The organism is Dinoroseobacter sp. S76 (assembly GCF_049801095.1).
Taxonomy (GTDB): Bacteria; Pseudomonadota; Alphaproteobacteria; order Rhodobacterales; family Rhodobacteraceae; genus Dinoroseobacter.
In genome coordinates this window covers 616,759-728,107 of the sequence record NZ_JBNAGH010000002.1, presented here as the reverse complement: position 1 = coordinate 728,107, position 111,349 = coordinate 616,759, and the positions used below count along the sequence as shown (strand labels likewise).

General features: G+C 62.0%; 110 protein-coding genes, 3 tRNA genes and 1 riboswitch (2 of these 114 running past the window's edge). Of the genes, 64 read left to right on the top strand and 49 right to left on the bottom strand.

The features are described from left to right. Positions 1-788 carry the 3' portion of an amino acid ABC transporter permease gene (locus ACP153_RS09315; RefSeq protein ID WP_424970698.1) on the top strand. It extends 304 nt beyond the left edge of the window, so only the last 788 of its 1,092 coding nucleotides appear in the window; its start codon lies off the left edge, out of view; the stop codon is at positions 786-788. A gap of 59 nt (positions 789-847) precedes the next feature. Here the strand turns inward: ACP153_RS09315 and ACP153_RS09310 are convergent, their stop codons facing one another. Genes ACP153_RS09310 through metC form a run of 3 tightly spaced genes read right to left on the bottom strand, consistent with a single transcriptional unit; the run spans position 848 to position 3,576 of the window. Then, positions 848-1,729, bottom strand: a complete 882-nt coding sequence (locus ACP153_RS09310) for an MBL fold metallo-hydrolase (protein ID WP_424970697.1) — start codon at positions 1,727-1,729, stop codon at positions 848-850. Between the two features lie 22 nt (positions 1,730-1,751). After that, a complete protein-coding gene (locus ACP153_RS09305) occupies positions 1,752-2,366 on the bottom strand; it encodes a VOC family protein (protein WP_424970696.1) in 615 nt (204 codons plus the stop codon). Positions 2,367-2,397: 31 nt separating this feature from the next. Continuing rightward, positions 2,398-3,576 (bottom strand): cystathionine beta-lyase, encoded by a 1,179-nt coding sequence (metC, locus tag ACP153_RS09300; RefSeq protein ID WP_424970695.1) that lies wholly within the window; start codon positions 3,574-3,576, stop codon positions 2,398-2,400. A 98-nt stretch (positions 3,577-3,674) separates the two neighbouring features. On the opposite strand from metC, the gene ACP153_RS09295 reads away from it, so the two are divergent. Beyond that, positions 3,675-5,990 (top strand): molybdopterin-dependent oxidoreductase, encoded by a 2,316-nt coding sequence (locus tag ACP153_RS09295; RefSeq protein WP_424970694.1) that lies wholly within the window; start codon positions 3,675-3,677, stop codon positions 5,988-5,990. Positions 5,991-6,028: 38 nt separating this feature from the next. Next, on the top strand, positions 6,029-6,796 hold the full coding sequence (locus ACP153_RS09290) for an IclR family transcriptional regulator (RefSeq protein ID WP_424970693.1): 768 nt from the start codon (positions 6,029-6,031) through the stop codon (positions 6,794-6,796). Positions 6,797-6,801: 5 nt separating this feature from the next. On the opposite strand, the gene ACP153_RS09285 is transcribed toward ACP153_RS09290, so the two are convergent. Then, entirely contained in the window at positions 6,802-7,206 is a 405-nt protein-coding gene (locus ACP153_RS09285; RefSeq protein ID WP_424970692.1) for a rhodanese-like domain-containing protein, read from the bottom strand. Between the two features lie 119 nt (positions 7,207-7,325). Between ACP153_RS09285 and ACP153_RS09280 the strand changes: the two genes are divergently transcribed. The 13 genes from ACP153_RS09280 to ACP153_RS09220 all read left to right on the top strand — a co-directional run bounded on the left by ACP153_RS09280 (position 7,326) and on the right by ACP153_RS09220 (position 22,236). Further along, positions 7,326-8,600, top strand: coding sequence for an NAD(P)/FAD-dependent oxidoreductase (locus ACP153_RS09280; protein WP_424970691.1), 1,275 nt, complete (start codon positions 7,326-7,328; stop codon positions 8,598-8,600). A gap of 3 nt (positions 8,601-8,603) precedes the next feature. Beyond that, positions 8,604-10,676, top strand: coding sequence for a hydantoinase/oxoprolinase family protein (locus ACP153_RS09275; RefSeq protein WP_424970690.1), 2,073 nt, complete (start codon positions 8,604-8,606; stop codon positions 10,674-10,676). Further along, entirely contained in the window at positions 10,673-12,331 is a 1,659-nt protein-coding gene (locus tag ACP153_RS09270) for a hydantoinase B/oxoprolinase family protein (RefSeq protein WP_424970689.1), read from the top strand. Before ACP153_RS09275 ends, ACP153_RS09270 begins: the two co-directional genes overlap by 4 nt. Further along, positions 12,332-13,084, top strand: a complete 753-nt coding sequence (locus tag ACP153_RS09265; protein ID WP_424970688.1) for an SDR family NAD(P)-dependent oxidoreductase — start codon at positions 12,332-12,334, stop codon at positions 13,082-13,084. Beyond that, the gene (locus tag ACP153_RS09260) at positions 13,081-14,982 is read left to right on the top strand and encodes a propionyl-CoA synthetase (protein ID WP_424970687.1); all 1,902 of its coding nucleotides are present in this window, start codon (positions 13,081-13,083) and stop codon (positions 14,980-14,982) included. The genes ACP153_RS09265 and ACP153_RS09260 overlap by 4 nt, the downstream gene beginning before the upstream one ends. Beyond that, positions 14,979-15,323: a RidA family protein gene (locus tag ACP153_RS09255; RefSeq protein ID WP_424970686.1), complete on the top strand. Its 345-nt coding sequence runs from the start codon at positions 14,979-14,981 to the stop codon at positions 15,321-15,323. The genes ACP153_RS09260 and ACP153_RS09255 overlap by 4 nt, the downstream gene beginning before the upstream one ends. 18 nt (positions 15,324-15,341) lie before the next feature. Beyond that, positions 15,342-16,085: an amino acid ABC transporter ATP-binding protein gene (locus ACP153_RS09250; protein WP_424970685.1), complete on the top strand. Its 744-nt coding sequence runs from the start codon at positions 15,342-15,344 to the stop codon at positions 16,083-16,085. Between the two features lie 113 nt (positions 16,086-16,198). Continuing rightward, positions 16,199-16,768 carry a PEP-CTERM sorting domain-containing protein gene (locus tag ACP153_RS09245; RefSeq protein WP_424970684.1) on the top strand — a complete coding sequence of 190 codons (570 nt, stop codon included), beginning with the start codon at positions 16,199-16,201 and terminating at the stop codon, positions 16,766-16,768. 190 nt (positions 16,769-16,958) lie between these two features. Continuing rightward, positions 16,959-17,540 (top strand): hypothetical protein, encoded by a 582-nt coding sequence (locus tag ACP153_RS09240; protein WP_424970683.1) that lies wholly within the window; start codon positions 16,959-16,961, stop codon positions 17,538-17,540. Positions 17,541-17,745: 205 nt separating this feature from the next. Continuing rightward, positions 17,746-17,943 carry a hypothetical protein gene (locus ACP153_RS09235; RefSeq protein WP_424970682.1) on the top strand — a complete coding sequence of 66 codons (198 nt, stop codon included), beginning with the start codon at positions 17,746-17,748 and terminating at the stop codon, positions 17,941-17,943. A 70-nt stretch (positions 17,944-18,013) separates the two neighbouring features. After that, the gene (locus ACP153_RS09230; RefSeq protein ID WP_424970681.1) at positions 18,014-18,679 is read left to right on the top strand and encodes a hypothetical protein; all 666 of its coding nucleotides are present in this window, start codon (positions 18,014-18,016) and stop codon (positions 18,677-18,679) included. A gap of 84 nt (positions 18,680-18,763) precedes the next feature. Then, positions 18,764-21,535 carry a PAS-domain containing protein gene (locus ACP153_RS09225; RefSeq protein ID WP_424970680.1) on the top strand — a complete coding sequence of 924 codons (2,772 nt, stop codon included), beginning with the start codon at positions 18,764-18,766 and terminating at the stop codon, positions 21,533-21,535. Beyond that, the gene (locus tag ACP153_RS09220; protein ID WP_424970679.1) at positions 21,535-22,236 is read left to right on the top strand and encodes a response regulator; all 702 of its coding nucleotides are present in this window, start codon (positions 21,535-21,537) and stop codon (positions 22,234-22,236) included. Before ACP153_RS09225 ends, ACP153_RS09220 begins: the two co-directional genes overlap by 1 nt. Here the strand turns inward: ACP153_RS09220 and ACP153_RS09215 are convergent. Both ACP153_RS09215 and ACP153_RS09210 read right to left on the bottom strand, forming a co-directional pair. After that, complete coding sequence (locus tag ACP153_RS09215) at positions 22,233-22,973, bottom strand: response regulator transcription factor (RefSeq protein ID WP_424970678.1); 741 nt, start codon at positions 22,971-22,973, stop codon at positions 22,233-22,235. The genes ACP153_RS09220 and ACP153_RS09215 overlap by 4 nt on opposite strands. After that, positions 22,970-25,348 (bottom strand): ATP-binding protein, encoded by a 2,379-nt coding sequence (locus tag ACP153_RS09210; RefSeq protein WP_424970677.1) that lies wholly within the window; start codon positions 25,346-25,348, stop codon positions 22,970-22,972. The genes ACP153_RS09215 and ACP153_RS09210 overlap by 4 nt, the downstream gene beginning before the upstream one ends. 221 nt (positions 25,349-25,569) lie before the next feature. Between ACP153_RS09210 and ACP153_RS09205 the strand changes: the two genes are divergently transcribed. Genes ACP153_RS09205 through ACP153_RS09180 form a run of 6 tightly spaced genes read left to right on the top strand, consistent with a single transcriptional unit; the run spans position 25,570 to position 33,805 of the window. Continuing rightward, a complete protein-coding gene (locus ACP153_RS09205; RefSeq protein ID WP_424970676.1) occupies positions 25,570-28,302 on the top strand; it encodes a molybdopterin-dependent oxidoreductase in 2,733 nt (910 codons plus the stop codon). 26 nt (positions 28,303-28,328) lie between these two features. Then, entirely contained in the window at positions 28,329-29,309 is a 981-nt protein-coding gene (gene clrB, locus ACP153_RS09200; protein ID WP_424970675.1) for a chlorate reductase subunit beta, read from the top strand. 5 nt (positions 29,310-29,314) lie between these two features. Continuing rightward, a complete protein-coding gene (locus ACP153_RS09195; RefSeq protein ID WP_424970674.1) occupies positions 29,315-30,079 on the top strand; it encodes a molecular chaperone TorD family protein in 765 nt (254 codons plus the stop codon). Between the two features lie 10 nt (positions 30,080-30,089). After that, entirely contained in the window at positions 30,090-30,866 is a 777-nt protein-coding gene (locus ACP153_RS09190) for an ethylbenzene dehydrogenase-related protein (protein WP_424970673.1), read from the top strand. 3 nt (positions 30,867-30,869) lie between these two features. Next, positions 30,870-31,964: a P-loop NTPase gene (locus ACP153_RS09185; protein WP_424970672.1), complete on the top strand. Its 1,095-nt coding sequence runs from the start codon at positions 30,870-30,872 to the stop codon at positions 31,962-31,964. Next, the gene (locus ACP153_RS09180) at positions 31,961-33,805 is read left to right on the top strand and encodes a WD40/YVTN/BNR-like repeat-containing protein (protein ID WP_424970671.1); all 1,845 of its coding nucleotides are present in this window, start codon (positions 31,961-31,963) and stop codon (positions 33,803-33,805) included. Before ACP153_RS09185 ends, ACP153_RS09180 begins: the two co-directional genes overlap by 4 nt. Before the next feature lie 12 nt (positions 33,806-33,817). Here the strand turns inward: ACP153_RS09180 and ACP153_RS09175 are convergent, their stop codons facing one another. The 5 genes from ACP153_RS09175 to ACP153_RS09155 form a co-directional block, all read right to left on the bottom strand. Next, positions 33,818-34,531, bottom strand: coding sequence for a response regulator (locus tag ACP153_RS09175; protein WP_424970670.1), 714 nt, complete (start codon positions 34,529-34,531; stop codon positions 33,818-33,820). 92 nt (positions 34,532-34,623) lie between these two features. Continuing rightward, positions 34,624-34,779, bottom strand: a complete 156-nt coding sequence (locus ACP153_RS09170; RefSeq protein WP_424970669.1) for a hypothetical protein — start codon at positions 34,777-34,779, stop codon at positions 34,624-34,626. Between the two features lie 105 nt (positions 34,780-34,884). Next, positions 34,885-36,354, bottom strand: a complete 1,470-nt coding sequence (locus ACP153_RS09165) for an ATP-binding protein (protein ID WP_424970775.1) — start codon at positions 36,352-36,354, stop codon at positions 34,885-34,887. Between the two features lie 76 nt (positions 36,355-36,430). Beyond that, complete coding sequence (locus ACP153_RS09160) at positions 36,431-36,859, bottom strand: globin domain-containing protein (protein ID WP_424970668.1); 429 nt, start codon at positions 36,857-36,859, stop codon at positions 36,431-36,433. Positions 36,860-36,983: 124 nt separating this feature from the next. Further along, on the bottom strand, positions 36,984-37,832 hold the full coding sequence (locus ACP153_RS09155) for a MurR/RpiR family transcriptional regulator (protein ID WP_424970667.1): 849 nt from the start codon (positions 37,830-37,832) through the stop codon (positions 36,984-36,986). A gap of 95 nt (positions 37,833-37,927) precedes the next feature. Here ACP153_RS09155 and ACP153_RS09150 point away from each other — a divergent pair, with 95 nt between their 5' ends. The 5 genes from ACP153_RS09150 (at position 37,928) to ACP153_RS09130 (ending at position 42,526) form a co-directional block, all read left to right on the top strand. Further along, positions 37,928-38,665: a 5-formyltetrahydrofolate cyclo-ligase gene (locus ACP153_RS09150; RefSeq protein WP_424970666.1), complete on the top strand. Its 738-nt coding sequence runs from the start codon at positions 37,928-37,930 to the stop codon at positions 38,663-38,665. A gap of 46 nt (positions 38,666-38,711) precedes the next feature. Then, positions 38,712-39,683, top strand: a complete 972-nt coding sequence (locus ACP153_RS09145) for an ABC transporter substrate-binding protein (protein WP_424970665.1) — start codon at positions 38,712-38,714, stop codon at positions 39,681-39,683. After that, complete coding sequence (locus ACP153_RS09140; RefSeq protein WP_424970664.1) at positions 39,683-40,450, top strand: ABC transporter ATP-binding protein; 768 nt, start codon at positions 39,683-39,685, stop codon at positions 40,448-40,450. The genes ACP153_RS09145 and ACP153_RS09140 overlap by 1 nt, the downstream gene beginning before the upstream one ends. After that, a complete protein-coding gene (locus tag ACP153_RS09135) occupies positions 40,443-42,014 on the top strand; it encodes an ABC transporter permease (RefSeq protein WP_424970663.1) in 1,572 nt (523 codons plus the stop codon). The genes ACP153_RS09140 and ACP153_RS09135 overlap by 8 nt, the downstream gene beginning before the upstream one ends. Before the next feature lie 65 nt (positions 42,015-42,079). Beyond that, complete coding sequence (locus tag ACP153_RS09130) at positions 42,080-42,526, top strand: MarR family winged helix-turn-helix transcriptional regulator (protein WP_424970662.1); 447 nt, start codon at positions 42,080-42,082, stop codon at positions 42,524-42,526. On the opposite strand, the gene ACP153_RS09125 is transcribed toward ACP153_RS09130, so the two are convergent. Continuing rightward, complete coding sequence (locus ACP153_RS09125; RefSeq protein WP_424970661.1) at positions 42,523-43,425, bottom strand: LysR family transcriptional regulator; 903 nt, start codon at positions 43,423-43,425, stop codon at positions 42,523-42,525. The two genes, ACP153_RS09130 and ACP153_RS09125, sit on opposite strands and share 4 nt — an antisense overlap. Positions 43,426-43,521: 96 nt before the next feature. Between ACP153_RS09125 and ACP153_RS09120 the strand changes: the two genes are divergently transcribed. The 3 genes from ACP153_RS09120 (at position 43,522) to ACP153_RS09110 (ending at position 46,291) form a co-directional block, all read left to right on the top strand. Continuing rightward, a complete protein-coding gene (locus ACP153_RS09120; RefSeq protein WP_424970660.1) occupies positions 43,522-44,694 on the top strand; it encodes an NAD(P)/FAD-dependent oxidoreductase in 1,173 nt (390 codons plus the stop codon). Positions 44,695-44,797: 103 nt separating this feature from the next. Beyond that, positions 44,798-45,460, top strand: coding sequence for a DUF2306 domain-containing protein (locus tag ACP153_RS09115; RefSeq protein ID WP_424970659.1), 663 nt, complete (start codon positions 44,798-44,800; stop codon positions 45,458-45,460). A gap of 141 nt (positions 45,461-45,601) precedes the next feature. Further along, complete coding sequence (locus ACP153_RS09110) at positions 45,602-46,291, top strand: methyltransferase domain-containing protein (RefSeq protein ID WP_424970658.1); 690 nt, start codon at positions 45,602-45,604, stop codon at positions 46,289-46,291. Here ACP153_RS09110 and ACP153_RS09105 read toward each other — a convergent pair. Continuing rightward, complete coding sequence (locus tag ACP153_RS09105; protein ID WP_424970657.1) at positions 46,267-46,977, bottom strand: helix-turn-helix transcriptional regulator; 711 nt, start codon at positions 46,975-46,977, stop codon at positions 46,267-46,269. The genes ACP153_RS09110 and ACP153_RS09105 overlap by 25 nt on opposite strands. A 49-nt stretch (positions 46,978-47,026) precedes the next feature. Here ACP153_RS09105 and ACP153_RS09100 point away from each other — a divergent pair, with 49 nt between their 5' ends. After that, complete coding sequence (locus ACP153_RS09100) at positions 47,027-47,476, top strand: GFA family protein (RefSeq protein ID WP_424970656.1); 450 nt, start codon at positions 47,027-47,029, stop codon at positions 47,474-47,476. On the opposite strand, the gene ACP153_RS09095 is transcribed toward ACP153_RS09100, so the two are convergent. Further along, positions 47,466-47,729 (bottom strand): DUF6552 family protein, encoded by a 264-nt coding sequence (locus tag ACP153_RS09095; protein WP_424970655.1) that lies wholly within the window; start codon positions 47,727-47,729, stop codon positions 47,466-47,468. The two genes, ACP153_RS09100 and ACP153_RS09095, sit on opposite strands and share 11 nt — an antisense overlap. After that, the gene (locus ACP153_RS09090; protein ID WP_424970654.1) at positions 47,719-48,423 is read right to left on the bottom strand and encodes an SDR family oxidoreductase; all 705 of its coding nucleotides are present in this window, start codon (positions 48,421-48,423) and stop codon (positions 47,719-47,721) included. The genes ACP153_RS09095 and ACP153_RS09090 overlap by 11 nt, the downstream gene beginning before the upstream one ends. 97 nt (positions 48,424-48,520) lie before the next feature. Here ACP153_RS09090 and ACP153_RS09085 point away from each other — a divergent pair, with 97 nt between their 5' ends. Both ACP153_RS09085 and ACP153_RS09080 read left to right on the top strand, forming a co-directional pair. Next, complete coding sequence (locus ACP153_RS09085) at positions 48,521-49,390, top strand: LysR substrate-binding domain-containing protein (protein ID WP_424970653.1); 870 nt, start codon at positions 48,521-48,523, stop codon at positions 49,388-49,390. 283 nt (positions 49,391-49,673) lie between these two features. Further along, positions 49,674-51,377 (top strand): calcium-binding protein, encoded by a 1,704-nt coding sequence (locus tag ACP153_RS09080; protein WP_424970652.1) that lies wholly within the window; start codon positions 49,674-49,676, stop codon positions 51,375-51,377. Positions 51,378-51,515: 138 nt separating this feature from the next. On the opposite strand, the gene ugpC is transcribed toward ACP153_RS09080, so the two are convergent. The 4 genes from ugpC to ugpB form a co-directional block, all read right to left on the bottom strand. Continuing rightward, positions 51,516-52,571: a sn-glycerol-3-phosphate ABC transporter ATP-binding protein UgpC gene (gene ugpC, locus ACP153_RS09075; RefSeq protein WP_424970651.1), complete on the bottom strand. Its 1,056-nt coding sequence runs from the start codon at positions 52,569-52,571 to the stop codon at positions 51,516-51,518. A gap of 1 nt (position 52,572) precedes the next feature. After that, positions 52,573-53,409 (bottom strand): sn-glycerol-3-phosphate ABC transporter permease UgpE, encoded by an 837-nt coding sequence (ugpE, locus tag ACP153_RS09070; RefSeq protein WP_424970774.1) that lies wholly within the window; start codon positions 53,407-53,409, stop codon positions 52,573-52,575. A 17-nt stretch (positions 53,410-53,426) separates the two neighbouring features. Next, positions 53,427-54,308 carry a sn-glycerol-3-phosphate ABC transporter permease UgpA gene (ugpA, locus tag ACP153_RS09065; protein WP_424970650.1) on the bottom strand — a complete coding sequence of 294 codons (882 nt, stop codon included), beginning with the start codon at positions 54,306-54,308 and terminating at the stop codon, positions 53,427-53,429. Between the two features lie 67 nt (positions 54,309-54,375). Next, positions 54,376-55,686 carry a sn-glycerol-3-phosphate ABC transporter substrate-binding protein UgpB gene (ugpB, locus tag ACP153_RS09060; RefSeq protein ID WP_424970649.1) on the bottom strand — a complete coding sequence of 437 codons (1,311 nt, stop codon included), beginning with the start codon at positions 55,684-55,686 and terminating at the stop codon, positions 54,376-54,378. Positions 55,687-55,860: 174 nt separating this feature from the next. Between ugpB and ACP153_RS09055 the strand changes: the two genes are divergently transcribed. Beyond that, complete coding sequence (locus tag ACP153_RS09055; protein WP_424970773.1) at positions 55,861-56,772, top strand: LysR substrate-binding domain-containing protein; 912 nt, start codon at positions 55,861-55,863, stop codon at positions 56,770-56,772. Between the two features lie 112 nt (positions 56,773-56,884). Here ACP153_RS09055 and ACP153_RS09050 read toward each other — a convergent pair. Continuing rightward, a tRNA-Cys gene (locus ACP153_RS09050) sits at positions 56,885-56,958 on the bottom strand. A gap of 112 nt (positions 56,959-57,070) precedes the next feature. Between ACP153_RS09050 and ACP153_RS09045 the strand changes: the two genes are divergently transcribed. The 6 genes from ACP153_RS09045 to ACP153_RS09020 all read left to right on the top strand — a co-directional run bounded on the left by ACP153_RS09045 (position 57,071) and on the right by ACP153_RS09020 (position 62,207). After that, a complete protein-coding gene (locus ACP153_RS09045) occupies positions 57,071-58,198 on the top strand; it encodes a tyrosine-type recombinase/integrase (RefSeq protein WP_424970648.1) in 1,128 nt (375 codons plus the stop codon). 105 nt (positions 58,199-58,303) lie between these two features. After that, positions 58,304-58,516: a helix-turn-helix transcriptional regulator gene (locus ACP153_RS09040; RefSeq protein WP_299882259.1), complete on the top strand. Its 213-nt coding sequence runs from the start codon at positions 58,304-58,306 to the stop codon at positions 58,514-58,516. A gap of 81 nt (positions 58,517-58,597) precedes the next feature. Beyond that, a complete protein-coding gene (locus ACP153_RS09035; protein ID WP_424970647.1) occupies positions 58,598-59,695 on the top strand; it encodes a DUF262 domain-containing protein in 1,098 nt (365 codons plus the stop codon). An 83-nt stretch (positions 59,696-59,778) separates the two neighbouring features. Beyond that, positions 59,779-60,192 carry a hypothetical protein gene (locus ACP153_RS09030; protein WP_424970646.1) on the top strand — a complete coding sequence of 138 codons (414 nt, stop codon included), beginning with the start codon at positions 59,779-59,781 and terminating at the stop codon, positions 60,190-60,192. 105 nt (positions 60,193-60,297) lie between these two features. Continuing rightward, positions 60,298-61,254, top strand: coding sequence for a DNA cytosine methyltransferase (locus ACP153_RS09025; protein WP_424970645.1), 957 nt, complete (start codon positions 60,298-60,300; stop codon positions 61,252-61,254). A gap of 71 nt (positions 61,255-61,325) precedes the next feature. Then, positions 61,326-62,207: a NaeI family type II restriction endonuclease gene (locus tag ACP153_RS09020; RefSeq protein ID WP_424970644.1), complete on the top strand. Its 882-nt coding sequence runs from the start codon at positions 61,326-61,328 to the stop codon at positions 62,205-62,207. On the opposite strand, the gene ACP153_RS09015 is transcribed toward ACP153_RS09020, so the two are convergent. The 9 genes from ACP153_RS09015 to ACP153_RS08975 all read right to left on the bottom strand — a co-directional run bounded on the left by ACP153_RS09015 (position 62,204) and on the right by ACP153_RS08975 (position 68,051). Beyond that, positions 62,204-62,950 (bottom strand): replication-relaxation family protein, encoded by a 747-nt coding sequence (locus ACP153_RS09015; protein ID WP_424970643.1) that lies wholly within the window; start codon positions 62,948-62,950, stop codon positions 62,204-62,206. The two genes, ACP153_RS09020 and ACP153_RS09015, sit on opposite strands and share 4 nt — an antisense overlap. Positions 62,951-63,033: 83 nt before the next feature. After that, positions 63,034-64,290, bottom strand: a complete 1,257-nt coding sequence (locus tag ACP153_RS09010) for a hypothetical protein (RefSeq protein WP_424970642.1) — start codon at positions 64,288-64,290, stop codon at positions 63,034-63,036. Continuing rightward, complete coding sequence (locus tag ACP153_RS09005; protein WP_424970641.1) at positions 64,232-65,110, bottom strand: hypothetical protein; 879 nt, start codon at positions 65,108-65,110, stop codon at positions 64,232-64,234. Before ACP153_RS09005 ends, ACP153_RS09010 begins: the two co-directional genes overlap by 59 nt. Continuing rightward, on the bottom strand, positions 65,110-65,469 hold the full coding sequence (locus ACP153_RS09000) for a hypothetical protein (RefSeq protein ID WP_424970640.1): 360 nt from the start codon (positions 65,467-65,469) through the stop codon (positions 65,110-65,112). Before ACP153_RS09000 ends, ACP153_RS09005 begins: the two co-directional genes overlap by 1 nt. A gap of 197 nt (positions 65,470-65,666) precedes the next feature. Then, the gene (locus ACP153_RS08995; protein ID WP_424970639.1) at positions 65,667-66,347 is read right to left on the bottom strand and encodes a hypothetical protein; all 681 of its coding nucleotides are present in this window, start codon (positions 66,345-66,347) and stop codon (positions 65,667-65,669) included. A gap of 110 nt (positions 66,348-66,457) precedes the next feature. Next, the gene (locus ACP153_RS08990; protein WP_424970772.1) at positions 66,458-66,733 is read right to left on the bottom strand and encodes a thermonuclease family protein; all 276 of its coding nucleotides are present in this window, start codon (positions 66,731-66,733) and stop codon (positions 66,458-66,460) included. A gap of 12 nt (positions 66,734-66,745) precedes the next feature. Further along, positions 66,746-67,108 (bottom strand): thermonuclease family protein, encoded by a 363-nt coding sequence (locus ACP153_RS08985; protein ID WP_424970638.1) that lies wholly within the window; start codon positions 67,106-67,108, stop codon positions 66,746-66,748. Positions 67,109-67,231: 123 nt separating this feature from the next. Next, positions 67,232-67,717, bottom strand: a complete 486-nt coding sequence (locus tag ACP153_RS08980; RefSeq protein WP_424970637.1) for a hypothetical protein — start codon at positions 67,715-67,717, stop codon at positions 67,232-67,234. Further along, on the bottom strand, positions 67,704-68,051 hold the full coding sequence (locus tag ACP153_RS08975; protein WP_424970636.1) for a helix-turn-helix transcriptional regulator: 348 nt from the start codon (positions 68,049-68,051) through the stop codon (positions 67,704-67,706). Before ACP153_RS08975 ends, ACP153_RS08980 begins: the two co-directional genes overlap by 14 nt. Positions 68,052-68,705: 654 nt before the next feature. Here ACP153_RS08975 and ACP153_RS08970 point away from each other — a divergent pair. Continuing rightward, complete coding sequence (locus ACP153_RS08970) at positions 68,706-69,548, top strand: hypothetical protein (protein ID WP_424970635.1); 843 nt, start codon at positions 68,706-68,708, stop codon at positions 69,546-69,548. Beyond that, the gene (locus ACP153_RS08965) at positions 69,526-70,962 is read left to right on the top strand and encodes a hypothetical protein (protein WP_424970634.1); all 1,437 of its coding nucleotides are present in this window, start codon (positions 69,526-69,528) and stop codon (positions 70,960-70,962) included. The genes ACP153_RS08970 and ACP153_RS08965 overlap by 23 nt, the downstream gene beginning before the upstream one ends. 50 nt (positions 70,963-71,012) lie before the next feature. Here ACP153_RS08965 and ACP153_RS08960 read toward each other — a convergent pair whose 3' ends face one another. After that, positions 71,013-71,594, bottom strand: a complete 582-nt coding sequence (locus ACP153_RS08960; protein WP_424970633.1) for a DUF3768 domain-containing protein — start codon at positions 71,592-71,594, stop codon at positions 71,013-71,015. A 185-nt stretch (positions 71,595-71,779) separates the two neighbouring features. Between ACP153_RS08960 and ACP153_RS08955 the strand changes: the two genes are divergently transcribed. Together ACP153_RS08955 and ACP153_RS08950 are read left to right on the top strand one after the other, a co-directional pair. Then, entirely contained in the window at positions 71,780-72,943 is a 1,164-nt protein-coding gene (locus ACP153_RS08955; RefSeq protein WP_424970632.1) for a type IV secretory system conjugative DNA transfer family protein, read from the top strand. A 187-nt stretch (positions 72,944-73,130) separates the two neighbouring features. Beyond that, positions 73,131-74,633, top strand: a complete 1,503-nt coding sequence (locus ACP153_RS08950) for a recombinase family protein (RefSeq protein WP_424970631.1) — start codon at positions 73,131-73,133, stop codon at positions 74,631-74,633. 190 nt (positions 74,634-74,823) lie between these two features. On the opposite strand, the gene ACP153_RS08945 is transcribed toward ACP153_RS08950, so the two are convergent. The 6 genes from ACP153_RS08945 to ACP153_RS08920 form a co-directional block, all read right to left on the bottom strand. Next, positions 74,824-75,435 (bottom strand): hypothetical protein, encoded by a 612-nt coding sequence (locus ACP153_RS08945; RefSeq protein ID WP_424970630.1) that lies wholly within the window; start codon positions 75,433-75,435, stop codon positions 74,824-74,826. A 37-nt stretch (positions 75,436-75,472) separates the two neighbouring features. Next, positions 75,473-76,171 (bottom strand): hypothetical protein, encoded by a 699-nt coding sequence (locus tag ACP153_RS08940; RefSeq protein ID WP_424970629.1) that lies wholly within the window; start codon positions 76,169-76,171, stop codon positions 75,473-75,475. Between the two features lie 3 nt (positions 76,172-76,174). Further along, positions 76,175-77,851, bottom strand: a complete 1,677-nt coding sequence (locus tag ACP153_RS08935; protein WP_424970628.1) for a B12-binding domain-containing radical SAM protein — start codon at positions 77,849-77,851, stop codon at positions 76,175-76,177. 174 nt (positions 77,852-78,025) lie between these two features. Then, positions 78,026-78,826: a GNAT family N-acetyltransferase gene (locus ACP153_RS08930; protein WP_424970627.1), complete on the bottom strand. Its 801-nt coding sequence runs from the start codon at positions 78,824-78,826 to the stop codon at positions 78,026-78,028. Further along, entirely contained in the window at positions 78,816-80,102 is a 1,287-nt protein-coding gene (locus ACP153_RS08925; RefSeq protein WP_424970626.1) for an amidohydrolase family protein, read from the bottom strand. The genes ACP153_RS08930 and ACP153_RS08925 overlap by 11 nt, the downstream gene beginning before the upstream one ends. A 325-nt stretch (positions 80,103-80,427) precedes the next feature. After that, positions 80,428-80,501 (bottom strand) — tRNA-Cys (locus ACP153_RS08920). 184 nt (positions 80,502-80,685) lie between these two features. On the opposite strand from ACP153_RS08920, the gene ACP153_RS08915 reads away from it, so the two are divergent. The 3 genes from ACP153_RS08915 to ACP153_RS08905 all read left to right on the top strand — a co-directional run bounded on the left by ACP153_RS08915 (position 80,686) and on the right by ACP153_RS08905 (position 83,787). Further along, positions 80,686-81,339 carry a protein-L-isoaspartate O-methyltransferase family protein gene (locus tag ACP153_RS08915; protein ID WP_424970625.1) on the top strand — a complete coding sequence of 218 codons (654 nt, stop codon included), beginning with the start codon at positions 80,686-80,688 and terminating at the stop codon, positions 81,337-81,339. A 63-nt stretch (positions 81,340-81,402) separates the two neighbouring features. Next, positions 81,403-82,773 (top strand): TolC family outer membrane protein, encoded by a 1,371-nt coding sequence (locus tag ACP153_RS08910; RefSeq protein WP_424970624.1) that lies wholly within the window; start codon positions 81,403-81,405, stop codon positions 82,771-82,773. Positions 82,774-82,932: 159 nt separating this feature from the next. Then, positions 82,933-83,787, top strand: a complete 855-nt coding sequence (locus ACP153_RS08905) for a hypothetical protein (protein WP_424970623.1) — start codon at positions 82,933-82,935, stop codon at positions 83,785-83,787. Here ACP153_RS08905 and ACP153_RS08900 read toward each other — a convergent pair. After that, the gene (locus ACP153_RS08900; protein WP_424970622.1) at positions 83,784-85,244 is read right to left on the bottom strand and encodes a cobyric acid synthase; all 1,461 of its coding nucleotides are present in this window, start codon (positions 85,242-85,244) and stop codon (positions 83,784-83,786) included. The two genes, ACP153_RS08905 and ACP153_RS08900, sit on opposite strands and share 4 nt — an antisense overlap. 61 nt (positions 85,245-85,305) lie before the next feature. Between ACP153_RS08900 and ACP153_RS08895 the strand changes: the two genes are divergently transcribed. Continuing rightward, positions 85,306-85,875, top strand: coding sequence for a cobalamin biosynthesis protein CobQ (locus tag ACP153_RS08895; RefSeq protein WP_424970621.1), 570 nt, complete (start codon positions 85,306-85,308; stop codon positions 85,873-85,875). Between the two features lie 123 nt (positions 85,876-85,998). On the opposite strand, the gene ACP153_RS08890 is transcribed toward ACP153_RS08895, so the two are convergent. Next, the gene (locus tag ACP153_RS08890; protein ID WP_424967742.1) at positions 85,999-86,322 is read right to left on the bottom strand and encodes a DUF6280 family protein; all 324 of its coding nucleotides are present in this window, start codon (positions 86,320-86,322) and stop codon (positions 85,999-86,001) included. Positions 86,323-86,534: 212 nt separating this feature from the next. On the opposite strand from ACP153_RS08890, the gene efp reads away from it, so the two are divergent. Both efp and ACP153_RS08880 read left to right on the top strand, forming a co-directional pair. Further along, the gene (gene efp / locus ACP153_RS08885; protein WP_424970620.1) at positions 86,535-87,098 is read left to right on the top strand and encodes an elongation factor P; all 564 of its coding nucleotides are present in this window, start codon (positions 86,535-86,537) and stop codon (positions 87,096-87,098) included. Between the two features lie 301 nt (positions 87,099-87,399). Beyond that, positions 87,400-87,846: a DUF4399 domain-containing protein gene (locus tag ACP153_RS08880; protein ID WP_424970619.1), complete on the top strand. Its 447-nt coding sequence runs from the start codon at positions 87,400-87,402 to the stop codon at positions 87,844-87,846. Between the two features lie 24 nt (positions 87,847-87,870). Here ACP153_RS08880 and ACP153_RS08875 read toward each other — a convergent pair whose 3' ends face one another. Further along, positions 87,871-88,641, bottom strand: a complete 771-nt coding sequence (locus ACP153_RS08875; RefSeq protein ID WP_424970618.1) for a YgfZ/GcvT domain-containing protein — start codon at positions 88,639-88,641, stop codon at positions 87,871-87,873. A gap of 91 nt (positions 88,642-88,732) precedes the next feature. Between ACP153_RS08875 and ACP153_RS08870 the strand changes: the two genes are divergently transcribed. Beyond that, positions 88,733-89,428, top strand: coding sequence for a glycosyltransferase (locus tag ACP153_RS08870; protein WP_424970617.1), 696 nt, complete (start codon positions 88,733-88,735; stop codon positions 89,426-89,428). A gap of 51 nt (positions 89,429-89,479) precedes the next feature. Then, complete coding sequence (locus tag ACP153_RS08865) at positions 89,480-90,688, top strand: pyridoxal-phosphate-dependent aminotransferase family protein (protein WP_424970616.1); 1,209 nt, start codon at positions 89,480-89,482, stop codon at positions 90,686-90,688. Between the two features lie 6 nt (positions 90,689-90,694). Here the strand turns inward: ACP153_RS08865 and ACP153_RS08860 are convergent, their stop codons facing one another. From ACP153_RS08860 to ACP153_RS08850, 3 genes are all read right to left on the bottom strand, one after another. Further along, positions 90,695-90,913: a hypothetical protein gene (locus ACP153_RS08860; protein ID WP_424970615.1), complete on the bottom strand. Its 219-nt coding sequence runs from the start codon at positions 90,911-90,913 to the stop codon at positions 90,695-90,697. A gap of 88 nt (positions 90,914-91,001) precedes the next feature. Next, a complete protein-coding gene (locus ACP153_RS08855; RefSeq protein WP_424970614.1) occupies positions 91,002-92,120 on the bottom strand; it encodes a pyridoxal phosphate-dependent aminotransferase in 1,119 nt (372 codons plus the stop codon). 208 nt (positions 92,121-92,328) lie between these two features. Further along, positions 92,329-95,517 carry a valine--tRNA ligase gene (locus tag ACP153_RS08850; protein WP_424970771.1) on the bottom strand — a complete coding sequence of 1,063 codons (3,189 nt, stop codon included), beginning with the start codon at positions 95,515-95,517 and terminating at the stop codon, positions 92,329-92,331. Between the two features lie 120 nt (positions 95,518-95,637). Here ACP153_RS08850 and ACP153_RS08845 point away from each other — a divergent pair, with 120 nt between their 5' ends. The 7 genes from ACP153_RS08845 (at position 95,638) to ACP153_RS08815 (ending at position 103,600) form a co-directional block, all read left to right on the top strand. Next, the gene (locus tag ACP153_RS08845) at positions 95,638-97,947 is read left to right on the top strand and encodes a xanthine dehydrogenase family protein molybdopterin-binding subunit (RefSeq protein WP_424970613.1); all 2,310 of its coding nucleotides are present in this window, start codon (positions 95,638-95,640) and stop codon (positions 97,945-97,947) included. 210 nt (positions 97,948-98,157) lie between these two features. Beyond that, a complete protein-coding gene (locus ACP153_RS08840) occupies positions 98,158-99,252 on the top strand; it encodes a DUF2235 domain-containing protein (protein WP_424970612.1) in 1,095 nt (364 codons plus the stop codon). 62 nt (positions 99,253-99,314) lie between these two features. Continuing rightward, a riboswitch (cobalamin riboswitch) is annotated at positions 99,315-99,532 on the top strand. A gap of 104 nt (positions 99,533-99,636) precedes the next feature. Then, positions 99,637-100,047, top strand: coding sequence for a DUF1636 family protein (locus ACP153_RS08835; RefSeq protein ID WP_424970611.1), 411 nt, complete (start codon positions 99,637-99,639; stop codon positions 100,045-100,047). After that, entirely contained in the window at positions 100,044-100,826 is a 783-nt protein-coding gene (locus ACP153_RS08830; RefSeq protein ID WP_424970610.1) for an ABC transporter ATP-binding protein, read from the top strand. Before ACP153_RS08835 ends, ACP153_RS08830 begins: the two co-directional genes overlap by 4 nt. A gap of 12 nt (positions 100,827-100,838) precedes the next feature. Then, a complete protein-coding gene (locus ACP153_RS08825; RefSeq protein WP_424970609.1) occupies positions 100,839-101,774 on the top strand; it encodes an ABC transporter substrate-binding protein in 936 nt (311 codons plus the stop codon). Positions 101,775-101,779: 5 nt separating this feature from the next. Next, positions 101,780-102,826, top strand: coding sequence for a FecCD family ABC transporter permease (locus ACP153_RS08820; RefSeq protein WP_424970608.1), 1,047 nt, complete (start codon positions 101,780-101,782; stop codon positions 102,824-102,826). 57 nt (positions 102,827-102,883) lie between these two features. Next, positions 102,884-103,600, top strand: coding sequence for a substrate-binding domain-containing protein (locus ACP153_RS08815; RefSeq protein ID WP_424970607.1), 717 nt, complete (start codon positions 102,884-102,886; stop codon positions 103,598-103,600). Here the strand turns inward: ACP153_RS08815 and ACP153_RS08810 are convergent. Together ACP153_RS08810 and metF are read right to left on the bottom strand one after the other, a co-directional pair. Next, positions 103,587-104,054, bottom strand: a complete 468-nt coding sequence (locus ACP153_RS08810) for a PaaI family thioesterase (protein WP_424970606.1) — start codon at positions 104,052-104,054, stop codon at positions 103,587-103,589. The genes ACP153_RS08815 and ACP153_RS08810 overlap by 14 nt on opposite strands. Before the next feature lie 66 nt (positions 104,055-104,120). Continuing rightward, the gene (gene metF / locus ACP153_RS08805) at positions 104,121-104,987 is read right to left on the bottom strand and encodes a methylenetetrahydrofolate reductase [NAD(P)H] (RefSeq protein ID WP_424970605.1); all 867 of its coding nucleotides are present in this window, start codon (positions 104,985-104,987) and stop codon (positions 104,121-104,123) included. A 97-nt stretch (positions 104,988-105,084) separates the two neighbouring features. On the opposite strand from metF, the gene ACP153_RS08800 reads away from it, so the two are divergent. Then, the gene (locus ACP153_RS08800) at positions 105,085-106,029 is read left to right on the top strand and encodes a LysR substrate-binding domain-containing protein (protein ID WP_424970770.1); all 945 of its coding nucleotides are present in this window, start codon (positions 105,085-105,087) and stop codon (positions 106,027-106,029) included. Positions 106,030-106,041: 12 nt separating this feature from the next. Here ACP153_RS08800 and ACP153_RS08795 read toward each other — a convergent pair whose 3' ends face one another. After that, positions 106,042-107,040: a serine hydrolase domain-containing protein gene (locus ACP153_RS08795; protein WP_424970769.1), complete on the bottom strand. Its 999-nt coding sequence runs from the start codon at positions 107,038-107,040 to the stop codon at positions 106,042-106,044. Between the two features lie 114 nt (positions 107,041-107,154). Between ACP153_RS08795 and ACP153_RS08790 the strand changes: the two genes are divergently transcribed. Further along, entirely contained in the window at positions 107,155-107,949 is a 795-nt protein-coding gene (locus ACP153_RS08790; RefSeq protein ID WP_424970604.1) for an inositol monophosphatase family protein, read from the top strand. A 36-nt stretch (positions 107,950-107,985) separates the two neighbouring features. Here ACP153_RS08790 and ACP153_RS08785 read toward each other — a convergent pair whose 3' ends face one another. Together ACP153_RS08785 and ACP153_RS08780 are read right to left on the bottom strand one after the other, a co-directional pair. Next, the gene (locus ACP153_RS08785) at positions 107,986-108,372 is read right to left on the bottom strand and encodes a GFA family protein (protein ID WP_424970603.1); all 387 of its coding nucleotides are present in this window, start codon (positions 108,370-108,372) and stop codon (positions 107,986-107,988) included. Beyond that, positions 108,369-109,115 carry a rhomboid family intramembrane serine protease gene (locus tag ACP153_RS08780; RefSeq protein ID WP_424970602.1) on the bottom strand — a complete coding sequence of 249 codons (747 nt, stop codon included), beginning with the start codon at positions 109,113-109,115 and terminating at the stop codon, positions 108,369-108,371. The genes ACP153_RS08785 and ACP153_RS08780 overlap by 4 nt, the downstream gene beginning before the upstream one ends. A 96-nt stretch (positions 109,116-109,211) precedes the next feature. Here ACP153_RS08780 and ACP153_RS08775 point away from each other — a divergent pair, with 96 nt between their 5' ends. Beyond that, the gene (locus ACP153_RS08775) at positions 109,212-109,787 is read left to right on the top strand and encodes a tetratricopeptide repeat protein (RefSeq protein ID WP_424970601.1); all 576 of its coding nucleotides are present in this window, start codon (positions 109,212-109,214) and stop codon (positions 109,785-109,787) included. 52 nt (positions 109,788-109,839) lie between these two features. Then, positions 109,840-109,925, top strand: a tRNA-Leu gene (locus ACP153_RS08770). Positions 109,926-110,123: 198 nt separating this feature from the next. On the opposite strand, the gene ACP153_RS08765 is transcribed toward ACP153_RS08770, so the two are convergent. Beyond that, positions 110,124-110,753: a J domain-containing protein gene (locus ACP153_RS08765; protein ID WP_424970600.1), complete on the bottom strand. Its 630-nt coding sequence runs from the start codon at positions 110,751-110,753 to the stop codon at positions 110,124-110,126. A gap of 72 nt (positions 110,754-110,825) precedes the next feature. Between ACP153_RS08765 and ACP153_RS08760 the strand changes: the two genes are divergently transcribed. Continuing rightward, complete coding sequence (locus tag ACP153_RS08760) at positions 110,826-111,083, top strand: BolA family protein (RefSeq protein WP_424970599.1); 258 nt, start codon at positions 110,826-110,828, stop codon at positions 111,081-111,083. Between the two features lie 6 nt (positions 111,084-111,089). On the opposite strand, the gene ACP153_RS08755 is transcribed toward ACP153_RS08760, so the two are convergent. Beyond that, positions 111,090-111,349, bottom strand: partial view of a DUF4177 domain-containing protein gene (locus tag ACP153_RS08755; RefSeq protein ID WP_424970598.1) — the end only. Its footprint extends 355 nt past the window's final position; 260 of the gene's 615 nt are visible here — the last part of the coding sequence; its start codon lies beyond the right edge, outside the window; the stop codon is at positions 111,090-111,092.

The window sequence follows — 111,349 nt, the reverse complement described above, 5'->3', positions numbered from 1 at the left end:
CCTGCCTGACGATCATCCTGACGGTCGTGGCCTCCTGTTTCCCTTGGGCCTGGAGCGGCAAGCGCCTTGTCGGGCTCTGGATCGCGGGGTTTGCCACCTATTACCTCCTGATGGAGGGGAGCCTGCTGGGTCTGCAGCAGGTCACCACCGATGGCTGGGGCGGGCTGTCTTTGACCCTGTTCCTCTTTGCGTCAGTGGTCATTCTCGGCATGCCCATGGGGCTGGGCCTTGCGCTCATGCGCAGGTCGGAGATGCCGGTGGTCAAATACTTCGCCATGGTGCTGATCGACTTCATCCGGTCCCTGCCGCTCCTGACGACGCTCTTTACCGCCGCGGTGGTGGTGCCGATCCTGCTGCCCTCGTGGCTGGAGGGGGACAAGATCTGGCGGGTGATCGTGGCGTTCGCGCTCTTTTTCGCCTGCTATCAGGCCGAGGTGTTCCGCGGCGGGTTTCAGGCGATCCCCAAGGGGCAGTTCGAGGCGGGCAAGGCCCTTGGGCTGAGCTATTGGCAAATCCTGTCACGGATCGTGCTGCCGCAGGTTTTCCGCCATGCGCTGCCCTCGACGATCAACATGGTGGTGGTGACCTTCAAGGAGACCGCGATCGTGATCATCATCGGTTTCTTTGACATCCTCGCCTCGGCCAAGGCGGCCTTCGGTACCGGGGATTGGGCGCCGTATTACCTGGAGGTCTGGGTCTTTGTCGGCGCGATCTACTGGGTCTTCCTCTTCTCCCTCGGCCAGTATGGGGAGTACCTCAAGAAGCGGATGAAAGTGCAGGAACGCTGAACGAAGAAACGCCCCGGGCGAGAGCCACAGGGCGGTGCGGTTTTCGCGAGATCCCTAGATCAGAGCTTGTTCAGGGGCATCTTGAGAACCATGTTGCCGTCCTCATCCTCGGGCACATCGCCCGCCCGCATATTCACTTGCAGCGACGGCAGGATCAGGCTCGGCACCTTCAGCTCAGCATCCCGCGCCGTGCGGAACGCGACGAACTCCTCCCGGGTCTTGCCGCCGCCCACATGGATGTTCTCGGCCTTCTGCGCCGCCACGGTCGTCTCCCATGAAATTGCGCGCCCACCGGGCCCGTAATCATGGCAAATAAAGAGCCGCGTCGCATCCGGCAGGCTCAGCACCCGCTGGATCGAGTCGTAAAGTTGCCCCGCATCCCCGCCGGGGAAATCCGCGCGGGCCGAGCCGCCATCGGGCATGAAGAGCGTGTCCCCGACAAAGCAGGCATCGCCGATCACATGGACCATGCAGGCGGGCGTGTGACCCGGCGTGTGGAGCGCATGGCCCACCATGCCGCCGACCGTGTAGCTGTCGCCATCGGAGAAGAGCTTGTCGAATTGCGAGCCGTCGCGCTGGAACTCGGTGCCTTCGTTGAAGATCTTGCCGAAGACGTCCTGCACCTCCTGCACATGCTCGCCAATGCCGATCTTGCCGCCGAGCTGTTCCTGGATATAGGGCGCACCGGAGAGGTGATCCGCATGGACATGGGTCTCGATGATCCAGTCGAGGCGCAGCCCGTGCTCGCGGATGAACGCGATCATCTGGTCGGCGCTGTCATAGGTCAGGCGCCCGGCGGCGGGGTCAAACTCCATCACCGGGTCGATGATCGCGCAGGCGGGACCGCCCGGCTCGCGCACCACATAGGAGATGGTGTTGGATTGCGGGTCGAAGAAAGGCGTGACCTCCGGCCGCGTGCTCAGATCGATCTCAAGTTCCATCTGCACTCCTCCCGTTCTGATGTCAGTCTATAGTGACGTGGCCCTTCGGTGTGTCAAATTCAAACGCGAGGGCGGCAGGGCCTTCGGTGATCTCGGCCAGATGCGCGATCCGCAGCGTTTCGAACAGCGCGCCAAGCCGCGCAGGGTCGGGATGGGTGATGGCGACCTTGGTCAGGCGCACGCCCAGATCCTGCTGCCCGGTGGAGGGGTGGGGGCCCGGTGACCATTCGATAAACGCCGGCAGCAGGCCTCCCTCGGGCAAGTGCCCGTCCTTGGGCACGGTCAGCCGCCAGCTGCGATCCCCGCGCTGAAAATGGACCACCTCGCCCAGATCCACCGGGCTTGCGGCGATCACGCCATCCAGATCATCGGTATTCACCACCCAGCAGAGCGCCCGGGGCCGTTCCGCCAGCCGCGCAGTCGTTGCCGGATCATCCAGCGTGAACCAGCGCACGCGGCCCGGATCGGGCGCCTCGGGATCGATGGCGATCAGCTCGAAGAAACTCTCATTCCCGGCCTGCATCACGCAGTTATGGGTGCTCATCGCGTCATGCTTGGAGCCTGCGGGCACGGTCACGCCGAGGGCTTCCTCCATCGCCGCGACCCCTTGGGTCAGATCCGCGGCTCCGATGGCCATGTGGTCAATCTTGTTCTGCATCACAGAGCTTTCATTGGGTGTTCAGATGGGGGAGGGCGGCGGCCAGATCGCGTTGCAGCGTGTCCAGATCGTCAAAGCCGATATTGAAGCGGACCAGTGCGCCGGGCTCGTCCCAGGATGTCGCCGTGCGCTCCGGCGTAACCGGGAGGACGAGGCTCTCGAACCCGCCCCAGGACACGCCGATCCCGAAATGGTGGAGCGCATCCACGAACCGCTCTAGCTGCGCGGGCGCGCAAGGGTGGAAGACCACGGAAAAGAGCCCTGCCGCGCCGGAGAAATCCCGCGCCCAATGGGCGTGACCGGGGCAGTCGGGCCGGGCGGGGTGCAGCACGCGCTTGACCTGCGGCTGGGCAGCGAACCAGTCGGCCATGGCGCGCCCGGCCTTGTCCACATGGGCCATCCGCATCTGCAAGGTGCGCAGGCCGCGCAGGGCGAGCATCACCTCCTGCCCACCGGTCTTGTCCCCGATCTGCATCACGGTCTTGCGCAGGGCCGGGCCATGGGCGGCGGTTGAGGCGATGACACCCAGCATGGCATCAGAATGCCCGCAGAGATACTTGCTCCCGGAATAGGCGAGCACATCGACCCCGAGGGCCAGCGCCTGACAGAAGACCGGCGTGCCCCAGGTCGTATCCAGGATCGTCGGCACGCGCGCCGCCCGCGCGGCCCCGGCGATGGCCGGGATGTCCGGCATCTCGAACGTGCCGGAGCCGGGGGCCTCGAACATCACGGCGCAGGTCTCGGGCGTGATCAGATCGGCGATCCCGGCCCCGATCATCGGGTCGAAGTACTCGACCGCTACGCCCATCCGCGTCAGCATCCCATCGCAGAAGGTCCGGGTATTGCCATAGACGTTGTCCGCCACCAACAGATGCGCCCCCGGCCGGGCAAAACTCATCAGAGCGCAGCTGATCGCCGCCACCCCCGAAGAGGTCAGTGTGACAGACGCAGCGCCCTCCAACCGGGCGAGCATGTTCTCCAGCTTGTAGACCGCCGCATTGCCGTAGCGCCCGTAATACATCGTGCCGCTCTCATAGCGATTCGCACGTGCGGTCTCGAAGCTGGCCAGCCGGTCGAAGACCATTGTCGAGCCCAGCTCCACCGGCATGTTCACATGTCGCCCATCAACTGTGTCGGGACGGCCATCCTGTACCAGAATATCGTGCAAGGCGGGGGGAGGGGTGGTCACGGCAATTGATCCCTTTTCATGACAGGCGGAGGATGACACTAGGGATGTATGGTGTCAATATGTGGCATACGTGTATCGTATAGCGAAACAGTAGGGCGATGAGCACAAGCAATCGAAGGGTCACGGCGAGCCATTGGGGACCCGGTCTCGCAGTCACAGAGGGCGCGCGTCTCGTGCGCGTGGATCCGCATCCGGATGATCCGGCACCCTCTCCGATCAACGACAACATCGCCAGCAGCCTGAATGGGCGCGCCCGGGTTCTGCGTCCGGCTGTGCGGGCAGGCTGGCTCGATGCGGTTGCGGCGGGCCGCGACGGGGATGCGGGCAGTGGCCTGCGCGGGCGCGACGCCTTTGTCGAGCTCAGCTGGGACGAAATGCTCGATCTTCTGGCCGCCGAGATTACGCGGATGCGGACCACCCACGGCAATGAGGCAATCTTTGCCGGGACCTATGGCTGGTCCAGCGCCGGGCGGGTCCACCATGCCCAGAGCCAGCTCAAGCGGTTCCTGAACACCCAGGGCGGGTTCGTCCGGTCCAAGGGCAACTACAGCTATAACGCGGCGCTGGTGCTTATGCCCCATATCGTCGGCTCCTACCGCGATCACGTGGTGCAGGCCACGCGTTGGCCGGTGATTGCGAAACACACGAAACGCGTGGTGATGTTCGGCGGCATGGCCATGCGCAACACTCAGGTCAGCGATGGCGGCGTGGCCCGGCACCGGATGGCCGAGAACCTGCGCGCCTGCACCGAGGCCGGGGTGACATTCGTGAATTTCAGCCCCCTGCGCGATGATGTGGCCGAGAGCCTGGGCGCCGAGTGGCTGCCACCGAAGCCCGGCACGGATACGGCGGTGATGATGGGGCTCGCCCATACGCTGCTGGTCGAAGGCCTCCATGATGCAGCGTTTCTGGCGCGCTACACGACCGGGTTCGACCGGGTCGAGGCCTATCTGACTGGGCAATCGGATGGCGTGGTCAAGGATGCGGATTGGGCCGCTGGTGTCTCCGGCGTGCCTGCGGACCGGATCCGCAGCCTCGCGCGCGAGATGGCGTCAGGGAGGGCGATGATCTCCTGCGCCGCGGGTCTGCAGAGGGCGGATTACGGCGAGCAACCCCTCTGGATGACCGTGACGCTTGCGGCCATGCTGGGCCAGATCGGGCTGCCCGGTGGCGGCTACACGATCGGCTACGGCGTGAACGCCAATATCGGCAATGTGGGCCGCCCCTTCCGCTGGGGCGCGCTGGAGCAGGGGCGAAACCCGGTTGATCGGTTCATCCCCGTGGCGATGATCGCGGATATGCTGCTCAATCCGGGCGAAAGCTACCGCTATGACGGGACAGAAGGGGTCTTTCCCGATATCCGCATGGTCTGGTGGGCGGGCGGCAACCCGTTCCACCATCATCAGGATCTCAACCGGCTGCACCGCGCCTTCCAACGCCCGGAAACGGTGATCGTGAACGAGATCAACTGGACGGCCACGGCGCGTCACGCGGATATCGTCCTGCCCGTCGCCGCCCCGCAGGAGCGCGAGGATTTCGCAGGCGGCCAGTCTGACAACGCGCTCATGCCCATGCCGGCTCTCGCGCTCCCGCCGGGGGAGGCGCGGGTCGAGTTCGAGATCTATGCCGAGCTTGCCGCGCGTCTCGGGGATCCCGGCGCCTTCACCCAAGGCCATGACACGGCTGGCCTCGTGCGCCAGATCTGGGCCGAGACCCAGGCCGCGGCGGAGGCGTGGGGCACCAGCCTCCCGGATTGGGAGGCGTTCATTCAAGGCGATGTCGTCGCCTTGCCCGATCCCACGCCGGAGCGGGTGTTTCTGCAGGAGTTCCGCGCCGATCCTGATGCCAACCCATTGCCGACGCCCTCCGGCAGGATCGAGCTCTTTTCCGAGCGGATCGCCGGGTTCGACCTGCCTGATTGCCCGGGCCATGCCAGCTATATCCCGCCGCGCGATACGGTAACGGGGACGGGGCCGCTCTATCTGCTCTCCGGGCAACCGGCGACGCGGCTCCATTCGCAGCTCGATAACGGGGCCTATAGCGTCGGGCGCAAGATCGCCGGGCGGGAGCCGGTGCTCATCCATCCGGAGGACGCGGCCCCGCGGGGCATCGCCGATGGCGATATCGTGGAGCTGTCGAACCCGCGCGGGCGATGCCTTGCCGGAGCGCGGGTCACCGAGGCGATCCGGCCCGGTTGCGTGTTTCTCTGGACCGGGGCGTGGTACGATCCGGATTACGGCGCGCCGCAGAACCGGGACCGCCACGGCAATCCGAATGTGCTGACCCATGATCAGAGGACCTCGCAGCTCTCCCAGGGACCTGCCGCGCATTCCGCCATGGTCGAGCTTGCCCGGTTCCACGGGGATCCGCCCCCGGTAGAGGCCCATGATCCGCCCCCCTTCAAACCGCGCTAGTGTTCTGATATTCGGAACGCCCGCAATGGAGACGTTTCATGCCGAATGACGCCAAGGCCCCGAAAGTCGATTCGACCCTCTCCAAGGGCCTCGCGATTCTCGAAAATCTGGCCAGTGCCCGGCAGGGCAAGGGGGTCACACAGATCTCGCGGGAGCTGGAGCTGACGAAGTCGAACACGTTTCGCCTGCTCCAGACCCTGACGACGCTCGGCTATGTGAAGCATTTCGAGGACAAGACCTATGGCGCCACGCTCAAGACCTGGCAGGTCGGGCGGGCGCTGGTGGACAATCTGAACCTGCGGGAGCTGGCCGCGCCGGAGATGTCCTTCCTCAGCCAGGAGACCGGCGAGACTGTCTATCTGGCCGTGCCGGAAAACCTCACGGTGATCTATATCGACAAGATCGACAGTCAGAAGCCGATCCGATCCTGGAATGCGGTGGGCGGCTCGGCGCCGCTCCATTGTGTGGGGACGGGCAAGGCGATTCTGGCGGCGAATTACGAGCGGATGCGGGATCAGCTGCAGGGCAATCTGACCCGCCATACGGACCGGACCCTGACGAGCTTTGCCCAGCTCGACGCGGATATGGCTGCCACCCAGCAGCGCGGCTATGCCTTTGATACCGGGGAGTTTCGCGACCGCATCCTGAGCTTTGGGGCGCCGATCACCCTGCCGGATGGGGTGGCGGTGGCGGCCCTCGGCGTGTCCCTGCCGGATATCAATCTGGCGGAAAACGCCGAGACCCGGATCGGTGATCTGGTGCGCCACGCCGCGAGCAGCGTGTCGCTCAAGCTCAGCCGGGGCTGACGGGCTTAGCCCTTCTTCTCGGGCATCTCCACCGGGCCTCCCTGGGCTTCCCAAGTGGAGAACCCCTCTTTGAGATGGGCGGCCTCGAACCCCATATCCTGCAAGGTGGCGACGGTCAGGGCCGAGCGCCAGCCAGAGGCGCAGTGAAAGACATAGGATTTGGACGGATCGGCGAAGACCTCCTTGTTATAGGGGCTGTCGGGATCCACCCAGAATTCGATCATGCCGCGCGGCGCGTGCACGCTGCCGGGGATGAACCCGCTGCGCTGACGCTCGCGCACGTCACGAATGTCGACGACCACCAGGTCAGGATCATCGAGCCGGGCGATCAGGTCCGCAGTCTCGATTTCCTCGATCCGGGTGCGGGCTGCTGCGACCATCTCCTGCGCAGAGGTCTTGAGTTTGGCCATGGGTCACCTTTGTGCTGATATTTAGAACATGCATTTCGTATATTGACACCTTGAGGGCGGGGGTGCAACATCCTCCGCAACAGGCAGATGATGCGTTAGCACAGGGGCACGGATAGAGGATGACAGTGGATTCGCCGATCTCTCTTTGGGATGTCTCTGCTGCGGAGCCGGATTACGCCGCACCCATGGAGGCGGACACGCAGGTCGATGTCGCGATCATCGGCGGCGGGTTCACGGGGCTGTCCACCGCGCTGCATTGCGCCGAGGCGGGGCTGTCCTCCCATGTGCTGGAGGCCAGACAGATCGGTTTTGGCGGCTCGGGCCGCAATGTTGGGCTGGTCAATGCCGGGGTCTGGCATCCGCCCGCGAAGGTGCGCGAGAAACTGGGCGAGACCTATGGTCCACGCTTTGTGGAGCGGTTCGGGGCGGGGCCGGAGACGGTTTTCAACCTGATCGAGCGGCATCAGATCCGCTGCGAAGTGACCAAGACAGGGACGCTCCATGCGGCCCATGCGCCCTCGGGGTTCGAGGATCTGCGCGCCCGCTACCTGGAATGGCAGCGGCTCGAAGCGCCGGTGGACCTGCTCAGCCGGGACGAGATGGTCGCCGCCACGGGCACGTCGGTCTTCCATGGCGGGCTGTTGGATCGGCGCGCAGGCACGATCAACCCCATGGGCTATGTGCGCGGGCTTGCGCGCGCCGCACGCGGCGCCGGGGCCGAGATCAGCACGGGCGTGACCGCTACGCGCCTGCGCCGTGAAGGGCAGGGCTGGATCGTCGAGACAGATCGTGGGACCGTGCGCGCGGCTTCGGTGGTGCTGGGCACGAATGCCTATACGGACGACCTCTGGCCGGACCTGAAAAAAGTCTTCACCAAGATCCACTACTTCCAGCTGGCGACCACCCCTCTGGGAGAGCGCGTCCAGCATATCCTGCCCGGGCGGCAGGGCCTCTGGGATACAGGGCAGATCATGTTCTCCCTGCGGCGGGACATGACCGACCGGCTGATCATCGGCTCCATGGGCACGGTTCTGGGCGACAAGGGGCAGGGCCTGTCCCAGCGCTGGGCCCGCAAGCAGCTCCGCCGGATGTTCCCGGAGCTCGGCCCCGTCACCTTTGAGGAGGCCTGGCATGGCCAGATCGCCATGACGCCGGACCACCTGCCGCGGATCTACAAACTGGCCGAGGGGCTTTACACCCCCATCGGCTATAACGGGCGCGGGATCACGACAGGTACCTTGTTCGGGCAGGCCATGTCGGGTCTGCTGACAGGAATGGATCCCACTGACCTGCCCCTGCCGATCACGGATGTCAAAACCGTGCCCTCCGCCCCGATCATGTCGCGGTTCTACCAGGCCGCCTTCACTGCCAACCAGATTTTCAAGAGCCTCTGACCCATGAGCCCAGATGATATTCGCGTCGGTGTCGATATTGGCGGCACGTTTACCGACGTCGCCCTGACCCATCCCGGCGGACTGGCCACCGCCAAGGTGCTGACGGACTACACCGCGCCGGAACAGGCCATTCTCGACGGGATTGCGGCTGCGGCGGAGCAGGCGGGCGTGGCCCTCGGCGACATCGCGCAGGTGATCCACGGCACGACCCTTGTCACCAATGCGCTGATTGAGCGGCGCGGGGCGAAGACCGCCTTCATCACCACCGAGGGCTTCCGGGACGTGATCGAGATGCGGTCCGAGAACCGGTTCGAGCAATATGATCTGAACCTCGTGCTGCCCACGCCGCTGGTGCCGCGTGCCCATCGTTTTACCCTGAACGAGCGGTTGGGGCCCGATGGCGAGGTCCTGCTGCCGCTCGATCCGGCGGAGGTCGCCGAAATGGCGGCGCGCGTTGTCTCGGGCGGGTTTGAGGCGGTGGCCATCGGCTTGATGCACTCTTACGCCAACCCCGCCCATGAGCGTATGATGGAGGCGGCCCTGCGTGCAGCGGCCCCGGATTTGGCGATCTCGATCTCTTCGGTGATCTCGCCCCAGATGCGGGAACTGCCCCGGTTCAACACGGTGATTGCCAATGCCTATGTCCAGCCGCAGGTCTCGGATTATCTCGGGCGGCTCGTGGCGCGCCTGCGCGAGACAGGGGTCGGGGCACCGGTCTTCATGCTCCATTCCGGCGGCGGGTTGATCTCGGTCGAGACCGCTTCGGAGCAGCCCGTGCGCCTGCTGGAATCCGGCCCCGCCGGCGGCGCGATCTTCGCCGCTGATTTCGCCCGGGCCCATGGGCTCGACAAGGTGCTGAGCTTCGATATGGGCGGCACCACGGCCAAGATCTGCCTGATCGAGGACGGGACCCCAAAAACCGCGAACACCTTCGAGGTCGCGCGCACTTACCGGTTCAAGAAAGGCTCTGGCATGACGGTCTCGACCCCCGTGGTCGAGATGGTCGAGATCGGGGCCGGAGGCGGCTCCATCGCCTCCATTGACCAGATGGGGCGGCTGCAGGTGGGGCCGCGCTCCGCGGCCTCCGAACCCGGACCGGCCTGCTATGGGCGCGGCGGCGCGGAGCCGACGGTCACGGATGCGAACCTGCTGCTCGGGCGGCTCGACCCGGAGAATTTCGCGGGCGGCTCGATCACCCTGCATCCGGAGGCGTCGGCCAAGGCCGCAGACCGTCTGAAGCTTTCGGCTCATGACGCGGCCTTCGGGATCACCGAGCTGGTGGATGAAAACATGGCCAATGCGGCCCGGGTTCATACGGTCGAAAATGGCCGCGATATCGAGCATTTCACCATGATTGCCTTTGGCGGGGGCGCGCCGCTCCATGCCTGTCGTCTGTGTGAGAAGCTTGGAATTGATGAGCTGATCATCCCGCCCGGGGCCGGGGTCGGCTCGGCCATCGGGTTCCTCAAGGCCCCCTTCAGCTTCGAGGCCTCGCGCGGTCTTTTCCAGCGGCTCGACGGGTTCGACCCGGACGCGGTCAATGCCGCCCTGACGGAGATGGAGGCCGAGGCCCACAGCTTCGTCGACGAAGGCGCCAAGCACGCCCCGCGCACCACACGCCTGACAGCGATGATGCGCTATGCCGGGCAGGGCTGGGAGATCCCGGTGATCCTGCCCCACCGGGCGCTGGAAGCCGGGGATCTGCCCATGCTGCAAAGCGCTTTCGAGGACGCGTACCGGACCCTCTTCGGGCGGATCATCGAGGGGCTCGCGGTGGAGGTGACGAACTGGCTGCTCACGGTCTCGACCGTCCTGCCGGAGGTCGCCCCGGCCATCCGCCACAGCGCTGGATCGCCTGCCGAGACCCTGCGCACGCGCCCGGTTTTCGACGCTGCCTTGCGCGAAACCGTCGAGGCCCGCGAGGTTGCGCGGAGCGCCCTGGGCGCGGGCAAGATGCTCGAGGGCCCAGCGATCGTGGTTGAAACCAACACCTGCACCATCGTGACCGCAGGGTTTGTCGTGGTGGGACAGGGCGATGGCTCCCTCCGCCTGATCCGCAAGGAGCGCGCCGCATGACCCAGCCCAGCAGCATCGACTATCAGATCATGTGGAACCGCCTGATCGCCGTGGTGGAGGAGCAGGCCACGACCCTGATCCGCACGGCCTTCTCGACCTCCGTGCGTGAAGCCGGGGATCTTTCGGCGGGGCTCTTTGACCAGGCGGGGCGGATGATCGCCCAGGCGGTCACCGGCACGCCGGGCCATGTGAACGCCATGGCCGAGAGCGTCACCCATTTCGCAGCCCAGATCGGGCCGCAGAACACCTTTGAAGGTGATGTCTTCATCACCAACGATCCCTGGCTGGGGACAGGTCATCTGCATGACATCACCGTGGTCACACCGGTGTTCCGCAAGGGCACGCATATCGGCTACTTCGCCTGTACCGCCCATGTGGTCGATATCGGCGGGCGCGGCTTTGGCCCCGATGGACAGGAGGTCTTCGAAGAGGGCCTTCTGATCCCGATCACCAAGTTTGCCGAGCGCGGCGAAGTGCAATCTCTGCTCATTGAGCTGGTGCGTGCCAATGTGCGCACGCCGGACCAGACCGTGGGCGACATGTACTCGCTCGCCGCCTGCAACGAGGCGGGGGAGCGGCGGCTTCAGGCGATGATGGATGAGTTCCGCATCGATGACCTGGAGGGGCTCTCGGCCTTCATCATCGACACCTCGCGCGCGGCGACCCATGCGGCCATCGCCGAAGTGCCCGATGGGCGCTACCAGCAGACCATGCAGGTGGATGGCTATGACGTGCCCGTGCATATGGAGGTCACGCTCGATGTGGCCGGCGACCGACTGCGCGCGGATTTCGCGGGCACCTCCGGGCCGTCGCGCTTTGGCGTGAACGTGCCCGAGGTCTATACCCGCGCCTATGCCTGCTACGGGCTGAAATGCGCGATCGCGCCGCAAGTGCCGAACAATACCGGCTCGCTGGAACCCTTCGAGATCACCGCGCCTGAGGGCTGCATCCTTGCGGCCAAACGCCCCGCGCCGGTCTCGACCCGCCATGTGCTGGGCCATCTGGTGCCCGATGTGGTGCTCGGCGCGCTGCATAAGGCGCTGCCGGGGGTGGTGCCCGCGGAAGGCGCTTCCTCGCTCTGGAATATCCAGATCTCGGCCCGGGCGTCGGACCCTGAAAGCGGGCTGCCCAACCGCGAGATCCTGATGTTCAATTCCGGCGGGACCGGGGCGCGCCCGGCGGTCGACGGCCTCTCGGCCACGGCCTTTCCGTCTGGTGTTTCAACCATGAGCGTCGAGGCCACCGAGCATGTGGGCCCGATCACCGTCTGGCGCAAGGATCTGCGCGCGGGCTCTGGCGGGGCCGGGGCGCAGCGCGGCGGTCTGGGTCAGGTGATCGAGATCGAGGCGCGCGACGGTTATGATTTCCATTTCAACGCCATGTTCGACCGGGTAGAGAACCCGGCCCGCGGGCGCGAGGGCGGCGGTGCGGGCGCGCCCGGCGCGGTGGCGCTCACCGATGGCACGGCGCTGCAATCCAAGGGCCGCCAGAAGGTCGCCAATGGTCAACGCCTGCGCCTCAGCTTGCCAGGCGGTGGCGGCTATGGCGATCCGCGGCAGCGTCCGCGCGCGGCGGTTGCAGAGGACATCGCCTCCGGGTTCATCTCGGTCGCGGAGGCCCGCGAGGCCTATGGATATACAGACGAGGACGAATAGATGAGCAAAGCTCCTTTGGCACTGGTGACCGGGGCCGCGCAGGGCATCGGATATGCCTGCGCGGAGGCCCTGAAGGAAGACGGGTACCGGGTGATCCTGTCGGATGTGAACGCCGATGGCGTGGCCGAGGCCGCCGAAACCCTCGGGGGGGAGGCCGCGATTGCCTGTGACATGGGCGATGTGGCGGCGATCCACGCCATGCTGGACCAGATCGCGGCGGAGCATGGCCCGATCTCGGCCCTTGTGAACAATGCGGGCATCGCCATGCCCGGAGATTTCCTGGACTACGCGCTCGAGGATTTCGACCGGGTGATGAACATCAATCTGCGCGGCGTCTTCGTGGCGACCCAGCGGGTGGCGAAGGCCATGGTGGCCGAGGGGATCGAAGGGTCCATCGTCAACATGTCCTCGATCAACGCTCAGGTCGCGATCCCCGCGATCCCGGCCTATTGCGCCTCCAAGGGCGGGCTGATGCAGTTGACCAAGGTGGCCGCTCTGGCGCTGGCGCCGAAGAACATCCGCGTGAATGCGGTGGGTCCGGGCTCCATCGACACCGCGATGATGGCGGGCGTGAATGCCAATCCCGAGGCCTTTGCCATGGCCATGTCGCGCACGCCGCTCGGTCGCGCGGGCTCGGCGCGGGAGATCGGCGATGTGGTCGCGTTCCTCTGCTCGAAAAAGGCCAGCTACATTACTGGCGAGACGATCTATGTGGATGGCGGGCGGCTCGGCCTCAATTACGTGATGTCATGAGCTACGCCGAAGCCTATGCACAGTGGCAGGCGGATCCGGAGGGGTTCTGGGCCGAGGCGGCGCAGGAGATCGACTGGATCACGCCGCCCAGCCGCGCCTTTGATCCAGAGCAGGGCACCTATGGGCGCTGGTTTCCGGATGGGGTGTGCAACACCTGCTGGAATGCGGTGGATCGCCATGTGGCCGCGGGGCATGGGGACCGTCAAGCGCTGATCTATGACAGCCCGGTGACCGAGACCGTGCGGCGCTTCACCTATGCCGAGCTGCAGACCGAAGTGGCCGCGCTGGCCATGGTGATGCAGGATCACGGGGTCACCAAGGGCGACCGGGTCGTGATCTACATGCCCATGGTGCCCGAGGCGATCTTTGCCATGCTGGCCTGCGCACGGCTCGGCGCGGTGCATTCCGTGGTCTTTGGTGGCTTCGCCGCCCATGAGCTGGCCACGCGGATCGATGATGCGGCGCCCAAGCTCATCATCTCCGCGTCCTGCGGGATCGAGCCCGGGCGGATCGTGGCCTATAAACCGCTGCTGGATGCGGCGATTGCGGAGGCGAGCTCCAAGCCTGCGCATTGCCTGATCCTGCAACGGGAGATGGAGCTGGCTGCGATGCAGCCGGGTCGCGATGTGGATTATACCGAGGCCGTCGGGGCCGCGAAATCCGCAGGCCGCCTGGCCGAGTGCGTGCCCGTGGCGGCGACCGATCCGCTCTATATCCTCTATACCTCTGGCACGACCGGGCAGCCCAAGGGCGTGGTGCGCGACACGGGCGGCCATATGGTGGCGCTGAAATGGACCATGGCACACCACTACGGGATCGCGCCGGGTGAGGTGTTCTGGGCGGCTTCCGATGTGGGCTGGGTCGTGGGGCATTCGTACATCTGCTACGCGCCGCTCCTCCATGGCTGCGCGACGGTGGTCTATGAGGGCAAGCCCGTGGGCACCCCGGATGCGGGTGCATTCTGGCGGGTGATCCAGGATCACAAGGTCGCCGCGCTCTTCACCGCGCCCACGGCCTTCCGCGCGATCAAGAAGGAAGACCCCGAGGGCGCGCTGATCGGTCAATACGACCTGAGCGCCTTCCGCACGCTGTTTCTGGCGGGCGAGCGCTCGGACCCGGCGACCGTGCAATGGGCCGAGGCCAAGCTGCAGCGCCCGGTGATTGATCATTGGTGGCAGACCGAGACCGGCTGGCCCATGTCCGGCAATCCGGTGGGGCTGGGGCAGGTGCCGGTCAAGCATGGCTCCCCCGGGGTGCCCATGCCGGGCTACGATATCCGCGTGCTGGATGATGCGGGCCAGCCCGTGGCGCCGGGCGTGCTGGGCAATATCGTGGTGAAACTGCCCCTGCCACCCTCGGGCTTTCCGACCCTGTGGAATGCCGAGGCGCGGTTCCGCAAAAGCTATCTCGAGGATTTCCCGGGCTACTACGCCACCTCCGATGCGGGGATCATGGATGAGGATGGCTATGTCTTCATCATGGCGCGCACCGATGACATCATCAATGTAGCGGGCCACCGGCTCAGCACCGGCGCCATGGAGGAGGTGCTCGCCCACCATCCTGACATCGCCGAATGCGCCGTGGTGGGACAGGCGGATGCGCTCAAGGGCCAGATGCCCCTGGGCTTCTACGTCACCAATGCGGGTGTCGCACGCGACCCGCAGGAGCTGGAGCGTGAGCTGGTGCAGCTCGTTCGCGCACAGATCGGCGCCGTGGCGGCCTTTAAGACCGCCGTCCATGTGCCGCGCCTGCCCAAGACCCGCTCCGGCAAGGTCCTGCGCGGGACCATGCAGAAAATTGCGGACAAAACCGACTTCAAGATGCCAGCGGCTATCGACGATCCCGCGATCCTCGACGAGATTGCAGGCGCATTGAAAGAACGGGGAATCCTCAGATGATCACGAGACTGGAAACCGGCCAACGGATGAGCAAGATCGTCATCCACAACGACGTGGCCTATCTCTGCGGCCAGGTCGGCGCGGGCGAGACAGTGGCCGAGCAGACCGCCGATTGCCTGTCGCGCATCGACGCGCTCTTGGAACAAGCGGGCTCGGACCGCGAACACATCCTGCAGGCGATCGTCTGGCTCCGCGACATGGCGGATTTCGCCGAGATGAACGCGGTCTGGGATGCCTGGGTGCCCGAGGGCCATGCCCCCGCGCGCGCCTGTGGCGAGGCGCGGCTCGCCCGCGATGTCTTGAAAGTTGAAATCATCATAACCGCAGCGGTGCGCCGCTGACCTTCGAGAGGACATGCCATGACGACGATCCCCGCGGTGCAACTCACCGATGTGAACAAGTTCTACGGAACCTTCCACGCCCTGAAGTCGATCAATCTGACCGTCACCAAGGGGGAAAAGATCGTCGTCTGTGGCCCCTCGGGGTCCGGCAAGTCCACCATGATCCGGACGATCAACCAGCTCGAAGAGCATCAGTCCGGGGTCATCGAGATCAACGGCCACCCGATTGCCGCCGATGATCCCAAGATCGACCAGCTCCGGCAGGATGTCGGCATGTGCTTTCAGCACTTCAACCTTTTCCCGCATCTGACCATTCTCGAAAACTGCACGCTGGCGCCCATGCTCGCGCGCAAGATCCCGCAGGAGGAGGCCGAGGCCACCGCGATGATGTATCTGGAGAAGGTGCAGATCGCGAACCAGGCCCCCAAGTATCCCGGCCAACTCTCTGGTGGCCAGCAGCAGCGCGTGGCGATTGCCCGGGCGCTTTGCATGAAGCCCGAGATCCTGCTCTTTGACGAGCCGACCTCTGCGCTCGATCCGGAGATGATCGGCGAGGTTCTCGACGTCATGGTGACCCTCGCCGAAGAGGGGATGACCATGATTTGTGTGACCCATGAGATGGGCTTTGCCCGCAAGGTCGCCGACCGCGTGATCTTTATGGATGCGGGCGAGATCATCGAGGAAAACGACCCCGAGAGCTTCTTTACCAACCCGCAAAGCGACCGCACGCGGACTTTCCTCGATCAGGTGCTCAGCCACTGATCCGAGCGGTGATACAATTGAGACATCCCGCGACGTAACGCGGATACAGAAGGGCGTCACAACCCCCGCATGAGCCGAGCACAGCCGCTCGGTCCTTGTGGAGAGTAGTGAGTATGAAGCCCCTTTTGATCGCAGCTGGTATCGCGCTGGTGGCCCCCACCGCCAACGCGACGCCTGTGACCCTGGAGTTCACGGCAGATTTCGAATTTCTGCCGCAGACCGAAAAGGGGTTCGAGATCTCGGGGCATGGGGCGTTGGTCGAGGATGGGCTGGCCTCGGAGTTCTTCGACGCCTCCCGGAGCATTGAGATTTCCCGTCAGGCGGGGGTGTTCTCTCTGCTGAGTCTCGAGATCGACCGCCGCCCGGATGTCCAGAACGCCTTCTCGCTGGAGGGCTATCTGGATGGCGAGCTTGTCTGGGAAAGCGGGGCTTATGATTTCGGTGATCAGCAGGGCGCGGGTGCGCTTGAAATCAGCGGGTTCGACACGCCCTATTTCGATACATTCCTGATCGTAGGGGCCGGGCCGGTCACCGATGACGATGCGCTCGATAACCTGATTTTCTTCAATGATATGACTTTCGACCTGCAGCGGGATGCGCCAGCGCCCGTGCCGCTGCCGGCAAGCCTGTTCCTACTGGGCTCCGCTTTGGCGGGGCTGGGGCTGCGGCGGTTTTCTTCCTGACGCCAAGGCCCCGCGCGTAACGAGTGCCCCTCCGGATGCGTCCTGCTCCGGAGGGTTTTTTTTTGTGCGCGCCTGCGGGCGGGCCACAGAGTGATACAATTGAAACCTGGCGCGACGTCACCGGGATACACTCCGCGGTCAGGGTAGAGGCAATCGGGGCGCGGTTGCCCCCATCCTTGTGGAGACCTGAATGAAAAGCCTAGCCATCGCCCTTGGTCTGCTGGCCCTTGCGCCCGCTGTGGGGGCCACCCCCGTCACGCTGGAGTTCGAGGAGGAGCTCGAACTGCTCCCCTATTCGGAGAAAGGGTTCGAAGTGACCGGCTTTGGCGCTGTGATCGAAAAGGGTCTTGGAACCTCTTTCTTTGATGCCTCCAAAAGCATGGAGATTACCCACGAGTCCGGGGTGTTCTCGCTCATCTCCTTTGAGATCGATCGGCGGTCCGATGTCTCGAACATCTTCACGCTCGCAGGGTATTTCGAAGGGGAGCTCGTTTGGGAAAGCGGGCTTTATGACTACACCGATTCCCAGGGGCAAGGCGCGCTCGTTGTCGGGCAGTTCGATACGCCCGAATTCGACTTGTTCCGCATCAACGGGGTTGGTCCGGCAACTTTTGAAGAGGCGATCGATAACGCCGCGCTTTTTGAAGAGATCACCTTTGACCTCAACCGGGACCCGTCGGTCCCGTCTCCCACACCCGTGCCATTGCCGGCCGGGTTTGTCCTGTTGGCGACGGCGCTCGGCGTCTTGGGGATCCGCCGACGCCCGAGCTAGCAGGACCGTTCCTCCAGTGTAACCAGTGCGCCTCCGGATGCTTCCCTGCTCCGGAGGTTTTTTTTTTGTGCCCGGCGCGCGCGGATACAATCGGTACGCAATCTCCACAATTCAGACGAACGGCGAAATCGCGCGGACAAAGAACGCTGCCAAAGAGGGCGGGTCCATACGGGCGCGCCATGCCCAAGACCAAAGGAGTTGGATTGTGTTTTTTGAGTTTAACGAAGCCCCCGTCGCCCTGGCTCGGGGCAAGGCCATCATCGAGCCGGAGACCCTGCAGGCGACCTTGGAAGGTACTGCGCTGTCCGAGACGGATGGCTGGGTCAGCGATGTGGCCCCGGCGTTGGAGCCCGAGGATCCGGGCATCGTTCCCCATATCATCCTTGATGATTTCATCTTCTGATTTCCCCTTTTCAAACGGAGACAAAGCTTTGAAAAAAGTTTGTTTTGCAGCGCCCGCTCTGGGTGCGCTCATGCTTACCTCGGCGGCCAGTGCGGCCCCGATCATCTATTCCGACCAAGCCCAGTTCGTGCAGGATACGGGTCCGCAATTCAGCGTTGATTTCAACGATCAGGCCATCAACCAGAGCTTCGGTGGCAGCACGCTGCAGGTGAACAAGCTGGCCTTCTCCGGTCCGGATCTCGAGAATTTCCCGGGAGCCTATAACCGCACCGAAGTGGGTCCGGACTTCTCCGGGTTTCACCTGGATGGGACGACCTTCATCCTCGGGGCCTCGACGCTGGACGAGGCGATGCGGATCGATTTCGACACGCCGATGCTCGCCTGGGGCGCGGAGTTCAGCGATCTTGCCGATGGCGGGCGGGAGGTTGCGGTCAATGTCTATGACGCGACCGACACCCTGATCGCCAGTCTGGAGATTGCGGATGCGCCAGACCAGACGCAGCAATTCATCGGCTGGGATTTCGCAGGGGAGCAGGCCTCCTATCTCGAGATCGCCTTTCTCGATGGGTTGACCAATATCGAGGCATTCGGCATCGACAATGTCCTCTTCACCATCCAGCGCGGCTCGGATGCGCCCGCGCCTGTGCCGCTTCCAGCGCCGGTGCTCCTCTTGGGGGCGAGCGGGCTGGCCCTGGCGGCCCTGCAGCGGCGGCGCAAACCGGCCTCAGCCGGCTGAGCGGGTCGCACCGTCATCACTCACGGAATTGCGGATGCGCAGGGGCGGCGTCGCGTGACGCCGTTCGTTTCCATCGGAGACCGGATGCCTGATACAATTGATACACTGAGTGACATGCTCGGGATATCTGACCATGATTGGTCTGGACCTGTGTGGCACAAGGCGGAACGCATGTCCGAAACCCGGTTCGATGTTGATGGCGATGCAGCGCTGGCATTGCTGGAGGATACATTCTCCGGCATCGACTACGGCATTGCGCTGCTCGATGAGAACATGAACTTCGTGCTCTTCAACGAGAAATACGTGGAGACCGCCTTTGCCGATGGGCTCGTGCCCAAGATCGGTGACAATGCCGGGGATCTCGCGGTCAAGCAACTCGCCACCGGAACTTATGTGGTGCCCGAAGATCTGACCCCGGAGGAGATGACGGCGGGCCTGCTGGAGGCGGTCAAGGGCTGCCAGTCGGATATCGTGCTGCCCCTGACCGATGGCCGGACGCTGATGGCCTCGTCCAAGCGCACGGCTCTGGGCGGGTATCTTCTGTCGATCGAGGACGTGACCATCCGAATGGAGGCGCGGGAAGCCGAGGAAGCGCGCCGCCGCGAGCTCATCTCGGCCTTTGATGCCTTGCAGGAAGGGGTCGCGCTCTGGGATGCGGAGTTCCGCTTTCTGATGTGCAACGACAACTACATGCGCATGATCACGCCCTACCGGGACACGCCCTGGGAGGTTGGCGCGCCGGCCGAATCCTGCATCAGCGAGGCCTTTCGCTCGGGCGCCTTCGTCATTCCAGAAGGGGTGAGCGAGGCCGAGTGGATTGAGGGCTACATGAGCTGGGCGCGCAACTTCGGCGGCGCGATCGAGATTAATTTCAAGGATGGGCGCACAATCTCGGCCTCGGCCAAGCAGACCAATCTGGGCGGGGTTCTGATCACAACGCTCGACGTCACCGAGGAGCGCAATTCCGAGGCGCGCGCGCGGCAGCTCTTGTTCGATGCGATGGAATCCCTCGACGAAGGTTTCGCGATCTGGGGCAGCGACATGACCTTCCTGACTTGCAACCAGCGCTACGTGGACATGATCCTGAGCTATCGCGGCAGCCCGTTCGAGGTCGGCACCCCCGTGGCCGATTGTGTCCGGGATATCTACCGGGCGGGGGTGGTCGTTCTGCCACCCGGCGTCACCGAAGAGATGATCGTCGCCGATATGGAAGACTGGGTCCGGAGCTTTGGCGAGGGGCGCGAGTTCGTCTTCACCGATGGCCGCATTGTCATGACCAACATCAAGCCGACAAATCTCGGCGGCTTCATGGTGACCGCGCTCGACATTACCGAAGAGCGCAACTCCATGGCCCGGGCGCGGGACATGCTCAGCGATGCAATCGAGGCGCTGGAAGAGGGGTTCGTGCTGGTCGATGAGAACTTGTGCTTCATCTTCGCCAATTCGGCCTGGATCGAGATCATGGGCGACACACAGCCCGCAGCGATGCTCGCGCCCGGCGAAAGCCTGTCGGCGGCCCTTGAGGCCCAGATTGCGGCGGGGTTCTTCGCCATCCCCGAGCGCCAGGGTCAGCAGGCCTATTCCGACTGGCTGATCAATGGGTTCGCGCGGCCCGGTCGCGAGATGCATTTCGCCTCTGCCGCCGGTCGCCAGTTTATCGGCAAGGCCCATGCCACGGCCTTTGGCGGTTCCCTGATCCAGATCCAGGACGTGACCGACCAGCTCGCCCTCGAAGAAGAGCTCACGCAGCAGCGCGAGACCGCCCACCAGACCGAGAAGCTCTCGGCCCTGGGGGAGCTTCTGGCCGGGGTCGCCCATGAGCTGAACAACCCGCTTTCGGTGGTGTTTGGCTACTCGCAGATGCTGCAGGGCAAGATCGAAGACCCCGCCATGGCCGAGCGCATGGACATGATCTGCCAATCCTCCGAGCGGGCGGCCAAGATCGTGCGGACCTTTCTCGCCATGGCCCGGCAACGTCCGACCAAGACCGAGATCTGCAGCCTGAACGATATCGTGGAAACTGCGCTGGAGGTGTCGAGCTATTCGCTCAAGACCAGTGGCACCGTGGTGGAGGTGGATCTCGATCCGGGCGCGCCCCGTGTGCTGGGTGATTTCGACCAGCTCGCGCAGGTCTTCAGCAACCTCATTGTGAATGCGGGCCACGCCGTGCGCAGCAAAGGCAGCGCCGGGCGCATCACCTTGCGGAGCCGGGTGCTGGGCGCCAAGGTCCGGATCGAGATCGCCGATAACGGCCACGGGATCCCCGAGGAGATCCAGTCGCGGATCTTCGAGCCGTTCTTCACCACCAAGGATGTGGGCGAGGGGACCGGGATCGGCCTCGCCTTCAGCCACCGCATCGTCCAGAGCCATGAGGGTGCCCTGACCGTGCGCTCCAAGATCGGAAAGGGGACGCAATTCTTCGTCTCCTTGCCCTGCAGCAAGACTGCGCCCTTCCCGATCCTGACGGCCCCCAAGGTGATCGAGGCGCGCCGGATCCTCGTGGTGGATGACGAGGATGTGGTGGCCCGGCTGATCGGCGATATGCTGACCGAAGAAGGCTTCTCGGTCACCTGCACCACGGATCCGCGCTCCGCGCTGCGCATGGCCGAAGCCGAGCCCTTCGACGCCATCCTCAGTGATTTCAAGATGCCCGAGATGAATGGCGAGACTTTCTACCGGGCGCTCGAGGCCATCGCTCCGGAGAATGCGGGCCGCACCGGCTTCATCACCGGCGATGCCATGAGCGCGCAGGTCGTGCTGTTTCTCGAGCGGTCCAAACGCCCCTATATCGAAAAACCCATAGTGAAGCCGGAGTTGCTGGCGCTGATTGCCCGGGCCGCCGGAGAGGAACATTGATGTCCGAACGGATTTTGATTTGCGATGATGAGGAGAGCCTGCGCCGGATGCTGGCCGATCATCTGGATGAATGCGGGTATCGCGTTGTTCAGGCGGCGGATGCGGATGAGATGCTGGAACTTTTGCAAGGCGAGGCGCCGGATCTGATCCTGCTCGACATCCGGATGCCCGGGAAGGATGGGCTGATGGCCCTGCGCGAGATCCGGGCGCAATCCACGGTGCCGGTGATGATGCTGACCGCGGCGAGCGATGTGGTCGACAAGGTGCTCGGGCTGGAATTCGGTGCCGATGACTATTTGGTCAAGCCCGTCGATCTGCGCGAACTCCACGCCCGGGTGAAGTCCCTCATGCGGCGCAGCCATGTCCATGAGGAGAGCCCGCCCCAGGATGGGCACCTCTCGGGGACCGTGCCTTTCGGGAGCTGTCGGCTCGATCTCGACGGGGCGCGCCTTTATGGCGAGGACGGTCAGGAGATCGCGATCACGACCATGGAGTTCAGCCTGCTGCGGGTCTTTGCCCAGAACCGGGGCCGCATCCTCAATCGCGACCAGCTGCTGGATCAGGCCCATGATCGTGCATGGGAGCCCTATGACCGCTCCATCGACCTGCGCATCTCGCGCATTCGCCGCAAGGTGGAGCCGGACCCGAGCAAACCGGAGGTCATCCGCACCGTGCGCGGGCTGGGCTATGTCTTTCGCTAGGGGCGCGCAGGCGCGATCCCATCCGTGGGGGTGAACACATAGCCAAAGCGGTGGATGGTCACGATCCGGGCGACCTCCGCCGGGATGCGTCGCCGCAGCCGCGTGATCAGGACATCCACCGTCCGGTCCCCCGGCGTCCAATCCCGTCCGCAGGTCATGCGGGTCAGCGCGTCCCGGCTTTGCGGCTCACCCAGGCCGAGCAGGAACGCATGGAGCAGCCGCGCCTCCGCCGGGGGCAGAAACGCCTCGTCGCTCCCGATCCTCAGGGACCGCGTGCCCGGGTTGAAGGCCAGCGTCCCGCAGGTGATCGGCGCGTTATCCGCTGCCGCGCGGGATTGCGCCCGGTCCTGCAGCACGGCGCGCACCCGACCGGAGAGCTCCGCTGGGTTGAAGGGCTTTGTGACATATTCCGCCGCCCCAAGGCCTAGCCCGAGGATCTTGTCCCGCGTCTCATCCATGGCGCTGAGCACGATCACCGGGCAATCGCAGCTCTGCTTGATCGTCTGCAACAAAAGCAGCCCGTCGCTATCGGGCAGTTTGCGGTCCAGCAGGATCAGATCAAAGGCCGTGCGCGCCAGATGGGCCTCCGCCTCCCGTGCGGTGCTGGCGGACAGGTAGCTGCCCCCGGCCATGCGCACGATATCCGCGAGCATCAGCTGCACCACCGGATCATCCTCGACACACAGCACCGCGCCGAGCTTTGCCGCATGTCGCGCCGGGGCGGGGCCGAGGGTCATCGCGCCTCCGCGCGCGCGGTGAGGGCCAACCAGGAGGGCACTTGCGACAGATCCCGGTCAAGGGTGGTCAGCATCGGGGCGACCTCCTCGGGCTGGGTATGCTCGGGCCAGCGCTGCTCCAGTGCGCGGAGGGGGGCCTCCAACTCGCAGAGGCCGAGGATCGCGGTGCTGCCCGCGAGGCGATGCGCCTGCGGGGCGAGATCCGGGCTCGGGCCACCCGCGCGCGCGGCGCGCAGGTCCTGACGAAATGCCTCCCACGCGGCTTCAAAGGCCTGCAGCATGGCGGTGACTGTTTCCGGCGACAGCCCCTCGAGGCTGGCCTGTGCCGCACTGGCCGCGGGGGAGGTGCACGGCTGCGGCGCGGTGTTGAGCGCGCTGGCGAGCGTCGCCTGATCCACGGGCTTGGCGAGGATCCCATCAAAGAGATGGCGCAGGGTCTCGCTGCGCTCCAACGCTTCGACATTGGCCGTCAGCGCCACATAGCGCGGCCCGGCCGGCAGCCGGTCGCGCAGGGCGCGCACGAGGCTTGGGCCATCGCCATCGGGCAGGGTGTAATCCACCACATAGACGTCGAAACCGCCTTGCGCAGTGGCGGCCCGCGCGGCCGCGAGCGTGCCCGCATGGGTGACGGCGAAGCCCAGACGCTCCAGCTGGCGGGTGGTGACCGTGCTGCCGATCGGGTCGTCATCCACCAGCAGACAGCGCTGGCGGGCGGCGAGCGTTGCGCTGGCGCGCTGCGGCGCGGCCACGGGGTCCGGGCCTGGCGCCTCGGCGGGGTCAAAGGGGATCTCGAACCAGACCACAGCGCCAGTGTCGTGGTTGCGATAGCCGATCCGGCCACGCATGGCCTCCACCAGATGATGCGCGATGGCGAGCCCGAGCCCCGCGCCACCGCTTCCGGTCTCGCGCGCCTTCGTCTTCTCCCAAGGTTTGAAAAGCGCCTCCGCATCGGCCTCGGGCAGGCCCGGTCCGTGATCGCGCACCTCAAAACGCAGGGCCGGGGCCTCGCTGCTGCACCGCTGGATCGCGACGACCACGCCATGCCCGTCATCCGCCCGGATCGCGTTCGAAATGAGGTTGCTCAGCACCTGCTGGACCATGGCCCAGTCGATCCGCACCCAGCGGGGCAGATCGCCCGCAATCTCGAGGCTGAGATTGGCGCTCTCGCGGCCCTGACCCACCGTCGCGATCCGCTCATAGGTGGTCAGCACCTGCGCGAGGTCCAGCGTCGTCACCCGCGGCTCAGGCGGGTCATTGGCGAGCTTGGAGTAGTCGAGCACGTTGCTCAGCGTCTGCAGCAGGGTCTGGCCCGCCGTTTCGATCAGGTCGAGATAGTTCTGGGCCGAGGCGGTGTCTGCCGTCCGCAAAAGCTCCGTCGCGCCCAGAACGGAATGGAGCGGCGTGCGGATCTCATGGCTCATGGTGGCCAGAAACCGCGACATGCCGCGCTCGGATTGCTCGGCCCGCTCGGCGGCGCGGCGATGCTCGGTCACATCGCTGAGCAGCATCACATGGCCGATCGAGGTGTTGTCCACCGCATCATGGAGCCCGCGCATCCGCACGTCGAAACAGCGCGCGCCCTTCAATGTGCTCAGCCAGACCGAGCGATCCGTTTCGGTCATGGCCTCGATCGTCTGGTCGATCACCTCTTGCAGGGCGTTCTTTTTCTGCCGCATGAGGCGGAGATAGATGATCTCGCCCGCAACCATGTCGCCCAGAAAGGTCTCGGCTGCGGCCTCATTGGCGTTGAGCAGATTGTAGGACTTGTCGAGCAGGAAGGCGGGGCTGCGCAGGCTCTCGAAGATTGCGAAATAGCGGTCCTTGTCGAGGGTGATGGCGCGCGCGCGCTCCTGCAACTCGCGCAGGCGGACATTGTCATCGGAATTGTGCCAATCGGCGGAGATGCTGAGCTCGGTCTCGTCAAAGAAATCCCGCACCCGGTCCGTCACAGTGCCCGGCGCGCCGTCCAGCAGCCCCTCCAGCTCGCGGATATAGAGATTGCGGAAATGCTTCAGCAGGCCGACATACATCGGCATCGTGATCCCGAGAGAGCGGTGCCGCCGGGCAATCTGGCGCATGCGGGCAAAGCGTGGATCGGTGCGGTAGTCCAGGGCCGCCTGCGGGCCCGGGGCTGCCTCTGGCTGGGCGGCCAGATAGGTGCCCAGGCTTTCCGTCACGCTCAGGATCGCCTCGACCCATGCGGCGCGGATCGTTGTCGTGAAGGGCGCATAGCCGTTCCGCTTGGCGATCTCGATAGATTGGTCGACCAGCGTCTCGAGCCGGCTTTCGAGAAAGCGCGTCACGGCTGCAACGCTGTCCGCATGATCCGTCGCGGACGGATCGCTCGTGGCGAGATCCTTCGGGTTCATCTGCATAGCGGCCCCTGAGGGCCGTCCTCCCATGCTATGCCTTGGCCCGTACTACAGCAGCAATTGCCCTCTGACGGAACCCGCCTGCGCGGTTGTTTACAACTCGTTTACATCTCCTAACAACTTCGCAGCCTTTGACCGAAGCTCCCTCGCTATCCTGATCGCAACGAAAATCAGCCCACCCGGACGTTGGTCCGGTCAGGGCGACGACAGACGGGAGGGACAAAATGCTGCGCATGAAGCGTCGGGATTTCCTGAAGAATTCAACGCTGGTCGGGGCCGGGGTGCTCGCGGCCGACAAGGCCTGGTCACTCAACCGGCTCGAGCCCATCGAGGACACGCTGAGCGACGAATACCCCTATCGCGACTGGGAGGATCTCTACCGTCGCGAATTCACCTGGGACAAGATCGGCAAGGCCGCCCATTGCATCAACTGCGTGGGGAACTGCGCCTTTGACGTCTATGTGAAGGACGGGATCGTGCTGCGCGAGGAGCAGCTCGCCAAATACCCCCAGATCAATCCGAACGTGCCCGATGCCAACCCGCGGGGCTGCCAAAAGGGCTCGATCCATTCGGCCGCCATGTATGAGGGCGACCGGCTGCGCTATCCGCTCAAGCGCGTGGGCGCGCGCGGCGAGGGCAAATGGCAGCGCATGGAATGGGACGAGATCACCGAAGAGATCGCCGACAAGATCATCGACATTTTCGAGAAGCACGGGCCGGGCAAGATGATGACCCATACGGGCTCCGGCAACCTCTCCATGGTGCGCTTCGCAGCGCCTTACCGCTTTGCGTCGCTGGTGGGCGGGGTGCAGCTCGACATCTTCACGGATGTGGGGGACCTGAACACGGGCGCCCATCTGGCCTATGGCAACCCGCTGGAGAGCTTTACGTCGGATGCATGGTTCGACGCCGACTACATCATGATGTCGCTCTTCAATCCGAACGCGACCCGGATCCCCGATGCCCATTACCTCTGGGAGGCGAAGTATAACGGCGCCCGCGTGGTCTCGGTCGCACCGGATTATAACCCGTCCTCGATCCATGCGGATCTCTGGATGCCGATCAAGCAGGGCGCCGACCCGCATCTGGCCATGTCCTTTGTCCACGTGATCATCGAGGACAAGCTCTACAAGCCGGATTTCATGAAGGAGCAGACCGACCTGCCGGTGCTGGTGCGGCTCGACACAGGCAAGATGCTGCGCGAGGCGGATCTGGTCGATGGCGGCTCGGACCAGAATTTCTATCACTGGGATACGATCTCGGGCGCACCGGTCATGCTCAAGGGCTCCATGGGTTCCGAAGAGAAGACACTGGTGCTGGACGGGATCGACCCGGCGCTGGAGGGGACCTTCACCGTCGAGGGGATCGAGGTCACCACGGTCTTCGAGAAGGTGAAGGCAGAGGCCGCGAAGTATTCGCCGGAGGCCATGGCCGAGGAAACCGGTATCGCCGCGCGGACCGTGCGCGAGGAGGCCAAGCGCTTTGCCGAGGCCAAGAAAGCGATCCTGATGCTGGGCTTCAATGTGGGCCGCTATTCCAACGGGATCTACACGGGCTGGGCGCAGTCGCTGATGCTCGCGCTCACCGGGCATGGCGGCAAGACCGGGGGGCTCGACACTTCCTGGATTGACTGGAAGCACATCCCCTGGCTGCAACTCGCTCTGTTTGGCTTTGAGAAGTTCCCGCGGCTCGAGCCCGGAGGCCTCGGCGAGTTCCAGCGCGGTCACATGATCGAGCATGCGCGCGAGTATTTCGACGCCGACAAGCTCAAGGAACGGGTCGGGTTCAACGTCGATGAGATGGAGGAGATGATCAACGAGAGCATCGGCGAAGGCTGGATGCCCTATCACGGCGACATGAAGGGGCTGATCTCGATCGCCGATAATAAGTTCCGCCGCAACAAGTTCGCCGACCGCTATCGCGAGCGGATCCTGGAGGAGGTCGAGGAGCTCTTTGTCGACATCAATGTCCGCATGGACAGCACCGCCCAATGGGCCGATTACCTGCTGCCCGCGGCCAGCCATTACGAGGCCTGGGATCTGCGCTCTGTCGGATTTCACAGATTTATCAATGTGTTTTCGCGCCCGGTTGATCCAATAGGTGAGGCGAAGCCCGATTGGGATATCATGGTTCTCCTGACCCAGAAGATCCAGGAACGCGCGTTGGCGCGCGGGGTCAGCGGCTATCAGGACGGCGATGTCAGCCGGGATCTGCACACGATCCATGACGACTTCACCATGAACGGCACGATCATGACCGACTACGACGCCACCAATTGGCTCGTGGAGAACAGCCCGGAAATGGGCGGCGTGACCCTGGAGGAGGCCGCCGAGCGGGGCTTCATCGTCATGAATGCCGAAGGGGGCAACAACCAGCCCATCCCGCCGGATGAACCCTATAACCCCTTTGTCGCCCAGACCCAGGACAAGAAGCCCTACGAGACCCTGACGGGCCGCGTGACCTTCTATTGCGACCACCCGACCTTTGAGCGGATGGGCGCGGTGGTTCCCACGGCGCGGCACCATGCGGGGAGCGGGGCGTCGAACTATCCGCTGTCCTTCTACTCGCCGCATACCCGCTGGGGCATCCATTCGAATTGGCGTTCGAACAAGTTCATGCTGCGCCTCCAGCGGGGCGAGCCGAACATCTATATCAGCCCGATCCTGGCGGCCCAGAAGGGCATCACCGACGGCTCCCGGGTGCGGATCTTCAACAGCGCGGGCGAGTTCTTTGCCCAGGCCAAGTTCTATCCGTCCATGCCCGAGGGCTCGATCATGATGGAGCATGGCTGGGAGCCGCACCAATACGAGCAGATGAAACCCATGAACAACACCATGGCCACCCTGATCCAGCCGCTCGAGCTGGCCGGAGGCTGGGGGCATCTGGGCTTCAAGCTCTTCAAATGGAACGCAAACCAGCTGGCGCATGAAAGCAGCGTCGACGTGGAGCCGGCGTAAGCCGCGCCGCGAGGGAGGATTAAGACATGGCCGTGAAACGTCAGCTCAGCATGGTTCTGGACCTGAACAAATGCATCGGGTGCCACACCTGCACATCCGCCTGCAAGCTCCAGTGGACCAACCGCAACGGGCGGGAATACATGTACTGGAACAACGTGGAGACCATGCCCGGCACGGGTTATCCCAAGAACTACGCCGATATGGGCGGCGGGTTCGACGGCGATGGCGCGCTGCGCATGGGGCAAGAACCCGCGCCCGAGGATTACGGGGTGCCGTGGGAGTATAACTACGAAGAAGCCCTGATGACAGGTACCGACCCCTGGCTGCGCCCGAATGTGAAACCCACCTGGGGCGCCAATTGGGACGAGGATGAGGGCGAGGGGGAGTATCCGAACTCCTATTACTTCTACCTGCCAAGGCTCTGTAACCATTGCGAGAACCCCGCCTGCCTCGCGGCCTGCTCGCGCAACGCGATCTACAAGCGCCAGGAGGACGGGATCGTCCTGATCGACCAAGAGCGCTGCCGCGGCTACCGCTATTGCGTGAGCGCCTGTCCCTACAAGAAGGTCTATTTCAACGAGGAGATCTCGAAATCCGAGAAATGCATCTTCTGCTATCCCCGGATCGAGAAGGGCCTGCCCACGGCCTGCGCCAAGCAATGCGTCGGGCGGATCCGCTGGATCGGCTACCGGGATGACGAGGCCGGGCCGATCCACCAACTGGTCGAGAAATACAAGGTCGCCCTGCCGCTCTATCCCGAGATGGGCACGAAGCCGAATGTCTTCTACGTCCCGCCCATGTCGCCCCCCAAGATCGATGCCGAAGGGGGGGCGACGGATGAGGCGCGGGTGCCGATCGATTATCTCGAAAGCCTTTTTGGCGATGGGGTGCGGTCCGCGCTCGAAACCCTGAGTGCGGAACGGCGCAAGAAGCAGGAGGGCGGCGAGAGCGAGCTCATGGACACCCTGATCGGCTATCGCCACGCCGAAATGTTCAAGTTGAGCTGACGCCCATGTCCATGCGTTCTCCAGATCACATGCCCATGGGCAATGCCCCTGCGCGGGCGACGGCCAAGGAAACCCTGTGGCGGCTCACGGCCTTGACCCTGTCTCATCCCGCACCGGAGTTTCACGCGGCCATCGCCTCGGGTGACTTTCACGCGGCCTTCGACTCGGCCTGGGCGCAAGTCACCGGGCGGGGCTGGCCTGGCGCCGAGGTCTGCGCGGATTTTGCCGCCTTTGAGGCCGGGTTCATCACGGCGTTCCTCCATGGGCGCAAGGGCAAACCGGTCGCGCCCCTCCTGGCCGGGGATCACGACGCGATCCTAGCCGGTCTGACCCGGCCGGTCTTCATGCTCAACCTCACGAGCTTCTACAAGCATTTCGGCCTGCGTGCCGCGACTGAGGATGAAGGGCGTCAGGACGAGCCGGATCACTTGGCCAGCATGACCGAGTTCATGGCGGTGCTTTGCCATCTCGAGGCGCGGGCTCTCGCCCAAGGCCGCGATCCGGACCCGACCCGCCGGGCGCAACGGGACTTTCTCAGCCGCTACCTGCAGCCGTCCCTTGCGGCGATTGCCGGGCTCCTGCGCCGGGATCCGGTCGCGGATCTCGACCCGACCGTGATGCAGCTGGTTCAGGACATGGCCGCTTGGGCCGAGATCCAGATTGCAGAGCTCGAAGCCCGGGTCGGCCCGTTTCGCGACCCGGATGCGCCCAAGCCCGCGCTCGCCGCGGCCGCGCAGGCCGCGCCCGCCACACAGAACCTTTGGGGATAAGGAGATCCACATGATGAGACATCTGTCCCAAACCCTCGCCGCCACCGCCCTTCTGGCCCTTGCCCCGCCGGTCTTCGCCGAGGGCAGCTCGATCATCGAGGCGAATATCAAACTGCTCGAGGCCGGGGATACGGTCTCTGCCGCCAAGATCCCCGATGGCGTCTACCTGCGCTCGGTCAATGATCCCAATGACATCATCTGGGAGCGTTTGCCCGAGTACCGGGTTCATGTGGCTCCGGCGCCGTCGGTGCACGAGTCCGTGGATCTGCGGATCGACTATGATGACGAGGGGCAGGATGTGTACCTGACCATGGCCCGCACCTCCGAGCGGTTCTATGTGCGGATGCGCTGGCGTGATGCCCAGCCCGATCTCGTGACCAGCTCCAACCGATTCCGGGACGCGGCTGCCGTGCAGTTTTCGCTGGGCGACGATGCCACCTCGTACCTGATGGGGGACGGGCCCGATGCGCCGGTCAACATCTGGTACTGGCGTTCGGATCGCGGCGAAGTTCAGAACCTCGCCGCCGGTGGGCCCGGGAGCACGACCATGCTCGACAATCAACCCGTGAGCGGGGCGGCCGAGTTCGTCAACAAGGGCAATCCTGCGGCCAATGAATGGTCCGTGGTCATGTCGCGCCCGATCCCGACCACGGGCGACTACGAGGTCTCTTTCCGCCGCGGCGAGGTCCCCATGGCCTTTGCCATCTGGCAGGGCTCCGACGGTCAGCGCGACGGACTCAAGAGCGTCTCGGATGGTTGGATCCTCGTGAACCTGGAGGATAGCTGAAACATGGAGTTCGGAGAAAAGCTCGCCAAGCTCGATTGCACCCTCGGCCATGCCTGCCAGTTCTGCCCGCAGGAAGACACCTGCGCGCTGGACAAGCCGCATCACAACACCCGCCTGATCGAGGCGCGGCTGCAGGAGATCGACCAGATCATCGTGGTGCTCGCCAATAAGGGCGGCGTCGGCAAGAGCACGGTTTCGGCCAATCTGGCCGCCGGGCTCGCGCAGGACGGGTTCCGGGTCGGGGTCGCCGATGCGGATATCCACGGCCCCAATCAGAGCCGTTTCTTCGGCTTTGCGGGCGCCAAGACCCGCACCACCTATAACGGTCTGCAAACCCGCGGGTTTCAAACGGATGGCATCGCGCATTCGGTGAAAGTCGGCTCCCTGGCTTTCATGTTGGAGGATGATACCACCCCAATCGTCTGGCGCGATGCCTACAAGCACGACTTCATCCACCACCTGATCGGCAGCTTCGACTGGGGCTCGCTCGACTATCTGATCGTGGACATGCCCCCGGGGACGGGCAATGAGCTGATCACGCTCTGCGATATGCTCGAAGGCTCGAATGTCTCGGCGGTGCTCGTCTCTACCCCGCAGGCGGTGGCGCAGATGGACAGCCTCAAGGCCGGGCGGTTCTGCAAGGAGCGGGGCCTGCCAGTGATTGGCGCGGTGGAGAATATGGCCGGAGTGGTCTGTCCCCATTGCAGCGAGGAGTTTCACCTCTTCCCCGAGGCCGGGCTCGATGCGGCGCTCGCGGCGCTGGAGATCCCGCGCGTGGCGGCAGTGCCGCTCGCCCCGGAGATCGCCATGGGCTCGGATACGGGCGCGCCAGTGGTCTGCGCCCATCCGGACAGTGTTGCAGCGACGGCCTTCGGGCCGCTGATTTCCGCGGTCGCGGCGCTTGGGCGCAAAGACTTCTCCAAGGCCGTTGCTGCAACGCTCGGGGACCTGTTTCAGGACAATCTCGCGGATCGCGAGCTGAACGCGGCCCTTGCGGACCTGCCCGAGGGCGCGGAGCTCGGCGAGGAGATCGCCGCACTTCTGGGTCAGGAGGCCGGACGGTTGCGCAGCGCCAGTGATGGGGAGAGCCGGGCATGATGGATGGCAGCCTGCCGGACCCGTCGCGCCGCGCGCTCTTGCGCGGGGCCTTTTCCGGCGCCGAGGAAACCGCCGAGGGATGGCATCTGGTTACCGCGCTCGCCGCGGGTTCGGGCGATGTGTTCTGGGATGGATGGGCCGATGCGGAAGGCGTCTTCGTGGTCGGAGATGACGGGGTCATCTTCCATTGCGACGGGCAGGATTGGGTCCGTCAGGCCGCGCCCGCCCCGGTGCCGATCCATGCGCTTTGGGGCCAGTCGCGCGAGGCGCTCTGGGCTGTGGGCTGGATGGGTCAGATCCTCCGCCATGACGGCAATAGGTGGCACCATATGCGCGGCTGTGAAGTCAATGAGGCAGGCAAATATGCCAGCAGCCCGGCCAACACGCCGCTCTTTGCGATCACGGGGGGCGCCGATGGCCGCGCCTGGGCCGTGGGGGATCGCGGCACGATTCTGCACTTCGACGGATCCGAGTGGCGCCCCGAGGTCTCGGGCACGCGGGCCCATCTGCGCGCGATCACCGCGCTGCCCGATGGGCGTCTGCTGGCGGCGGGCGGGGATGGCACGGTCCTGATCCGCGATCCAGAGGCGGGGTGGAGCGTCCAGCCTTGCGCGCTGCACTCCAACTTCACCGCCGCGCTGAGCCTGCCTGATGGGTCGGTCCTCTTGGCGGGCGGGCGGTACTTCGTCGATGCGGGCGGGTTCCGTGGGGATCTGGCGCTCTGGACCGAGGGCGGGGTGACAAAGCTCTTTGATGGCGCGGAATTCTCCCGGTTTCGCGCGCTTGCAGCTTGCAATCATGGGGTTGTGGCCGTGGGCGACGCGGGGCAGATCCATGTGATCCGCGATCGCCGCATCACCCGGGTCGATAGTGGCATCGGCCATGATATTCTCGGCATCGTGACGCTGCCCTCCGGCGATGCGCTGGCCATGGGCGATTTCGGTACGGTGCTCGCCGGTGAAGCCCAGGCGCTGGAGCATTTCACACCCTATCTCGCCGCGCCGACCGAGGCTGCCGCCTGGGAGGCCCAGGAGAGCGGCACGGATCGCCAGCTTTGGGGGCTCTGGCACGACCAGGATCGCGACGCGCTCTATGCCTGCGGCGAGGAGGGCACGGTCCTGATGCAGGATCGCGGCCAATGGGCGGCGCTGCCCCCAGTGGGTCAGTTGGGCATTCATGCGCTGAACCGCGCGCCCGATGGCACCCTGCTGGCTGCGGGTCAGATGGGCGAGATCCATGCCTTCAACGGGGCAGGGTGGGAGAAGGTCTATGACCTCCATATGGATGTCACGATCCTGTCGCTCTGGTCCGATGGCGCGACGCTGGTCGCGGCGGGAGATGAAGGGTTGATCCTTCAGAAAACCCCGGAGGGTCCGGACTGGACCCGGATGGCCAGCGGCACCAAGAGCGCGCTTTACGGGCTCTGGGGCCCCGATGATCGCCACCTTCTTGCCGTGGGCGATTTCGGCCTCGTGCAGCGTTGGAACGGAACGCGGTGGGATGCGTTCAATGCCGGGACCGAGCATTTCCTCTTTGACGTCTGGGGGCGCGGGCTCAACGATGTCTTTGTCGTGGGGCTCTCCGGGACGATCGGGCATTTCGATGGCCAGCGCTGGCGTATCACCCCGGCCCGGGCCCGCTCGGACCTGCTGGCGATTACCGGAGATGCCGAACAGGTGGTTGCGGTTGGGGCGGCCGGGGCGGTCTGTCGCCATGATGGCCAGCGCTGGGCGCTCGAGGCGTCCGGGACAGAGCTCGGGCTCCGCGCGGTCAGCACGACACCGGAGGGCGGGTTCGTGGCCGCAGGCGATCAGGGGTCTTTGCTGGTCCGGCGCGGCTAGACCCCGCGCCGCTCAGCCCGTCGGGTCGAACACATAGCCGATGCCGCGCACGGTCCGGATCAGCTGCGGTTTGCTGGGCTCCACCTCGATCTTGCGACGCAGGCGCGAGACCCGGATATCGATGGACCGGTCATAGGGATCCCAGCCGCGATCATGGGCGAGCTCCAGCAGCTGATCGCGGTTCAGGACCCGACCCCGGTTCTTGACAAACACCTTGAGCAGCCGAAACTCCATCGCCGTGAGCGGCACCTCGGTGCCCTCTTTGTCAAAGAGCTTCGCCGCATCGAGATCCATCTCGAACCGGCCAAACCCGATGCGCGCGGGCGTCTGACCCTCGGGCAGGGGTGTGGCACGATGCGCGGCACGGCGCAGCACGGCCCGGATCCGGGCATCCACCTCGCGCAGATCCACCGGCTTGGCGAGATAGTCATCGGCCCCCATCTCGAGACCGAGCACCTTGTCGATGGTCTCGTTCGCCGCCGTGAGCATGAGCACGGCGAAGTCATGCTGGTCCCGCAAACGGCGCAGGATCGACAGGCCATCCTCGCCCGGCATGTTGATGTCGAGGAGAACCACATCCACCCGTTCCGTCTCGGCGATCAGAGCGTCGAGCATCTGCCCGTCGCTGGCGAGCTGCACCGTATAGCCACGCTTTTCCAGATACTCGCCCACCATCTCCCGCAGATCGGGTTCGTCGTCACAGATCAGGATATGGGCGTTGCGCATGGGCCGGCTCCCTCGGGTCCCGGGCAGGCTGACACAGGGGCGCGCAGGGCGCAAATCCGGTGCGGCCCCGGCTGCGAGGCTGCGCACCAGCCTCACGGGCAGTGCCCCGAGCGCGGGATCGCGAAGTCTCCGGTGGCGTAGGCGGCCCAGAGGTCGCCGGTAAAGCCAAGCTGCGCGGCGAGGGTGACGGTCTCGAAATAGGCCTGGGCGGTTTTGTGCTGTGCGCGGGCGCGGGATGATCTGGACATGGGGGCCTCCGTGACGGCTGTGTTGTGCCAGATTAGCCCGGGCCGCGTTTCAGAAGGATGTCGTCCCATGTTTCGATTGTTGCAGCGGGGCGCGAATTGGGCGTCTCAACCGGGGGCTGCGGGCCGGGGCGTCTCGATCCTGTCCTGCGCCGCGGGCAGGCTGAGGATGAAACACGCGCCGCCCCCCTCGGCCGGCGCGTAGTCGAGCCGCCCATTATGGGAATGCGCCACCCGGTGACATAGGGCGAGCCCGATCCCCGTGCCCTGTCCCACACCCTTGGTGGTGAAGAAGGGCTCGAAGATCCGCGCCTGCAACGCGTCCGGCACGCCCGGCCCGGTATCGGCGATGCTCGCACAGACCATGCCGCGCGCGGGATCATGCCAGGTCTCGATCCTCACACGGGCAGGGGATGCGCTCCCCGCCATCGCCTGTTCCGCATTCACGAGCAGGTTCATGACCACCTGAGCAATCTGGTCCTCATCGGCGGGGATCCGGGGCAGGTCGGGCGCAAGCGACCGCTCCACCGGGATCCCCGCGCGGCGCAACCCGTAGGTCCCGACATCCAGCGCGAGCTCGATCGTCTCGTTGAGGTCGATCGGCACGAGGCGCGAGGGCTTTTGCCGCGCCATGGCCAGAAAGGTCGTCACGATCTTCGAGCAGCGGTCAGCCGAGCTGCGGATCTTGTCGATGCGCCGCAGGGCTTCGGGATCTTGCGTGTCGTCCTGCAGCATCAGCGCCTGGCCCGCCACCACCGAGAGCGGGTTGTTCAGCTCATGGGCCACCCCGGCCAGAAGCTCGCCGAGGGCGGTCAGTTTCTCGGTCTGAAACGCCGCTTCGCGTTGACGGGCCAGCTCGTCGCGCTGGGCGTAATAGGTGGTCATATCCGTGGTCGAGGCGAGGCTCAGGGTCGTGCCCTCATGGGCCACGAGCCGCGCGGAGACGCGCCCGGGAAAGATCCGCCCACCGCGCCCGCGAAACTGCGCCTCGAAGTTGTCGATGCGGCCCGCGCTGCGCAGCTCTGCCACATAGGCGTCGCGATCCGAGGGATCGACCCAGATCTGCTGGATGTCCTCGGGGTCGCCATAGAGATCCGCCCAGGCCGGGGTCCATTGCACGAACCGTTCACGGCCCAGATCATAGATCACCAGATTGATGGGCGAGGCCTCGATCAGGCGGCTGAGCGCGCTGAGCGGCTCGGTCCCGCCCGCCGCCTCCGGCCGCGCGGGCGCGTTTGCTATGGCGAGCAGGAACCCCGCACCGGCCAGCGGGCGCAGGGTCAGGGACAGACTGTCTCCCCCGGCGGTGCGTACCGTCTGGGTTTGGGGCGCATCAAGGCCCGCGCGGACATGGGTGTCCAAGCTCGCGAAGCCCTCGCTGAGTGGTGTCCCTTTTGTGCTTCCACACAGATCCGCCCAGGAGAGGCCGGTGCGCAGCACGAGCTCCGTCTCGGGGAGGTCGGCTTCAAAGCGTGCGTTCCAGCGGGCGAGGCACTGCGCGCCATCGAAAATCGCCATCCCGTCACTGCAGGTCTCGAGCACCTCTGTAAGGGCGGCATTTGACAAGGTCGGGTCCATGGTCACATCGCGGCGGTTTCGTCGGAGCCACTCTGCCCCAATCCCGCGCAGCCCGGTAGCCCCGGGCCGGGCGGGATCAGACCGCGTCCAGCGCGGTCGCCGCCTCAGCCCCGGCCAGCATCGTGCCAGCGAGAACGCCATAGACCGCGGTCCAGGACGCGGCGAGCTCAGGCGTCCAGCGCGGCCCGAGCGCTGCGGCCAGCGCGCCGAGCAGGGCCTCGCCCACCAGATCATAATGCTCGGGCGTCACGCCATAGGTGACATGACGCGCGCCCATCTCCTTGAGCGCGGGGACCAATGTCTCGACCTGCGCCAGGGCGGCGACGGCGGTTGCGAGAATGCGGGTCAGCTTCTTGCGCTGGGCGTCCATCTCCTGCGGAAACATCGCCCGCAGCGCAGGCGTGCGCGCAAAGAGCCGGGCGTAGAAAACCCCGACCAAAGCCTCTGCGCCGGGTTTGATTTGCGCAAAACTGTCCTGCACGCGTGCGATATCCTGAGTGTCCATCGGGGGTCCTCCAATCCATGACATGGCGGGGTCTCCGCCGATTGGATCGCAGGATGCGCCCTCTGTGTTTCGGGAGTTTTTCGGTCAAGCGGCCGACGTGTTTCAATTGTTGCGACGGGCGCGCTTATTCGAAAAGATCCAGCTCTTCGGTGATCGCCTCCAGCGTCTCGGCACGTTGTTTCACCGCGTCCTGGTTCTTGCCCGCATAGGCAATCGCGATAAGCCGCAGCATGGAGACCACCGTCGCATGGGTGGTCAGCATACCGTAGCTCGCCACATGACAGGGCAGGACCGCCTCCGAAAAGCGCTCGGCCTGGGCTTGAAACAGATGATCGGTGATGGTGATGATCCGCAGCCGCGAGGTCCGCGCATAGGTCAGGAGGGAGCGTAGAAGTTTCGGCCTCTCCTCCAGCGTCACGAGCACAAGCGCGTCGCGCGGCCCCATCATCGCCAGCTGGCTCGCCCAATCCTGTCCCGCGCCATCGAGGTAATGCACATCATGGCGCAGCCGCGAAAAGACGGTCTTGCCGATGCGCGCCGCCCCGTCATCCGCCCCGAACCCGACGAACCAGACCCGCGGGGCGGAGGAAAGGATCTCTGCAATCTCGGGCAGTTTGTCCGAGCGCAGCTCCTCGAAGGTGCGGGTCAGGTTGCGCAGCTCCAGATCCAGATGATCGCCCATGGACCGGCCCAGAATGACCGGCGCCTGAGCGGCGGGTTTTTGGGTGTAGGGCTGGGTGCGATCCCGTTCCTCGCGGGCCTGGAGGCGCACTTCCTCGAAATCCACATATCCCAAACTGCGGAAAAAACGGGCAGTCGTCGCCTTGGAAACCCCGGCGAGCTTGGCCAGTTCCGTGGCGGTATGCGTCTCGATAAGGCCCTGATTGTTCACCAGAACTTCGGCAATCTTCTTCTCGCTGCCCGTCAGGCGCGCCTGCTTTTCCTGAATGCGGAGGATCAATCTCGAAGCCATTTTCCACCCCTATCGCGTGCTGCGCCATTTTTCAACTTGACGTATGAAACCTGTGTTTCATTAACTTGAAACAGTGAAACTGACGAGGAATCGGGATGTCTACATCGAAGGTGGTGCGCGAGCGGATCTGGACCAAGCTGCAGGATGTCGCCAAGCCGGACACGCGGTTCCACATGAACTTTGCCGAGGTCATTCCTGATTTCGAGGGCTCGGAGATGGCCACGGATCGGCTTGTGGCCGAGCCAGCCTATGACGCCTCAAGCTTTGCCTTCATCACGCCGGACAACTGCCTCGCGGATCTGCGCCGCCGGATGATCGAGGATGGCAAGCCTTTCGTGATGTCGACCTATGGCATCTATCGCGGCTTTCTTTTCATAGACCCGGCCAAGATCCCGGCGGGCGCGGCGCTCTATGCGTCCTGGCTCGACGGGATGGAGCATTTTGGCGAGCCGATCTCGCTGGAGGGGATCGCCCGGCGCGGGCGCTTTGATCTGATGGTGACCGGGGCCTCGGCGGTGTCGAAGAACGGGGTGCGCTTTGGCAAGGGGCATGGGTTCTTCGATCTGGAGTGGGGCATGTTCACGGATCTGGGGCTCGTGGATGAGAGCACGCCCGTGATCGCCGTGGTCCATGACGTGCAGGTCGTCGATGAGGAACTGCAGCCTTCGGAGACCGACATCCTCGTGGACCAGATCGCCACGCCCGCGACCCTCTTCACGGTGGAGCGGCGCGCCAAGCGACCCTCTGGCGTCAAGTGGCCCCTGCTGGAGCCGAAACAAATCGCCGAGACCCCACCGCTGCAGGAGCTGCAGCGGATTCAGGGCCTCGCCTGATCCCGCAAAAGACCTGCCCAAACCCTGCCCAACAAGGAGAGACTTCATGACCCTTCGCCTATCCCGACGCCACTTCATGGGCAGTGCTGCCGCTGCGGCTGCAGCAGGATCCATGCCCTTGCGCGCCCGCGCGGCAACGCCCTTCACCATGCAGGCCGCCTGGATCAATGATGCCGAGTTTGCCGGCTACTTTCTCGCCATGGATCAGGGCTATTACACCGATGAGGGGTTGGATCTGACCTATCTCTCCGGCGGCCCCGATGTGATCCCCGAGAGCACGATCATCGCCGGGCGCGCGGATCTGGCGCTGACGACGCCCGACACCACCATCAAGGCGATTGCCGAGCAGGGCGCGCCCTTCAAGATCATCGGCGCCCAGTATCAGAAGAACCCGATCGGAATCGTCTCGCTGGTGGAGAGCGGGATCAATGCGCCCGCGGATCTGGTGGGCAAGACCCTCGCCGTGCCGCCGGTCAACGTGATCTCGGTGGAGGCGATGCTCAAGATCAACGGGATCGATCCGGCGGATGTGAACATCGTGCCCTATGCCTATGACCCCACGCCGCTGATCCAGAAAGAGATCGATGCGAGCCTCGATTTCACCACCAATGTGCCCTACACGATCTCGCAGCTTGGCGGGGAGGCGGTGTCCTTCCTGCTCTATGATTTCGGCTACACCATCTATAACGATACCGTCGTGGTGACCGAGCAGACCCTGGCCGACAAGCGCGACGAGTTGGTCGCCTGGCTCCGGGCCAGCCGCAAGGGGTGGGTGGAAAACAACGTGGATACAAAGCTTTGGCCCGCAAAGTGGGCGGAGACCCATTTCGCAGGGACCGGGCGGACCATCGCCAATGAAGAGTTCTTCAACGAGGCGCAGAAGCCGCTGATGGAGCATCCGGACGGCATCTTCGCCATGACCGAGGAGGGGATTGAGGCCAATCTCGAAGCCTTGCGCGAAGTGGGCATCGAAGGCACGCGCGAGATGTTCGATACTACCTTGCTTGACGAGATCTGATGACGGCCCCGGCCGGGATCTCTCTCTCCGGGGTCAACAAGACCTTTGAAGGGCGCGGCAAGACAGTGCAGGCGTTGCAGGATGTGACGCTGACCTGCCCGGCCGGGTCCTTTACCGCGCTGATCGGGCCCTCGGGCTGTGGCAAGTCCACGGCCCTGCGCGTGGCGCTTGGGCTCGAGGTGCCGGATAGCGGTGAGATCCGGATCTCCGGCGAGCCCCCTCTCGCGGCAGCGAAGGCCGGAAAGACCGGGGTCGCGTTTCAGGACGCGGCCCTGCTGCCTTGGCGGTCGGTGCGCAAGAATGTGGAGATGCCGCTGGAAGTGATCGGTCTGAGCCGTAAGGCCCATGCGGCGCAGGTGCAGGCGATGATCGACCTCGTCGGGCTCAAGGGCTACGAGAATTCCCTGCCCGGAGAGCTCTCCGGCGGCATGCGCCAGCGGGTGGCCATTGCCCGGGCGCTGGTCACCGAGCCCAGCGTGCTTTTCATGGATGAGCCCTTTGGCGCGCTCGACCAGATCCTGCGCCGCCAGATGAATGTGGAGCTGCAGCGCGTCTGGCAGGAGACCGGCTCCACTGCGCTTCTGGTGACCCATGGCATTGACGAGGCTGTTTTTCTCGCCGACCGGATCGTGGTGATGCACGCGGCGCCGGGTCGGATCGTGGACATCATTGATGTGCCCTTCGCCCGCCCGCGCCATCCGGATCTCTTCTCGGATCCGGCCTTCCATGCACTCACGGACCGGGTGGCTGCGGTGCTCCATGGCTGAGGGGGCAGGGGGGCGCCGGACCAGCTTGCGGAACGTCGCGGTCCTCCTGCTGGTCTGGGAAGTTGTCGGGCGGCTCGACCTTGTGGCGGGCGGTGCGCTGCCCGGGGTCACCGAGATCCTGATCCGACTTTGGGAGGACCGGGCCGATTATCCCCGCCATGTGGGCGCGACCCTCTCGGCATCCGCGCTGGGGTTCCTGATCGGCAACGCCGTGGCGCTGGCGGCAGGGATCGCCTTTGCGCTCTCGCCGCCGTTGCTTCGGCTGTTTCGCGGGGTGAATATCGCGCTCTTCGCGCTGCCCCCCATCGCAATTGCGCCGATCCTTGTGCTGACCCTGTCCGGGATGGCGCCGCGCGTGGTGCTGGCCGCGCTCTCGGTTTATTTCGTCACCATGACGGCCACGGTGATCGGCCTGACCCAGTCGGACAGCCGGACCAGCGATGTGGTGCGGGCCTATGGCGGAGGCAGATGGGCGGTGCTGCGGCTGGTGCAGTTGCGGGCCGCCCTGCCGACCATCATCGCGGGGTTTCAGATCGCCGCCCCCAATGCGGTGCTGGGGGCGATCCTGGCGGAGTTCGGCGGAGGCGGGCGCTGGGGGCTCGGCACCTATCTGCTTGGTTCACTGGGGCGGGGAGAGCCGGACCGGCTCTGGGGCATCGGGCTTGTGGCCACGGCAATCGCGGGGCTCGGCTATCTGATCTTCGGATGGGTTGCGGGGCGGCTGCTCGGCGCGACCCGCGCGGTCACCCTGAACGCCGCCGCCCCGGATCTGGCAGCGCCGCCCGGCGCGCCGCTTCAGCGCGTGCTCATGCTCTGCGGCGTGATCGCGATGCCGTTGCTTTTGTGGTGGGCCTTCATCCAGCTCAGTGGCGTGCCGGCGATGATCTCGAAAACGCCGCTCGGGGTAGTCGAGTATCTGTTTCTCGCAGAGCGGGCCGCCATCGCCCGGGCCAAGCTGGGGGCGGCCCTGGCCGAAACCCTGCCGATCACCTTCATCGGCATGGCGGCTGGCATCGGCTTTGCCTTCCTGCTTGCCCTCGGCACGCGGCTCTTTCCGAACGCGATCCGGGCGTTCATGCCCGTGGCGCTGGTCTCCCAATCCATGCCTCTGGTCGCTTTGACGCCGCTGTTGGTGCTGATCTTCGGGCGGGGGACCTCGCTGACCCTTTGGGTGACAATCTCGGTCACCTTCTTTCCGGCTTTCGTGACGCTCGCCCAGGGGCTCGCGCTCGTGCCGCAATCGGCGCGGGATGTGCCGCGGGCCTATGGGGCCTCGGTCTGGCAGGAGCTGCGCATGGTCACTCTGCCGGCCGCCTTGCCCTATCTCTTTGCCGCCACGCGGCTGACCGTGCCGCGCGCATTGCTGGGCGTGATGATCGCGGAATGGCTGGCCACGGGCAAAGGGCTGGGCAATCTGCTCAACCAGTCCCGGGGGCAGCTTGATTTCGGCATGATCTGGGCCGTGGCCTGCGTCTCCGTGCTGGTGTCGATCCTGCTCTATCAGGCTGTGGTTGTGGTCGAGCGGCGGGTGCTGCGGCGGCTGGGCATGCAAACCGCCGAATAAGATCTGCTTCCATATAACTTGCAAAGTCCTTGCATACGCAAGCGAATCGCAATAACTCGCGATCCATGACAGAGATCCAGACCGTAAACGCCCTGCGCCTGCTGCAATCGGCAGACGCATTGCGGGCCGGGCTCGCCGGAGAGTTCTCCGCCGTGCATGGCCTTTCCGTGAACGAGTTCTTCATGCTCCTGCATTTGGAGCGGGCCGCGAAGCATCGCCTGCCGCGGGTAGAACTGGCCAAACGCATGCATGTGAGTGCCTCGACCATCACCCGCATGGTCGCGCCGCTGGAAAAGATCGGCCTTCTGGGTCGGGACGCGGATGAGCGGGATGCGCGGCTTGTCTTCGTGGTGCTGACTGAGACCGGGCAGGCGCGGCTGGCAGAAGTGCAGGAGACCTTTGCCAAGCGTGCGGGCTACGTCTTCCAAGATCGGTGGAGTGCTGCGGAGTTGCGGAGCTTTTCCGACCTGCTGCAGCGGCTCATGGTGGGGGTGCCCGCCAGTCTCGCCTAGCCGCTTCGCGCGGCCTCGGCGAGGCCAAGGGCGAGTTGGTCAAAGACTATCCGGATCCGCGGGCTCGTCTGCAATTCGCGGTGGGTGACCAGCCAGATCGGGAATTGCGGGGTGGGCAGGTCGGGCAGAACCCGCTCTAGCTCCGGTTCCCGCTCGCAAAGGGCGGCGGGGAGGAGCGAGATCCCGAACCCCGCCTTGAGAAACTCCGCAATCACCACACCACTATCGCTGTTGAGAACAAAGCTGTCGCGGGTCAACGGGATGCCCAGGTTCTGAAGGGTCGCCAGTAGACCGTCGGGATTCGGTATCCCGACAAAGGCATGATCAGCCGCATCCCGGGGCGTTTTCGGGCGTCCGGCCTGGTCGAGATAGCGCTTGGAGGCGTAGAAATGCGCCTTCAAATCGCCCACATGGCGCGCGATCAGTTCGGGCTGTTCGGGGCGCACATGGCGCACGGCGATATCCGCCTCTCGTTGCAGCAAGTCCTTGATATCATTTGACGGTAAGACCTCCATCCGCAACCCTGGCGCGCGGTCGCGCAGCGGGTGGAGCAACCTTGGCAGCAGCCCGACCGCCAGCATGTCTGACGCGGTGATCGTGACACTACCCGAGACATCCGTGGCCTGGCTGGCGGCGGCCATGGAAATCAGCGTCGCCGCATCGCTCATGGCGCGCACATGGTGCAGCAGCGTCTCGCCCGCCTCCGTCAGGCTCGGCCCCTTTACGCTCCGCTCCAACAGGGTGACGCCGAGCCGGTCTTCGAGCTCCGCAATCTGCCGTCCGATGGTCGGTTGCGTGGTTCTCAGGGCCCGGGCCGCCGCGCTGAACGTGCCTTCCTCGGCGGTGGCAAGAAACGCGCGCACCTGGTTCCAATCAAAGGAGATCGCGTCCCAGTTCATGCATCTGCGTATAGCACTCATGCAGTTTTCGGCAATCGAACATTCCTGTGTGTATGGCGATATGGACGCCATCGAGTTGAGAATGACGAGGATCCGATGGACGAGATACTGATATGTGGCGGCGGGTTCGCCGGTGTCTGGGCGGCGATGAGCGCCGCTGCAACCCGGGATTGGGAACAGGCAGGCGGGCTCAAGATCACCTTGCTTTCGGACCGTCCGGAGCTCTGCGTGCGGCCCCGGCTCTATGAGGGGGCGGCTCCGGACATGCTCGTTCCCCTGAGCCCGTTGATGGCGGAGCTCGGGGTGGACTTCGTACTGGGGCAGGCCACGAAAGTGACCGAGCGCGCGGTGCGCGCTTCCTCCGGCGCGGTCTTTCCCTATGACCGTCTGGTGCTGGCCACGGGCAGCCGCGCGGCGCTCCCGGCGATCCCGCGCGCGGCGGAGTTCGGGTTCTTCGTGGACACTTATGAGAGCACTGCGCGACTCGATGCGCATCTGGCGGGTCTTGGCACTGCGTCTGCCGCCGAGCGCCGGGTTGTGGTGATTGGCGCAGGTCTGACCGGGTTGGAAGTGGCCACCAATCTGCGCATGCGGTTCGGTGCCGCGCTCGAGATCCTCCTGGTTGATCGGGCTGCGAATCCGGGTCAGGGGCTCGGCGAGGCCGTGGAAGCGGAAATCGCCACCGCGCTGGTCGAGGCGAATGTGCGCTTTCTGGGAGGGGACGCGCCGCACAGCCTCACGCCCGAGGTGCTGACCCTGGGCTCTGGCCGGGTGCTGGAGACCCACACCGTCATCTTCGCCACCGGGCTGCGCGCCTCGCACCTGACAGCCCAGGTCAGCGCGGGGACCGGGGCCAATGGTCGGCTTGTGGTGCAGCCGGATCTGCGCGTGGCCGACCGGGCAGAGGTCTTTGCGGCGGGCGATGTGGCGCTGGCCCAGGCCGAGCGTGGGCGCGCGACGCTGATGTCCTGCCAGCATGCGATCCCCACGGGGGTCATCGCCGGGCACAACGCGGTCCGCGATCTCTTGCGTCAATCGACCGTGGTCTATGGCCAGCCCGATTATGCGACCTGCATCGATCTTGGCCCCTATGGCGCGGTTTTCACCCAAGGCTGGGACCGGGCGCTGGTCAAGACAAGGGAAGACGGCGCCGAGATGAAGGCCGAGATCAACCGGCAGTGGATCTACCCGCCGCGGCCCGAGCTTGGACGCGCCGCGATCCATGCCTCGGTGCTGGCCTTGCTGCCGCAATTCGAACGGGCCGCGTGATGGCGCGGAGAGGTCTTGCGATGTGCTGGGGGGAGGCCGTGCGGCATCGGGTGGTGTCCATGTGGCAGGCCTCTGCGGAGCTCACTCTGCGGTGGGGCGTGCCATGAGATTTCTTTCTCGACGCGATGGAGCATTGCTGGCCGGGCTGCTGATCCTGTCTGCGGTGCCCGTCCTCGGCGGGATGCTGCGGATGGTCGAGCTGCTGGGCGGGGCCGCTTTGGCGCCGCCGAACCCCCGCGCGCTGGCTCAGCCCTTGCCTGTGATCCTGCATGTTCTGGGTAGCGCTGCCTTTTGTCTGCTGGGCGCGGTGCAGATCTTGCCCAGCCTGCGGCAGAGCCGCCCCGGGTTGCACCGGGTGTTGGGGCGGATCGCGGTGCTCGGAGGCAGTGTGAGCGCGGGATCCGGGCTCTGGATGACAGTCGCCTTTTCCTTTCCAGAGGAGTTGCAGGGCGGGATTCTCTTCGCGCTGCGCATCCTACTCAGCCTCTGGATGCTGTGGCTCATCCTGCGTGCGGTGGTTGCGATCCGCCGTCGGGATATCGCACGGCACTGGGCTGCCATGCTGCGCGCCGTTGCGATTGGGCAGGGGGCGGGGACCCAGACCATCCTTGGGCTCGGGGCTCTGCTGGTGACAGGGCAGGAGTTGCTGGGGTTTGAGCGCGATCTGATGATGGGGAGCGCCTGGGCGCTGAACCTTGCGATTGCCGAATGGGTGATCCGCAAGGTGTCCGATGCCCCGACTTCAAAGGTGATGCGACATGTTTAGGGTCTTTGCGGATAGTTTCGTCTCTTTGAGATCTGCGCGCCGGACGAGGCCTCTTGGCACCGGTGTTTTCTTCCCACAAGGGTTCATGATCCAAGTGGATCGTAGTTCCCGCTCATTTTCGGACCAGCTGGAGGGCGCGCAATGAGCCACCTGGCTGGAGAGACGCGCGACCCGGTGGAACTCTATTCCCGCTTGGCGCCCAGTTATGATCTGCTGCACCGCCGCTGGTTGAAATATGCTGGGGGCGAGGCGCAGGCGGCGCTCGAGGCTGCTGTGCGCGTGGCCTATCGCCCGGGTGCTGCCCTTCTGGATGTCGGCTGTGGCACAGGTGTCTTCGCGCGGACGCTCTTGTCCGAGGGTGTCGCGGCAGAGGACCTGACCCTGCTCGATCCATCGGCGGCGATGCTCAACCGTTGCGCGGATCTGCCCTGTCCCAAGGTGCCGGGGCGGCTCGAGGCGTTGCCCTTTCCCTCGGCCCGGTTTGAGATCGTGACCTGCGCCTGGGCGTTGGAAACCTCCGCCGATGCGGCCCTGGCGCTGCAGGAGCTTTGCCGCGTCTTGCGTCCGGGCGGCGCGCTGTGTCTTGCCTTTTGCGCGGACAAACCTGCCCGCGGGCCAGTGGACTGGATGATGCGGCAGGCCTTGCTGCGCCGGGGGACCGGACGGTTTCTTTGTGTGTCCCGGGTGGTTGATCTGGTGGCCGCCGCGGGCGCGGCAGAGATCCGCGTGATCCCGCTCGCCGGACCGGTGGCGGCCCTTGTTGCCCGAGGTGCCAGCGCTGCGACCCGCCTCGGGTGTAGAAGCGATCAGGCGCGCCCGGCAGCCGCATAGCGCGCACGTTCGTCGGCCATGGCCCGCTCCCAATCCGCGCGCAGCAGATCCATGCGGCGCGGGATCTGATCTGTCAGGACTTCTCCGGCGCGGATCCGTTCGGTGCGGAAGTACCGGAACCCCGTTCGCAGCTCGCACCAGGCGGCGATGATCCGACCTTCCTCCCGGTATCCCAGCAGGATGGGCCAGATCACCCGCTCGGTCTCGGCGCCCGAACTGTCGGCATAGCACAGCCGGATCTTGCGCCGCCCGCGGATCGCAGTCCGGATCGCGCCAGCATCGAGGACTTCGTCCGGCGGTGTGACCGGGGCGACGCGGACCACTGGATCGATAAAGGAGGTGCGCAGCCGTTCCGGTGCCACGGTCTCGATCTTGCTGATGAGCGTGGCGGCGGCCTTGGCCAGGACAGGATCGCCCCGCGTGCGCACCCATTCCGCGCCGAGGATCGCGGCCTCGACCTCCTCGGAGGTGAGCATCAGCGGTGGCATGTGGAACCCGGCCTCCAGCACATAGCCGATCCCGGCCTCGCCCTGGATCGGTACGCCCTGCGCCATGAGCGCGGCCACGTCGCGATAAACGGTGCGCTTGGTCACCGAGAGCTCGCGCCCGATTGCCTCGGCGGAGATCGGGCCGCGGGCGCGGCGCAGGATCTCGATCACTTCAAACAGTCTGTCGCCACGTCGCATCGCGTCCTCCCTGCCTCGCAAGCTAGGCGGCAGAACGCATACTGACAATATGCTGACAGAACGGTGTCAGCAGGGGGGTGCTAGGGGGAGGCAGCAATCACACAAAGGGAAGATCACGACCATGGAACTCAAGGGAAGCTGCGTCTGCGGAGCCGTCGCATTTACCATCACCGGAACGCCGGGCGGCATGGGGCAATGCCACTGCGCACGGTGTCGGAAACTGGGCACGTCCACGATGATCTTCGTAAAGCGCGCTCAGTTCCGCGTGACCCGCGGGCTGGATGAGATCGCGACCCTCGACCCGGAGGCCCCGTTCACCTATCGCCGCTCCTTCTGCCGCAAATGCGGGACGGGGTTGGGCGAGCCGCTCTCGCCGGACGAGTCCTTTCCGATCAATGCCCAATGCCTCGACGACGATCCCGGGCTGCGCGTGAGCTTTCACGAATTCACCGATGCGCGCCCCCCGTGGGAGCAGCCCGAGGAGGCGGCTAGCGGCTGAACATCCCGGCGATCATCGCGGTCAGCGCCACGGCATGGACCAGCATCAGGGCCTTGTCCTTCCAAAAGACGCCCACGGCAAACCAGCCGAGAAGCCCTCCGAGAAAGAGGTAGACGTTCAGGGGCGTCCAGCCAAAGCCCGTGGCCGCATAGCCCATGATCTGGAGCACCGAGGCGCCCCATTTTACCGTGAAGACCAGCCGTGCCTGATCGCGGTGGGTGGCCGCGTTGGGCGGTCCATTGTCAGACGGCACGGGTCAGCCCGCCATCGATGCGCAGGTTCTGCCCGGTCATGTAGCCGCCGCCCTCGGAGGCGAGGAAGGCGATCAGGGCGGAGACTTCCTCGGCGCGGCCATAGCGACCCATGGGGATCCGCGCCTTGCGGTCCTCGGTCTCCGGCAGGCTGTCGATGAAGCCCGGCAGGATGTTGTTCATGCGGATGTTGTCGCCCGCATACTTGTCGGAAAAAAGCTTGGTGAACGCCGCAAGGGCCGCGCGGAACACGCCGGAGGTCGGGAACAGGGGGTCCGGCTCAAAGGCGGCGAAGGTCGAGATGTTGAGGATCGCGCCGCCCCCCTGGGCCTGCATCAGCGGTGTGACGAGGCGGGTCGGGCGGATCACGTTCATCAGGTAGACCTCCATCCCCTGGTGCCAGTCCGCATCATCGATGTCGAGCACGGGTCCCTTTGGTCCATGCCCGGCAGAATTGACCAGTACATCCACGCGGCCCCAGCGTGTCTGGGCGCCCTCGATCAGTGCGCTCAGCGCCTCGGGGTCGAGATTGGATCCGGTCACGCCGAACCCGCCAAGTTCAGCGCCCAAAGCCTCGCCCTTGCCGGAGGAGGAGAGGATGCCGACCTTGAACCCGTCCTGCGCGAGCCTGCGGGCGGCATCGGCGCCCATGCCACTGCCACCTGCTGTGATGAGGGCTACTTTTTCCTGTGTCATCCGTGTCTCCATCGCTGTTGATCCCGGATATAAGCGGCTCAGGTGTGCGGTTGGATTGAGAATTGATGTGACATGGCAATAGAAATACTATTGTCATATGCGTGATCTTCCTCCTCTGAACGGGCTCCGCGCCTTCGAAGTCTCAGGCCGACGTCTGAGCTTTCGCGCAGCGGCAGATGAGCTCGGCGTGACCCAGGGCGCGGTCGCGCAACAGGTGCGTCAGCTAGAGGCGCAGCTGGGCGTCATGCTTTTTGATCGTCTGCCGAAGGGGCTCGCGCTGACCTCGATCGGGCGCAGCTACCATGGCCGGGTCTCCGGCGCGTTTCAGGAGCTGCGCTCGGCCACGGAGCAGGTGAAGCCCGAGCCGGGCAAGGTGCTGATCAGTGTGACGCCAACCTTTGCGGCCAAATGGCTGATCCCGAACCTGCCCGCGTTTTCCGAAGCGCATCCGGAGATTGATCTCCGGATCCTCGCAACCGAGAAAGTGTCGAGTTTCCATAGCGATGGGATCGATCTGGCCATCCGGCAGGGGGCGCCGCCCTTTGGGGCCGCGCTGGAGGCGGTGCGCCTGTTTCGTCAGGACATCATCGCCGTGGCGGCGCCGGGCCTTGTGCCGGATCAGCCTGGGGGCGTCGATGGGGACACGCTCTCGCGGCTGCCCAAGATCCACGACACCCATGATGTCTGGCCCCGACTTCTGGTCGCGCTCGGGGTTGCGGACCAAAGCGCGCGCAACCTGCGTCTGAGCCAGACAGCACTTGCGGTTGATGCCGCGATCTCCGGGCAGGGGGTGGCCCTGGTCAGCCGCTTTCTCGCCGCGCGTGATCTGGCGGCGGGCAAGCTGGTCGAGATCGGACCGCTGCCGAAAGTGGAGGCGCAGGATTTCTATCTCCTTACCTTGCGCAAGAAAGCGCAGGGGACAGCGGTCAAGGCCGTGATCGCCTGGATGGTCTCCAACGCGGAGTAGTGTTTGGCCTGCGGGCCAAACACGCGCCGATCAGGACGCGTAGCTTTCCAGACCACGGACACCGCTCGGCGCAGAATGGCCGCAACGAGACCGACCCAATACGGTCGACTGGCCCGCGCGCCCCAACCCGCTGCGCCCGCACCCTCACGTAACCCTCAGATTAAGACCACGCGCCGCTCAAGCAGCGGTGATGCAGGTCGCCTAGTCAGCGGGTCAAGCGGTGCGGGGTTGCACCGCATGTCACTGGCGGCAGCGCCGCGCATCACAAGATAGGACTCACATTATGGCACGAACAGCTTTTCAATCTTCCCTTCCGCGCTTGATCGAGCGGGCCGAAGCCCGCGAGAGCGCGGCGAATTTCGACTGGGCGGAGTTCTTTCGGAACTGGCTGGAGGACCGCTTCCCGTCGAACCCGGACCCGGTGCATGTCTATGAGGGGACCGAGGCGCTCGATATCTTTCGGATCGCAGAATTCGAGCGGACATCTTTGTCGACCTATGGGGGCAATGACTATGTCCAGCTCTATGGTGGGGCCGAGTATGAGGTGAATTTGGGCGACGGCGATGACTCGCTCTACATCCGAACCGATGGCGCCGCAGAGGTTTCTGCCGGTGCGGGTGACGACTTTGTGGCCGTCAACATCTTCAGCAAGCATGACCTCGATGGGGGCACTGGCGTCGATATCTTGAGTTTCAACAGTCTTGAGCACGGCATTCGCGTGGACCTGATGTCGGGTGAAGCCTATGTGAATCGATATGACGCCCGGAAGGCGTCCCTCACAGGGTTCGAGAAGGTAAATGGTACGGCCTTCGGTGACCTTCTGCGCGGGGATGATGGTGACAACATTCTTGCTGGCTTCGAGGGAAATGATCAAATCTTTGCCGAGGGCGGAGATGATTTGGTCACCGTTCATGGTGGGTTCAATTTCATCGATCTCGGCGATGGCAATGACACCGCAACCGCCTTTGGCGGAAGCATGCGTGTCCATGGGGGCGCCGGTGATGATGTGATGACGGCGGAAACCGGGCTGAACGACTTTTACACCGGGACGGGCGCGGATGTTGTGCAAGGCGGTGACGGGGAGGACAGCGTCCATGGCGGGGCCCGTGGCGATGATGGTGCCGATCAGTTCGATGGCGGCGATGGCGCCTTTGATACGCTGGACTATGCCTTGGCCGATGCTGCGGTGACGTTCGATGTTGGCCAAGGGACTGTCACGGGGCTGGGTGCCGGAGTGAAAACCGGCAACATCAATGGCCAGCCAACGGTGCAGGTCATGACCGATACATTCGTGAACTTCGAGCGGTTTCAGGGCAGTGCTTTCGATGACGTGTTTCTGGCCAGCGACAGCCTTGTCCATGAGATGTTCTATGGCGGGGAAGGCGACGACCTGTTCCACGCCAATCTTGGCAGCGCGGATTTCATCGGAGGTATGGACCCCAACCGTTACCCTCAGCCCGAGGGTGGGACAGGGTTCGATGTGGTCAGCTTCGCGGCGTTCTCCGGTGCGGTGGAGATTGACCTTGGGGCGGGGACCGGACAGGCGAGCTTTGACGGAAGCAACGACACGACCAAGAGCTACAAGTTCCTGATGATCGATGGCCTGATCGGTGGGACGTGGAATGATGTGCTGATTGGCGATGACGGCGACAACCTGCTCGATGCGGGCGCGCGCAGTGACGACATGACCGGCAATGGCGGTGCGGATACGTTCCGCTTCACCTTTTTCGAGGGCGACAGCTTCTTTGATACGGTCACGGATTTCACGGCCGGGGAGGACCTGCTCCATCTCGCGGGGATGCAACGCGGCGGGGAGACCATTGCCAGCTTCGCCGATCTTGATTCCAACGGGGACGGGAGTCTGACCAACGCGGATGATGCCTTCTCGGCCAACAGCTCCGGTCCCGGCTATCTCTTGCTGGATGGTGGCATGATCGAGCTGCTGGGGGTCGATGAGCTTGCGGCGGAGGACTTCCTCTTCGGGTGAGCTTGGTGAGCTGAGCACGCGTTGCCGCGGCGAGGGGCCTCGGCTGCCCGTCCGGCGGCGCGTGCTTCATGGGGGAGGATGCGCGCCCTCTATGCGAGGCACTCTGGGTGATGCGCCTGCTCCGGACGGGGCGGGGCGCTAGCCTTCCAGCCTTTGACCGCTGGCCGGATCGAAGAGGTGGATGTTCTCTGGCGCGACCGCGAAGCGCTGCACCGCGCCGCCCTCGCCGATGGTATGTACCCCGGGGAGGCTGATGGTAATGGCATCCCCACCGTCGGTCAGCGCACCGTGGAGCAGTGTGTTGGCCCCGAGCGGCTCGGACATCTGGATCCTCGCCTCGATCGGCCCGGTGTCGCTGGCGATCATATGCTCCGGCCGCAGGCCGAGCTTGACCGCGCCGTTCTGGCCCTGCGTCGGTCCGATGGCCGCGCCGCCCAGATGGACCATGCCATCGGTGACCGTGCCATCGAAGACATTCATCGCCGGGCTGCCGATGAACTGCGCCGCAAACAGGGTGCGGGGCGTCTCATAGACTTCGAGCGGGGAGCCGATCTGCTCGGCCACGCCTGCATTCATGACGATCATGCGATCGGCCATGGTCATCGCCTCGACCTGGTCATGGGTCACATAAAGCGAGGTGATCCCGAGCTTGGCCTGAAGCTCGCGGATCTCGAGCCGCATCTGCACGCGCAGCTTGGCGTCCAGGTTCGACAGGGGCTCGTCAAAGAGAAAGACCGCTGGCTTGCGGACAATCGCGCGCCCCATGGCCACGCGCTGCCGCTGCCCGCCGGACAATTGGCGCGGCTTGCGATCGAGCAGGGGCTCCAGCTGCAAGAGCCTTGCTGCATCCTCCACCTTGGCGTTGATCTCGGCCTTGGGCAGCCCCGCGATCTTGAGCCCGTAGCCCATGTTCTGGCGCACGGACATATGCGGATAAAGCGCGTAGTTCTGGAACACCATCGCGATGTCGCGATCCATCGGTTCCTTGTCATTGGCCCGCGCGCCGCCGATCAGCACATCGCCGCTGGTCACCGTCTCGAGCCCGGCCACCATGCGCAGCAAGGTCGACTTGCCGCAGCCGGAGGGGCCCACGATGACGATGAATTCGCCATCGGCGATCTCCATGTCGATGCCGTGGATCACATCCGTCGGACCAAAGCTCTTCTTGACGTTTTCTAGGGTGACAGTTGCCATCTTACTTCTCGCTATCGACCAGGCCGCGCACGAAGAGTTTCTGCATGGAGACCACCACGATGATCGGCGGGATCATCGCCAGAATGGAGGTCGCCATGATCGTGGGCCAATGGGCAAAATCATCGCCGCTGGGGAACATCTGTTTGATGCCCATGACGATGGTGTTCATTTCGGGATCCGTGGTGATGAGCAGGGGCCAGAGATACTGGTTCCAGCCATAGATGAAGAGGATCACGAAGAGGGCTGCGATATTCGTGCGGCTCATCGGCACGACGATATCGATGAAAAACCGCATCGGTCTTGCGCCATCTACCCGGGCGGCCTCAGCCAGCTCATCGGGGATGGTGAGAAAGAACTGGCGGAAGAGGAAGGTCGCCGTGGCCGAGGCGATAAGCGGAAAAATCAGGCCGGAATAGCTGTTGAGCATGCCGAAGCCCGCAACCACTTCGAACGTGGGGACGATGCGCACTTCGACCGGCAGCATCAGGGTGATGAAGATCATCCAGAAAAACGTCTGCCGTCCCGGAAAGCGGAAATAGACGATGGCGAAGGCCGACAGGAGCGAGATGACGATCTTGCCCACGGCGATGCCGATGGCCATCACAAGGCTGTTGATCAGCATGGTGCCCACGGGGACGTTGATCCCGGAAAAGATCGCGTTCTTGTAGTTGATGAAGAACTGATCGCCGGGCCAGATCGGCATGGGCGGGCGGATGATCTCGGCCTGGGTGACCGTCGAGGCCACAAAGGCCAGCCAGATCGGAAAGAAGATCAGGAGCACGCCGAGGATCATGAAAACATGGGTCAGCCAGATGCCGGCCCCTTGCTTCTCCACCATGCCGCTCTGCTGCGCCATCAGTAATGCACCCGCTTTTCAACGTATTTGAACTGGATCACCGTCAAGAGCCCGACCACCAGCAACAGGATGACCGATTGCGCCGAGGAGGAGCCGAGATCCTGCCCCACAAACCCGTCCGAGAAGACCTTGTAGACGAGGATCGTGGTCGCCTGCTGCGGCCCGCCACCGGTGATCGTGTGGATCACGCCGAAGGTCTCGAAGAACGCGTAGACCACGTTCACCACCAGCAGGAAGAACGCCGTGGGTGTGATCAGCGGCAGCACGATGCCAAAGAAACGCCGCCAGAAATGGGCCCCGTCAATTGCCGCCGCTTCGATGACCGAGCGTGGCACCGATTGCAGGGCGGCAAAGAAGAACAGGAAGTTATAGCTGATCCGGCCCCAGGCCGAGGCGACCACCACGAGACCCATGGCCTCGCCGCCATTCAGCACATGGTTCCAGTCATAGCCCAGCGTGCCCAGATACCACGAGACAACGCCCACACGGGTGTTGAACATGAAAAGCCACAGCACACCGGCCACTGCCGGGGCGACCGCATAGGGCCAGATGAGCATTGTCCGGTAGACGCCCGAGCCCTTGATCAGGCGATCCGCGATCACCGCGAGAAACAGCGCGGGGATCATGCTGCAGAGCGTCACGAGGATCGAAAACAGCGCCGTGGTCAGGAAGGCCGCGCGATAGAACCGGTCGCTGAGCAGGAATTCAAAATTGCCCAGGCCCACGAATTGCGACGAGAGCCCGAACGGATCCGGAATGAAAAGCGACTGCCAGATGGCCTGTGCCGCCGGATAGAAAAAGAAGACTGCCGAGATGAGCACTTGCGGCGCGATGAGCGCAAGTGGCAGCAACCAGCCTCGAAATGTGACGCGCTTTTCCATGAACGGTTCTGGATCCGGGTCTCGTCAGCCCGCCCCGACCAACTGGCCGAGGCAGGCTGAGCGGTGATCAACGATTGGCGGATTCAAACCGGCGCAGCAACGCGTCGCCGCGTTCCTTCGCGCTGTCCATGGCTTCCTGAGCGGTCTTGTCACCGGACCAGATCGCCTCCAGCTCTTCGTCGATGATCCCGCGGATCTGATCGAAAGAGCCCAGACGCAAACCCTTGGAGTTCGCGGTCGGCTCTTTGGCGGTCATCTGCATGACAGCGATATCCGTGCCCGGGTTCGCATCATAGAACCCCTGGGACTTGGTCAGATCGCCTGCTTCCAGTGTGATCGGCAGATAGCCCGTGTTCTGGTGCCAGCTCGCTTGCACATTGGCCTTCGACAGGAAGCTGAGGAATTCGCCCACGCCTTTGTATTCCTCGGCCTCGTGGCCTGCCATCACCCAGAGCGAGGCCCCGCCGATGATCGTGTTCTGCGGCTCATCCGCGACGGCTTTCCAGTAGGGCAGGGGGCGCACTTCGAAATCAAACTCGGCCTCCGCCTTGATCCCGGCATAGCCCGCCGAGCTTTCGGTGAAGAGCGCGCATTCGCCCGAGCGGAAATTCGCACCACCCTCGTTGCGGCGGCCCGTATAGATGAACTTTCCGTCCTGAGCCCATTGCTGCATGGCACCAAGATGCGCCACCTGGGCCGGACCGTTGAGCATCAGCTCGGTGTCGAGGCCCGCAAAGCCATTATCCTGGCTGGCAAAGGGCACGTCGTGATAGGCCGAGAAGTTCTCCAGATGGATCCAGCTCTGCCAGGCGGTGACCAGCGGGCACTCGGAGCCCCCGGCTTTCAGCGCATCGAGCGCACCGCCGACATTCTCCCATGTGGAAAGGTCCATGTCCGGGTCCACGCCTGCGGCTTCGAACGCGTCGCGGTTCACCCAGAGCACCGGGGTGGAGGAGTTGAAGGGCAGCGAAAGCATGTCGCCATCCGTCGTGGTGTAGTACCCTTTGACCGAGCCGATATAGGCATCCGGATCGAAGGCCGCGCCGCTCTCGCCCATGACCTCATAGACCGGGCGAATGGCGCCCCCGGCTGACATCATCGTGGCTGTGCCGACCTCGAACACCATCAGAATATGCGGCTGCTCCTGCGCGCGGAACGCGGCGATCCCGGCATTCAGCGTCTCGGAATAGTTGCCCTTGTGGCTCTGCACGACCGTGTAGTCGCTCTGGCTTGCGTTGAATTCCTCAACCTGAGCGGCCACGAGCTCGCCCAGCCGGCCAGTGAAGGCGTGCCAGAACTGGACCTCGGTTTGCGCAGAGGCTGCGATGGGCGTGAGAATAGTAGATACGGCCGCCAGGCCGAGCAGTTGCTTTTTCATGTTTTCCTCCCTTGCGCCGCGTTGGACGCCAGCGACTTGGACAGCGGTTTCGCTGCAATACCGTCACATGGGTCGAGACTAACCACGGCAAGCCATAATGCAAGATGCAACGGGTCTTTATAAATATAACATGGCATTATAGTTTGCCGCGCGACCACAGGATGGATGTCCGAGATGAAGGCCCGAAAAACCCCGCGAATCCGGCAGCTTGAGGCTCTTATGGCCGTGATAGGTAACGGTTCCATGACGGCGGCCGCCGCCGAATTGGGGATCAGCCAGCCTGCGATCAGCCGTCTGTTGTCGGATCTGGGCAAGGAGTTCGATTTTCAGCTTTTCGACCGGCGGGATGGGCGGCTGGTCCCGTCGCAAGAGGTGCGCCTTCTGGAGCCGGATATCCGCCGCGTCGTGGATCTGATGCGGCACATTTCCGATGTCAGCACCGACATCACGAAACGCAAGGCCGGGCATATCCGCATCGCCTGTCTGCCCGGGTTTGCCACAAGCCATCTGCCCGCCGTGGTGTCCGAGTTTCTGCGGGACCGTCCGGGCATTTCCATGACGATCGAGCCGGACCGGCCCGAGCGCATTCTGGAATGGATGATCACGGAGCAATATGATTTCGGCATCACGGATGGGTTCTTCGGCCATCCGGCGGTGGAGAAAATCGACCTGCACATGCGCACGGTCTGCATTTTCCCCGAAGGTCATCGCCTCGGAAAGCTGGCACAGATCCGTGCACGCGACCTGGCCGAGGAGAACGTCATCCATACCCGCCGGGACAGCGTGTTCTTTCAGGAATTGGAGCGGCGCTTCCGCGATGACCAGACCGAGCTGCGATCCCATATCGAGGTCCGCCAGTTCACAGCCGCCTGCGAACTCGTGGCCCAAGGCGCGGGCGTGTCCGTCGTCAGCGAGTTGGACGCCGTGAAGTACAAAAACCAAGGCATCGACTTCAAACCGTTCACGCCCAAACTCCCCCACTGCCTCTCCCTCGTCCGCCCCATCCACAAAACGCCGTCGCTGATCACGCTGGAGTTCGTCGAAACCTTCAAAGAAAGCCTGGGCCCGTATCTGGAGCGTTCTTGAGGCCGCTCTGTGCGCAGTGAAATTGAAGGCTTGGAACGTGCCGGGTAGGCCACTCTTCTGTGCACTGCCACAGATCGCAGAGCAACCTGACTGTCTGAGAAGCGGAGAGATTTGGAGGCGAGTACCGGAATCGAACCGGTGTACACGGATTTGCAATCCGTACTGTATTACCATCATGGCTGAACATGACTTCTCAGAAGTGCATGAAAAATATAGAAATACAGAAAAAATCCGTGTATAGTTGAACATAGCAGAACACCCAAACGCCTACGATTTTTGAGCCTAAAATGAGCCTAAGATGCGTACCCGCCTGACTGATCTAGCCGTCCGGAAGCTTCCACTGTCCGAGAATGGGCAGGTGACATACTGGGATGAATTGACGCCGAACTTTGGTGTCCGCTGTTCGACACGGAGCAAGTCATACATCGTGTTGCTTGGGGAGAAACGCCGCCGCAAAACGTTGGGGAGGTATCCAGACCTTTCATTGGCTGATGCGAGAAAACAGGCCAAGCAATTGTTAGCGGCAAGCGCTCTGGCGGGAGACGGACTACTTTCAACGCAGTCCGCACCAGTTTCGTTCGCAGATGCGAAGGCACGCTTCCTCGAAGACAGCCAGCGCCGAAACAAGCCCCGCACGTTCAATGACTACAAGCGCCTCTTAGACCGACACTTCAACTTCAGCGGTAATGTGCAGTCGGTCGAACGCAAGCAGGTCATGAAAGTGATTTCTAGCCTGTCGGCCACACCTTCCGAACAGTCTCATGCTTTTGTTGCGATCAGAACGATGATGAACTGGTGCGTGCGCCACGGTCTCATTGAGCATTCGGTTGTTCCGCCCATGAAGCAAAAGACCGTTGAGCGAAACCGTGTGCTGACAGACGAAGAGCTCCAGCGTGTCTATCATCGAGCGCAGGAAACTCCATTTCCATTCGGACCAATTGTTCAGCTGCTTCTGCTGACAGGGCAACGCCGGACGGAAGTCGGGCAAATGCGCCGCTCATGGATCACAGGTAACTCGGTGACTTTTCCTGAAGGATTTGCAAAGAACAAGCGAGAGCATCGGTTTCCTCTATCACCCATGGCTCAGGCCGTCATGGATGCGCTGCCAGATACTGGAGACTTGCTGTTTCCAGCGGCAACCGATTTTGAGAAACCGTTCACAACGTATGCATGGCACAAAGCCCGCTTCGATGAGGGATTAGAAGGTGTTGGGTCGTACACGCTGCATGATCTCAGGCGGACGTTCGCAACTACACACGCGAAGATCGGCACGCCAATCCACGTAACGGAAAAGCTTCTGAACCATGTTTCAGGGACAATCAGCGGTGTCGCTGCAGTGTACAACCGGCACTCGTACTTTGAAGAGATGCAGGCCGCGATGATCGAATACGACAACTATATAGACAGTCTGGTTGATTGCGGTTGATCATGAAAAATCTGTAGCTCTTGCCAGATTTGCCTTTTACTGAGTACCCTCTGTGCCTCTCGGGAGACTTGTCGAAACCTGAGGGCATCGCGTTGCTCTCCAATCATGGAGAACATCGTGATGAGGATACTTTCAAAACGTCAGGTGAAGGAGCTTGTTCTGTACTCACCGCAACACATAGCCCGGCTGGAGAAGGCAGGCCAATTCCCCAAGCGGGTACCGCTGGGCCCGAACCGGGTGGGCTGGGTTGAGAGTGAAGTGCTGGACTGGCTTCAAGAACGCTTGGCGCAACGAGAAGAACCAAACCGACACTCCTGATTTCAGGAGCTGGGTGGCCGGGGTTGCAAACCCGGCCATCCGTTTGCAAAATCTAAAGAACACAAAAAAGAGAGCAGAAATTTGGAAGACGAAATTGTTGAGCTAAAAGACCCAGAGTTTATGGAAGACGACTTTAATGAGTCGCCACCAAAGGACATCGTCGCCTTTAACGAATTGCGATCCTGCGCCGACCTGGCCCGCATGGAGCATGAAGGTGTCATAGACCTACAGCCGGATTTCCAGCGGGACGTTGTATGGCAATCTTCTGACCAAACGCGCTTTATTGACTCTCTAATAAAGCAGCTGCCTATTCCGAGTATGTGCTTCGCGCTGGACTACAATAAGGATGAATGGATTGTAATTGATGGCCTGCAAAGAATGACTGCCATCAAGAAATTTCTGGCAGGGGGAGATTGGCGACTCTCTCGCTTAGATGATATTGATCAACGAATCGGAGGCAAACTGTCCGCTACTTTTAAGGATTCGAAGGGTGATCTAAGAAAGCTCTTCGACCGCGTTCAGAACAAAACGTTGCCAATTACTGTTCTGCGTTGTGATACTTCAAAAAAGAATCATCTCGAGTATCTATTTACAATCTTTCACCGCCTAAATTCGGGTGGTGCAAAACTAAATAATCAGGAAATTCGAAACTGCATCTACGGCGGAGTGTTAAACCAACTATTGCGTGATCTTGATCAGAATCAAGACTGGAGGAGGGTCAATAACATGGATGCGGGGAAGAACTACCGATACGTCAAGCAAGAGCTGATTTTGAGGTTTTTTGCTTTCCTAGAGCGCGAGGAAAAATATGGTGGGCAGGTTGGAAAATTCCTAAATGACTATATGCATGACAATCGCAATCCCAGTGGAGAGTTTGTCGATGCAAAGAAAGCGATTTTTACGCGTACTGTCTACCAAGTTAATTCAAAGATTTTTGAAGGTGTCGGTGCGGACGAGAAGGTCGAAAGGATACCAACGGCTGTCATGGAAGCCTTGCTTGTCGGTATAGCTAGGAATATTGATCACGTGGAAGAGCTATCGGCGCAAGACCTGAAAAATAGGTACGCTGATCTTCGAGCATCGGAGCATTTCAGAGATGAGGGAGTCGCCGAAGGCTTGTCGAAAAAGGACAAGGTTACCAATCGAATGACAGAGGCAAAGAAAATTTTCGCAAACTAATGATTTCAGAAACAGCAATTCGAAAGAATCTTGCTCGAATAAGCAGAAAGTTCGCCAGTCACAACCATCCCTTGGAGTCATTGATGTACTCCAAATTGGCTACGATTGAACTGTGCGGCTGGATCGAAATGTCGATAGATGACCTAGTTGAGCGTGTTCTCATAAGAAAAACTAGGCCTGGTGAAATCCGGTCGTCAGGCACCCGTGCGCTAAAGCAGATTCATGGCTTCAGCTTCGAAAACGGCTTTCGGAAGGCACTTGTCGGCTGCATCGGTGCGGTGGGGCTGGAAGCAGTTGAAGCAAAAATCAGCGCCATGACACGTGATAGGTTGAAGCGAAACCTCGACGAACTCATCGTTGAGCGAAACAAGCTTGCCCATACCTATCTAAAGGGCGTAACGCAGACCATCGAAGCACCGTCAGTCGTCACGTCTCGTTTTGAAGAGGTTTTGATCGGCTTGCGAGCTTACGAAACTGAGCTTCGACGACTCTACTAGCTCACTTCCGGCCTGAGAACATATTGTGAACAACTTCTCCTTAGATTAAATTCCATTGCACGGGAATCCGCAACCTGTTGTATTGCCGTCAGGAGGACACGCTGCATGCTGACATCTTTAGAACTGTGTGCCGGAGCCGGTGGCCAAGCGCTTGGCCTCGCGAAAGCAAAGTTTCAGCATCAAGCTTTGGTCGAGATTGACAAGCACTGCTGCAACACGCTCCGGCACAACCGCCCGAAGTGGACAGTGCTGGAGGAGGACATGCGTCTCTTCAAAGCTGACGCTGACGCATACCAGGGTGTCGACCTGTTGGCGGGTGGTTTGCCATGCCCGCCATTCTCGAAGGCAGGCAAGCAGCTTGGTCAAGCAGATGAACGAAACCTCTTCGACGACGCCATTGATATCATCGATGTCATGCGCCCACGCGCGATCATGTTTGAGAACGTGCGCGGTTTTCTAGATGCGGTGTTCGAAGACTACCGTTTGCATCTGAAAGCTCAGCTCAAGAAACTTGGGTATCATTCCGAACCCAAACTCTTGAACGCTTCCGATTTTGGCGTGCCGCAGTTGCGCCCGCGCGTCGTGATCATGGCGATAGAAGAAAGCCGGATTGAGCACTTTACCTGGCCGGAGCACGCTAAGCGGAAACCCAAGACAGTCGGCCAAACCCTGAAGCGAATGATGGCAGAGAACGGCTGGCCCGGTGTTGAGGCTTGGGTAAAGCAAGCAAACGAGATTGCGCCGACCGTTGTCGGTGGAAGCAAGAAACATGGCGGTCCCGACCTTGGCCCCACCCGCGCCAGAAAAGCTTGGGCCTCACTCGGCGTTGAGGGCCGGACCATTGCACCAGAAGCACCCGGTCCGGATCATGTGGGTATGCCACGCCTTACCGTACCTATGGTTGCCAAACTGCAAGGCTTTCCGGATAGCTGGCATTTCACCGGAGCCAAGACAAACGCCTATCGCCAGGTGGGGAATGCGTTTCCACCACCAGTGGCAAAAGCGGTTGGAGAACAGCTGCACGCCGCATTGTCGGCGCGTACGCTCTACGCGGTGGCGTAGCACGCTAGAAACGCCGGCCTTTTCAAACATTTAGACTCCACTTTAAGTCTTGTTCCCGGCAATGATGCAGCATGAAGATGCTGCCGTCAGTTGTTGTTCCTGGGCATCCTGACTTTGACGAGTTGGACCGGATACGGTTGGGCTTGCTTGATATCGCGGGCGGGCAATCAGTTATCCAAGCGGCCTTTCCACACGCCGTTCGCGATGCCATTGATTTTGTCCTTGATCCCATCCGCACAGGGCGAACTGAGCTTCGTGAGCTCGATAATGTCGAAAAGACGTTTGTAGGCCTCAAGATCGAGCACTACGTTCGTGATTTCTTGGGTGCGCCCAAGGGAATCCGCGACCTGGTGATCGGCAATCGGGACGTGGATATTAAGAACACACTCGACAACAGTTGGATGATTCCACCCGAGACCTATCGCGACGAAGGCCCATGCCTGGTGATCAACTCCAAGGAAGAAGAGAGTCGTTGCTGGATGGGTGTCATGTTAGCGCGTGAAGCGTATCTGAATGCGCCCAATCGCGATGGTAAGCGCGGGGTGAAGTCTGGAGCGGTCGAGCATGTCTTATGGCTGGTTGAAGGTGTGGAATATCCGCCGTCCGTCTGGCGCGCGTTTGAGATGGCGGCGTTTCGTGAACTTAGAAAATTGCAACCTGGAACGGCTAGAGCTGCGGAGTTCTTTCGTCAAAACTTGAGAACGGTGGTGCCGCGCGAGGTGGCCGAAGCGCTTTTGTTTGATCAGAAAGACCCCATGAAGCGCTTACGTGGCAATCAAGGGGCGCGCGATGTGCTCCGAATAGAAGGGATCGCATTGCTATCTGGCGTGTACGGCAATCGAGTGCTAGCCCAGCTGGATTTGCCATGGCTGTCTGGCGATGAGTTTATCGCTATAGCGCCACGGACAGAGGAAGAACGGCGGATTCTCCGAGCGGAGAACGCGATAGATTAGCGGCAGAGCAGGAGGCCAACTACGTCCTTCGCTTCTGCCCATGTTGGAAACCCAGGCTGACAAAACGCTGTGATGTGGTGGGCGTGATTGTCGCCCGCCAGTTCCAAAAACTGTTGCTGCCGCGCTTGGCTCATAAAGACGGAGAAGACCGAAAGGCCGCTCTGCAATCCGAAGTGCCGCTGATGCAGTTTGCCACGCAGCACTTCGCCATATTGGGTCGCTGATCGTTCTAGTGACTTCCGCGCAGCCTTAGACCGCACTGGCTCGGTGCCTCGGTCAACCTCCAGCGCATACACCCGATAGCCTCCCGGATACTTGATCGCAAAGAGCTGGTCTGGAACTAGTGATCCTTTCGCCAGGGGAATAGCCATCGGCGCACCTTTGATCGCCAGAATGCGGGCGGCGGGGATATAGTCAAACCCAGCACGGGTGGCGCTGATCTCAATCGCGCTCGAGACCGAAGACACCCAGAACCCATGCCACCAGTGACCAGTTGGCCGGGCGTGCCGTTCGAGCGGCTGGTGGTATGAGAGATATTCGAACCCCTCGGCTGTCAGGTCATATACGTTGGGATTGAAGTCTGCCTTAGCAATTTGCTCTTGTTGCTTGGGTAGTCGCAAGTATCCAGCTTCCCTCAGCGCCTGCATGCGGCGCAGGGCCGTGTCTTTGCAACGATGCGTGCCTCGGGTCAGTTCATGCAAAAATTTGCTGCTCTGTGGGCCGTGGCGGTCGATATGGGCCATGAAGCGGAGTTCTCGGGCGGTGGGGCGCAAGTCGGCTGAAACTTTGGCTTTGGAACGGGTCATGGCCCACAGTGTCGCGGATATCAGAGCTCCGGAGAAAGCCCATCCGGGTCATCATCGTCATTTTTTGGCGGGATGATTTCCGGTTCTTCTGGCTCTGGTTTGCTATGAGAGGGTGTGGGTTGCCATGGTTCGGCATAGGCGTTGCGGCTGTGTTGCACGATGGCTTCACCCTCTTCTTTTGTGGTCTTCGGAAACTTCTCCAAAACAAAGAATGGGAACGCGATTGGCACCGCTTTGTCGGTCAGTCCGCGCAGGAAGGTGGCGAATGTGCCCTTGGGCTGGCGCTGGATAATCTCGGCATCCGCGCTCATTTGGCTTGCCAACGCTCGCGCATCCTTGGCCGAAACACCACCGGCCAGTTTGATCGACGTGTTCGCCTCCATCGCGTCGGGCAGGCCCGAGGACAACTGCCCCAGAAACTGGTGTGCCATGGTGAGGCCGACGCGGTATTTGCGCGCCTGGCTCAAGATAACGCCGATATTGGCGTCGAAGTAATCCTGCGCCTCGTCGATGTAGACGTGGGCGGGCAAACGTTCCCAATCCGGGATGGTGGCGCGTTCCTGCGCGGCCTGTGTGATTAGTGCGATGAAAAAGCGCCCGAAAATTTCCGTGCCCTGTTCCTTGAGAAGTGACTTGCTGGTGTTGATCAGGATCAGCTTGCCCGCATTCAGCTCGGTGAACATGTCGAACTTCGACCGTGGGTTCGAGAACATCCGCTCGAAGGTTTGATTTTCGAGCACTCCATAGAGGCGGCGCAGCACCTGCGTCTTGGTGGCGTTGAACTCCTTGCTGTCGAACTCGGTTTCAAAGAACCGGCGCGGGGTGCCCTCTAGCTTGGCGATGTGTTGTGCGTATTTCTCGGTGCCGCCCGGCTCCAACAAGTCTTGCAGCGTGTGGATGGTGGCGTCGGGGATATGGAACATCAGCCGCGTGACATAGCGGAAGACCACGCTTTGCTTGGCGGTCATGCCAGCCGATAGAAGCGAGCCCAGCACGAAGTCATAGAGCTCGATGATCGAGTTGGTGAGGCGCTCTCTTTCCAAAGGCGAATAGCTGTCGAGTCGCTCCATCCCCGCCGAAAAAAGATTGAGACAGACCGGAAAGGCGATATCTTCGGGATCGATTAGCACAATCTGCTCCGGTGGCAGTTGTCGTGCCGAGAGGATGGTGCGGATCAGGTCGCCCTGGCTGTCGATCACGACCACGGATTTCTTTTTCTCAGCCACATCTGGCAGGTCTTCGGCAATCCAAGTATTGCAGTGTTTGGGTTTTGCCATGTCCGCTGCCCGCCACAATATGCATGTGCTCAAATCGCAGCTCATCCGGGATCGCAAAGGGCGTCTTTAGTTTGAAGAGCTCGGTCAGCAGCGTGCCCTTGAGATAGGTTTCCACCACGTCATCGCCTTTGTATTTGGTGGGGTAGATGGGATTGGTGCGGTGGGTCTGGCGCAGATTTCGATCCAGCTGATCGCGCAGCGGTTTGAAGTGGTTGTATCCGGTGTCCTGAAAGAACGGCGACACAATCTGGTCGATGGTCGGGCCAAGTGGTTTTAGAAATTGCTCAATACCGACCAGCACATCTCCCTCCATGGGCGGCGCGGCCTGCGCCACCGGAGCCAGCGCCTGGCTGATCACATTAAGCGCCGAGATCAGCATCTGCCGGTCATTGCGCGCCTGTCCTTGCTGGGCCAGCAGATCGCGGTATCGTCCGCCCTCAACGGTGTTGCAGAGTTCGGGTGGTGGCGGGATATCCGGCGACAAACCCTCCGTCTCAAACAGCGCACGCCCCACTTCAAACAGCTGCACCCGCAACGCGTCAGGGGTGCCGGTTGGCCAATGCGAGGCCAGCGCCGTTTCGATCTCCGCCTCGCTCAAACTGACCCGCCCGGCCATCGCGTGCTGATAAAGCCGCATGGTTTCTTCGCGCGCCAAACGCTCCAGCCGCGCTGGACTCTCAAGGTAGAGGCGAATGCCGACATAGGTGGCAATGCCGATCAGGAAGAGTGGGGTGAGGACCGCCGCCGCGATCAGCAAGCCGACGACGATGATCGCCGCCCCGAAAACACTGCCAAACAGATCGCCAAAGTCACGGCCCATCAGAACTCAACCACCAGATCATCAGCCAGCTCAGCATTGTCGTTGATCCAGAGTTTGAGCTGCTGCAACGCATCCAGCAGGGTCTCTTCATAGAGCTTGGCAGAGGATGGATTTGCCAACAGAAATCGGTCGGTTTTTCCATTAGTCAGATCATTGATCAGCAGCTCGAACTTCTCGTCACGGTCATCAACCTTGGCTGTTGCTGGGCGACGATCAATCAGCTTGGTCTTCAGAAGATTTCTCTGTCTCAGAATTTGAATTTCTTCATGGGAAAAGAGAACCGTGCAGGCGACTTGGTAGAAGGTTTTCTTGAACAACAGGCCCCGCTGCACGGTACTGTGTTTCAGGCTGACTCGCATGGGTGCACTTCCGGACATGTTTGGGTGGGCGGTACTAGGGCGCTAGAGGAAGCGCCGTTCGCGCGAGCGAACTTCATACGCAAAATGCGTATGAAGTCAGGCAAGGGTTTTTGCCAGAAAGGCTCCGCAATGTGCACCTATGCGCAGCGCTGGTACCCAGGCATGACCCCCACAGGGGGTGGGGGTGTGTATGGGGATCATGACGACTGCACTTTCGCATTGGGGTTGACGCCCATTTGACTGAAATAGGCCTCGGCTTTTTCGCGAGAACCGAAGCTCATCGAGCCATAGCGGTACGTGCCATCTTCTAGAATGAGATCGCGCCCAGCAATCGAGGCTTTGTCACCCAAGAGCTCGGCGACCGGTGTTTCAATACCAGGTGTCGGCAAGGCTGCTTGCTTGTTCCCTGAAGGCAAGGATATTGCTGCTTCGCTGGGCGCAACTTGGGCATCATCTTTGCCCCGGGCACGATAGGACGCGCGCTCATCGACTGGTTGGTTTTTCGTGGCAGCGATTGCTGCTGGCTGTGCCTTCGTCGCCTGTGCAGCGTATGATGCGGCTAGCTGCTTGCCCTGTTGAAGCGACTGCCGCGAAACCTCCAGCTGTTCTCGGGCGACCTGCAGTGATTGTTGTCCGTATTCGGCACTATCAACGCTGGCACGTCCCATCTGCACCAGAGCAAGACCAAAGAAGCCGAGCATCGCTAGAATGACCCCTGGCGCTGTTCCCATGACTGCCTGCATGGCGCCTGCGTTGCGCCCAAAGCTCGATCCGGCTGACATACCACCCAAGGCGACAATCCCGCCGACGATTATCACGACCCAGCTGCAGATTGCCAAAAAGCTAAAAAGGCCGCGTGCGGCTTCGTATGAACGCATAAAACTATCCCTTCCCATATCTGTGGGAAGCAGGCTGCTATCGAAGGCATGTTGGTGTCAATTCAATTGCAGTCCGTACAAACGCGCCAATCTACCGGTTCTGCAATGCCCTAAGACTTTTTTGCGGCCTGGTGGCTCTCATATTGTTTCCAGACATGCATACGTCCCTTTTGGCGGGCATCAGCCAGCCAGAGTTTCCTTCTAACCCCAGCGATCTCAAGCGATGTGTATATGCCGCCGGAGAACTTCGGCCAGTCGATTGCTAACCCTTGTTTGACCATCTCGGCGGACAGATCACGACCATCCGGAAGAAAACACTTGGCCACCGTGCGCCCATACTCGTCTTCGTCGGTGATTTCCGCCCGGACGTGTTTGCCTTTGCACAGCGCAACCAGCGCTCACTTGGCTTTCTGTCCATAGGGATGATCAAGTTCAGGAGCGTCGATACCAAACAACCGTATCTGCGTTTTCTTAATCACGATGGTATCGCCGTCAACAATCCGGGCCGGGCCGCTGATCTCGCGTGGCTTCGCCAAACTGTGTGACGTTTTTTGATCGAACGGACGTGGAGAGGATGCTCGTTTTTTGGGCGCAGTCTCCCAAGGATCAATCGGTGGAGGTGAAGTGTTATCGTCGACCTTCCCGCGAAACCGCAGTGCAACTGCAATCGCCGTAACCAGAACAAAAATCAATACCAAGAGTTCCACAAATAAACCTTTCAAAAAGAAATCACGGGCACTCGCGGCGCGGGAATCGCGCATCCAAAATTGCATCGGAAAGGAAGTTTGGGAAGCAGGGCGAGCAAAGAAACATGAAGAGGGTGTATCAACAGCCGTCGGATCATACCAAAACCGCCCCGTTGGAACGGGCGGTTTCGTGGAATTCTATCCCATGGCTGCAGCCAGCTTATCTGGCGGGCCGTTGATTACTTCTTCGGCCAGAGCCAGAGCTTCGAAGACAATCATGTTGCGCGGCTCCGTTTCGAAGAAGCGGCGTTTCTTCTCAGGCAAGTACCCGATCAGGTCAGGGTGCCGCTTCACCGCGCTTTCCGCCTCTTCATACTTCGATTGGAAAACGCGCGGTCGAGCAACCTGCACATCGAGAACGTAGTTGTGGCTGGCTAGTTCTGCGATGGACGCGATGAGCCGCCGGGAGCGACTGCCTTTGCGGCAGTTTTCATCGCATTTCTCAGTGACCACGACATCGGGCTTGAGCGTGTTGATCAGCTCTTGGGCGAAGGCGACGAGATCGGTGGCTTTGCCCGAGACGGTTGTGGTCACCGCCCAGTCGAGCAACTGAGTACCTTCGAGGAACACATAGCCGACCCGGCCCGATGATACGGCCACCGACAAGACCCTAAGCGCTGCCATGATCTTGGCTCTCGGCCAACCGACGCTTCATGCGCGCGAGAGAGCCGGGACGGTTAAAGGTGCTCATGGCTTTCCGACCAGTTGCCGGAAGCGTTGAGAGCCGGACTGATAAGTGTTTCTTCCGCTCGGCCATAACCTCCGCAAAGAAGCTTTCGAAAGACCGACCATAGACGAGCGACAGGTCGATGATCTCAATCAGACTGGGGCGGCGCTTGCCGTGCTCCAGCTGCGAGACCACCGTCTGATGGGTATCAAGAAGATGTGCCAGATCATCTTGGGTGTAGCCCGCTTTCTTGCGTGCCAAGCGCAAGTCGAGGGCAAATTGAGAACTCATGAATAATATGAACTTAGTGAATAATCCTCGTGGTGGGAGGATGTTCAGTCTAAGTCGCCGAAGAACCCGATTCTAGCAGGCAAGATATGGTCTGACGTTATAGGTTCGGCGGGATCGCGTTTTGCAGGACGAACGTACCGTGCAGCGCGGGTGCGTGGAACCGGACCCCTAACGGGTCCGGCCACCAGCGAACATTCCGCGCTGCGTGTTCGTCTCTAAAATGCGAAAGAACAGGGCTCAGCAACATCTCGCGACTGATGCTTCTAAGCCCCGGAGAGCGGCTGAACCAGCCGAGGCTGGATACCTAGTATACGCGTTTGAAACATAATTCTTTCAGTGCGGGACAGTTTGGGCCATTTGGCAAGGGTTCGCGCTGGTTTGACAAATAGCACCAATTTACCTTTGCTTTCGATCTGCTACCTTCGACTAAACCTCTTCACAACATAACTTAAGGTGTGTACCATCAGTTTATATTATGAGGAGAATTGAATTGCTCAAGTATCTGATAATGACGCCATTTTTGCTTCTTCAGGGTCTTCCATCGACACCGTGCCAGATCAATCGTGACTACGGCCAAGCAGAAATAGCAGCAAGTAACTGCGTGGTTGGGACCTGCTGTGGTCAACATGGCTGCTGGTCTCGCTGCAGTTGTTGGTGACCGCGATGCTAAAACTTGCCGGGTTTTCGTTGGGTGTCTTGTTGATGTTGGTAGGCATCGTCCTGGCAATGCAACAGTTCATTAACTTTCCCATTTTTGAAGAATACGTGCGACCACATCCTGCAGCTCGGCCTCAGGTTGGATTGTTTGGATTATTGTTCTTTGGAACTGGCCTTGCTCTCATTCTAACTCAGGTGTTTGCGGAGAGTTATGGTGCACGGATCGCTGGTATTGCTTTCGTAGGCACTCTGGCGGCGCTCTATATATTTATGCTCATTGCTAGGAGTACGGTTTTTGCTACAGAGATCGATTATGATTTATCGATTTTTTACCCAAGAGATTTACGTCTCTCGGTGGATTGTGGCCGCGAGAACTTCCAGACAAATCTGGCGAGCGCGAAAAGGCCAATAATGACGGTATCAGCCGACCCCGATCAAGTTTTAGAAATCCGGAAAGCTGCGTTGGACTATGAGGAAAGACATATCAGACCAAGTAATGCTCCCCCTATCCTAATGGATAGCGATGTACGAGCAGTAAAATTTGGTCATGTCGGGGAGCCCGATAGAGACATTATTTTATCGCCAATTCGAAACAATGGTAGGACCATTGTCTTTTTTATCCCCCACGTCCTGTTAACAACAGATGACGAACTGTCCCTTTTTCTAGCTGGCGAACAAACCCTTGTTCAGTCTGGCGGGACACGAAATGTTCAGAACGCCGAAGTTGTTCGCGTTTTTACCCTTCTTGTCGATAGGCAGGCACCTACTGAGCGCGGAGTACACCGTCCAGTAATTCAAGCTTCAATCAACTTAACCGGTGTACGAGATGCTTGTGGTTAGATTGACGCTAGCTATTGCTTTTGGACTCTTCCTTATCAGTCCTACACAAGCTCAAAGCCAGTCTATTATCGATGCCATTGAAAAACTGGATGAAAGTCGAGACGCGTCATGCAAAGCGAGCAGTTCTTCATTGAGCTCGCTCATTAGATTGCTTGAGGCATCAGCAAACTCAAATGGCAATGTGTCTGATATTGCTGAAGGGATTAGAGCTTTAGCGGTTGAGGATTTTTGGGTCAGCGAAGACCAAAGAGAGAGTCTCAGAGCGCTTACAAGCATAGGAGCAACAATCCCAGCGGTTGGCCCAATACTTGCTGAGGCTCAGGCATCAGCAATGGGTGAGTTGAAATCAATTGTCTTCCAACATCTCCATGATCCAATTCAGATGATTGAATCACTTGATAGTTTGGCAGAAGTTAACGCAAGCCTTGAAAGGTCCAACCCTTACTACGTGGCCGAAATCAAGCTCACATTGGCAGAGTATCTATCTGACTATTCGTTTCGTAGTATCGACGCTTCAGGTTGGCCTCTACCACTTTCGAGTGAAGAAAGGGGTTCTACCACAAGCGTAGAAGATCCAGCTTCGTTGGCCCAAGAGTTACTCGCTAGATCTATAGTTTTGTATGAAGATTTGGCTGAATTCTACTCTCGAGAATACAGAAGTGCGAAGATATTTTCGAGAGATATTGGAATGGATTTTCGATATCAAGCGGCACTTCTCAAATATGTTGTTGGTGACCCGTCGTGGGGTATTAGTCTTGCCAGTTTAGCGATTGATGCATCTGACGCCGACTTATTTGGAAGTTTTCAACCGGCGCCGCACGTTTTTGTATATGGATTTCTGTTACCTCCACGAATAGCCGAACTAGAGGTTTCGAGCGATGGTTCTGTAGCAGATTGTGGGCCAAACAATAGCCCTAGTGTTGGCGTGAACAATGTAAGTGTTGGTCCGGCAGTAAAGAGATTCTACAATCCCGTACAGCTTTCTGTCTATACGTGCACTATTTTGCGTAACACCAGAGAATTTCCCTCATTATTATCTTTGTCCTCGGCTCTGTCTCGTTTCAACAATGCGGATTACAGAATCGTGTTAGGACATTTTGAAGGTCAAAAGGTCCGGTTTTCGAGAAGCTCTAGGGATCAGTTGAAATCGGATGCTCTGGAGTTGGTTTCCAAGATAGCGTCAGTGGAGTTGTCTGAGGGGTACTATGAGGTGGATAGAGAGTGCGTTCCTGATAACGTTTCCGAACTGGTTGGTCCGCCTGAACTAAGCCTGGGTGAGCAAGTGGTTGGTGAAAATGACGGATACCTGTACTTTGGAAATAGGCTCAACTACGTTGACGCAACGAGACTACTAGAGGCTCTTTCTGAGTTTAGGCTGCTCAGGGAAAGCTACTTGATCAGACCTAGGATATAGGCAATCCTACCATCAGTTATTATACTGGTGGAACTCAAGTTTCTTGATAGTCATCTTCTATTCGGGCTCGAGAAATGGCCGCCCTGTAAAGGCGGCCAGATTTGGTATTCTGAAGCTAACATGATCGTCAGCACGCGGAGCGTACAGCCTTCATTAGTCGGGTTCTCTGACCCCTGCTGGAGCGTCGGATCGTAGTAGTCAATCTTGAATAAGACCTTCTCGCCTTCCATTTCGATGGGTCCGAAGTCATGCTCGCCCGAAGGGTCATTATCGTCTGAGAAGTCATCGAACTCCCGCACAGCTTTGACCACTGCGACCGCGAATTCACCGCCCATTTCTTGGATACCTGAGGTGAGCATGATGGAGCCACAACCTTGGCCGGTGGTGCGGAAACGATCATTCAGCTCTCGGATACGTTGGTTGGGCGGCAGCTCTTGACATGACCAAACCAATTCAGTGGTAGCTTCGCAGTTCTGACACAATGCCTGGTCGTGGGTCGTTTCTAGTTCCCACAACCCAATATCTGTACTCCAATAGGCCCAGGCATTTCTCACCACCCGCTCCGACCCGCATACTTTGCAGCGTGGTACTGAGCCAATGTCACCAGCCACGTCTTCTTGCAAAATTCCCATGGTTCATTCCCTTCAGCATGGAGCGAGCAGGAGACAGTCCAGCACGCTCCGCTGAGGGCGATGTAAGAACGATCTGTGAGTATTGTGCCGGGGCTGAAGGAAGGCGACAAGCGGTCAAGTTATGCGCTCAGATTATGCCGAATACCTTGACTGCTAGTTGGGTCAGCTAGATCCCCGATACTTGGATGATGCGCACTCCAATTATCGGACTGGCATTCCGCCGGAATAAAGACCCAGCACCATTTGGGGCCGAGGTTCGTGAGCGGTTGCTCCATACCTATGCAATTGGCCAGACCGGCACTGGAAAGACCACACTCTTGCAAAACCTGGCTTGGCGGGATGCCAAATTTGGTAATGGTTTGTGCCTCATCGATCCGCATGGTGACTTGGTTGAGAGCTTGCATCACCACATCGCGTCATCGCACCTTTACTGGGACGTGGCAGACCCCGCTTGTCCGCTTGGATACAACCCACTCAAACGCGTCGCTGAGCCATACCGTCCGCTAGTCGCATCCGGCCTGATCGAAACATTCAAGAAGCAATGGCCGGATGCCTGGGGTGCTCGGATGGAACATTTGCTGCGGCACGCTGTTTTGGCACTGCTGGAGCAACCTCAAGCTGACCTGCGCGATTTAATGCGCCTGTTCGTATACAAGGGTTATCGTCGCCAAGTTACCGAGACACTGACAAACCCCCAAGTGCGGTTCTTTTGGAAGCACGAATTTCCAGCACTGAATTATCAAACCAGCGCTGACGGCGTGTCGCCAATTGCCAATAAGCTGGGGGCTTTCCTGGCACATCCGTCGGTACGAACGACGTTATGCGAACCAGCGGAACCGCTAAGCTTTCGCTCAATCATGGATAGCGGGCAGATACTGATTGTGAACCTAGCCAAAGGACGCCTTGGAGCAGATGTGTCGAACGTTATGGGCGGTTTGATCACCTCAAGCATCATGCAAGCGACCTTCACCCGTCATGGATTGCCAGAAACAGCGCGACGTCCGTTCTTCCTCTATGTAGATGAGTTTCATAACCTCACCACCAAGACCTTTGCCGGGATGCTATCTGAGGCCCGTAAGTATGGACTTGGGTTGATCTTGGCCCATCAACATCTGTCCCAAATCGACAATGAAGTGCGGGACGCCATCATCGGGAACGTGGGCAATCAGATTGTGTTTCGAGTGGGGGCGAGTGATGCGCAGTTCTTCGAACGGCAGATGCCAGCGTTTTCGACCTTCGACTTTCAAAACCAACCGAACCATCGCGCCAACGTATCGCTCACTCATCGAGGCGAGCGCCTGAAGCCGTTCACCGCATCGATGTATCCGCCATATCATGGTGGCGCTTAAGTTGGCTGCTAGGCCGGTCACAGCGATTTTCATACCCTTGCAGTATGAAGAACGATGACCACTTGCAGCAACATCTTGAGCTCTGCCATCGCATTTATCTGCGTCTGCTGGCAGACGGCACCTGGCCATGGCCAGACTCGCAAGATTCTGAGGATGTGGTAGATTCGGAAAGCCCCCAACCTGATGTATGAAGCAGTGTTTTGGATACATCCGCGTTTCCACCCAAAAGCAAGGTGAGGGCGCGTCACTAGAAGCGCAGAAAGATGCGATCACGGCATTTGCGAGTCAGCAGGGCCTCTCAGTCATCAAATGGTTTGAAGAAAAGGAAACCGCTGCGAAATGTGGCCGTCCGATTTTCACCAGCATGATCCGTCGTCTGCATCGCGGTGAGGCCGCTGGTCTGATCATGCACAAGATTGACCGCAGCGCCCGCAACATGCGGGATTGGAATCTGATCATGGAGCTACCGAAGTATGGTGTGAAGCCGTATTTTGCCGTGGATAATCTGGACTTCGAGACCCGCGCCGGTCGGCTCTCAGCCAACCTGCAAGCCGTCATAGCCGAAGACTACATTCACAATCTCCGAGAAGAAGCCAAGAAGGGTCTCTATGCCCGCCTCAAGCAAGGCTTGTATCCGTTCAAAGCCCCCATTGGGTATCTGGACAACGGCAAAGGCAAGGTGAAGACACCGGACCCTAAGTACGCCCCGATGATCCGCCAAATGTTCGAACTCTATGCCAGCGGACAGCATTCGTTTCGTTCATTGCATGAAGAGATGTATCGTCGCGGGCTGCGCAATACCAAAGGAGGGAGGGTGAGCATGGCGGGTATAGAGACCATCATGAACAACCCGTATTACACAGGCTTGATAGCGATCAAGCGCAATGGGCAAACATATCAGGGTATTCACGAGCCGATTGTCCCAACGTCGCTGTTTCGGCGCGTACAAGATATCAAAGCAGGCAAGTGTGGGCCAAAAGTGACGCGACACCACCATCTGTTCCAAGGATTGTTTCGGTGTGGGCTGTGTGATGGGCCCATGTCCCCAGAGCTGCAGAAAGGCCGCGTTTACTACCGTTGTCAGGTCAAATCATGCGCTACCAAGACGATCCGTGAGGACGTGCTGGAGGCCCAAGTCGCGCGGCGTCTAACCTCACTTATCATTGATGAGGCAGAAGCAAACAGGCTGGAGGTGGCATGGTGTGAGCGTCAGTCAGAAGTCGATCATGCAGAGGCTATCAAATCCCTGGAACTGCGCGTCGCAGATGAAACCACGCGGCTCGCTCGACTGACGGACCTCCTGATTGACGGAACTATCGACAAAGACGCGTATCAGCTACGAGAACGTGACGGCAAACTTCGATTGGCCGAGCTCCAGAAAGAGCTGGCCACATTGCCCGATCCAGCGGCAGAAACAGCCAAACACATGCAGTTCCTCGAACTCATGAAAAGCCTTGCAGAGCTTTATATTTTGGCCGAACGAGACGAAAAACGTGCCATCGTACAAAACTGCTTCTCGAACCGCACGGTATCTCCGAAAGATGTATGTTTAGAGCCGTATGATTGGTTGCAGAGGGGCAAAATTGCGTACCCCGTCTTGGTTGGTGCACATTTGCGAGACGCAGATCGAACTTTTTTGAGGCTTCTCTATCTTCTGCGTGCCTACAAATCGGTAGGACGACAAGACTAACATTCTTTCCATCACTGATGGTGAACCAGAGCGGAAAAGAGGCCAAACTCTAATCAAGTCTCTTGAAAGCAAAAAGGCAATAAAAGCGGCATTATAGTAACGATCGAATGCAAAGACATTACCTCAAGGGTTCTGAACCATGGGAAATCAGGGTGTTCTGCCCAATCATGTCTCGATTAATCGAAATCCCTCACCGAAGCCAGAGCGCTACCGCACGCACGGCTAAATTCAGAGATCGCCCACCACGAGGCGAGTATCCAGGAGACCATTTCACAATTCCCAATAAGTCTACTGGATTATCGTGACAGAATACCAATTGCGATTTTGCTGCTTCCGGCACGTACACTGGAAGCCTGTAGTCATCACCTTCGACTCGAACAACGAAACACTGCTCGTCGTGAAATGTGACTACAGGTAACTCAAGTTTGGGCGGAGCGAATGGATCAAACTCAAGAGTCTCGTCGTGATTTGGAACAACGATCCTGCCTCGGAGCCTTACAGCCGCTCCAGAAACGAGGCGGTTCTCTCCACTTTGCGCAAAGGCTTCCACTGCTTCACCAACAGACGAAAATACGACTTCGCTCGGCAAATTCGGAACAACGGCGAGAACGATATCCTCCGGCAGCATTGCTCTTATGTCGCGCATCACGGAGTTCGTTTCTGCACCAGATACCTCTCCCTGGATCAAAAAGTTCCAACTTCCACTTATCTCACGCCCAGATGTTCGTCCAATCTCCATCCCAACGTACTTGACTGCAATTGATCGGATGGTTTCGCCATCAACATAAACTAAGTCAGGCACGAACTTCTCCTCGTCTTGTATCGCGAGACATAAATTTCTAATCCAACCAAGGCTGCCGACCAGCGCTACGTTCGTCACGATACCGCCGAATGTTCCAAAGCCCTTCCAGGTACACCATATACATACCACCAAGAACCATCAACGAAAACCCAATGTGGTCTTGCGTCAGTGGGGTTTCTGAGATGAATGCGACCCAGCTTAGGGAGAAGTTGAACTTCAGCCCTGCTTCCACCGAAAATAGAAACCAAAAAATGCCCAAGTTCAAAATTACAGCAATGATACTTCGCACCATCCACATGTTTAGCTCCTTCGCGCTCTCATGGGGCGGGTCTGTCAGGCTTCCTCGGAATTTGTTAAATAGATAATTCCAAAGCGTATATACAGCTTCAATCCCAGAAAGCATCAGCCAAAAGTAGGGCGAGTAACCCCAATACTCGTTTCCTTGCAGCAGCAATGAGGGGATCGCAGCATAAAACACAATTAGAAAAAGATCCAAGACAAACCAAATTGTAATGAAGTAGCTAAATTCTGCGCGCGCTGTTAGCCACGCGTTTAACGAAGAAAAGATCGCTATAATTCCGAGTAAGAATGCTGCTGTTGATGAGTAAAGCGGAAGGCAAACTACCGCAAGCAGAAAAACTGCGATAAATAGTAGCTCAACAGAAACTTGGATAGGCAGTTTAGAGCCGGGAATGGGCGCGCCCGGCTGGTTCTTAGCTCCATTTCGATGGGCCATCAATCAATCCATCGAAATAGTTCTGGACGAAGCCACTTCTAGCTGTCGTCCCGCAAGATGAAGCGAGTCGTAAGTTTTGCACTCCGTACCTATCCATTCGGCAAGCCTATCGACTTCTGCACCAATCTTAACAAGCTTACGGCTCTTAACATCACCAATCAGCTTTGTGAACGTAGATACGGCAAACGGGGTTAATCCATCAAACCAGGCCATCGTCTCCTCGGTTTGCGCGGGTCGCGTTTCGTTACCATCCTTAGAGAGTTGGGCTTCGAGTTGGATCGAACGCTGCGTAAGCTCTGCCGCGAGCATTCTTGTAGCTTCCGCCAGAACTTCCACACGCACATCAGGATTTGTGGTTGAACCATTTCCTCTGCTGAGTTTCCGGCGGTACTCATATAATAATGGTGCTGCGTTGCGAACCTCTTGATCATTGCCTTCCGTTACGTCGACCAATGCACTTGACGGCGTATTTTCCAGGGCAGTGAGAGAATTATTAAAGAAAACAGGCTGCGTTATGAGATCACCTCTCAATGCGCATAGTCGCTCCAACTCAATCGCGCTCTGTTCAAGCTCGTCAAAAGTCGAGTTTCTATCAAATGTAATAAATCCCATGCGCAGGCGTATGTTATGCTGCATTAGCAGCTCAATCGCCTCGACATTTCTTTCGACAGTGACACCTTTTCGATATCTGTTCAGAACATCCTGGGAGAAAGACTCAACTCCAATAAAGACAGCATATAGACCAGCCTCCTTTAGCTTCATAATGCTGTCCTGTCTTATGTCATTGGCTCGAGCGTAAATGCTAAAGGCTATGTCTTTCAGCCCATTCTGCAATATAAGGTCCGCGATTCTCAAAGCCCATTGATGACCGCGTTTTCCAGGCCCAAAAAATTGCGGGTCTACAAAAGCGAATTCTCGGACGCCATGAGTGAAGTATAAGAATGACATTTCATCAACAACGTCTTCCGGGGCTCGACCTTGCCAAGAATATTCACCGTGGGTTTCCTCTTTTGATCTTATATAGCAAAAGGTGCACTTGGCGTAACAACCTCGGGAGGCCATGATTGCGCCAACGTAGTCTTTTGGATTCTGTGATAGCCTTGAGTCATGGAAATAGTAACGCGCTGGCCAGGGTAGATCGTCAAGGTTTGGTCTGGGGGCGACGGGAGTTGCATGCAGTTTCCCGTCACTCGCTTTAAACATTGTTCCCGTGGTTGACGGCAAGTCGTTACCCTCAATGATGCATCGCACAAGAGAAAGTGCGTCATGCTCCTCTCCAAGTATGACACTATCGATGGGTAGTTCTCTGAGGAAACGCTCTGGTCCAACCTGGGTGTTTCCGTATATTGATAGATGTGGCTTTTCCGAAGACGCAATGGCCGAAAATTTTCTGATCATCTCAGAAACATGGAACGGATTATTTGTGGGATGTTTATCCACAACCCAAATTATTAAGGACGCCCTCTTTTTTAGAAGCTCCTCCGGATTAAATTCGAGCGGGGACGACCTAAGCGCATAGTCGTATACTTCGGCATCGTAACCGGCTTTTAAGAACACGGACAACAAGTACGCAGCATTTACGTCCTCGTGCCACTGCAGGTACTCATAATTGTGCTCTGGTGCTCGTACAATGACAACATCTGGATTTGAGTGTTCTTTTGAGTTAAGCACATACTTCATACTGGCTTATGTCCCGCAATCATCAACTTCACGAATCTACGTACTGCAGTTCGACTTTCGTCGTCCCGTTCGGATTCAATCAGATTTCGACTAGAACACACTCCTTTCTCTAGAGCAAAAGACTCTTTTCCTTGCGCGCTTTTATCCTTGCGGGAAGTAGATTCCCAATCGACGTTACCCATGTTTCATGTCCTTTACTATTTCTCTTGGTGCGTATCCTTGTCTCAAGAATGCTCTCCAGTACCCCATTTTTTTGAATACGTTTTCACTTTCTTGACCAGCAACAGTTTGTAACATCATATGAGAACAACTCAATGATTTCGCTATTTCCGCCGCTCTGCAGTTTAGTGCACGGGCAACCCCTTTGTTTCTCATCTCAGGCACAGTTGCCACGGCATAAATTCCAGCGATCGGCGGGATGATAACGAGCCCTAACATTCCTGATGTCGTGCCGCCCGTCTTTGCAATAAGGTACTCTACTGAGACGTTTCCGGGCGCATATCGATGACCTTTAATCGCGGCTTCAATATACTGCTCTACTTCTGGACCTGGTAAACCTTGGCGATAGACATTTGCGAACTCAGTATATTCGTCGACGACAGTAGAAATTGTATGCTCACGCTCGTTGGATTTGACGTCACTTACATTAATGAGCATCCATGATTCATCTTCAAATTTCTCATAGCCTGAACGCTCTAAGTGTTCGGAGAATGTAGGCGGCGAGGCATCAGAAGTGTAGAAGCAAGGAGCGCGCCCCCTGTTTCCAAAGAAGTTCTCAGTCTCAAGTATTATGTCATTGAAAGAATTTGCTTCGCCTTGAATGTCGTATGCTTGATTGTACCAAACGTCATTAAAGAACTCGGTGTAAGCAAAGCGAACTCCTCGGCTATCCACAAGCTCCGTAAAGTAGCCTGACAATTGCATTTGGTAGTGCAGTCTTTCGAGAGCCCTAGTATCTGTTGCGCTATGTAGCATATTTCTTTTCCTTAGTATCGGAAACCAGTTCTCCACCCAAGATTACGAGCCTAGGCATTAAAAGACCCTGCAGGTCTTCCAACGGGTTCTGGCTTAGAAATACTATATCAGCCTTCTTTCCCTGCTCCAAGGCGCCTAAGGTATTGTCCCCTAGCGCTTTCGCCGCTAGCACCGTTGCTCCCTGTAAGGCTCTCAATCTGCTTGCACCAAACATGGTCAGGAAATATATCTCTCTGATGAGTGACGAAAAATTAGTTCCTGTACAGCCGGCATCAGTTCCGGTAGCGATTTGGACATTCGGATCGTCAAAGCCAATCGGCAAGAATTCGGTTAATCTGCTGAGCCATGTGCGAATCGAGCTCGGTACCCCGTTAGGATTTAATTCGTGACTTTCAGGTCTGGCATAGCTCATACGAGAGAATTGACGAAATCCATCTGCGGTGGCTGGGAATTTTGATGTTACTTCCTTTTCAGAGAATTCGTCCAAGGCAGCAGAAATAGTTGGGACGAGCGTAACGTCATTCTTTGTTAGCTTCCTTAGTATCTTCTCGTTGAGTGGCGCAGCATGTTCAATTGTTTTGCAGCCAGCTTGAATTGCCCTCAGCACTCCGTCCTCGCTTGGGAAGGTGTGACAAGCGACCGGCAGTCCGTATTGGTTTGCCTCATTGACGAGAAACTCCAAGTCCGCCGAACTCAAGGTCGGGTCATAGCCTCTACCCTTAGCCTCGGTGTCTTCTGGGTCGTTCATGACTTTGATAAGGTCGGCGCCCATGTCCACGTTCTTGAGAACCGCATCGGTTATTTGAGATCGAGTTTTGACCTCAATTGCGCGATCACAATAGTGTCCGCCAGGATAGGTAATGACTGGGCCAGCAGCAAAAATCCTAGGGTGGCTTCCCATCACTCCGCTTAGTGCGCTTCGAACTCTGAGCGTTTCTCCAAATGGCGAACCGACATCTCTCAGGGTCGTTATTCCATATGAAATTGCTTCATGCGCGTTCCTTGCCGCATTCGACAATGCGACTTGGAAATTCCGCTCTGGAAAGTCCTCAGAAGTTGCACTTAGAGACGGATTGTCGCAGAGGTGTACGTGCAAATCGATCAGCCCAGGGATTGCCCATAATCCAGTCGTATCGACACTTAGGGCTTTTGAGGTGTCATCCTGTCTCTCTCCGACATAACTTATCAAGTCGCCTTCTGTGCATAGTGTTGTATTGGTCGTCCAAGTACCATCCTTGATGTTGATGACGTTGCAGTTGATATACTTGGTCGGCAAATTGCTTTCTCCGCTGCCTGCATCAAGCCTACGGGGCGAAAACGATTTTGTACATACACAGCTACAAGAATCGCCGAGTGGCCAAGACGCTAAAGTGAGGATGAAACACTTTGGATAGTGGTGTAAATGTTCGATTTGATTGGTGGGAGTGGCGTACTTCGAACTCACGACCCCTGCATCCCGCCGACAGAGCTATCAGCAAGGCTGGCTAGTTTGGTTGCGCTGCGAGCTATCGCGGTGAGTTGAAGCTGCGAATAAAGAGCCTAAGCTGAGCCTAGATTGCCATTCGAGGCTGCTAAAATCGTTTTAAGTATCTGATTTTATTTGGAGGCGAGTACCGGAATCGAACCGGTGTACACGGATTTGCAATCCGCTGCGTCACCACTCCGCCAACTCGCCGCGCCATGGTGTGCGCGAGGGCTTAGCATTGGCGTATCTGGCGCGCAAGCGGGTCCCTTTGGAAATCTCGGGGTCCCGCGCGCGCTCCTGACAGGGGGCGGGCGTCCGTGTCGCAGGCGCTCTGCGTTGCCCAGCGTCCTGCATTATGGCACACCCAGATAACTGCAGTTGGAAAGTTCGAGCTATGACCGACTATGCCGCCCGACGCACGATGATGGTGGACACTCAGGTGCGCCCCTCTGATGTGACGAAATTCAATATCATCGACGCGATGCTGACCGTGCGCCGTGAAGTCTTCACGCCGGACGACAAGCGCGAGATCGCCTATGTCAGCGAGAATGTCCCGCTTGGGGCAGGGCGCGTGATGCTGGAGCCGCGGACGCTGGCGAAGATCCTCGATGCGCTGGACATCCAGCCCGAGGAGATGGTGCTCGATCTCGGATGTGGGCTGGGCTACTCGACTGCGCTGATCGCACGCCTTGCCGAAGCGGTTGTGGCCGTTGAGGAAGACGAGGATCTGGCGCGGGATGCCGAAGCGCTCCTGTCATCCGAGAATGTGGACAATGCGGCCCTGATCACGGCGCCTTTGGCGGAGGGTGCGCCGAAGCACGGTCCCTATGACGTGATCACTCTGCAAGGGGCCGTCGAGGAAGTGCCTGAGGCGATCCTTGCGCAGCTCAAAGAAGGCGGGCGTATCGCGGCAGTGTTCATGGAAGGCGGCCTCGGCGTCTGCCGTTTGGGCTACAAGATCGATGGCGACGTGAGTTGGCGGTTTGAGTTCAACGCATCTGCACCAGTTCTCAACGGGTTTGAGCGCGCAACTGCATTTGTGCTTTAAACGTTAAACTGCTGACTGCATAGTCACCTAAAAAGTGATTCGATCACAGGAGAGGTGCAGGCAGTGTTCACCAGATCTATCCGACACATGGCCCTTGGGGCCGTTCTGGCGTGTTCCACGGCGCTTGGCGCGTCTGCGCAATCTCTGACCGATGCGCTGGTCGACGCCTATAAGAACAGCGAACTCATCGAACAGAGCAGGGCGCTTTTGCGTTCTGCCGATGAAGATGTGGCGATCGCGACCGCGCGGCTGCGGCCAATCCTCGATTACACGGCGTCGTATGCCTATACGGATTCCCTGACCTCGGAAGGGGACAGTGCAGCGATAGGCGTCACCGCATCGCTGTTGCTTTATGATTTCGGGCGTTCGCGCCTGCGGATCGAGGCGAACAAGGAACTGGTGCTCGCGACCCGTGAAGCCCTGCGGGATACGGAGCAGGATGTCCTGTTGAACGGGGTCAGCGCCTTCCTGAACGTGCGCCTCGCCGATGACAATGTGGAGCTGCGCCGCAATAACGTGCGCGTGATCACCGAACAGCTGCGCGCGGCCCAGGACCGGTTCGAAGTCGGGGAAGTGACCCGGACGGATGTGGCCCAGGCCGAAGCCCGTCTGGCAGAAGCCAATGCGAACCTGACCAGTGCTCTGGGGCAGCAGGCCTCGGCGCGCGAGGTGTACCGCGCCGTTGTTGGCAGCTTCCCGAACGCGCTCTCGCCACCGCCGCCGTCCCCGACCATCCCTGGCAGCGTGGAAGAGGCTGTCTCGATTGCAGAGCGCACTCATCCCTCGATCCTGCAGGCCCGCCACAATGTGCGCGCCTCCGAGATTGCGGCCGAAGTGGCCGAACGCGCCATTCTGCCCTCTGCCAATGCTCAGGCCAGCGTGACGCGCAACATCCGCGATCGGCTGGATGACACCAACGACTCGTCCATCGGCCTGTCGATCACCGGCCCGATCTATCAGGGTGGCGGGCTGAGCGCGGCCTATCGCCAGGCGCTGGCTTCGGTTGACAACGCACGGGCCGGGCTGAACCAGTCTGTGCTGATCATCCGGCAGAGTGTCGGGATTGCCTGGGCCGATATCCTCGTGACCCGGGCCACGATTGACGCCACGCGGCGTCAGGTGGAAGCCGCCGAAGTGGCCTTCGAAGGCGTGACCGAAGAGGCGCGTCTCGGCGCGCGGACCACGCTGGATGTACTGGACGCCGAGCAGGATGTGCTCGACGCTCGAACCTCCCTCCTGTCGGCCGAGATTTCCGCCGTGCAGGCGGTCTATGACCTGCTGCAATCCATGGGGCTGATGACGGTGGAGTATCTGGGCCTACCCGTGCCGACCTATGACCCGGAGGTCTACTACAACGCGGTTTCCAACGCACCGGCGACCAGCACCCGGGGTGCGGCCCTGGACCGCGTGTTGCAGAGCATCGTGCGCGACTGATCCAAGGGTCGTTTCGACCCGGGCGACAGTCCAGAGATATCATCAAAGATCAGGCGGGTTTCGGCCCGCCTTTTTCTTTCCGCGTCGGGCGCAAGACATTTCTATTGTGTGAACGAAGCGCTCTACATACACTATCTGGTATAACGAGCAGAGGGTGCCATGGTCAGACCGTCTTCGAGCGACGCATCGCAGGATGTCCTGAATTCCATTCGGCGGATCGTGACCGACGGGCCGGAGCAGGGCACCTCCAAGCTCGCTTCGCCACTGGAAAACCGGGGGCCTGGTCCCCGCGGTCGGACGGATATCAGGGCGCTCGCGGCGGAATTGGCCGAGGCCAAAGCCATCGGGCCGGATGTGCTCTGGCTCAGCGCGGCAGATGCCGTGCGTCCGCCCCAGCCGAGTGCCGCGCCACCACTGCCGGACCCGGATTTCGCCAATGGCAACTTTGCGGACCGCATGACGAGCCTGACAGATCGACTGGCGCCTGCGACACCGCCCGCGACACCGTCCACAGTGGCGCCCGACGCCCCGAAGCTTGAAGACCCTGAGACACCTGCTGTGGAGGACGTGGAGCCAGAGCGGCCGACCTTGCTTCTGACCCAGGAGTTCCGGGTGCGTCCGACGACCCCAAGACAGACCCCCGTGGCGGCCAAGGCCAAGCCGCCTGCGCCTGAAACCTATGTCGAAGATTCCGACCATATGGGCGGTGCCGTGCAGAGCGCGATGATCCCGGATCTCACCTCCGTGCTGCGCGAGGCGGTGAGCGAGACCGTCCGCGACTCCGTGCGCGAAGCACTGCGATCCGAGGGGGCCCTGACCCCCAAAGCGGCCCCCCTTGAGGACCCGGTGATCGATGCGGATGGCTACATCACGGCCGATGCCGTGCGGCGTCTCGTCTCCGGCATCCTTCAAGAGGAACTGCGCGGGGCGCTTGGCGAAGAGATCGGCCGCCTTGTGCGCAATCTTGTGCAGGCCGAAGTGCAGCGGGTCCTGCAGGACACCCCGCGCGACTAGAGCGCGGGCACGGGCTGCGCGAGGCGCAGCAGCGCATCCAGATCCATATGCGTTTCGAGATGGGCGGCGAGGGCATCGAGCGTCTCCTCGACCTCTGCCTCAAAGCTGCGATCGGAGATCACCGCGCCGAGCCGCTGAAGCGTTTGGGCCCGGAACGTGTCCGCCGCAAACAACCCGTGAAGGTAGCATCCCCGGACGCGCCCCGACGCGCTGATCGCCCCCTCGGCGCGCCCCGCGACGCGCAGCCAGGGCCGGTCGCAATCCGGTCCCTCGGTCACACCCAGATGGATCTCGTAGCCCTGTACCGCCGCGCCGCTCTCGATCTCCTGCGCTTCGGTCAACGCCAGGTGTTTCTCCGGTTGCATCGTCGTGGTGATGTCGAGCAACCCGAGCCCGGGCACTGTCGTCGCTTCCCCCTCCAGCCCCATCGGATCGGCGATGGTCTGCCCCAGCATCTGATAGCCGCCGCAGATCCCGATCACATGCCCGCCGCGCCTCACATGGGCCTGAATGTCGATATCCCACCCTTGCGCGCGCAGATGGGCGAGATCACCGATGGTCGATTTGCTGCCGGGGATCAGGACCAGATCCGCATCGAGGGGCAGGGGGCGCCCCGCCTCGATAATCTCGACGCTGACGCCGGGTTCGGTGGCCAGCGGGTCCAGATCGTCGAAATTCGCGATCCGCGACAGGCGCGGTACCACGATGCGACAGGCGCCGCCCTTGCGAGAGGCCACATCCATCACATCCTCTGCCGGCAAGCGCCAGGCATCGGCGAACCAGGGGATCACGCCGAGCGGCGCCCAGCCGGTCCGGTCGACGATCTCGGTCACGCCGCCATCAAAGAGCCGCACATCCCCCCGGAACTTGTTCACCGCAAAGCCGGTGATCCGGTCGCGATCAGAGGGGGGCAGGATCGTATGCGTGCCGACCAGCTGGGCGATGACCCCGCCGCGGTCGATATCGCCCACCAGAACCACGGGGGCTGAGACCGCCTCGGCAAAGCCCATGTTGGCGATATCCCCGGCCCGCAGATTGATCTCCGCCGGGCTGCCCGCGCCTTCGATCAGCACAAGGTCAGCCTCTGCGGCGAGCCGGTGGTAGCTTTCGACCGCTGGGGCCAGAAGCTGCGGCTTGGCCTTGGCGTAGTCCCGCGCCCGCAGGGTGGCAAAGCGCTTGCCTTGCACGATGACCTGCGCGCCCGTATCGGTCTCGGGCTTGAGCAGCACGGGGTTCATATCCGTCGTCGGCGCAACCCCCGCCGCACGGGCCTGCAGCGCCTGCGCGCGCCCGATCTCGCCCCCATCGGCAGTCACGGCGGCATTGTTGGACATGTTCTGCGGTTTGAACGGCCGCACTCGCAGGCCACGCTTGACGTAAGCCCGGGCGAGACCGGCCACGATCATGGACTTGCCGACATTCGAGCCAGCCCCTTGCACCATAATCGCGTTTGCCATGTGCCCTCCAGCGGTTAGCATCGCAGACCTAGCCCCCGTTGCGACCCAAGGACAAGCCCGTATGAACACGCCAGCCCATCTCATCTTTGGTGCGGGCGCCTTTGCCCGCCCGGGCGCGCGCTGGGTGACAGCTGCGGCCCTTCTGGGCGGGCTCCTGCCGGATCTGTCGCTCTACATCCTCGGGAGCTGGGCGCTCTATATCCAACAGATCCCGCCCCAGACCGTGTTCAACGAGCTCTATTTCTCGCCGAGCTGGCAGCGGATCTTTGCGATCGACAACTCGATCCCGCTTTGGGGTGCGATTTGTGCGGCAGGGTTGGCCCTGCGACGCCCGGCGCTGGTGGCGCTCGGGGGCGCGGCGCTCTTGCATGTGCTGCTGGATCTCCCGCTGCACCATGATGACGGGCGCCCGCATTTCTGGCCCTTCTCCGATTGGGTCTTCGAAAGCCCGATCAGCTATTGGGACAGCGCGCAATCCGCCTGGATCGTGGCGCCGCTCGAAGGGGTGGCCTGCCTCGCGCTGGTCGTGCTGCTTTGGCGGCGGTTCGAGAGTTGGCCCCTGCGGTTGCTCTTTGGAGGGCTTCTGCTCGCCGAGCTCTGGGTGATCCGACAATGGTTGGTGTTTTTCTGAGCCTGAGCCTGAGCCTGAGCCCGAGCCTGAGCCTGAGCCTGAGGCTGTCTGAAACCCGCCCAACAAAAAACGCGCGCCGGGTCGGGCGCGCGCAGATTGTCCGCATTGTGCGGGATCGTCAGATCAGGCGGCTTCGGCCTGCTGCTGAGCGGCATTGCGGCGCTCGCTCTCCTCGCGGGACAGAGCCACAGAGGTCCGCACCCCTTGCCCGACGAATTCCATCAGACCGGAGACCACGCGCTCGTTCGGGTCGATGCCCGCACAGGAGAGCACTTCGCGCCCGTCCCGCGAGCGCGCCCAGCGGGCGATCTGCTCGGGACCATTCCCGTATTTCTTGTCATCCGCGATCGCATCATCGAGCGCTGCCAGAACCACGGCGGCAAAGAGCTTGCGCGCGCGCTGACCCTGCTCGTAATTGAATGCGGATGAATCGACGAAGTCGGCCATGAGTGTTCCTTGATTATTGCTCTTGTCTTTTTGGCGTGCCGCCGAATATGACGGTTTTGCGCTGATTCTGGTCTGCGATCTCGGTATACCACATATGCGACGTCTGCATAGCTTTCAGTGGTTAACCGCAACCAGCAGCGGCTTGCCAGGTTGCCCATCCCCAGATATAGGATCGGCGACTTCCCGTTCAACCTTTCTTCAGGTTTCTGCCTATGCCCAAGATCAATGGAAACGAAATCCGCCCCGGTAACGTGCTGGAACATAATGACGGTCTCTGGGCGGCGGTCAAAGTGGACCACGTGAAACCCGGCAAGGGTGGGGCCTTTGCCCAGGTCGAGCTGCGCAATCTGCGCAATGGCTCGAAGCTCAACGAACGCTTCCGCAGCGCCGACAAGGTGGAGCGTGTGCGTCTCGAGCAGAAGGACCAGCAATTCCTCTATGAGAGTGACGGGATGCTGGTCTTCATGGATAACGAGACCTTCGAACAGATTGAATTGCCTGCGGAAATTCTGGGCGACCGGCGTCCGTTCCTGCAGGATGGCATGACGATCCAGATCGAATACTACGAGGCGGAGGCGCTCAACGCCTCCCTGCCGCAGAAGGTGACCTGCACCGTGGTGGAGACCGAGCCGGTGGTCAAAGGCCAAACCGCGGCAAACTCCTTCAAGCCCGCGATCCTCGACAATGGGGTCAAGGTGATGGTGCCGCCCTTCGTCGGGCAGGACGAAGCGATCGTCGTGAACACCGAGACCATGGAGTATTCCGAGCGCGCCTAACGCCCCTCGGAAGCGCGAGAAAATCTGCGAGAAAAGGCGTGCGGTTCGCGCGCCTTTTTTGATTTTGGGCGCAGGACGCAGCGACTGCGGCTCGGCAGACTGTCCCATGGCCCTGCTGGGCGGATCACAGCCGAGGGGTTCGATCTTTGATCCAGATCAAGTCGCTTGCGGAGAATTCTGTTAGAGGTGACCCTCCCGAGATTCGCGCCTCCCGAAATCTTTATGTGGATTCGCCGCGCTTTGGCCTACCTTCAGGTCCAAGGCGCGAGACATCCGCGCCGAGACGACAGGGAGATTTCGCATGATTTTCAAAACCACATTGGCCGCTCTGGGCATGACCGGCGCGCTGACGCTGGCCGCCTTTGCCGGCGACACCCCGGCGCCCGAGGGGGCCGCCGTTTACTTCGTGAACCTCGAAGATGGGGCCACCGTCTCCAGCCCCGTGACGATTGTCTTCGGGCTTGAGGGGATGGGCGTTGCGCCCGCCGGCACAGAGAAGGACAAGACCGGGCATCACCATCTGCTTCTGAACCGGCCCAAGCTGGGCGAAGGGCCCGATGGCGCGGATGAGCTGCTCTATGGCATCCCGGCTGATGACAACCATATCCATTTCGGCGGCGGCCAGACCCAGGTGACCATCGATCTGCCCGCGGGCACCCATACGATGCAGCTGGTGCTCGGGGATTTGAACCATGTGCCCCATGATCCGCCGGTCATGACCGAGGTGATCACGGTCACGGTCGAGTAGGCTCGAGCCGACACGCGGCGGGGTTTACGGGGTCCAGGTGACCTTTGCAGAGCCCGCCGTCATCTCGCCCTTGGCCCGATCGAACCGCAGATAGGCCAAGGCCTGCCCGCCGCTTTGGGTGCCGAGCACCCCGGCGGGCTTTCCATTCGCGGTGATCTCGGTCCCGGGGGCGGCCTCGCCCTCGATCTCGACCCGGGCGAGCCCTTTGCGCAGCTCGGTCTTGTGCTTCATCCGAGCCGTGACCTCCTGGCCCACATAGCAGCCCTTCTTGAAATCGACGCCGTTGAGCCGCTCGAACCCCATTTCGAGGATGTAGCTGTCATCGGGCAGCAGCTCGGATCCCGTCTCGGGGATCATGAGCGCCACGCGCAGCCCGTCCCAATCCGTGACCTCCGGACCGCCCTCGGTCCCATAGAGCCGCCAGCCCAGATCCGCATGGCGTGGATCGGCCACGGCCCCTTCGGGCGGCGTGCCAAGGCCGCGCGCCACGGGCATGTCGGTCATCTCAAGGCTCACATCCGCGCGCAGCTTGAACATGGTGAGCCGCTTCAGGAGCCCCGGCGCCAACGCCTCGGCCACATCCAAGAGGAGCGCGTCTCCCTCGGCGATCACAAAGAAATCCGCGAGGAACTTGCCCTGTGGGCTCAGGAAAGCCGTATAGACCGCGCCCTCGGCCAGCCGGGCCAGATCGTTGGTGACCATGCCCTGCAAAAAGCTGCGCGCATCGGCGCCAGAGACCCGGATCACGCGGCGATCCGGGACGGCTTCGATCACACTGGGATTGTCTTGGGCCATTTCGCTCTCCCATCTTTCTGATTTCTCACATATAGGTTTGCCGCCGAGCCACAAGGGACGGCAGACGGACCACGGTTGTTTTTGAGGGTACATGCGCGCACCGATCTCCATCGTCATGCCGGTTCTGAACGCGCAGGAGGGGTTGCGCCACTCGATCCCGGCCCTCTCGGAGGGGCTGGAGGTCGGGTTGATTGCCGAGCTGATCATGTCCGATGGGGGCTCAAGCGACTATACCGAGGCGGTGGCGGATGCGGCCGGCGCAGTTTGGGTGACCGGCGCGCCCGGGCGCGGGGGGCAGATCGCGCGGGGCGTGGCCAAGGCACGGGCGCCGTGGATCCTGATCCTCCACGCGGATACGGCGCTGCAGCCTGGCTGGGCCGAGGCAGTGGGGGCTGCCCTGCAGGATCGCAAAACCGCGCATTTCGGACATTTGCAGTTTGATACACCGGGCCCGGCAGCGGGTTTCGTGGCGGGCTGGGCCAATTGGCGCGCCCGCTGGCTGGGGCTGCCTTACGGCGATCAGGGGCTCCTGATCCACCAGTCTCTGCTAGAGGAGGTGGGCGGCATTCCCGACCTGCCGCTGATGGAGGATGTGGCCCTCGCGCGCGCCTTGCGCGGTCGCCTGCGTCCCCTCGGCGCCGTCGCCCGCACCAGTGCCGCCCGCTATGAGCGCGAGGGCTGGCTGCGGCGCGGGGCGCGCAATCTCTCTCTGCTTCTGCGCTATCTGGGCGGTGCGGATCCCGTCCGTCTGGCCGCGGCTTACCGTGCGCCTCAGGGACAGGATTGACCCTGCCGAGCGCGCGCCCTAGGAGTTGGGCGTTTGAGTTCAGGAGCTTCCATGACCCTCGCCAACGGCCGCACCTATCTTGCCATCCCCGGACCCTCTGTGATGCCCGACCGTGTGCTGCAGGCGATGCATCGCGCGGCGCCGAATATCTATACCGGCGCGCTGGTGGAGATGGTCGAAGGGATGGTGCCGGATCTGCTGGCCGTGGCCCGGACCGAGGCGCGGGTGGCCATGTATATCGCCAATGGCCACGGGGTGTGGGAGGCAGCACTCGCCAATACGGTGGCCCCGGGCCAGAAGGTGCTCGTGATCGCCACGGGCATGTTCGCCAAGGGCTGGGCTGAAATGGCCCGCGCCATGGGGATAGAGGCGCAGGTGCTCGATTTCGGCGATCGCACGACCTTTGATCCCACTGTGGTCGAGGAGGCGCTGCGGGCCGACACGACCGGCGCAATCCGCGCGGTGATGGCGGTGCAGGTGGACACGGCGACTTCCGTGCGCAGCGACATTCCCGCCCTGCGCAAGGTGATGGATGCGACCGGGCACCCTGCGCTCCTGATGGTGGATTGCATCGCCTGCCTTGCCTGTGACGATTTCCACATGGATGCCTGGGGCGTCGACGTCATGGTCACCGGCTGCCAGAAGGGCCTGATGACCCCGCCAGGGCTCGGTTTTGTCTTTTTCAACGAGAAGGCGAATGAGGCCCATGACCGGCTCGAGATTGTCAGCCCCTATTGGGACTGGGCGACGCGGTCCAAGCCCGAGATGTTCTATCAGTTCTTCTTTGGCACCGCGCCGACCCATCACCTCTATGGGCTGCGCGAGGCCCTGACCATGATCCTCCATGAGGAGGGGTTGGAGGCGGTGCTCGCCCGCCATGAAAAGCTCGCCCAGACCGTTTGGGCGGCGATGGAAGCTTGGGGCCGTGGCAAGGGGCGAGGCCATATCGCGCTCAACGTCACGGATCCGGCCCTGCGCAGCCATGCGGTGACCAGTGTGCGGATGCAGGCCCCGAATGCGACCGCGCTGCGCGACTGGGTGACCGACAAGGCGGGCGTGACCCTGGGGATCGGGCTGGGCATGGCCGCGCCGGGCGATCCCGCTTGGCACGGGTTCTTCCGGATCGGTCATATGGGCCATGTGAACGCCCATATGGTGCTCGGCGTGCTTGGAACGATCGATGCGGGTCTCAAGGCCCTGCAGATCCCCCATGGGGACGGCGCGTTGGAGGCTGCCAGCGCCGTGGCCGCGCAGGCCTGAGAAAGCTCAGGTCTCGTCCCGGGGCTTGATCCCGTTGCGGTGGAGCGGCTTCAGCTTGATCCACTGATCCAGCAGATAGGCCGCCGCCATTGCCGGTAGGAACCCGTAGAGCGCCCAGACAAACCCCAGCACACAAAAGAGCACGACCCCAAAGGCCACAAGAAAGGGAAGGGTGAAATCCTCGACCCGCCCGGGCGGGCGCTTTTCCTGAGATTGTCCGTGCATGGGGCCTCCGGTTGCGTCTCATAAGCAGAATAGCGCAAACCGCCGATCCGCAAAGTCGCGATTTCGGGAGCGGACCCAGTGGCGGAGGCTAGCCGCCCGATGCCTCGGACACAGCGTCCGGCAGCCGCTCTGCCAGCAAATCGAGCATCTCGGGCGTGCCCGCCGAGATCCGGATGCAGCGATCCTGGGGGCTGACAAAGGGCATGCGCACGAAGAGGTCCCGGGAAATCAGGCCCTGCAGGATGGCCTTGGCCCGCGCGCCATCCGCGCCGCAATCCAGCGTGACGAAGTTCGTCGCCGAGGGCAGGGCGCGCAGCCCGCTCGCCGCGCCGATCTCCGCGATGCGGGTGCGGGCTACTGCCGTCGCGGCCACCACATGAGCCAGATGGTCTGGATCCCTTAGGGCGGCAAGGGCCCCGGCCTGACCGATCCGGTTCATGCCGAAATGGTTGCGCACCTTGTTGAAGGCGGTGATCAGGTCGCGCGCGGCCAGGCCATAGCCCACCCTTGCCCCGGCCATGCCATGGGCCTTGGAGAAGGTGCGCATCCGGATGACCCGCGGGTCCTCAATCTCGATCCGCGGGACCGTTCCCTCCGGCGCGAACTCGATATAGGCCTCATCCAGCACCAGCACGCAGCCCGGCGGCATGTCCGCCACCATGGCTTCCACCGTCGCCGCGCCATGCCATGTGCCCATGGGATTGTCCGGATTCGCGAGATAGATCAGCTTGGCATCGACCTGTCGCGCCATCTCCAGCAAGGTGTCGGGATCCTCATGGTCGTCACGGTAAGGCACCGTGTGGAGCGCGCCGCCAAACCCCGCCACATGGTAGTTGAAGGTCGGATAGGCCCCGGCGGAGGTCACCACCGCATCGCCCGGCCCGACCACCAACCGCACGAGATAGCCGAGAAGCCCGTCGATCCCCTCGCCAACGATGATATTGCCAAGCGCGACCCCATGATGGGCCGCCAGCGCGCTGCGCAGGTCATGGCTCTCCGGGTCGCCATACATCCAGGCGTCCTGCGCGGCGGCCGCCATGGCATCCAGCGCTTTGGGGGAGGGGCCAAAGACGCTCTCATTCGCGCCGAGGCGTGCTGCAAAGGGCCGCCCCCGCGCGCGCTCCTGCGTTTCCGGGCCGACAAAGGGCACGGTCGCAGGCAGGCTTTGAACGAGGGGCGTGTAGCGGGGGCCGGATGAATTGCTCATTCCAAGGGCGTAGCGCGACTGGCGCCGCGCTGCAACGGGGCGCGCGTGGAGAGCGGGTTTGAGTATTATAGGAACAATGAAGGGACAACGGCGCGCACATGTTAAAGGGCGCCCGGCCCTGAGACCGCGCACTCTTGTCTTAAGTCGTCAAATATCCCCGCCGGAGGCTCCTGTCGGTTCAGGGAGCGGGAGGGGTGCCGTTTGGGGGCTAGCTGGCCTCTTCGAGGCGGTCTAGGGCGGCGCTCAGGGTGGCGAGCTCGGCTTCGCCGGTGACCAGACGCTCGCGGCTTTCCTCGACCACTTCGGCCGGGGCGGAGGCTACGAATTTGGGGTTGTTCAACCGGCCCTTGAGCCCGCCCAGCTCCTTCTGGAGCTTGGTGAGGGTTTTGCCCAAGCGCTCCTTCTCGGCGCCCACATCAATGATGTCCGCCAACGGCAGGGCGAAGGTGCCGCCATCCACGGCAATCGTCAGCGCGCCCTTGGGCGCCTCTGCCGCCTCGGTGACCTCGCCGATCCGCGCGAGCCGTTTGATCAGCGTCTCGTTATTGGCATAGGCCTTGCGCCCGGCCTCATCGAGCGCGACCTGCACCACCGGCACGTAAAGCCCTGCAGGAACACGCATTTGTGCGCGCACGGAGCGGATGCTTTCGATCAGGGAGATCGTCCAGTTCATCTCGCGATCCGCGTCCCGGTCCACCAGATCCGCCGCCCCGTAGGTCGGCCAATCCGCATGCACCAGCATCTTGGCGCGGTCGCCGGTGGTGTCCCAGAGCTCTTCGGTGATGAAGGGCATGATCGGGTGGAGGAGGATGAAACACTGCTCCAGAACCCATGCCATGGTGTCCCGGGTTTCCGCCTTCACCGCGTCCTCACCATCCAGAAGGAGAGGCTTGGAAAACTCCACATACCAGTCGCAGACCTTGCCCCAGACAAAGGCATAAAGCGCGTTTGCAGCGTCGTTGAACTTGTACTCCGCCATGGCCGCATCGACCTCTTCGCGGACCTTCGCGGTCTCCCCGATGATCCATCGGTTGAGGGTCTGCGCCGCGTCGGGCAGCTGTCGGACACCTGTCGGGCAAGTGTCGGGCACGGGCGCACGGGCCGTAAAGACCTCGTTCATCTCTGCATAGCGCGTGGCGTTCCAGAGCTTGGTCGCGAAATTCCGGTAGCCCTGCACGCGCTGCAAGTCGAGCTTGAGCACCCCGCCCAGGCTGGCCATGGCCGCGGAGGAGAAGCGCAGGGCGTCCGCGCCGTACTCATCAATGATCTCCAGCGGGTCGATCACGTTGCCCACGGACTTGGACATCTTCTTGCCCTTGGCGTCGCGCACGAGGCCATGGAGGTAGACCTCGTCAAAGGGCACCTGGCCGGTGACCGCCAGTTGCATCATCATCATCCGGGCGACCCAGAAGAAGAGGATGTCCTGCCCGGTCACAAGGGTGGAGGTCGGGAAGTACTTCTTGAGCTCGTCACTCTCCTCGGGCCAGCCCAGGGTGCCGATGGGCCAAAGTCCGGAAGAGAACCAAGTGTCGAGGACGTCGGGGTCGCGCCACATGGCAGTCTTTCGAAACGGGCCCTCGGTCAGCGCTGAAAAGTCGTAGTCACTGTCGCCGGAAGGGCCGAACTGGGCGGGTTCTTCATTTAGTTCGACGAGCTCTTCAGGCGGCCGGCCAATCCTTTCGATCCAGATATCTTCGATTTGTTTCTTCGCCTCTTCTGCACTTGCTGCGCAGAATTCCATGACGAGCCATCCGTTTTTTGATAGCTTGCCACCCAGTCGCTCTTCATCCAGCTGCTTCTTGGCGTGGTAATCGTGAAGAGCGTCCTGTGGGACGCCGCGGCCTATCACATCGTTCCGCGCAATAAGGTCTCCATCAACAGTAGGGACCATCGCGGTCCACACTGGGATCTGGTGGCCCCACCAGAGTTGGCGGGAGATGCACCAGGGCTCGATATTGTCGAGCCAGTGGTAATAGGTCTTCTCGCCGCTCTCGGGCATGATCTTGACCGTGCCGTCGCGCACCTTGTCGAGCGCGGGGCCGACGATCTGTTCGGCGTCCACGAACCATTGGTCGGTGAGCATGGGCTCGATGACCACTTTCGACCGATCCCCGAAGGGCTGCATGATCGGTTTGTTTTCGACCAGCGGGAGCTCGGCGAGGGCGCCGTCTTCCTCGGGTTTGGGGTTGGGGGTCATGACCGCCAGACCCTCATCGGTGATCTGGGCGACCACGGCCTTGCGCGCTTCGAACCGGTCCATGCCGCGCAGCTCGTCCGGGACGAGGTTGATCGCGTCGCATTCGGACTCCGAGAGCTCTCGCTTACCCTCGGCCACCTCCATGGCGATGGCCGCGGCCTCGGCATAGGGCACACCGTCATCGCGCATCTGCGCCTTGGTATCCATCAGCCGGTACATCGGAATGCCGCCGCGTTTGGCGACCTGATAGTCGTTGAAGTCATGGGCGCCGGTGATCTTCACAGCGCCGGAGCCGAACTCGGGATCCGGGTATTCATCGGTGATGATCGGGATCAGGCGGCGGTGCTCCTTCGGGCCCACGGGGATCTCGCAGAGCTTGCCGACGATGGGCGCGTAGCGCGTGTCACCGGGATGCACCGCGACCGCGCCGTCGCCGAGCATGGTCTCGGGCCGGGTCGTGGCAATCGAGATGTAGTCGCGGGTCTCGCGCAGGGTGACGTTCCCATCCGCGTCCTTTTCCACATATTCATAGGTCTGGCCGCCCGCGAGCGGGTATTTGAAGTGCCACATATGGCCCGCGACCTCGATATTCTCGACCTCCAGATCGGAGATCGCGGTCTCGAAATGCGGGTCCCAGTTCACGAGGCGCTTGCCGCGATAGATCAGGCCCTTGTTGTACATGTCCACGAAGACCTTGATGACCGCATCGTGGAAGTTCGGGCCCTTGCCCTTGTCCGGGTCGCCCTCGGCGCCGCCCATGGTGAAGGCTTCACGCGACCAGTCGCAGGAGGCGCCCAGACGCTTGAGCTGACCGATGATCGTGCCGCGGGATTTGACCTTCTGCTCCCAGACGCGGGCGAGGAACTTGGCGCGGCCCATCTCGGCGCGGGAGGGTTCCTGATTGGCGGCCATCTCGCGCTCGGTCACCATCTGGGTCGCGATCCCGGCGTGGTCGGTGCCCGGCTGCCAGAGCGTGTCGTAGCCCTGCATCCGTTTCCAGCGGATCAGGATGTCCTGCAGCGTGTTGTTGAAGGCGTGGCCCATATGGAGCGAGCCCGTCACATTGGGCGGCGGGATCATGATGCAGAAGGTCTCGTCGCGCGAGGCGTTGGCCCCGGCTTTGAAGCAGCCCTCATCTTCCCAGCGGGCATAGAGACGGGGTTCGGCCTCGGCGGCGTTGAAGGTCTTTTCCATGGGCATCGCGGTCATCCTTTGCACTTGGGCGAGGAGATAACGAAACCCTGTGCGAAGGGAAAGGGGCGGTCTGGACAGTGGGCGGGATGGGGCTAAGGTTCAGGCCGGACGAGCAAGGAAGTTCTCATGACCAAGCAAGGCGACAAGTTCGGGATCAGCCAGCCGGCGGCACGGGTGGAGGATGTTCGGTTTCTGACCGGCGCGGGGCGCTATGTGGATGATATCGCGCCCGAGGGGGCGTTGCATGGGGTGGTTCTGCGCTCGATGGTGGCCCATGGGGAGATCACCGCGTTGGACACCGCCGAGGCGGCGCAGATGCCCGGCGTGGCGCTGGTGTTGACGGGCGATGATCTGGCCGCGGCGGGTGTCCGGATGGATATGCAGGCCACCGTGATGCCGAACCGTGACGGGACGCGCGGGGCCGGGCCGAAGCGGCCCATCCTGGCCCAGGGCAAGGTCCGCTTTGTGGGCGAGCCCATCGCCATGGTCTTTGCCGAGACGCTGGATCAGGCCCGCGACGCGGTGGAGGTGATCGAGCTGGAGATCGATGAGCTGCCGGCCAAGCTCGACACCGTGCCGGGGGGCACGGCGCTCCACACTGAGGCTGAGGATAACGTGGCCTTTGACTGGGCCTGCGGCGATGAGGCCGCGACCGAGGCGGCCTTTGCCAAGGCGGCGCACCGGGTTGGGCTGGTGGTCGAGGACAACCGGATCATCGTGAACGCCATGGAGCCGCGCGGTTGTTTCGCCGAGATCGAGGACGGGCGTCTCCATCTGGCCCATAACGGGCAGGGCGTCTGGACCATGAAGGGTCAGCTTTGCCGCAATCTGGGCCTCAATCCCGAGGATCTGCGCGTCACCAACCCGGATGTGGGCGGCGGTTTCGGGATGAAGGCCATGGCCTATCCCGAATATTTCGTGGTCGCCCATGCGGCCCGGGTCCTGAACCGGCCCTGCCGCTGGATGTCCGAGCGCACGGAAGCAATGCTCAGCGACAATGCGGGCCGGGACCTCGCCTCGGATGTGGAGCTGGCCTTTGACGTGGATCTCAAGCTGATCGGGTTCCGCGCCGATGTGCTCAGCAATCTTGGCGCCTATAACTCGCAATTCGCGCAAGCCATCCAGACCAGCCTCGCCATGAAGGTGATGACCGGCGTCTATGACGTGCAGGCCGCCTATATGCGGGTGCGCGGGATCTACACCAACACGACCCAGGTCGATGCCTATCGCGGGGCCGGGCGGCCCGAGGCGATCTACACGCTGGAGCGGGCCATGGACCACGCCGCGCGCAGCCTCGGGGTTGACCCCTGGGATCTGCGCAAGCGCTGCTTCATCGGGCCCGAGCAGATGCCCTATACGGCGGTCTCTGGCGAGACCTATGACGTGGGCGAGTTTGCCCGGGTCCTCGACCGCGCGGGCGAAGAGGCGGACCGCGCCGGGTTTGCCGCGCGCAAGGCCGCGAGCCAGGCGGCGGGCAAGCTGCGCGGGCAGGGGCTCTGTTACTATATCGAAGCGATTCTCGGCGATCCGAGCGAGGGCGCGAAGATGGTCTTTGAGGAGGATGGCAGCGTCACCCTCTATGTGGGCACCCAATCCAATGGTCAGGGGCATGAGACGGTTTTCGTGCAGGTGCTGCATGAGATGACGGGGATCCCCGCTGACCGGATCCGCATTGTGCAGGGCGACAGCGATCTGATTGCCAAGGGCGGCGGCACCGGCGGCTCGCGCTCGGTCACGGTTCAGAGCCAGGCGACCCGCGCCATGGTGGATGTGGCCATCGCGGCCTTTGCCCCTTTCCTCGCCGATCGCATGGGCGTGGACCCGGCAGAGGTGACCTTTGATGAGGGCAGCTTCCGGGCCGAGGGCTCCAATGTGGTGATGACCATGATCGAGGCGGCGGAGGCGGCCCGTGCGGCGGGCGAGACCGCGCTCCTGACCCATGAGGCGGAGACGACCCTGCCGGGCCGGTCCTTCCCCAACGGGGCCCATGTCTGCGAGGTGGAGATCGACCCGGAGACCGGTGTCGTGGCCGTGGACCGCTATACGGTGGTCGATGATTTCGGCGTGCTGATCAATCCGCTTCTGGCCGAGGGGCAGGTCCATGGCGGCGTGGCCCAAGGCATCGGGCAGGCGATCACCGAGCATGTGGTCTATGATCCGGAGGGGCAGCTTCTGACGGCGAGTTTCATGGATTACGGCATGCCGCGCGCGGATGATGTGCCGATGATCGCCTTCTATACGGAGGCCGTGCCGTCGAAGAACAACGTGCTGGGCATGAAGGGCTGTGGCGAGGCCGGGACCGTCGGAGCGCTGGCGGCGGTGGCCAATGCGGTGCAGGACGCGGTCTGGGATCTGGGCCTGCGCAAGGTGGACATGCCCTTCACCCCCGCCCGCATGTGGGAGATGCTGGCCCAGACGCCCCACGCCGCCGAGTGACACGCGCGTGAACGGGCCCGGGCCCCGTCTGTGACGGGGCCGGCGCACGCCCTTTGAAAGTCACGCATTAAGATTAACGCGCAAGCCTCTGAAGAATAAGTCTTCGACGGCTTGCGGGATTGTTCTCAAATCGACGCGCTCACGGGCCGCACACGGCACTGTGCCCGGTCTGTTCTTTACTTAACCTCTTGGGGCTACAATCTTGGAGGTATGAGGACACCCGCCCCGATCCCGGCGGTCCCGACCGCCCATGTCCCCACGGACCACATCGTCATTCTCGACGGGACGATGTCGTCGTTCATGCCGGGCCGAGAGACGAATGCCGGGCTGGCCTACAAGCTGATCCGCGACCGGCGCGACCCCCATGTGACCCTGTTCTACGAGCCCGGGATCCAGTGGCAGGGTTGGCGCCGCGCCATCGAGGTGATCGCGGGGATCGGCATCAACCGGCAGATCCGCCGTGCCTACCGCTTTCTCGCCCATCGCTATCGCCCGGGGGACCGGATCTTCCTCATGGGCTATTCACGGGGCGCCTATGCGGTGCGTTCGCTGGCCGGGTTGATCGACCGCTTCGGGCTGATCCGCCCCGAAGTCGCGACCGAGCAGCGGGTGCGCCAGCTCTATGCCTATTACCAGGAGCGTCGCGACAGCCACTATGCCGACCGCTTCGCGGACCGCTATTGCCACCGCCGGGTGGAGATCGAGATGGTCGGTGTCTGGGACACCGTGAAGGCGCTGGGCATCCGCGCGCCGGTCCTGTGGCGGCTCGCGCCCATGGCGACGGAGTTTCACTCCGACCAGCTCAGCGGCGCGGTGAAGCACGGGTTTCATGCCCTGGCCCTGAACGAGCGGCGTATGGCCTTTGCCCCGGTCCTTTGGGAGTGTCCGCCGGGCTGGAACGGCCATGTGGAGCAGGTCTGGTTTCGCGGCACCCATGGGGATATCGGCGGGCAGCTGGCCGGGTTTTCGGAGGCGCGCCCGCTCGCGAATATCCCCTTCGTCTGGATGCTGGAGCAGGCGGAGGCCTGCGGGCTGCGCCTCCCTGATGGCTGGCAGGAGCGGTTCCCACGGGATGCCAATGCGCCCTCCATGGGATCCTGGCGGAGCTGGGGGAAGCTGTTTGTCCTGCGGCGCGCGCGCCGGGTCGGGCTCGACCGCTCCGAGAGCCTTCATGACAGCGTGCCACGCCGTCGCCGGGCGATCCCGCTAGGGCGTCTGGCCACGGACCTGGGGCAGCGCCTTGCCCGGGTCCTGCCGCGCTGGCGCCCCGCGCGCCCGGCGCCGGAGCGGATCTCCCACCGCTGAACGCGGCCCTGCGGCGGTTTCACCCGATCTGTCAGGATGGCTTGACGGGGCGGGCAAACTTCCAGACAGTCCCTCGCGATGGTTCCCGGAGGCCAAAGGCCAGGCCGGGATGAAAAGGGAATACGGTGAGGAGGAGCCAAGCGGCGCCAAATCCGTAACTGCCCCCGCAACTGTGAGCGGCGAGCGACCCCGAGGATCACCACTGAGCGTCTGCGCTCGGGAAGGATCGGGCGAGCCCGGACCCGCAAGTCAGGAGACCTGCCATCGCCGATGAAACTTGAACCCGGGCGGGGTGTCCGGACAGGAGACTATGATGCTGCAACGGCGCGATCCGTTCCGCTCTCTCTCGTCACCGCACGCCCTCGGGCCATCGCGGAGGGCGATATGGGATCCCAGACACACAGAATTACGGTTTGCACATCCTGCAAGCACAAGGGCAGCGACTGCCGTCCCGGCTATGAGCTGATTGCGAAACTGCGCGCGGCGATTGCTGCGGCGGGCGATGCGGTGTCCGAAAGCTTCGAGATTTCGGGCGTGGCCTGCATGGCGGGCTGTGATCGGCCTTGCACTGTGGCTTATCACGGGACGCGCAAGGCGACCTATCTGTTTGGCGACATCGAACCGGATGCGGATATCGACGATCTGGTGGCCTTTGCCCGGCAATATGCGGTGCTCGGCGATGGTTGGTGCTCCTCGGTGGACCGACCCGGCAAGCTGCGCCGGACCACGCTGGCGCGGGTCCCGGCGGCGATCATCGCCCTAGAGGATGCGGTCCCCGGGCAGCGCGCGTCATGAGTGCCGCCGCGCTGCGCGCCGACGAGATCAGCTGGGCCCCCCGCCGGGCGGAAAAGCTGCTGGTGCATCCTACGAGCTTTCACGTGCCTGCGGGCGATGTGCTGGGCGTGGTCGGGCCGAACGGCGCCGGGAAATCCACGCTCTTGCGCATGATCTATCGCTACCAGCGGCCCACCTCCGGGCAGATCCTAGTGGGCGATGCGGATCTCTGGGCGATCTCACCCCGGGAGGCAGCGCGCAAGGTTGCCGCCGTTCTACAGGAACACGCGTCCTCCTTTGGGCTCACCGTGCGGGAGGTTGTGGCCCTCGGGCGCACACCTTTCCGGTCGGGGTTTGCCAAATCCGGGGCCCGGGATGCGGAGAGGGTCGAGGCGGCGCTGGCGCAACTGCATCTGACCGATCTGGCGGAGCGGGACCTCGCCACCCTCTCGGGCGGAGAGCGTCAGCGGGTCATGGTGGCCCGTGCATTGGCGCAGGAGCCGCAGGTGCTGGTGCTCGATGAGCCCACGAACCATCTCGATATCCGCCACCAGCTCGAAGTGCTCTCGCTGATCCGCGATCTCGACCTGACGATCATCGTCTCGCTGCATGATCTGAACATGGCCTCCGAGATCTGCGACCGGATCCTGCTGCTGGAGGCGGGCTGGACCCGTGGCTTTGGCACGCCGGATCAGGTGCTGACCGAGGCCGCCGTCTCCACCGCGTTTCGGGTCGAGGCCCGTCGCGAACGGCTCGAACCGAGCCACACGAACCATCTTTCCTTCCACCTTCCGAACTGATCAGGCGCAGCCATGAAATTTGCCCTTACCCTCCTCGCTGGCACTTGCCTTGCCTCCACCGCCTTTGCCCAGGTCACGGTCCAGAGCTGCGATCGCGAGGTGACCTTCGATGCACCGCCCAAGGCCGCGGTCTCCCATGATGTGAACCTCACCGAGATGATGCTCGTCCTCGGACTTGCGGACCGGATGGTCGGGTATACGGGGATCTCCGGTTGGAAAACCCTCGATGAGAGCATGCGCGCGGGCGTCGAAGAGCTGCCTGAGCTGGCCGAGAAATACCCCACCAAGGAGGTGCTGATCGGCGCGGATGCGGATTTCTTCTTTGCCGGTTGGAATTACGGGATGCGCGTGGGCGGTGAGGTGACACCCGAGACCCTCGCGCCCTTCGGCATCCCGGTTTATGAGCTGACCGAGAGCTGCATCCATATCTCGGAAAAAGGGCCGGCGAGCATGGAGGACATGTATGCCGACCTGCGCAATCTGGGCGCGATCTTCGGGGTGGAGGAGCGGGCCGCATCGCTGATCTCCGGCTATGAGGCGGATCTTGCGGCCTTCACCGCCGACTTGCCCGCCCTTGCCGAAGCGCCCCGGGTTTTTGTCTATGACAGCGGCGAGGATGTGCCCTTTACCGCCGGGCGCTACGCCATGCCGAACGCGCTGATCGAGGCGGCGGGCGGCACCAACATCATGAATGATTTCGAGAAAAGCTGGGCGACCGTGGGCTGGGAAGCCGTGGTCGAGCGCAACCCGGAGGTCATCGTGATCGTCAATTACGGCTCCGTCACCGCCGAGGAGAAGCGCGCCTTCATGCGCTCCAACCCGGCCTTTGCCGAGATCGACGCGGTGAAGAATGACCGTTTCGTCACGCTGGAATACATCGAGGCGACCCCGGGCCCGCGCAATATCGGCGCTGTGAAAACCCTCGCCGCGGCCTTCCGCGCCGAGTGAGCCCCATGGCCGACACCCCGCCGAAAGGGCGCGTCCGGGCGGCGGTTTTTCCGCTCGCCATGCTCGGCGGGGGCGTCGGGCTGATCCTGTCGATCTATGCCGCGATCAGCCTCGGGGCAATCCCGATCTCCGCCCCGGTGGTCTGGGGTGTGCTTGCCAACCAGATCCTGCCCGGCGCGGTGGAGGTCACATGGTCCGCCGGGCGCGAGGCGATCATCTGGGATATCCGCTTCCCCCGGGCGCTGCTGGCCTGTTGCGTCGGGGCGGGGCTGGCTGTGGTCGGGGCGAGCCTGCAGGCGGTGACCCGCAACCCGCTGGCCGATCCTCATCTGCTGGGCATCTCGGCGGGCGCGGCTTTTGGCGCGATCCTCGCGCTCTTGCATCTGGGGCTGTTTCTCGGTCTGGCGACGGTGCCGCTCATGGCCTTTCTCGGGGCACTGGCGGCGACCCTTCTGGTGCTGGCGGTGTCGCAATTTGCTTCCGCCACCAGTGCGGGGCGGCTCATTCTGGCTGGGGTGGCTGTGTCCTTCATCGTCATGTCCCTTGCCAACATGCTGATTTTTCTCGGCGATCCACGTGCGAGCCATACGGTTGTTTTCTGGATGCTGGGGGCGCTGGGCCTCGCCCAATGGGATCAGCTGATCTATCCTTTCGCGATCCTCGTGGCCGGGGGCGCCTATCTCGGCCTGCATGCGCGTAATCTCAATGCGATGACCATCGGGGATGAGACGGCCTCGACCCTCGGGATCCCGGTGGCGCGGTTTCGCCTCTCGGTTTTCGTGGTCGGTGCGCTGATCACCGGGGCCATGGTGGCGTTTTCCGGGATCATTGGCTTTGTCGGCCTGATGGTGCCCCATATCGTGCGGCTGATCGTGGGCGGGGATTATGCGCGCGTCCTGCCGATCTCGGCGCTGCTCGGAGCGGTGTTTCTGCTCTGGGCCGATATCTGCGCGCGGCTGGTGATGGCGCCGGACGAGATGCCGATCGGGGTCGTGACCGGGCTGATTGGCGGCACGTTCTTCATCTGGCTCTTGCGGCGGCGCATCGGCTGAGGCGGTTTGCCTTCGCAGCCCTCCGCGATAGGCTCGCACCCAGCAAGGAGAGCCCCGATGCCAGCCCCAGAGATCCCCTTTATCGTGCCCATCGCCCTTCTTGAGGTGATGGAGGTGCTTGGCCCCCGCTTTGAGGCGGAGACCGGGCATCGGTTGCGCATCACCCATATGCTGAACCCCGAAGTGCCCGGCCATGTGGCGGGCGGCGCGCAGTGGGAGGTGGCGATCACCAATCCGGTCTATGTGGCCGCGATCATCGCCGCGGGGCAAAGCCCCGGCCCGAGCCACAGGGCGCTGGGTCGTGCGCCCCTGAGCTTCGCGGCGCGCGGAGAGACCGGGCGCGTTCCGGTCACTGACCCGGGCGAGATCGCGGCGCTGATCCGCGGGGCCGGACGGATCGGGGTGACCGATCAGGGCACGAGCGGCGCGCAGTTTCGCGCGTTGGCCGCGCAGCTGGGCCTTACGACCGAGATCGGGGCGAAGCTGGTCGGGCTTGAGGGGGGCGGGCCGATGCGGGCCCTGAAGGCGGGGGAGGTCGACCTCGCGGTGCTGCCCCTGACCAATGTCGCGCCCATGACGGGGGTGGAGGCTGTCGCCATTTGCCCCGAGGCGCTGGAGGTCCATGTGGATCTGTCGCTTTGCCTGAGCCATGGCGCGTCCCCGGGCGCGGAGACGCTGGCCGCGTGGCTGACCGATCCGGCGCAGGACACGGCGCTCGCGGCGCTCGGGGCGCGGCGCTTCACGCTCCAGGCTCGGGCGCTCAGCCGGCCATGATCAGGCAGGTGGTCGTCCCCGTGGCATAGAGCTTGCCATCGGCCACGCCGCGGATTTCCCCATGGGCGGTAGCTGTGGTGCGCCCCGCATGGTCGATCAGGCCCTCGGCGGTGATCTCCACCCCCGGGCGCAGGGCGCGGGTGATGTTGATCTTGTATTCCAGCGTTGTGTAGAAGCGCCCCTTCGGCACGATGGTCATCACCGCGCAGCCCATGCAGCTGTCCAGAAGGGTGCCGTACCAGCCGCCATGGACCCCGCCCATGGGGTTGCAATGGGCCTCGCTCGGGGTGCCGGTGAAGATCACGCGACCCTCTTCGACAAGGCTCAGCCCGTAGCCCATGCCATGGGCGATGGGCGGGCGGGGCAGGTCCCCGGACAGCATGTCCAGCATGAATTCCAGACCGGAGCGCGACAGCAGCGTCTCGCGATCCGCGACAGCAAAGGTTTCGGTCATGGCTCCCCCGGATGGCTTTCCGGAATGCTAGGCAGGGCGGCCGGGCAGGGCAGCCGTGACGTTGCGTCAGGCGACTTCCGACAGCTCTGCTTTGGGGGCCACGCCCAGAGCGGCACAGACCTCGCGGGTCAGCTCGGGCTTGTTCAGGGTGTAGAAATGCAGATCCTCGACCCCGCCCTCGCGCAGCTCGGTGCACATCTCGGTGGCCAGCGCGATGGAGAGCAGCTCCTCCCGGCCATCGCGGGTCGCGGCGGCAAAGGCCTCGTCGAGCCAGGCAGGGACCTTGGTGCCGCAGCGCAGGGCGAAGTTGCGGGCCTTGGCCCAGTTCTCGATCGGGAAAATGCCGGGGATGATCGGCGCGTCGATCCCGGCGGCCACGCAGCGGTCGCGGAAGCGAAAGAAGGTCTCGGCTTCAAAGAAGAACTGGGTGATTGCGGCGGAGGCGCCCGCATCGATCTTGCGCTTGAGGTAATCGACATCCGCCTGCGCGGTCGCTGCCTCCGGGTGCTGATCGGGATAGGCGCCGACGCGGATGTTGAACTTGCCCGTGGCCGCCAGCGCCTCGATCAGCTCGACCGAGCTTGCGAACCCGTCCCGGGCCGGGGTGAACCCGTCGGCGCCCTTGGGCGGGTCGCCGCGCAGGGCGACGATCTCGGTCACACCGGCCGCCGCGTAGCCCTCGGCGATCTCAAGGGTTTCGGCGCGGGTCGCTTCAACACAGGTCAGATGGGCGGCCACGTTCAGCCCGTAATTCTTGCCGATGGTGGCTACCGCGTCATGGGTCAGCTTGCGCGTGGTTCCACCCGCGCCATAGGTCACCGACACGAAGCTCGGGTCCAGGGGCGCAAGGGTCTGCACCGTGTCCCAGAGCCGGAAGGAGGCGGCGATGGATTGGGGCGGGAAGAATTCGAACGAGACGCGCGGCGCGGACATGGGATTTTCCTGATCTTGGGTTGAGCGCTGTCTCGCACACTTGCCAATCTGAGACAATTTCATAATCTTCAAGATAAACATGAAGGCGGCTCAGGTTATGCATCTGGAATTTCGACATCTGCGGACGGTCAAGGCGATCCATGAGGCGGGCGGGTTGGCCAAGGCGGCTGATATCCTGAACATCACGCAATCGGCCTTGTCTCATCAGATCAAGGGGTTGGAGGACCAGGCGGGGCTGGAGCTTTTCGTGCGCCGCTCCAAGCCGTTGAAGCTCTCGGCGGCGGGGATGCGGCTCTTGCGATTGGCGGAGCAGGTCCTGCCCCAGGTCGCGGCGTTGGAGGAGGAGTTTCGCGGCATCAAGGCGGGCAAGACCGGGCGGCTGCATATCGCCATCGAGTGCCATGCCTGTTTCGAGTGGCTCTTTCCGGTGCTGGAGCAGTTTCGCAAGGCCTGGCCTGAGGTGGATGTGGATATTCGCCCGGGGCTTCAGTTTCAGGCCCTGCCGGCCTTGCAGCGCGAGGAGGTGGATCTGGTGGTCTCTTCGGACCCGGAGGATTTGCCGGGCGTCGATTTCACACCGCTCTTTGACTATGAGCCGGTCTTCGTGGCCTCGGCCAGCCATCCTCTGGCGCAGAAATCCTATGTCGAGGCCGAGGATTTTCGCGATGAGCTGCTGATCACCTATCCGGTGGAGCGCGCGCGGCTCGACGTGTTTTCGGAGCTGTTGATCCCGGCGCGGGTGGAGCCCCGGGCGATCCGGCAGGTGGAGCTGACGGCGGTGATCCTGCTCTTGGTGGCGTCGAACCGGGGGGTTGCGGTCCTGCCCGATTGGGTGGTGCGCGAGGTGCGGTATAATTCGGATTACGTGACCCGGCCCCTGACCGAGGCGGGGGTGACCAAGCGGCTCTATGCGGCCACGCGGACCGACGAGACCACCTTGCCCTTCATGTCCCATGTGATCCGGCTGGCCCGGACAGAGCCGCTGAAACTGCAGCGGGCGGGGCAGCTTGAGGGGGCGGGAGCCTCCGGCGGGGATATTTAGAGACTTAAGGGATCAGGCGAGGCGCGCCGCGGGCAGGATGGTGCGGTCGATCAGTGTCATGAGGTCGCCGAAGTAACCGCCGGAGCGGGCGGGGCGCGTGGGGTCCGAGGTGATCGCGATGGTGATCTCGCGTGCGGGCAGGATGCAGAGGATCTGGCCCCCATAGCCGCGTGCCAGCAAGAACTCCGCCCCATCGGCGCGTCCGAGGAACCAGCCATAGCCATAGGCGAGCCCGGAGAAGCGGGAGCGCGTGCGCGGCTGGGCCGAGGCCGCGAGCCAGTCCGGGCTGATCACGGGTGTGCCGTTCCACGATCCGTTCCGGCGCACCATCTCGCCGATGCGCAGCAGGTCGAGGGGTCGCAGGGCCATCTCATTGCCGCCCAGATAGTAGCCCTGGGGATCGCGGGTCCAGGCGGGGATCTCGATGCCCAGAGGCGTGCCGATCCGCGCGCGCATCTGCGTGAGCAGGCTCTGCCCGGTGGCCTCGGTGAGGGCAGCGCCCAGCACATGGAAGCTGCCGGTGGAGTAGAGCATGCCGCGTCCGGGTGTGCCGATTTGCGGACGCGACAGGGCGTTGGCGACCCAGTTCGCGCTGGCGACCCAGCCGCCATAATTTGCACCGGAGGTCCGCTCAAGCCCGGTCTGCATGGTGACGAGATCGGCCATGGTCAGGTCCAGGACGATGGGGGCGGCGGTTTGCGGGATGAGGGCGGGCGCGACCTCGGCGAGGCGGGCGCCGGGGCCCGGGACCTCGGCCCGGTCGATTGCCGCGCCAAGGAGTAGCGCCACGAGGGATTTCGAGACAGATTTGATCGGCGCCGGGCGCGCCAGGCTGGGGCCGCGAAACGCCTCGGCCAGCACGGTCTCACCCCGATGGGCGATGGCAAGGCTGTGGAGCTGGTCGAGCCTGCGCGCGGCGTCCCCCACGGCGCCCCAGGAGGGGCTGGCGCGCCCGGGATGAGGGATCAGGGCAGCGGCGGTTAGGGCGAGGGCAGAGCGTCGGGTCAGCATCCCTCCCATATGGGGACGCGAACGGCCAAGACCAGCCGTCGCATGGGGCGTTTGGGGGTTGGCAGGGCGCAGCCCCTTGTCTATAGGCATGCGCTGGAATTCAGGAGGCCGGGAATGGCGATTGGAAGTGCAAACCTCAACGTGATGATCAAGGCCGCGCGGGCCGCGGGGCGCAGCCTCGTCAAGGATTTTCGCGAGGTGGAGAACCTCCAGGCCTCGATGAAGGGCGCTGGGGATTTCGTCAGTCGCGCGGATCTGCGCGCGCAGGAGATCCTGGAGACCGAGCTGCGCGAGGCCCGGCCGAATTACGGCTGGCTGGCCGAGGAGAGCAAGACCGAGGTTGTGGGCGCGGACCCGACCCGGCGCTGGATCGTGGATCCGCTGGACGGGACGACGAATTTCCTGCACGGCATGCCCCATTGGGCGGTGTCCATCGCGCTGGAGCATAAGGGCGAGGTCGTGGCGGGGGTCGTGTTCGACGCGGCCAAGGACGAGATGTTCTTTGCCGAGAAGGGGCAGGGCGCCTGGATGAACCAGACGCGGATGCGGGTCTCGTCGCGCCGGGCGATGATCGAGTCGGTCTTTGCCACTGGGCTGCCCTTTGCCAACAACAAATACCTGCCTGCGGCGCTGAGCGATCTGGGTCAGCTTCTGCCCCAATGCGCGGGCGTGCGGCGCTGGGGGGCGGCGGCGCTCGATCTGGCCTATGTGGCCGCAGGCCGCTACGAGGGCTTCTGGGAGCGGGGGCTGAAGCCCTGGGACATCGCGGCAGGCATCGTGCTCGTGCGCGAGGCTGGCGGGCTGGTGGAGCCGATCCGCGAGGGGCAGACCCTGCTGGAGGATGGCCATATCCTTGCGGCGAATGAGCCGATTTTCAGCAAGTTCTCCCAAACCATCCGCGCGCGCTGAGCCCGGGCGGCCCATCGGGCCGCACGAGATCCGATGCTAGTCGGGGGCGGAATCTGACACGTGGTTCACGCCATCTGCCCAAGGCACCTCGCCCAGATCGCGCGGGTTCACCCCGTCGAGCCCGCCCACATTCACCCCGTACTCGCTTGGGTCCGAGCGGCGCTGGTGATGGGTATAGATGCCGCAGTTTCCGCAGAAGTAGTGCTTCGCCGTATGGGTGCCCCAGGTGTAAAGCCGCAAGGCCTCTTCCCCCCGCACAACCCGCAGATTCGGCAGCTTCACCGAGACCGCAATAGCGCCGCGCCGGCGACAATAGGAGCAGTCGCAGCGGCGCGCGGTGCGGAACCCGTCCGCGAGACGCAGCTCCAACACAACCGCGCCGCAATGGCAGGTCAGGCGGGTGGGGTCAGTCAGATCGCTCATCGCCGCCGCTGAACCTGCGGCACGCGGGTGCGCATCTGCCGATAGCGCGCCTCGGGGTGGTCAGGATGCCCATGGGTGCGCGACCAGAAGCCGGTCCCCCCGAGCTTCAGCCAGAGCGGCAAGACCAGCACCAGCCCGGCCACGAAGCCGCCCGCATGGGCCCAATAGGCGACACCGCCACTGCCTGCCGGGGTGGCCGCGCCGGAAAAGACCTGCATCGCGAACCAGATCGACAAGACAATCCCCGCCGGGATCGGGATGATCTTGAAAATGATCACGATGATAAAGAGCACATCCACCCGCGCCTTGGGATAGAGCAGCAGATAGCCCCCCAGAACCCCCGCAATTGCGCCGGAGGCGCCCACCATGGGGATCGGGCTCGTCGGGTCCGAGATCACCTGAGCCAAACCCGCCCCCACACCGCTCAGCAGGTAGAAGCCGAGAAAGGTGCCATGACCCATCTCATCCTCGAGATTGTCGCCAAACACCCAGAGAAACAGCATGTTTCCTGCCAGATGCATGAACCCGCCATGAAAAAACATGGAGGTGAAGATATTCGCCACTCCGCCGCCGGAAGAGAGCTGCGCAGGCACAAGGCCCCAGGTCACGAAGACCTGCATCGAGGCGCGGGGATCGCCCAAGACCGAGACATAGGACAGGAAGATCACCACATTGATCGCGATCAGCGCGAGGGTGACATAGGGCGTTCGGTTGGACGGGTTGTGGTCGCGGATCGGGAACATGGCCTAGCAGGTGCGCCTCAGAGACGCGCAGGTCAAGGGGGCGCCCTCGCGGGAACGGGATTTGACGCCCATGGAATATGCGCCAACTCTCTCGCCATGGCCCATTTCCGTCTTGCGCGCCTCAGCGCCCCGCTTCTTTGCCTGGCCCTTGCCACCCCGGCACTGGCCGAGACCTGTGCCCCGGTGCGCGACCGGAGCACGGATATCGCCGCCATTCATGAGCGTTTGCAGGCCGCGCCGTCCGAGGCGGCGGCACGCCCGCTGACCATCGCGCTGTGGCAGGTCTGGACCGAGGCGCCCGATGCCGCCGCACAGGAGCTTCTGGATCGCGGCATGGCCCAGCGGCAAAGCTATGATTTCGCCGGTGCGGTCGAGACCTTCACGGCGCTGATCGCGCTCTGTCCGGACTATGCCGAAGGGTGGAACCAGCGGGCCTTCGCCCGGTTCCTGCAGGAAGACTACGAGCCCGCGCTCGGGGACCTCGATGAGGCGCTTGCGCGCAGTCCGACCCATACGGCGGCCATGTCCGGCAAAGCCCTGACGCTGATCCGCATGGGCCGTGCGCTTCAGGCCCAATCGGTGCTGCGCGAAGCCGTGGCGCTGAACCCCTGGCTGCCGGAGCGGGTCTATCTCGCGGCGCCCCCAGACGACCCGAAAGGGCAGGAGCTTTAGCGGCGATTTTTCCGGTTGCGCGAGGCCCGCGCGCGTCCTAGCCAAGGGGGGTGCGGGCGTGATGGAATGGTAGACATATCGGACTTAAAATCCGAAGGCCTTAGTGCCGTGTGGGTTCGAGTCCCACCGCCCGTACCACGCGCCGCCAGCCCCGAAATCCTGTACGCGCGTTGCGATCTGTCGGCAGCCCCGCCGCATGCATTCTTCGCCTATAGGTTGTGCTTTTGCCCGTAGGAGTCTGGCGGGCTTGATCGGTTAAGATGATGTCGCAGAAGACCAGCGGCGCGCGGGTTCGCGCGCCAGGGGCCCGATCAGCTTTGCAGGATCAGCGCGGACTCAGCCCTTGAAGTTGCGGCTGTCCTTGATCTGATCCCAGGCCCAGACGACCTCTTGCAGCTTTTCTTCGTCACTCCGGTCGCCGCCATTCATGTCAGGGTGAAGAACCTTGATCAGTGCTTTGTAAGACTTGCGAATTTCCGGCTTTGTCCAATGGTCCTTGGCTTCCAGAATCTCGATCGCACGACGCTCGGTCGGCGGTAGCCGTCTTGTACCGGTGATCGACTTCCCGGGATTGCGGGTCGCGTTCTCTCCCAGCACTTGGTGCGGGTCGTCAACGCCCAGGCGGGCCCAGGCGCGCTCCTCGGTGGATTTCTTGAACGGTTTGGTCTCGCGGTCCCAAACCCGGTCCTTGTCCATGCGCCTGGCCATTTCTTCCTCGGACTGGCCGTTGAAGAAATTCCACTTCAGATTGTATTCGCGCGCGTGCTTCTGACAGAACCAGAAATACTCATCGAGACTGTCGGGCGATTTGGGCGCGCGGTACTTGCCGGGCTCGGTGCAGCCCTCATGTTCACACTGGCGCGTGGAGGTTTCCGAGGCGCCGGACATGCCGCGGCGGCCACGCGGATTCTTCTTCTTGGAGGACGATACAGACATATCGAACCCGAAAGGATCACTCTTGGACATGGCACCTCACTTTTCGACTCGGAGAGGAGAGTTTAATGCTTTGTTCGGGCAAGCAAAGAGGATTGCGACAAAATGGGTGTGAAAACCGAGATCGAAGGCAAGCTTCAGGCGGCGTTTGCGCCCCGCCTTCTCGAGGTGGTCGATGACAGCGAGTCCCATCGGGGCCATGCGGGGTACCAGGAGGGCGGTGAGAGCCACTGGAATGTGCATATCGCCTCGGCGGAGTTCGAGGGGATGAGTCGCATTGCCCGGCATCGCGCGGTGCATGCGGCGCTGGGGGCGGATCTCGTCGGGCGCATCCATGCGCTCGCCCTGAAGATCGAGGTCTGACGCGGTCTAGCGCTCGTCCGGCGAGGGGGGGTCATCCTCCTCGGCGGAACTCGGGCGGGTGCCCTTCATCGAGTTCAGAACCGTCAGGGTTTCCGGCGCAATCCGATCCACGCGGCGGGGCTCGATCCGTGCATCGGCAAAGGTCGGGACGCGTTTCGGGGCGGGCGGCTCGTCGGGCGCTGCCTCGGCGATGGGCTGTGGCGAGGCTGGTTGCGGGGCCGGGGGCGCCGGCTCGGGCGGCATCTCAGCGACGACTGCCGGTTCCG

Bases quoted from the DNA above. Each gene is read 5' to 3' on its own strand.
- ACP153_RS09225 (WP_424970680.1), top strand. From the start codon at position 18,764: ATGCCTGATACAATTGATACACTGAGTGACATGCTCGGGATATCTGAC.
- ACP153_RS09160 (WP_424970668.1), bottom strand. From the start codon at position 36,859: ATGGACACTCAGGATATCGCACGCGTGCAGGACAGTTTTGCGCAAATC.
- metF (WP_424970605.1), bottom strand. From the start codon at position 104,987: ATGTCCGCGCCGCGCGTCTCGTTCGAATTCTTCCCGCCCCAATCCATC.
- ACP153_RS08810 (WP_424970606.1), bottom strand. From the start codon at position 104,054: ATGACCGAAACCTTTGCTGTCGCGGATCGCGAGACGCTGCTGTCGCGC.
- ACP153_RS08820 (WP_424970608.1), top strand. From the start codon at position 101,780: ATGGCCGACACCCCGCCGAAAGGGCGCGTCCGGGCGGCGGTTTTTCCG.
- ACP153_RS09185 (WP_424970672.1), top strand. From the start codon at position 30,870: ATGGAGTTCGGAGAAAAGCTCGCCAAGCTCGATTGCACCCTCGGCCAT.
- ACP153_RS09250 (WP_424970685.1), top strand. From the start codon at position 15,342: ATGACGACGATCCCCGCGGTGCAACTCACCGATGTGAACAAGTTCTAC.
- ACP153_RS09190 (WP_424970673.1), top strand. From the start codon at position 30,090: ATGATGAGACATCTGTCCCAAACCCTCGCCGCCACCGCCCTTCTGGCC.
- ACP153_RS08815 (WP_424970607.1), top strand. From the start codon at position 102,884: ATGCCAGCCCCAGAGATCCCCTTTATCGTGCCCATCGCCCTTCTTGAG.
- ACP153_RS09145 (WP_424970665.1), top strand. From the start codon at position 38,712: ATGACCCTTCGCCTATCCCGACGCCACTTCATGGGCAGTGCTGCCGCT.
- ACP153_RS08825 (WP_424970609.1), top strand. From the start codon at position 100,839: ATGAAATTTGCCCTTACCCTCCTCGCTGGCACTTGCCTTGCCTCCACC.
- ACP153_RS08860 (WP_424970615.1), bottom strand. From the start codon at position 90,913: ATGCACGGACAATCTCAGGAAAAGCGCCCGCCCGGGCGGGTCGAGGAT.
- ACP153_RS09210 (WP_424970677.1), bottom strand. From the start codon at position 25,348: ATGCAGATGAACCCGAAGGATCTCGCCACGAGCGATCCGTCCGCGACG.
- ACP153_RS09105 (WP_424970657.1), bottom strand. From the start codon at position 46,977: ATGCGACGTGGCGACAGACTGTTTGAAGTGATCGAGATCCTGCGCCGC.
- ACP153_RS09080 (WP_424970652.1), top strand. From the start codon at position 49,674: ATGGCACGAACAGCTTTTCAATCTTCCCTTCCGCGCTTGATCGAGCGG.
- ACP153_RS09305 (WP_424970696.1), bottom strand. From the start codon at position 2,366: ATGGCCATCGGAGCCGCGGATCTGACCCAAGGGGTCGCGGCGATGGAG.
- ACP153_RS09245 (WP_424970684.1), top strand. From the start codon at position 16,199: ATGAAGCCCCTTTTGATCGCAGCTGGTATCGCGCTGGTGGCCCCCACC.
- ACP153_RS08915 (WP_424970625.1), top strand. From the start codon at position 80,686: ATGACCGACTATGCCGCCCGACGCACGATGATGGTGGACACTCAGGTG.
- ACP153_RS08835 (WP_424970611.1), top strand. From the start codon at position 99,637: ATGGGATCCCAGACACACAGAATTACGGTTTGCACATCCTGCAAGCAC.
- ugpA (WP_424970650.1), bottom strand. From the start codon at position 54,308: ATGGAAAAGCGCGTCACATTTCGAGGCTGGTTGCTGCCACTTGCGCTC.
- ACP153_RS08935 (WP_424970628.1), bottom strand. From the start codon at position 77,851: ATGAAGTATGTGCTTAACTCAAAAGAACACTCAAATCCAGATGTTGTC.
- ACP153_RS09280 (WP_424970691.1), top strand. From the start codon at position 7,326: ATGACAGTGGATTCGCCGATCTCTCTTTGGGATGTCTCTGCTGCGGAG.
- ACP153_RS09170 (WP_424970669.1), bottom strand. From the start codon at position 34,779: ATGTCCAGATCATCCCGCGCCCGCGCACAGCACAAAACCGCCCAGGCC.
- ACP153_RS09155 (WP_424970667.1), bottom strand. From the start codon at position 37,832: ATGGCTTCGAGATTGATCCTCCGCATTCAGGAAAAGCAGGCGCGCCTG.
- ACP153_RS08800 (WP_424970770.1), top strand. From the start codon at position 105,085: ATGCATCTGGAATTTCGACATCTGCGGACGGTCAAGGCGATCCATGAG.
- ACP153_RS09130 (WP_424970662.1), top strand. From the start codon at position 42,080: ATGACAGAGATCCAGACCGTAAACGCCCTGCGCCTGCTGCAATCGGCA.
- ACP153_RS08840 (WP_424970612.1), top strand. From the start codon at position 98,158: ATGAGGACACCCGCCCCGATCCCGGCGGTCCCGACCGCCCATGTCCCC.
- ACP153_RS09010 (WP_424970642.1), bottom strand. From the start codon at position 64,290: ATGGCAAAACCCAAACACTGCAATACTTGGATTGCCGAAGACCTGCCA.
- ACP153_RS08875 (WP_424970618.1), bottom strand. From the start codon at position 88,641: ATGGCCCAAGACAATCCCAGTGTGATCGAAGCCGTCCCGGATCGCCGC.
- ACP153_RS09115 (WP_424970659.1), top strand. From the start codon at position 44,798: ATGAGATTTCTTTCTCGACGCGATGGAGCATTGCTGGCCGGGCTGCTG.
- ACP153_RS08975 (WP_424970636.1), bottom strand. From the start codon at position 68,051: ATGAGTTCTCAATTTGCCCTCGACTTGCGCTTGGCACGCAAGAAAGCG.
- ACP153_RS09005 (WP_424970641.1), bottom strand. From the start codon at position 65,110: ATGGGCCGTGACTTTGGCGATCTGTTTGGCAGTGTTTTCGGGGCGGCG.
- ACP153_RS09040 (WP_299882259.1), top strand. From the start codon at position 58,304: ATGGAGAACATCGTGATGAGGATACTTTCAAAACGTCAGGTGAAGGAG.
- ACP153_RS09030 (WP_424970646.1), top strand. From the start codon at position 59,779: ATGTACTCCAAATTGGCTACGATTGAACTGTGCGGCTGGATCGAAATG.
- ACP153_RS09195 (WP_424970674.1), top strand. From the start codon at position 29,315: ATGTCCATGCGTTCTCCAGATCACATGCCCATGGGCAATGCCCCTGCG.
- ACP153_RS09025 (WP_424970645.1), top strand. From the start codon at position 60,298: ATGCTGACATCTTTAGAACTGTGTGCCGGAGCCGGTGGCCAAGCGCTT.
- ACP153_RS09310 (WP_424970697.1), bottom strand. From the start codon at position 1,729: ATGGAACTTGAGATCGATCTGAGCACGCGGCCGGAGGTCACGCCTTTC.
- ACP153_RS08855 (WP_424970614.1), bottom strand. From the start codon at position 92,120: ATGAGCAATTCATCCGGCCCCCGCTACACGCCCCTCGTTCAAAGCCTG.
- ACP153_RS08760 (WP_424970599.1), top strand. From the start codon at position 110,826: ATGGGTGTGAAAACCGAGATCGAAGGCAAGCTTCAGGCGGCGTTTGCG.
- ACP153_RS09055 (WP_424970773.1), top strand. From the start codon at position 55,861: ATGAAGGCCCGAAAAACCCCGCGAATCCGGCAGCTTGAGGCTCTTATG.
- ACP153_RS09285 (WP_424970692.1), bottom strand. From the start codon at position 7,206: ATGGCCAAACTCAAGACCTCTGCGCAGGAGATGGTCGCAGCAGCCCGC.
- ACP153_RS08880 (WP_424970619.1), top strand. From the start codon at position 87,400: ATGATTTTCAAAACCACATTGGCCGCTCTGGGCATGACCGGCGCGCTG.
- ACP153_RS08895 (WP_424970621.1), top strand. From the start codon at position 85,306: ATGAACACGCCAGCCCATCTCATCTTTGGTGCGGGCGCCTTTGCCCGC.
- ACP153_RS09175 (WP_424970670.1), bottom strand. From the start codon at position 34,531: ATGCGCAACGCCCATATCCTGATCTGTGACGACGAACCCGATCTGCGG.
- ACP153_RS09000 (WP_424970640.1), bottom strand. From the start codon at position 65,469: ATGCGAGTCAGCCTGAAACACAGTACCGTGCAGCGGGGCCTGTTGTTC.
- ugpE (WP_424970774.1), bottom strand. From the start codon at position 53,409: ATGGTGGAGAAGCAAGGGGCCGGCATCTGGCTGACCCATGTTTTCATG.
- ACP153_RS09215 (WP_424970678.1), bottom strand. From the start codon at position 22,973: ATGACCCTCGGCCCCGCCCCGGCGCGACATGCGGCAAAGCTCGGCGCG.
- ACP153_RS09015 (WP_424970643.1), bottom strand. From the start codon at position 62,950: ATGGCCCATATCGACCGCCACGGCCCACAGAGCAGCAAATTTTTGCAT.
- ACP153_RS09120 (WP_424970660.1), top strand. From the start codon at position 43,522: ATGGACGAGATACTGATATGTGGCGGCGGGTTCGCCGGTGTCTGGGCG.
- ACP153_RS08960 (WP_424970633.1), bottom strand. From the start codon at position 71,594: ATGGGAATTTTGCAAGAAGACGTGGCTGGTGACATTGGCTCAGTACCA.
- ACP153_RS08995 (WP_424970639.1), bottom strand. From the start codon at position 66,347: ATGCGTTCATACGAAGCCGCACGCGGCCTTTTTAGCTTTTTGGCAATC.
- ugpB (WP_424970649.1), bottom strand. From the start codon at position 55,686: ATGAAAAAGCAACTGCTCGGCCTGGCGGCCGTATCTACTATTCTCACG.
- ACP153_RS09045 (WP_424970648.1), top strand. From the start codon at position 57,071: ATGCGTACCCGCCTGACTGATCTAGCCGTCCGGAAGCTTCCACTGTCC.
- ACP153_RS09290 (WP_424970693.1), top strand. From the start codon at position 6,029: ATGCCGAATGACGCCAAGGCCCCGAAAGTCGATTCGACCCTCTCCAAG.
- ACP153_RS08775 (WP_424970601.1), top strand. From the start codon at position 109,212: ATGGCCCATTTCCGTCTTGCGCGCCTCAGCGCCCCGCTTCTTTGCCTG.
- ACP153_RS08950 (WP_424970631.1), top strand. From the start codon at position 73,131: ATGAAGCAGTGTTTTGGATACATCCGCGTTTCCACCCAAAAGCAAGGT.
- ACP153_RS08785 (WP_424970603.1), bottom strand. From the start codon at position 108,372: ATGAGCGATCTGACTGACCCCACCCGCCTGACCTGCCATTGCGGCGCG.
- ACP153_RS08955 (WP_424970632.1), top strand. From the start codon at position 71,780: ATGATGCGCACTCCAATTATCGGACTGGCATTCCGCCGGAATAAAGAC.
- ACP153_RS09295 (WP_424970694.1), top strand. From the start codon at position 3,675: ATGAGCACAAGCAATCGAAGGGTCACGGCGAGCCATTGGGGACCCGGT.
- ACP153_RS09255 (WP_424970686.1), top strand. From the start codon at position 14,979: ATGATCACGAGACTGGAAACCGGCCAACGGATGAGCAAGATCGTCATC.
- ACP153_RS08780 (WP_424970602.1), bottom strand. From the start codon at position 109,115: ATGTTCCCGATCCGCGACCACAACCCGTCCAACCGAACGCCCTATGTC.
- ACP153_RS09265 (WP_424970688.1), top strand. From the start codon at position 12,332: ATGAGCAAAGCTCCTTTGGCACTGGTGACCGGGGCCGCGCAGGGCATC.
- clrB (WP_424970675.1), top strand. From the start codon at position 28,329: ATGGCCGTGAAACGTCAGCTCAGCATGGTTCTGGACCTGAACAAATGC.
- ACP153_RS09140 (WP_424970664.1), top strand. From the start codon at position 39,683: ATGACGGCCCCGGCCGGGATCTCTCTCTCCGGGGTCAACAAGACCTTT.
- ACP153_RS09020 (WP_424970644.1), top strand. From the start codon at position 61,326: ATGAAGATGCTGCCGTCAGTTGTTGTTCCTGGGCATCCTGACTTTGAC.
- ACP153_RS09180 (WP_424970671.1), top strand. From the start codon at position 31,961: ATGATGGATGGCAGCCTGCCGGACCCGTCGCGCCGCGCGCTCTTGCGC.
- ACP153_RS09275 (WP_424970690.1), top strand. From the start codon at position 8,604: ATGAGCCCAGATGATATTCGCGTCGGTGTCGATATTGGCGGCACGTTT.
- ACP153_RS09240 (WP_424970683.1), top strand. From the start codon at position 16,959: ATGAAAAGCCTAGCCATCGCCCTTGGTCTGCTGGCCCTTGCGCCCGCT.
- ACP153_RS09125 (WP_424970661.1), bottom strand. From the start codon at position 43,425: ATGAACTGGGACGCGATCTCCTTTGATTGGAACCAGGTGCGCGCGTTT.
- ACP153_RS08940 (WP_424970629.1), bottom strand. From the start codon at position 76,171: ATGGCCCATCGAAATGGAGCTAAGAACCAGCCGGGCGCGCCCATTCCC.
- ACP153_RS08790 (WP_424970604.1), top strand. From the start codon at position 107,155: ATGGCGATTGGAAGTGCAAACCTCAACGTGATGATCAAGGCCGCGCGG.
- ACP153_RS08930 (WP_424970627.1), bottom strand. From the start codon at position 78,826: ATGCTACATAGCGCAACAGATACTAGGGCTCTCGAAAGACTGCACTAC.
- ACP153_RS09260 (WP_424970687.1), top strand. From the start codon at position 13,081: ATGAGCTACGCCGAAGCCTATGCACAGTGGCAGGCGGATCCGGAGGGG.
- ACP153_RS09110 (WP_424970658.1), top strand. From the start codon at position 45,602: ATGAGCCACCTGGCTGGAGAGACGCGCGACCCGGTGGAACTCTATTCC.
- ACP153_RS09150 (WP_424970666.1), top strand. From the start codon at position 37,928: ATGTCTACATCGAAGGTGGTGCGCGAGCGGATCTGGACCAAGCTGCAG.
- ACP153_RS08980 (WP_424970637.1), bottom strand. From the start codon at position 67,717: ATGGCAGCGCTTAGGGTCTTGTCGGTGGCCGTATCATCGGGCCGGGTC.
- ACP153_RS08765 (WP_424970600.1), bottom strand. From the start codon at position 110,753: ATGTCCAAGAGTGATCCTTTCGGGTTCGATATGTCTGTATCGTCCTCC.
- ACP153_RS09100 (WP_424970656.1), top strand. From the start codon at position 47,027: ATGCTGACAGAACGGTGTCAGCAGGGGGGTGCTAGGGGGAGGCAGCAA.
- ACP153_RS09135 (WP_424970663.1), top strand. From the start codon at position 40,443: ATGGCTGAGGGGGCAGGGGGGCGCCGGACCAGCTTGCGGAACGTCGCG.
- ACP153_RS08900 (WP_424970622.1), bottom strand. From the start codon at position 85,244: ATGGCAAACGCGATTATGGTGCAAGGGGCTGGCTCGAATGTCGGCAAG.
- ACP153_RS08890 (WP_424967742.1), bottom strand. From the start codon at position 86,322: ATGGCCGACTTCGTCGATTCATCCGCATTCAATTACGAGCAGGGTCAG.
- efp (WP_424970620.1), top strand. From the start codon at position 86,535: ATGCCCAAGATCAATGGAAACGAAATCCGCCCCGGTAACGTGCTGGAA.
- ACP153_RS09270 (WP_424970689.1), top strand. From the start codon at position 10,673: ATGACCCAGCCCAGCAGCATCGACTATCAGATCATGTGGAACCGCCTG.
- ACP153_RS09205 (WP_424970676.1), top strand. From the start codon at position 25,570: ATGCTGCGCATGAAGCGTCGGGATTTCCTGAAGAATTCAACGCTGGTC.
- ACP153_RS09220 (WP_424970679.1), top strand. From the start codon at position 21,535: ATGTCCGAACGGATTTTGATTTGCGATGATGAGGAGAGCCTGCGCCGG.
- ACP153_RS08870 (WP_424970617.1), top strand. From the start codon at position 88,733: ATGCGCGCACCGATCTCCATCGTCATGCCGGTTCTGAACGCGCAGGAG.
- ACP153_RS08985 (WP_424970638.1), bottom strand. From the start codon at position 67,108: ATGCGCGATTCCCGCGCCGCGAGTGCCCGTGATTTCTTTTTGAAAGGT.
- ACP153_RS09090 (WP_424970654.1), bottom strand. From the start codon at position 48,423: ATGACACAGGAAAAAGTAGCCCTCATCACAGCAGGTGGCAGTGGCATG.
- ACP153_RS08845 (WP_424970613.1), top strand. From the start codon at position 95,638: ATGACCAAGCAAGGCGACAAGTTCGGGATCAGCCAGCCGGCGGCACGG.
- ACP153_RS09165 (WP_424970775.1), bottom strand. From the start codon at position 36,354: ATGGACCCGACCTTGTCAAATGCCGCCCTTACAGAGGTGCTCGAGACC.
- ugpC (WP_424970651.1), bottom strand. From the start codon at position 52,571: ATGGCAACTGTCACCCTAGAAAACGTCAAGAAGAGCTTTGGTCCGACG.
- ACP153_RS08850 (WP_424970771.1), bottom strand. From the start codon at position 95,517: ATGCCCATGGAAAAGACCTTCAACGCCGCCGAGGCCGAACCCCGTCTC.
- ACP153_RS08795 (WP_424970769.1), bottom strand. From the start codon at position 107,040: ATGCTGACCCGACGCTCTGCCCTCGCCCTAACCGCCGCTGCCCTGATC.
- ACP153_RS08830 (WP_424970610.1), top strand. From the start codon at position 100,044: ATGAGTGCCGCCGCGCTGCGCGCCGACGAGATCAGCTGGGCCCCCCGC.
- ACP153_RS09085 (WP_424970653.1), top strand. From the start codon at position 48,521: ATGCGTGATCTTCCTCCTCTGAACGGGCTCCGCGCCTTCGAAGTCTCA.
- ACP153_RS08865 (WP_424970616.1), top strand. From the start codon at position 89,480: ATGACCCTCGCCAACGGCCGCACCTATCTTGCCATCCCCGGACCCTCT.
- ACP153_RS08905 (WP_424970623.1), top strand. From the start codon at position 82,933: ATGGTCAGACCGTCTTCGAGCGACGCATCGCAGGATGTCCTGAATTCC.
- ACP153_RS09230 (WP_424970681.1), top strand. From the start codon at position 18,014: ATGCTTACCTCGGCGGCCAGTGCGGCCCCGATCATCTATTCCGACCAA.